This window comes from Stenotrophomonas sp. YJH_SMC_138, assembly GCF_059369855.1.
Genome location: NZ_JCAFTB010000001.1, coordinates 848,767 through 959,895, shown reverse-complemented (window position 1 = coordinate 959,895; position 111,129 = coordinate 848,767). Strand labels below are relative to the sequence as shown.

At 67.6% G+C, this 111,129-nt stretch carries 106 protein-coding genes and 2 riboswitches (2 of these 108 cut by a window edge); of the genes, 61 read left to right on the top strand and 45 right to left on the bottom strand.

From position 1 onward, the window contains the following. Positions 1-1,606, bottom strand: the 5' portion of a protein-coding gene (locus AC5P7I_RS04245) for an EAL domain-containing protein (RefSeq protein WP_041863914.1). It extends 284 nt beyond the left edge of the window; the window shows 1,606 of its 1,890 coding nt (coding positions 1-1,606); the start codon lies at positions 1,604-1,606; its stop codon lies beyond the left edge, outside the window. Between the two features lie 44 nt (positions 1,607-1,650). Further along, on the bottom strand, positions 1,651-2,268 hold the full coding sequence (locus AC5P7I_RS04240; protein ID WP_014648657.1) for a DUF4126 domain-containing protein: 618 nt from the start codon (positions 2,266-2,268) through the stop codon (positions 1,651-1,653). Between the two features lie 179 nt (positions 2,269-2,447). Between AC5P7I_RS04240 and AC5P7I_RS04235 the strand changes: the two genes are divergently transcribed. The 5 genes from AC5P7I_RS04235 to ampE all read left to right on the top strand — a co-directional run bounded on the left by AC5P7I_RS04235 (position 2,448) and on the right by ampE (position 6,165). Continuing rightward, positions 2,448-3,191: a DUF6776 family protein gene (locus AC5P7I_RS04235; RefSeq protein WP_005411304.1), complete on the top strand. Its 744-nt coding sequence runs from the start codon at positions 2,448-2,450 to the stop codon at positions 3,189-3,191. 4 nt (positions 3,192-3,195) lie between these two features. Next, positions 3,196-3,660: a bactofilin family protein gene (locus tag AC5P7I_RS04230; protein ID WP_014648656.1), complete on the top strand. Its 465-nt coding sequence runs from the start codon at positions 3,196-3,198 to the stop codon at positions 3,658-3,660. Between the two features lie 31 nt (positions 3,661-3,691). Further along, the gene (erpA, locus tag AC5P7I_RS04225; protein ID WP_005419789.1) at positions 3,692-4,084 is read left to right on the top strand and encodes an iron-sulfur cluster insertion protein ErpA; all 393 of its coding nucleotides are present in this window, start codon (positions 3,692-3,694) and stop codon (positions 4,082-4,084) included. A 153-nt stretch (positions 4,085-4,237) separates the two neighbouring features. Continuing rightward, the gene (gene nudC, locus AC5P7I_RS04220) at positions 4,238-5,143 is read left to right on the top strand and encodes an NAD(+) diphosphatase (protein WP_014648655.1); all 906 of its coding nucleotides are present in this window, start codon (positions 4,238-4,240) and stop codon (positions 5,141-5,143) included. 134 nt (positions 5,144-5,277) lie between these two features. Then, positions 5,278-6,165, top strand: a complete 888-nt coding sequence (gene ampE / locus AC5P7I_RS04215; RefSeq protein WP_014648654.1) for a regulatory signaling modulator protein AmpE — start codon at positions 5,278-5,280, stop codon at positions 6,163-6,165. 478 nt (positions 6,166-6,643) lie between these two features. Here ampE and AC5P7I_RS04210 read toward each other — a convergent pair whose 3' ends face one another. From AC5P7I_RS04210 to AC5P7I_RS04170, 9 genes are all read right to left on the bottom strand, one after another. Beyond that, entirely contained in the window at positions 6,644-7,069 is a 426-nt protein-coding gene (locus AC5P7I_RS04210) for a DUF2752 domain-containing protein (protein WP_014038725.1), read from the bottom strand. Between the two features lie 44 nt (positions 7,070-7,113). After that, positions 7,114-7,392 (bottom strand): CD225/dispanin family protein, encoded by a 279-nt coding sequence (locus AC5P7I_RS04205; protein ID WP_014648653.1) that lies wholly within the window; start codon positions 7,390-7,392, stop codon positions 7,114-7,116. Between the two features lie 34 nt (positions 7,393-7,426). Further along, complete coding sequence (locus AC5P7I_RS04200) at positions 7,427-7,714, bottom strand: CD225/dispanin family protein (protein WP_005419784.1); 288 nt, start codon at positions 7,712-7,714, stop codon at positions 7,427-7,429. Positions 7,715-7,936: 222 nt separating this feature from the next. Next, on the bottom strand, positions 7,937-9,826 hold the full coding sequence (locus AC5P7I_RS04195) for an MFS transporter (protein ID WP_014648652.1): 1,890 nt from the start codon (positions 9,824-9,826) through the stop codon (positions 7,937-7,939). 98 nt (positions 9,827-9,924) lie between these two features. Next, entirely contained in the window at positions 9,925-10,719 is a 795-nt protein-coding gene (locus AC5P7I_RS04190; RefSeq protein ID WP_262087815.1) for an SDR family NAD(P)-dependent oxidoreductase, read from the bottom strand. Between the two features lie 142 nt (positions 10,720-10,861). Then, complete coding sequence (yccS, locus tag AC5P7I_RS04185) at positions 10,862-13,039, bottom strand: YccS family putative transporter (protein ID WP_014648650.1); 2,178 nt, start codon at positions 13,037-13,039, stop codon at positions 10,862-10,864. 170 nt (positions 13,040-13,209) lie between these two features. Beyond that, positions 13,210-16,332, bottom strand: coding sequence for an efflux RND transporter permease subunit (locus AC5P7I_RS04180; RefSeq protein WP_049403847.1), 3,123 nt, complete (start codon positions 16,330-16,332; stop codon positions 13,210-13,212). Between the two features lie 31 nt (positions 16,333-16,363). Next, positions 16,364-19,597 (bottom strand): efflux RND transporter permease subunit, encoded by a 3,234-nt coding sequence (locus AC5P7I_RS04175; protein ID WP_046432840.1) that lies wholly within the window; start codon positions 19,595-19,597, stop codon positions 16,364-16,366. 74 nt (positions 19,598-19,671) lie between these two features. Further along, complete coding sequence (locus AC5P7I_RS04170; RefSeq protein WP_014648647.1) at positions 19,672-20,916, bottom strand: efflux RND transporter periplasmic adaptor subunit; 1,245 nt, start codon at positions 20,914-20,916, stop codon at positions 19,672-19,674. A 186-nt stretch (positions 20,917-21,102) separates the two neighbouring features. On the opposite strand from AC5P7I_RS04170, the gene AC5P7I_RS04165 reads away from it, so the two are divergent. The 9 genes from AC5P7I_RS04165 to AC5P7I_RS04125 all read left to right on the top strand — a co-directional run bounded on the left by AC5P7I_RS04165 (position 21,103) and on the right by AC5P7I_RS04125 (position 30,153). After that, positions 21,103-22,422 (top strand): M20 family metallopeptidase, encoded by a 1,320-nt coding sequence (locus AC5P7I_RS04165; RefSeq protein WP_262087816.1) that lies wholly within the window; start codon positions 21,103-21,105, stop codon positions 22,420-22,422. A gap of 549 nt (positions 22,423-22,971) precedes the next feature. After that, a complete protein-coding gene (gene queF, locus AC5P7I_RS04160) occupies positions 22,972-23,790 on the top strand; it encodes an NADPH-dependent 7-cyano-7-deazaguanine reductase QueF (protein WP_049439336.1) in 819 nt (272 codons plus the stop codon). A gap of 285 nt (positions 23,791-24,075) precedes the next feature. Continuing rightward, positions 24,076-24,369, top strand: coding sequence for a LysM peptidoglycan-binding domain-containing protein (locus AC5P7I_RS04155; protein ID WP_005419771.1), 294 nt, complete (start codon positions 24,076-24,078; stop codon positions 24,367-24,369). 46 nt (positions 24,370-24,415) lie between these two features. Next, complete coding sequence (locus AC5P7I_RS04150) at positions 24,416-24,928, top strand: hypothetical protein (protein WP_262087817.1); 513 nt, start codon at positions 24,416-24,418, stop codon at positions 24,926-24,928. A 357-nt stretch (positions 24,929-25,285) separates the two neighbouring features. Next, the gene (locus AC5P7I_RS04145) at positions 25,286-27,508 is read left to right on the top strand and encodes an NADP-dependent isocitrate dehydrogenase (RefSeq protein WP_046432822.1); all 2,223 of its coding nucleotides are present in this window, start codon (positions 25,286-25,288) and stop codon (positions 27,506-27,508) included. A 316-nt stretch (positions 27,509-27,824) separates the two neighbouring features. Next, complete coding sequence (locus tag AC5P7I_RS04140; protein ID WP_075076478.1) at positions 27,825-28,790, top strand: hypothetical protein; 966 nt, start codon at positions 27,825-27,827, stop codon at positions 28,788-28,790. Beyond that, positions 28,783-29,331: a GTP-binding protein gene (locus AC5P7I_RS04135; protein WP_014648641.1), complete on the top strand. Its 549-nt coding sequence runs from the start codon at positions 28,783-28,785 to the stop codon at positions 29,329-29,331. Before AC5P7I_RS04140 ends, AC5P7I_RS04135 begins: the two co-directional genes overlap by 8 nt. Then, complete coding sequence (locus AC5P7I_RS04130; protein WP_075076477.1) at positions 29,324-29,740, top strand: roadblock/LC7 domain-containing protein; 417 nt, start codon at positions 29,324-29,326, stop codon at positions 29,738-29,740. The genes AC5P7I_RS04135 and AC5P7I_RS04130 overlap by 8 nt, the downstream gene beginning before the upstream one ends. Before the next feature lie 53 nt (positions 29,741-29,793). Beyond that, on the top strand, positions 29,794-30,153 hold the full coding sequence (locus tag AC5P7I_RS04125; protein ID WP_014648639.1) for a hypothetical protein: 360 nt from the start codon (positions 29,794-29,796) through the stop codon (positions 30,151-30,153). Positions 30,154-30,227: 74 nt separating this feature from the next. On the opposite strand, the gene AC5P7I_RS04120 is transcribed toward AC5P7I_RS04125, so the two are convergent. Then, positions 30,228-30,974, bottom strand: coding sequence for a KilA-N domain-containing protein (locus AC5P7I_RS04120; protein WP_014648638.1), 747 nt, complete (start codon positions 30,972-30,974; stop codon positions 30,228-30,230). 155 nt (positions 30,975-31,129) lie between these two features. Here AC5P7I_RS04120 and aceK point away from each other — a divergent pair, with 155 nt between their 5' ends. Then, a complete protein-coding gene (gene aceK, locus AC5P7I_RS04115; RefSeq protein WP_169411597.1) occupies positions 31,130-32,860 on the top strand; it encodes a bifunctional isocitrate dehydrogenase kinase/phosphatase in 1,731 nt (576 codons plus the stop codon). An 80-nt stretch (positions 32,861-32,940) separates the two neighbouring features. Beyond that, on the top strand, positions 32,941-33,831 hold the full coding sequence (locus AC5P7I_RS04110; protein ID WP_262087818.1) for an energy transducer TonB: 891 nt from the start codon (positions 32,941-32,943) through the stop codon (positions 33,829-33,831). Positions 33,832-33,870: 39 nt separating this feature from the next. Here the strand turns inward: AC5P7I_RS04110 and AC5P7I_RS04105 are convergent, their stop codons facing one another. The 3 genes from AC5P7I_RS04105 to trxA all read right to left on the bottom strand — a co-directional run bounded on the left by AC5P7I_RS04105 (position 33,871) and on the right by trxA (position 37,956). Further along, positions 33,871-35,445, bottom strand: a complete 1,575-nt coding sequence (locus AC5P7I_RS04105; RefSeq protein ID WP_032961682.1) for a sensor domain-containing diguanylate cyclase — start codon at positions 35,443-35,445, stop codon at positions 33,871-33,873. Positions 35,446-35,653: 208 nt separating this feature from the next. Further along, the gene (gene rho, locus AC5P7I_RS04100; protein ID WP_046429862.1) at positions 35,654-37,399 is read right to left on the bottom strand and encodes a transcription termination factor Rho; all 1,746 of its coding nucleotides are present in this window, start codon (positions 37,397-37,399) and stop codon (positions 35,654-35,656) included. Positions 37,400-37,626: 227 nt separating this feature from the next. Continuing rightward, positions 37,627-37,956, bottom strand: coding sequence for a thioredoxin (gene trxA, locus AC5P7I_RS04095; RefSeq protein ID WP_005411275.1), 330 nt, complete (start codon positions 37,954-37,956; stop codon positions 37,627-37,629). 508 nt (positions 37,957-38,464) lie between these two features. On the opposite strand from trxA, the gene rhlB reads away from it, so the two are divergent. The 8 genes from rhlB to AC5P7I_RS04055 all read left to right on the top strand — a co-directional run bounded on the left by rhlB (position 38,465) and on the right by AC5P7I_RS04055 (position 45,577). Then, on the top strand, positions 38,465-40,186 hold the full coding sequence (gene rhlB, locus AC5P7I_RS04090) for an ATP-dependent RNA helicase RhlB (protein ID WP_262087819.1): 1,722 nt from the start codon (positions 38,465-38,467) through the stop codon (positions 40,184-40,186). Positions 40,187-40,350: 164 nt separating this feature from the next. Beyond that, positions 40,351-41,037 (top strand): cell division ATP-binding protein FtsE, encoded by a 687-nt coding sequence (gene ftsE / locus AC5P7I_RS04085; protein ID WP_014648630.1) that lies wholly within the window; start codon positions 40,351-40,353, stop codon positions 41,035-41,037. A gap of 3 nt (positions 41,038-41,040) precedes the next feature. Further along, entirely contained in the window at positions 41,041-41,988 is a 948-nt protein-coding gene (ftsX, locus tag AC5P7I_RS04080) for a permease-like cell division protein FtsX (protein WP_032961674.1), read from the top strand. A 7-nt stretch (positions 41,989-41,995) separates the two neighbouring features. Continuing rightward, positions 41,996-42,838 carry a response regulator gene (locus AC5P7I_RS04075; protein WP_019660837.1) on the top strand — a complete coding sequence of 281 codons (843 nt, stop codon included), beginning with the start codon at positions 41,996-41,998 and terminating at the stop codon, positions 42,836-42,838. Then, positions 42,835-43,548, top strand: a complete 714-nt coding sequence (ung, locus tag AC5P7I_RS04070; protein WP_014648627.1) for a uracil-DNA glycosylase — start codon at positions 42,835-42,837, stop codon at positions 43,546-43,548. Before AC5P7I_RS04075 ends, ung begins: the two co-directional genes overlap by 4 nt. Positions 43,549-43,826: 278 nt before the next feature. Beyond that, a complete protein-coding gene (rpoH, locus tag AC5P7I_RS04065; RefSeq protein WP_005411269.1) occupies positions 43,827-44,702 on the top strand; it encodes an RNA polymerase sigma factor RpoH in 876 nt (291 codons plus the stop codon). A gap of 169 nt (positions 44,703-44,871) precedes the next feature. Beyond that, positions 44,872-45,261, top strand: a complete 390-nt coding sequence (locus AC5P7I_RS04060; RefSeq protein ID WP_080053023.1) for a type II toxin-antitoxin system RelE/ParE family toxin — start codon at positions 44,872-44,874, stop codon at positions 45,259-45,261. Further along, positions 45,245-45,577 carry a helix-turn-helix domain-containing protein gene (locus AC5P7I_RS04055; RefSeq protein WP_014648626.1) on the top strand — a complete coding sequence of 111 codons (333 nt, stop codon included), beginning with the start codon at positions 45,245-45,247 and terminating at the stop codon, positions 45,575-45,577. The genes AC5P7I_RS04060 and AC5P7I_RS04055 overlap by 17 nt, the downstream gene beginning before the upstream one ends. 78 nt (positions 45,578-45,655) lie before the next feature. Here the strand turns inward: AC5P7I_RS04055 and purD are convergent, their stop codons facing one another. Beyond that, a complete protein-coding gene (gene purD, locus AC5P7I_RS04050) occupies positions 45,656-46,939 on the bottom strand; it encodes a phosphoribosylamine--glycine ligase (RefSeq protein WP_014648625.1) in 1,284 nt (427 codons plus the stop codon). Between the two features lie 61 nt (positions 46,940-47,000). Next, positions 47,001-48,584, bottom strand: a complete 1,584-nt coding sequence (gene purH, locus AC5P7I_RS04045) for a bifunctional phosphoribosylaminoimidazolecarboxamide formyltransferase/IMP cyclohydrolase (protein ID WP_014648624.1) — start codon at positions 48,582-48,584, stop codon at positions 47,001-47,003. Between the two features lie 208 nt (positions 48,585-48,792). Between purH and AC5P7I_RS04040 the strand changes: the two genes are divergently transcribed. From AC5P7I_RS04040 to AC5P7I_RS04015, 6 genes are read left to right on the top strand one after another with little or no spacing between them, the layout of a single operon-like run. Beyond that, on the top strand, positions 48,793-49,410 hold the full coding sequence (locus tag AC5P7I_RS04040; protein WP_262087820.1) for a CDP-alcohol phosphatidyltransferase family protein: 618 nt from the start codon (positions 48,793-48,795) through the stop codon (positions 49,408-49,410). Between the two features lie 34 nt (positions 49,411-49,444). After that, positions 49,445-51,196 (top strand): bifunctional alpha/beta hydrolase/class I SAM-dependent methyltransferase, encoded by a 1,752-nt coding sequence (locus AC5P7I_RS04035; protein ID WP_262087821.1) that lies wholly within the window; start codon positions 49,445-49,447, stop codon positions 51,194-51,196. A 23-nt stretch (positions 51,197-51,219) separates the two neighbouring features. Beyond that, the gene (locus tag AC5P7I_RS04030) at positions 51,220-52,524 is read left to right on the top strand and encodes a phosphatase PAP2/dual specificity phosphatase family protein (protein WP_262087864.1); all 1,305 of its coding nucleotides are present in this window, start codon (positions 51,220-51,222) and stop codon (positions 52,522-52,524) included. Next, positions 52,521-52,958 (top strand): hypothetical protein, encoded by a 438-nt coding sequence (locus AC5P7I_RS04025; protein WP_075076466.1) that lies wholly within the window; start codon positions 52,521-52,523, stop codon positions 52,956-52,958. The genes AC5P7I_RS04030 and AC5P7I_RS04025 overlap by 4 nt, the downstream gene beginning before the upstream one ends. Before the next feature lie 13 nt (positions 52,959-52,971). Then, a complete protein-coding gene (locus AC5P7I_RS04020; protein ID WP_014648619.1) occupies positions 52,972-53,601 on the top strand; it encodes a lysophospholipid acyltransferase family protein in 630 nt (209 codons plus the stop codon). Beyond that, on the top strand, positions 53,598-54,593 hold the full coding sequence (locus tag AC5P7I_RS04015; protein ID WP_014648618.1) for a phosphatidate cytidylyltransferase: 996 nt from the start codon (positions 53,598-53,600) through the stop codon (positions 54,591-54,593). The genes AC5P7I_RS04020 and AC5P7I_RS04015 overlap by 4 nt, the downstream gene beginning before the upstream one ends. 126 nt (positions 54,594-54,719) lie before the next feature. On the opposite strand, the gene fis is transcribed toward AC5P7I_RS04015, so the two are convergent. The 3 genes from fis to prmA all read right to left on the bottom strand — a co-directional run bounded on the left by fis (position 54,720) and on the right by prmA (position 56,841). Further along, a complete protein-coding gene (fis, locus tag AC5P7I_RS04010; RefSeq protein WP_005419706.1) occupies positions 54,720-54,995 on the bottom strand; it encodes a DNA-binding transcriptional regulator Fis in 276 nt (91 codons plus the stop codon). Between the two features lie 115 nt (positions 54,996-55,110). Next, the gene (locus tag AC5P7I_RS04005) at positions 55,111-55,878 is read right to left on the bottom strand and encodes a DUF3426 domain-containing protein (RefSeq protein ID WP_169411603.1); all 768 of its coding nucleotides are present in this window, start codon (positions 55,876-55,878) and stop codon (positions 55,111-55,113) included. Positions 55,879-55,920: 42 nt separating this feature from the next. Beyond that, positions 55,921-56,841 carry a 50S ribosomal protein L11 methyltransferase gene (gene prmA / locus AC5P7I_RS04000; RefSeq protein WP_014648616.1) on the bottom strand — a complete coding sequence of 307 codons (921 nt, stop codon included), beginning with the start codon at positions 56,839-56,841 and terminating at the stop codon, positions 55,921-55,923. 164 nt (positions 56,842-57,005) lie between these two features. On the opposite strand from prmA, the gene AC5P7I_RS03995 reads away from it, so the two are divergent. Together AC5P7I_RS03995 and AC5P7I_RS03990 are read left to right on the top strand one after the other, a co-directional pair. Beyond that, positions 57,006-57,977: a hypothetical protein gene (locus tag AC5P7I_RS03995; protein WP_032959076.1), complete on the top strand. Its 972-nt coding sequence runs from the start codon at positions 57,006-57,008 to the stop codon at positions 57,975-57,977. After that, the gene (locus AC5P7I_RS03990; RefSeq protein ID WP_032959077.1) at positions 57,974-58,348 is read left to right on the top strand and encodes a hypothetical protein; all 375 of its coding nucleotides are present in this window, start codon (positions 57,974-57,976) and stop codon (positions 58,346-58,348) included. Before AC5P7I_RS03995 ends, AC5P7I_RS03990 begins: the two co-directional genes overlap by 4 nt. A gap of 129 nt (positions 58,349-58,477) precedes the next feature. On the opposite strand, the gene accC is transcribed toward AC5P7I_RS03990, so the two are convergent. The 5 genes from accC to AC5P7I_RS03965 form a co-directional block, all read right to left on the bottom strand. Beyond that, positions 58,478-59,845 carry an acetyl-CoA carboxylase biotin carboxylase subunit gene (gene accC, locus AC5P7I_RS03985; protein WP_014648613.1) on the bottom strand — a complete coding sequence of 456 codons (1,368 nt, stop codon included), beginning with the start codon at positions 59,843-59,845 and terminating at the stop codon, positions 58,478-58,480. A gap of 10 nt (positions 59,846-59,855) precedes the next feature. After that, complete coding sequence (gene accB / locus AC5P7I_RS03980) at positions 59,856-60,335, bottom strand: acetyl-CoA carboxylase biotin carboxyl carrier protein (RefSeq protein WP_005419696.1); 480 nt, start codon at positions 60,333-60,335, stop codon at positions 59,856-59,858. 54 nt (positions 60,336-60,389) lie between these two features. Continuing rightward, complete coding sequence (locus tag AC5P7I_RS03975) at positions 60,390-60,815, bottom strand: lysozyme inhibitor LprI family protein (RefSeq protein WP_032959079.1); 426 nt, start codon at positions 60,813-60,815, stop codon at positions 60,390-60,392. After that, entirely contained in the window at positions 60,812-61,261 is a 450-nt protein-coding gene (gene aroQ, locus AC5P7I_RS03970) for a type II 3-dehydroquinate dehydratase (protein ID WP_032959080.1), read from the bottom strand. The genes AC5P7I_RS03975 and aroQ overlap by 4 nt, the downstream gene beginning before the upstream one ends. A gap of 274 nt (positions 61,262-61,535) precedes the next feature. Beyond that, a complete protein-coding gene (locus AC5P7I_RS03965; RefSeq protein WP_014648610.1) occupies positions 61,536-62,264 on the bottom strand; it encodes a DOPA 4,5-dioxygenase family protein in 729 nt (242 codons plus the stop codon). A gap of 164 nt (positions 62,265-62,428) precedes the next feature. Between AC5P7I_RS03965 and AC5P7I_RS03960 the strand changes: the two genes are divergently transcribed. Next, the gene (locus AC5P7I_RS03960; protein ID WP_134966121.1) at positions 62,429-63,256 is read left to right on the top strand and encodes an isocitrate lyase/PEP mutase family protein; all 828 of its coding nucleotides are present in this window, start codon (positions 62,429-62,431) and stop codon (positions 63,254-63,256) included. A 56-nt stretch (positions 63,257-63,312) separates the two neighbouring features. On the opposite strand, the gene AC5P7I_RS03955 is transcribed toward AC5P7I_RS03960, so the two are convergent. Beyond that, entirely contained in the window at positions 63,313-63,846 is a 534-nt protein-coding gene (locus AC5P7I_RS03955) for a hypothetical protein (protein WP_014648608.1), read from the bottom strand. A 126-nt stretch (positions 63,847-63,972) separates the two neighbouring features. Between AC5P7I_RS03955 and AC5P7I_RS03950 the strand changes: the two genes are divergently transcribed. Next, complete coding sequence (locus AC5P7I_RS03950; protein WP_049407909.1) at positions 63,973-64,569, top strand: NAD(P)H-dependent oxidoreductase; 597 nt, start codon at positions 63,973-63,975, stop codon at positions 64,567-64,569. Between the two features lie 16 nt (positions 64,570-64,585). Further along, positions 64,586-65,179: a TetR/AcrR family transcriptional regulator gene (locus AC5P7I_RS03945; RefSeq protein ID WP_111205593.1), complete on the top strand. Its 594-nt coding sequence runs from the start codon at positions 64,586-64,588 to the stop codon at positions 65,177-65,179. A gap of 5 nt (positions 65,180-65,184) precedes the next feature. Here AC5P7I_RS03945 and AC5P7I_RS03940 read toward each other — a convergent pair whose 3' ends face one another. Beyond that, positions 65,185-65,979 (bottom strand): serine hydrolase, encoded by a 795-nt coding sequence (locus AC5P7I_RS03940; RefSeq protein ID WP_164077594.1) that lies wholly within the window; start codon positions 65,977-65,979, stop codon positions 65,185-65,187. A gap of 132 nt (positions 65,980-66,111) precedes the next feature. Here AC5P7I_RS03940 and AC5P7I_RS03935 point away from each other — a divergent pair, with 132 nt between their 5' ends. Then, positions 66,112-66,678 carry a GIY-YIG nuclease family protein gene (locus AC5P7I_RS03935; protein WP_032959085.1) on the top strand — a complete coding sequence of 189 codons (567 nt, stop codon included), beginning with the start codon at positions 66,112-66,114 and terminating at the stop codon, positions 66,676-66,678. 7 nt (positions 66,679-66,685) lie between these two features. On the opposite strand, the gene AC5P7I_RS03930 is transcribed toward AC5P7I_RS03935, so the two are convergent. Beyond that, positions 66,686-66,829 carry a hypothetical protein gene (locus AC5P7I_RS03930; RefSeq protein WP_169411611.1) on the bottom strand — a complete coding sequence of 48 codons (144 nt, stop codon included), beginning with the start codon at positions 66,827-66,829 and terminating at the stop codon, positions 66,686-66,688. Positions 66,830-66,927: 98 nt separating this feature from the next. On the opposite strand from AC5P7I_RS03930, the gene AC5P7I_RS03925 reads away from it, so the two are divergent. After that, positions 66,928-67,827: a LysR substrate-binding domain-containing protein gene (locus AC5P7I_RS03925; RefSeq protein ID WP_014648603.1), complete on the top strand. Its 900-nt coding sequence runs from the start codon at positions 66,928-66,930 to the stop codon at positions 67,825-67,827. A 34-nt stretch (positions 67,828-67,861) separates the two neighbouring features. Here AC5P7I_RS03925 and AC5P7I_RS03920 read toward each other — a convergent pair whose 3' ends face one another. Beyond that, positions 67,862-68,578: a transporter substrate-binding domain-containing protein gene (locus AC5P7I_RS03920; RefSeq protein WP_262087822.1), complete on the bottom strand. Its 717-nt coding sequence runs from the start codon at positions 68,576-68,578 to the stop codon at positions 67,862-67,864. Between the two features lie 82 nt (positions 68,579-68,660). On the opposite strand from AC5P7I_RS03920, the gene AC5P7I_RS03915 reads away from it, so the two are divergent. Further along, positions 68,661-69,023: a VOC family protein gene (locus AC5P7I_RS03915; protein WP_262087823.1), complete on the top strand. Its 363-nt coding sequence runs from the start codon at positions 68,661-68,663 to the stop codon at positions 69,021-69,023. A 73-nt stretch (positions 69,024-69,096) separates the two neighbouring features. Here AC5P7I_RS03915 and AC5P7I_RS03910 read toward each other — a convergent pair whose 3' ends face one another. Continuing rightward, positions 69,097-69,936 (bottom strand): arylamine N-acetyltransferase family protein, encoded by an 840-nt coding sequence (locus AC5P7I_RS03910; protein ID WP_032959088.1) that lies wholly within the window; start codon positions 69,934-69,936, stop codon positions 69,097-69,099. A 203-nt stretch (positions 69,937-70,139) separates the two neighbouring features. On the opposite strand from AC5P7I_RS03910, the gene AC5P7I_RS03905 reads away from it, so the two are divergent. Continuing rightward, on the top strand, positions 70,140-72,677 hold the full coding sequence (locus AC5P7I_RS03905) for a methyl-accepting chemotaxis protein (protein WP_164077592.1): 2,538 nt from the start codon (positions 70,140-70,142) through the stop codon (positions 72,675-72,677). Positions 72,678-72,769: 92 nt separating this feature from the next. On the opposite strand, the gene AC5P7I_RS03900 is transcribed toward AC5P7I_RS03905, so the two are convergent. From AC5P7I_RS03900 to AC5P7I_RS03880, 5 genes are all read right to left on the bottom strand, one after another. Continuing rightward, positions 72,770-75,292, bottom strand: coding sequence for a PepSY domain-containing protein (locus tag AC5P7I_RS03900; RefSeq protein ID WP_262087824.1), 2,523 nt, complete (start codon positions 75,290-75,292; stop codon positions 72,770-72,772). 638 nt (positions 75,293-75,930) lie between these two features. Continuing rightward, positions 75,931-76,494, bottom strand: coding sequence for a redoxin family protein (locus AC5P7I_RS03895; protein WP_164077595.1), 564 nt, complete (start codon positions 76,492-76,494; stop codon positions 75,931-75,933). Continuing rightward, entirely contained in the window at positions 76,491-78,872 is a 2,382-nt protein-coding gene (locus tag AC5P7I_RS03890) for a protein-disulfide reductase DsbD domain-containing protein (protein WP_262087825.1), read from the bottom strand. The genes AC5P7I_RS03895 and AC5P7I_RS03890 overlap by 4 nt, the downstream gene beginning before the upstream one ends. Further along, positions 78,869-79,207, bottom strand: a complete 339-nt coding sequence (gene cutA / locus AC5P7I_RS03885) for a divalent-cation tolerance protein CutA (protein ID WP_014648595.1) — start codon at positions 79,205-79,207, stop codon at positions 78,869-78,871. The genes AC5P7I_RS03890 and cutA overlap by 4 nt, the downstream gene beginning before the upstream one ends. Positions 79,208-79,275: 68 nt before the next feature. Beyond that, complete coding sequence (locus tag AC5P7I_RS03880) at positions 79,276-81,066, bottom strand: endonuclease (RefSeq protein WP_014648594.1); 1,791 nt, start codon at positions 81,064-81,066, stop codon at positions 79,276-79,278. A gap of 311 nt (positions 81,067-81,377) precedes the next feature. Between AC5P7I_RS03880 and AC5P7I_RS03875 the strand changes: the two genes are divergently transcribed. The 3 genes from AC5P7I_RS03875 (at position 81,378) to AC5P7I_RS03865 (ending at position 84,140) form a co-directional block, all read left to right on the top strand. Next, positions 81,378-81,665 carry a co-chaperone GroES gene (locus AC5P7I_RS03875; RefSeq protein ID WP_005411227.1) on the top strand — a complete coding sequence of 96 codons (288 nt, stop codon included), beginning with the start codon at positions 81,378-81,380 and terminating at the stop codon, positions 81,663-81,665. A gap of 81 nt (positions 81,666-81,746) precedes the next feature. Further along, positions 81,747-83,396 carry a chaperonin GroEL gene (groL, locus tag AC5P7I_RS03870; protein ID WP_005411226.1) on the top strand — a complete coding sequence of 550 codons (1,650 nt, stop codon included), beginning with the start codon at positions 81,747-81,749 and terminating at the stop codon, positions 83,394-83,396. Positions 83,397-83,528: 132 nt separating this feature from the next. Then, positions 83,529-84,140 (top strand): DUF6445 family protein, encoded by a 612-nt coding sequence (locus tag AC5P7I_RS03865; RefSeq protein WP_495222141.1) that lies wholly within the window; start codon positions 83,529-83,531, stop codon positions 84,138-84,140. A gap of 92 nt (positions 84,141-84,232) precedes the next feature. Here AC5P7I_RS03865 and AC5P7I_RS03860 read toward each other — a convergent pair whose 3' ends face one another. Beyond that, positions 84,233-85,396 carry a serine hydrolase domain-containing protein gene (locus AC5P7I_RS03860; protein WP_075076454.1) on the bottom strand — a complete coding sequence of 388 codons (1,164 nt, stop codon included), beginning with the start codon at positions 85,394-85,396 and terminating at the stop codon, positions 84,233-84,235. A 67-nt stretch (positions 85,397-85,463) separates the two neighbouring features. Further along, positions 85,464-86,393, bottom strand: a complete 930-nt coding sequence (locus AC5P7I_RS03855; protein ID WP_075076453.1) for a retropepsin-like aspartic protease — start codon at positions 86,391-86,393, stop codon at positions 85,464-85,466. 106 nt (positions 86,394-86,499) lie between these two features. On the opposite strand from AC5P7I_RS03855, the gene AC5P7I_RS03850 reads away from it, so the two are divergent. The 7 genes from AC5P7I_RS03850 to AC5P7I_RS03820 all read left to right on the top strand — a co-directional run bounded on the left by AC5P7I_RS03850 (position 86,500) and on the right by AC5P7I_RS03820 (position 91,951). Next, positions 86,500-87,207 carry a response regulator transcription factor gene (locus AC5P7I_RS03850; RefSeq protein ID WP_014648590.1) on the top strand — a complete coding sequence of 236 codons (708 nt, stop codon included), beginning with the start codon at positions 86,500-86,502 and terminating at the stop codon, positions 87,205-87,207. 32 nt (positions 87,208-87,239) lie between these two features. Continuing rightward, positions 87,240-88,538 carry a sensor histidine kinase gene (locus AC5P7I_RS03845; RefSeq protein ID WP_164167321.1) on the top strand — a complete coding sequence of 433 codons (1,299 nt, stop codon included), beginning with the start codon at positions 87,240-87,242 and terminating at the stop codon, positions 88,536-88,538. 72 nt (positions 88,539-88,610) lie between these two features. Next, complete coding sequence (locus tag AC5P7I_RS03840) at positions 88,611-89,111, top strand: MarR family winged helix-turn-helix transcriptional regulator (RefSeq protein WP_262087826.1); 501 nt, start codon at positions 88,611-88,613, stop codon at positions 89,109-89,111. Beyond that, positions 89,108-89,848: a DNA alkylation repair protein gene (locus tag AC5P7I_RS03835; protein WP_262087827.1), complete on the top strand. Its 741-nt coding sequence runs from the start codon at positions 89,108-89,110 to the stop codon at positions 89,846-89,848. Before AC5P7I_RS03840 ends, AC5P7I_RS03835 begins: the two co-directional genes overlap by 4 nt. A 48-nt stretch (positions 89,849-89,896) precedes the next feature. Further along, positions 89,897-90,235, top strand: a complete 339-nt coding sequence (locus tag AC5P7I_RS03830) for a DUF6616 family protein (protein ID WP_046432768.1) — start codon at positions 89,897-89,899, stop codon at positions 90,233-90,235. 90 nt (positions 90,236-90,325) lie between these two features. Beyond that, complete coding sequence (locus AC5P7I_RS03825; protein ID WP_262087828.1) at positions 90,326-90,583, top strand: hypothetical protein; 258 nt, start codon at positions 90,326-90,328, stop codon at positions 90,581-90,583. A gap of 294 nt (positions 90,584-90,877) precedes the next feature. After that, entirely contained in the window at positions 90,878-91,951 is a 1,074-nt protein-coding gene (locus AC5P7I_RS03820; RefSeq protein ID WP_014038657.1) for a 3-deoxy-7-phosphoheptulonate synthase, read from the top strand. A 262-nt stretch (positions 91,952-92,213) separates the two neighbouring features. On the opposite strand, the gene AC5P7I_RS03815 is transcribed toward AC5P7I_RS03820, so the two are convergent. Continuing rightward, a complete protein-coding gene (locus tag AC5P7I_RS03815; protein WP_005411215.1) occupies positions 92,214-92,831 on the bottom strand; it encodes a trimeric intracellular cation channel family protein in 618 nt (205 codons plus the stop codon). A gap of 82 nt (positions 92,832-92,913) precedes the next feature. Further along, positions 92,914-93,019: riboswitch (glycine riboswitch) on the bottom strand. A gap of 13 nt (positions 93,020-93,032) precedes the next feature. Further along, a riboswitch (glycine riboswitch) is annotated at positions 93,033-93,122 on the bottom strand. Between the two features lie 40 nt (positions 93,123-93,162). Between AC5P7I_RS03815 and AC5P7I_RS03810 the strand changes: the two genes are divergently transcribed. From AC5P7I_RS03810 to AC5P7I_RS03790, 5 genes are all read left to right on the top strand, one after another. Beyond that, positions 93,163-93,426 carry a GIY-YIG nuclease family protein gene (locus AC5P7I_RS03810; protein WP_049470946.1) on the top strand — a complete coding sequence of 88 codons (264 nt, stop codon included), beginning with the start codon at positions 93,163-93,165 and terminating at the stop codon, positions 93,424-93,426. A gap of 144 nt (positions 93,427-93,570) precedes the next feature. Then, positions 93,571-94,002: a nuclear transport factor 2 family protein gene (locus tag AC5P7I_RS03805; RefSeq protein ID WP_049408669.1), complete on the top strand. Its 432-nt coding sequence runs from the start codon at positions 93,571-93,573 to the stop codon at positions 94,000-94,002. Positions 94,003-94,005: 3 nt separating this feature from the next. Beyond that, on the top strand, positions 94,006-94,461 hold the full coding sequence (locus AC5P7I_RS03800) for a hypothetical protein (RefSeq protein ID WP_262087829.1): 456 nt from the start codon (positions 94,006-94,008) through the stop codon (positions 94,459-94,461). 250 nt (positions 94,462-94,711) lie between these two features. After that, positions 94,712-95,188 (top strand): Imm9 family immunity protein, encoded by a 477-nt coding sequence (imm9, locus tag AC5P7I_RS03795; protein WP_262087830.1) that lies wholly within the window; start codon positions 94,712-94,714, stop codon positions 95,186-95,188. Positions 95,189-95,515: 327 nt separating this feature from the next. Beyond that, on the top strand, positions 95,516-96,430 hold the full coding sequence (locus AC5P7I_RS03790; RefSeq protein ID WP_032957125.1) for an IS110-like element ISStma6 family transposase: 915 nt from the start codon (positions 95,516-95,518) through the stop codon (positions 96,428-96,430). 73 nt (positions 96,431-96,503) lie between these two features. On the opposite strand, the gene AC5P7I_RS03785 is transcribed toward AC5P7I_RS03790, so the two are convergent. Then, complete coding sequence (locus AC5P7I_RS03785) at positions 96,504-97,784, bottom strand: NAD(P)/FAD-dependent oxidoreductase (protein WP_262087831.1); 1,281 nt, start codon at positions 97,782-97,784, stop codon at positions 96,504-96,506. A 123-nt stretch (positions 97,785-97,907) separates the two neighbouring features. On the opposite strand from AC5P7I_RS03785, the gene AC5P7I_RS03780 reads away from it, so the two are divergent. Together AC5P7I_RS03780 and AC5P7I_RS03775 are read left to right on the top strand one after the other, a co-directional pair. After that, positions 97,908-98,687 carry an NYN domain-containing protein gene (locus AC5P7I_RS03780; RefSeq protein WP_014648580.1) on the top strand — a complete coding sequence of 260 codons (780 nt, stop codon included), beginning with the start codon at positions 97,908-97,910 and terminating at the stop codon, positions 98,685-98,687. Between the two features lie 133 nt (positions 98,688-98,820). Further along, positions 98,821-99,441, top strand: a complete 621-nt coding sequence (locus AC5P7I_RS03775; RefSeq protein ID WP_014648579.1) for a glutathione S-transferase family protein — start codon at positions 98,821-98,823, stop codon at positions 99,439-99,441. Positions 99,442-99,537: 96 nt separating this feature from the next. Here the strand turns inward: AC5P7I_RS03775 and AC5P7I_RS03770 are convergent, their stop codons facing one another. Beyond that, positions 99,538-101,715, bottom strand: a complete 2,178-nt coding sequence (locus AC5P7I_RS03770) for a primosomal protein N' (protein ID WP_046432758.1) — start codon at positions 101,713-101,715, stop codon at positions 99,538-99,540. 412 nt (positions 101,716-102,127) lie between these two features. Here AC5P7I_RS03770 and AC5P7I_RS03765 point away from each other — a divergent pair, with 412 nt between their 5' ends. The 4 genes from AC5P7I_RS03765 to sppA all read left to right on the top strand — a co-directional run bounded on the left by AC5P7I_RS03765 (position 102,128) and on the right by sppA (position 107,315). Then, positions 102,128-103,132 (top strand): hypothetical protein, encoded by a 1,005-nt coding sequence (locus tag AC5P7I_RS03765; protein ID WP_014648577.1) that lies wholly within the window; start codon positions 102,128-102,130, stop codon positions 103,130-103,132. Next, positions 103,125-103,706 carry a DUF3106 domain-containing protein gene (locus AC5P7I_RS03760; protein WP_262087832.1) on the top strand — a complete coding sequence of 194 codons (582 nt, stop codon included), beginning with the start codon at positions 103,125-103,127 and terminating at the stop codon, positions 103,704-103,706. The genes AC5P7I_RS03765 and AC5P7I_RS03760 overlap by 8 nt, the downstream gene beginning before the upstream one ends. 206 nt (positions 103,707-103,912) lie before the next feature. Next, positions 103,913-105,277 (top strand): MATE family efflux transporter, encoded by a 1,365-nt coding sequence (locus AC5P7I_RS03755; RefSeq protein ID WP_262087833.1) that lies wholly within the window; start codon positions 103,913-103,915, stop codon positions 105,275-105,277. Between the two features lie 115 nt (positions 105,278-105,392). Continuing rightward, a complete protein-coding gene (gene sppA / locus AC5P7I_RS03750; RefSeq protein ID WP_032958263.1) occupies positions 105,393-107,315 on the top strand; it encodes a signal peptide peptidase SppA in 1,923 nt (640 codons plus the stop codon). Positions 107,316-107,413: 98 nt separating this feature from the next. Here the strand turns inward: sppA and AC5P7I_RS03745 are convergent, their stop codons facing one another. Beyond that, complete coding sequence (locus AC5P7I_RS03745; RefSeq protein ID WP_134809345.1) at positions 107,414-107,626, bottom strand: hypothetical protein; 213 nt, start codon at positions 107,624-107,626, stop codon at positions 107,414-107,416. A gap of 112 nt (positions 107,627-107,738) precedes the next feature. On the opposite strand from AC5P7I_RS03745, the gene AC5P7I_RS03740 reads away from it, so the two are divergent. After that, positions 107,739-108,515 (top strand): SDR family oxidoreductase, encoded by a 777-nt coding sequence (locus AC5P7I_RS03740; RefSeq protein WP_014038643.1) that lies wholly within the window; start codon positions 107,739-107,741, stop codon positions 108,513-108,515. 94 nt (positions 108,516-108,609) lie between these two features. On the opposite strand, the gene AC5P7I_RS03735 is transcribed toward AC5P7I_RS03740, so the two are convergent. The 4 genes from AC5P7I_RS03735 to AC5P7I_RS03720 all read right to left on the bottom strand — a co-directional run. Then, positions 108,610-109,323, bottom strand: a complete 714-nt coding sequence (locus AC5P7I_RS03735; protein ID WP_262087834.1) for a hypothetical protein — start codon at positions 109,321-109,323, stop codon at positions 108,610-108,612. 34 nt (positions 109,324-109,357) lie between these two features. Continuing rightward, positions 109,358-110,047, bottom strand: coding sequence for a hypothetical protein (locus AC5P7I_RS03730; RefSeq protein WP_049408651.1), 690 nt, complete (start codon positions 110,045-110,047; stop codon positions 109,358-109,360). Positions 110,048-110,090: 43 nt separating this feature from the next. Further along, on the bottom strand, positions 110,091-110,681 hold the full coding sequence (gene tsaC, locus AC5P7I_RS03725; RefSeq protein WP_080053022.1) for an L-threonylcarbamoyladenylate synthase type 1 TsaC: 591 nt from the start codon (positions 110,679-110,681) through the stop codon (positions 110,091-110,093). 128 nt (positions 110,682-110,809) lie between these two features. Beyond that, positions 110,810-111,129: the 3' portion of a DNA topoisomerase I gene (locus AC5P7I_RS03720; RefSeq protein ID WP_069117783.1), read on the bottom strand. It continues 2,173 nt past the right edge of the window; the window shows 320 of its 2,493 coding nt (coding positions 2,174-2,493); its start codon lies beyond the right edge, outside the window; it ends in the stop codon at positions 110,810-110,812.

Genomic DNA, 111,129 nt, shown 5'->3' with positions numbered 1-111,129 from the left:
CGAACTGGCTCAGGCAGAAGCGCACCCCTGCGCTGGCCATGCGCTGGCAGAACTGCTGCAGCGGCACGGTGTGGATCAGTGCGTCGGGCAGGCGCACGTCGATCACCAGCGCACTGCCAGGCAGGTCACGCTGCTGCAGTGATTCCAGCAGCCAGTCGGCGAAGGCATCGCGCTGCAGGGTGCGCAGCGACTGCGAGACGAACAGGCTCAGCGGCTGCGTTGCGTGCCGGTACAGATCCAGCAGGCCCAGTGCGTGGTCCATCACCTGCTGGTCGAGGTCGGCGATGCGCCCGGCGGCTTCCGCGGCGGGGATCACCTGGCCGGCCGCCAGCACCGTGCCATCGGCCTGGCGCAGGCGCAGCAGCAACTGGTATTGCGCGGTGTTGCCGCCTGCCACGGCGACGATCGGCTGGTAGGCCAGTTCCAGCTGGCCCTCCAGCAGCGCCAGGTGTTCCTGTTCGGTGACCGCCTGGCGATGCACATGGCCCGCCACGCCGGCGCTGAGCAGGCGCGCCTGCAGGGTGGTGCGCTCAACCGCTTCCAGCGCACTGCTGGCATCCTCGAAGCCCGGCGACAGCGGCGCATAACCGACCACGCCGCGCAGATGCACGGATTCGTCGTCGCGGATCACGAAGGCGCGGGCCGACAGCTGCTCGCGCAGGCTCGCGGCGATGCCTTCGAGGGCGTCCTCGTCGGCGTTGCGGGCCAGCAGCAGGAAGCTGTTGTCGTTCAGCCGCGCCAGCAGGTGCGGATGGCCGGCTTCGGCCAGGCGCTGCCCGGCCTGCACCATCAGTCGTTCAAACGCGGCATAGCCATAGCGTTCGCGCAGGCCCAGCGCACTGGCCACTTCGATGAAGAACACGCCGCCCCGGTCGCGGTGGGCGAGTGCGGTGTTGAGCTGCTGCAGCACATGGTGGCGCGTCGGCAGGCCGGTTTCCGGATTGCTGGTGGCCGGTGCGCCGGTGGCGCCCGGCAGGGTCGCGGCCTGGGCACGCGCGCGGCGGATGCGGTTGGCCACCGCTGCGATCAGGTGGCGCGGCCGGATCGGCTTGCTCAGGTAGTCGTCGGCGCCGCTGTCGAGCACTTCGAACTGGCGCTCTGGATCCGGATCGCCGCTGAGGAACACGATCGGCAGCAGCTGCAGGCCGGGCTGCTGGCGGATCAGCGCGGTCAGGCGCATGCCGTCCAGCCCGGGCAGGTGCAGATCCATCAGGATCAGGTCGGGGCGGTGCTCCTTGATCGCCTGCAGCGCGGCATCGGCATCGCTGTGCACGATCGCCTGCATGCCGGCGCCGTGCAGCACGCTCTGCGCGAACAGCGCCTGGGCGCGATCGTCTTCAACGATCAGCACGCGGTAGGGCGAGTCCGAGGGCGGCGGGGCCAGATCGTTGTTGCCGGCTTCGGCCAGTGCGATCGGGCCGGGCAGCGGCGGCGGTGCGCTGTTGACCGGCGCCAGGGCATCGGTCGCGATGGGCGGCGGGGTCGCAACCGTCGGTGCGGCCACAGCGGGGCCTGCCGCCTCGGGCGCCCAGCGCTGCCAATGATCGGCCGGAGGGGTTTCAGCGCGTCCCGGGCGGGCGCCCGCGGGGGATTCGTTTGCGGCCATCGGTGCTCCTGGTGTTCGCGTCCATTATGCGACAAGCCCGGTGCTCAACCGGTACTGCTGTGCCCCGGCGGTGCTGCCGATGCACCGCGCGCCAGCCAGCGCACGCCCTTCCACAGCGCGCGCCAGACCAGCCACACCAGCAGCGCGCCGGCCAGGCTGCAGGCCAGCACCACCACCAGCGCGATCCACGGGTGTGCCAGGGCCAGCGCCAGGCCACCGACTACCACGGTGTCCTCGGCGGCGGAGGCGACCCAGTTGCTGGCCGGTTCCGGCGAGGTATTGAGCAGCGCGCGGGTACCGGCCTTCAGGCCGTGGCTGGCGAGGGCGACGCCGGCACCGGCGGCGAGTGCGCCGGCGCCGAGCTGACCGTCCGGCGACAGGGTAGCCGCTGCGAGGAACGCGCCGGCCGGCACGCGTGCGAGCGTCTGCACCAGGTCCCAGACCGAGTCCACGCCGGGAATCTTGTCGGCGAAGAACTCGGCGATGGCCAGCGCCGCCGACGTGCCCAGCACCCACCAGGATTCGGTGGCCTGCAGAGCGGGCGGCAGGTCGACCCAGCCGAGCAGGCCGGCAAGGCCGACGCCGAACACGGTGAGGTAGACGCGGATGCCGGCCAGCCAGGCCAGCAGGATGCCGATCACGAACAGGTGGGCTTCGGTCATGGCGATGCTCCGGCGACGGAACTGTGCAGGGGACCACACTATCGACGATGGCATGCCTGAACGCCACAGACCGTGGCCGGCCACGGCGCAGGAAACCCCTCCGTCCTGTCATACACTAGCCCGTCGTTTGCCACAGGGGCCGTACCGGTGTCGCCCTCGCGATACCCCGGAAACCACCCATGACCAACCGTCCTCCCATGCGCGTGCAGGTACGCCTGCCCGGCGCGCCGCAACCGCCGGCCGACCGTCGCCGCCTGCTGGTGATCGGCGGCATCTGGCTGCTCAGCCTGGTGCTGGCGGTGCTGGGTGGCTGCTGGATGGCCACGCCACGCGATGCCCAGGGCCAGCGCCTGCAGGCTGCCGAGAAGCGCGCCGAGACGCTGCAGGCGCAGCTGACCGAGCTGCGCCAGAAGCAGGCCACGCTGGAAGCCTCCGACCGCATCAGCCGCGCCGCCAATACCGAGGTGCAGTCCTCGCTGGCCGAGCGCGATGAGGAAATCGCCGGCCTGCGCGCCGACGTTGCCTTCTATGAGCGCCTGGTGGGTTCGACCAGCCAGCGCAAGGGCCTGAACACCCATTCGATCGAGTTCAGCCCGGAAGCGGCCGGCACCTGGCAGTACACCGCCGTGCTGACCCAGAACCTCAACCGCGGCGCCATCAGCCAGGGGCAGATGCGCTTCACCGTGGAAGGCGTGAAGAACGGCAAGCTGGCCACGATCAGCTGGGATGATCTGCACCAGCGCAGCAAGGTGCCGGGACAGGATTACTCGTTCCGGTACTTCCAGCAGCTCACCGGCAGCGTGATGCTGCCGGCTGACTTCACCCCGCAACGCGTGCGGGTGACATTGGGGAGTGGTACGGGGGGTACCACCCAGGTATTCGACTGGAAACAGGCCGGCGCGCCGGCCAGCAAAGGGGAGTAGGCAGATGTTCGGAAGCAGCAAATCCAACCGTGAAGGCCAGCTGGTGGTGGATGCCCTGATCGGCAACCAGGTGGTGATCCGCGGTGATGTGGAATTCAGTGGTGGCCTGTATGTGGAAGGTCGCATCCACGGCAAGGTGATCGCCACCGAAGGCGCCAGCGGCGCGACCCTGACGGTCGCCGAGCATGGCGTGATCGAGGGTGAGATCCGGGCCCAGGTGGTGGTCATCAGCGGCCGCCTGGACGGCGATGTACACGCCACCGAGAAGGTCGAGCTGACCCCCAGCGCACGGGTCAATGGCAACGTCCATTACCAGGTGGTGGAGATGAATGCGGGCGCCCAGCTGAACGGCCGCCTGATCCATGCCAGCGCCCCGATGGCGGCCCTGCCGGCGCCGGAAGGCGATGAAGCCAATAGCGGCAAGGGCGACACCGCCGCACGCCGCAAGCTGGCCGAGGCGATGGCTTGAAAGCCATCCCCGGCACCCCCATGCTGCCACCATGAGCACGCTAGTCTCCCTGCCCGGCGCCACCCCGGTTGCCGCGCCCGATTACCAATCGCTGGAGCGCCCGCTGAACTTCACCGAGTCGGCGGCCGCCAAGGTCAAATCCCTGATCCAGGAAGAGGGCAACCCCGACCTGGCCCTGCGTGTGTACATCGAGGGCGGCGGCTGTTCGGGCTTCCAGTACGGGTTCGAGTTCGACGAGAACCGTGCCGAGGATGACCTGGCGGTACAGACCAGCGGGGTGACCCTGCTGGTCGACCCGCTGAGCCTGCAGTACCTGATGGGCGCCGAGGTGGACTACACCGAGAGCCTGACCGGTGCCCAGTTCGTGATCCGCAACCCGAACGCAAAGACCACCTGCGGCTGCGGCAGCAGCTTCAGCATGTAAAAGGCCTGTGGCCGGAATGTGCCAACCAGGGTTGGCACCTGCCAGAGCGGGTAGATCCACGCCATGCGTGGATGATCCTTCCTGCATCCACAACGGCAGATTGCGCACAGCGCCGACCTTGCCACCCGCGTCGATTGGCGGCACGCTTGCAGGATGCCCAATACTCCTTCGCCGCTTTCCGGTTTCGCCTTCGTGGGTGAACCGCTGGAGCGCGCCGATGCCCTGCGCGAAGACGCCGATGCACTGGCGCGCCTGTGGCCGGGCGCGCGCATTCTCGTGCTCGATCAGGACGGCAGCGCCTTCACCGGCGATGACGATCAGCCACTGGCGCTGACCGGCGCCGACATCGGCGGCGGCCCGGGTGCCGCGATCTTCCTCGGCCTGCGCGGAGAGCAGGCGTGGTTCTCGGTTGAAGCCACCAACGTCACCATCAGCGCACCACGCCGGCTTGATCTGCGCCAGGCCGCGCTGCTGTGGTCGATGGCCGATGCGACCGCCTTCAGCTATGCCCGCGGCATGTCGTACTGGCACTCGCGCACCCGCTTCTGCGGCGTGTGCGGCGGCGCCGTGGCGTTTGCCCGTGGTGGCTTCGTCGGCCGCTGCGGGCAGTGTTCCACCGAACACTACCCGCGTGTCGACCCGGCGGTGATCGTCGCCGTGGAAAACCAGGGGCGGCTGCTGCTGGGCCGGCAGTCGAACTGGGCCCCGCGTCGCTACTCGGTGCTGGCCGGCTTCGTCGAACCCGGCGAGACCTTCGAGCAGACCGTGGTGCGCGAAGTCCATGAAGAGAGCAAGGTGCGGGTGACGGCCTGCCAGTACCTCGGTTCGCAGCCCTGGCCATTCCCAGGTGCGCTGATGGTTGGCTTCCGCGCACAGGCGCAGGATGACCTGCCGACCGTGGACGGTGAGCTGGAAGACGCGCGCTGGTTCAGTGCCGACGAGGTCGGCGCGGCACTGGCGCGCGACGTGGAGGACGATGGCCAGGGTATCCGCCTGTCGCCGCCGATCTCGATTTCGCGCGGCCTGATCGAGCATTGGTACCGGCAGCAGAAGGGCTGAGCCGGGCCGGCTGGGGCGATTGCATTGCCGCCACCTGAACACGGCCCGGGTTACAGTGCGGGTCATCGCGGAGGGCGACGCTGCGACAGGTAAGGTAGCGGCGCCGAGCGTTTTGTTTTGTAGGGAGACCTGCCATGTTCACCACTCTGGCCGCCGTGCTGGTGGCACTGGCCCTGGGCCATGTTGCTCCGGCCGCTGCTGCCTCGCTGCGCCGTTTCGACGGTTTCCGGCGTTGGCTGGGCTGGCTGGATGCGCGTGGTGGCAAGGCCTGGCAGGGACCGGCCGGCGTTGCCTTGGCACTGCTGCCGCCGCTGTTGCTGATGGTGCTGCTGGCGTGGCTGTTGCGCGGGGTGCTGTTCGGCCTGCCGTCGCTGCTGCTGGGCGTAGCGGTGCTGGCCTGGTGCTGGGGCCCGCGTGACCTGGACCGCGATATCGAGGCCATTATCGATGCCGATGATGCGGCGACGCGGCAGGCTGCAGTGCGCAACCTGCAGTCGGCCGGCGGCAGCCTGCGCGAGGACATTCCGTCACTGGTCGAGGCGACGGTGCTCAACGCACTGCGGCGCTGGTTCGCGGTGCTGTTCTGGTTCCTGTTGCTGGGCCCGGCTGGCGCGCTCGGTTACCGGCTGCTGGCGCTGATGGCGGAGAGCCCGATGCGCGCACGCGTGCCGGTGGAGCCGCTGGCGCTGGCGCAGCGCCTGCTGGGCTGGATCGAGTGGCCGGTGGCGCAGCTGATGGCCTTCTCGATGGCGCTGGTGGGCAATTTCGATACGGCGTGGAAGGCCTGGCGCCAGGCCCATGGCGAACGCCTGGCCGGCAACATCGGGTTCCTTGGCGCGGTGGCGCGGGCCAGCGTCAACGCCGAGCTGCGTGAGGATGCGCACGATTACACCGAGGCAGGGTTGCTGCCGGTGTGGCAGCGGTTGCCGGACCTGCGTGATGCGATGAGCCTGGTGTGGCGGATGCTGCTGCTGTGGCTGGCGGTCCTCGCCCTGCTGGTGATTGCAGGCTGGGTGACGTAGTTGTTTTGCAGGGCTTGCAGCCCTGCACCTGCAGAGTCGACAGCAACTGCAACGGCAGGATTGCAGCGGGTCGGCGGGGTGGGTCGGATGGCGGGGGACGCCGTGAATCCGTCCATGGAGGCTTGGTCGCCGCATCCATGCGGCTCACACCCCCGCCATCCGACCCACCCCGCCTTCGACAGTTTTCCGCGCACTGACGTTCTGTAGAGCCGAGCCATGCTCGGCTCCGAGCGAGCGCAGCGAAGCGATCCGCTTCTGCTTTTGATCTTCTCTTTCTTTTCCGTGGTGGACGCACACGGAAACTGTCCGTGGCCGGGCGGGATGGGTTTGCGGGGGTGTCCGCGGCATGGATGCCGCGGCCAAGACTCCATGGACGGATTCACGGCGTCCCCCGCAAACCCATCCCGTCCGGCCAACCCCAGGGCTTCTGCCTTCAAACGTCGCCCACCGCGAGGGGCTGCGCCGTTGGCTGGAAAACCTAGATCGGTGCCAGTGCGGTGAACGGTGCCCACGGCAGGTTGCGCAGCAGCGCATACCCGGGCAGCACCCAGAGCCAGAACGTGGGATTGGCCAGTACCCGCATCAGCGGGTCGAGCACGCGCGGACGGATGCCGGCGACGTTCAGCAGCATCAGCAGCAGGAACGGCAGGCTGATGACCAGCAGCGGGTTCATCGCCATCGCGCCGGGCAGGTCGAAATGGACCAGTGAATACAGGCAGCGGGTGCTGCCACAGCCCGGGCAGTACAGGCCTGTCAGCGCGTACAGCGGGCAGCTCGGCAAAGGATTGCCGGCGACATACGGATTGACGTTGCGCAGCACCACCGCGGCACCGGCGGCCAGGCCGGTGGCGGCCAGCAGCGGTGCCCAGCGGGCGAATCGGGAGCGGGCGGGAAGTGCGGACATTGCAGCAACGGATCCGGCGCGGGCGCCGGATCCGTCCACGCGGATCAGTAGCCGCTGTTGTTCATTGCACCCATGCCGCCGACAGCGACGATCAGGATGCCGTACAGCACGCCGACCACGACGGCGGCGATGGCCGACCAGATCGCCCACTTCTTGGCCTTGGCGGCGGAGTCCTGGGCACCGGCGATGTCGCCAGCGGCCAGCTTGCCGTTGACCTGCGCGGCGTAGACGATCGACACGATGCCGGCCGGCAGGCAGCAGAACAGGGTGCTCAGGATGGCCCAGACCAGATTGTTCGGGACCTGCGGAGTGGCGGTGTTCATGGGTTCAAGCTCCTTGATGGGTGGTGGTGGTGAATCATTGGTCGGAAAGAGCGCCCAGTACGGCCAAGCCGCCGAACAGCCCGAACCACAACAGCAACAGGACCGGCAGGGCCACGGCCGAAGCCACCGCCCACCAGCCCGCCTTGCGCGACGCACTGTAGGCCCCCGGCAGGTCGCCGGCGGCGCGGCGGCCATCGACCTGGGAGGCATAGACGATCGACACCACGCCCAACGGCAGGCAGCAGAACAGCGTCGTCAGAATCGCCCAGACCAGATGGTTGGGGATGTAGACCGGACGGCTGAGCGGTGGCGGTTGATTCAAAGCAAGACTCCATTCCTTGGTGGCCGGCCATGATGAAACGGCCGAACCTCCCCCCTGTGGGTGCGTAATCTACCTCAACCCGCGCTGCATGTATGCGGTTACAGTCAGATACTGGCCGGTATGGCCCTTGATCTGACGCATCTGACGGACCTCTGCGATGCATCGGAGGGCGAGGATGGGGGGCTTGTCGCTGGGACGGTCTACCCGTGTCCGTGCGGTCGATCAGGCGTGATCACCACGCAGGGCCCGCACCTGGGCCTCCAGCACCGGGGCGCTGGTGGTGCGGCCATCCACGGCCGGTGCCGCCACCACCTCGACCGTGGCGCGGAAACGACGCGGCACCCGCATGCGGCCAAGGCGGCTGTCGCGGCGGCTCCACATGCTCGACCACATGCCGCGCAGCGCCATCGGCACCACCGGCACCGGCCGCCGCTCGAGGATCTTCTCGACGCCGGACTTGAACGGCGCCATCTGCCCGTCGCGGGTCAGCGCGCCCTCGGGGAAGATGCAGACCAGTTCGCCTTCGGCCAGCGCCGCGTCGATCTCATCGAACGCACGCTGCATCAGCGCTGGGTCTTCGCGCGCCCCGGCAATCGGGATCGCCTTGGCGGTCCGGAAGATCCAGCGCATCACCGGGATGTTGAAGATCCTGTAGTACATGACGAAGCGCACCGGGCGCGGGATGGTCGCCGACAGGATCAGCGCGTCCATGTAGCTGACGTGGTTGCAGACCAGCAGTGCGGCGCCTTCGTCCGGCACGTTGGCCTCGATGCCGTGCGGGCGCAGCCGGTACAGGGTGCGCACCATCAGCCAGCTGAGGAAGCGCATCAGGAATTCGGGGACGATGGTGAAGATGTAGATCGCCACCAGGGCGTTGGCGATGGCCAGCGCCAGGAACTGCTGCGGAATGGTCCAGTGCAGCAGCTTGTGGGCGGCCAGCGACAGCAGCGCCGCAGCGACGATGAAGCCCGAGTTCTGGATGTTCAGTGCGGCGAACACGCGCGACATCTGCGCCTTCGGCGTGCGGCTCTGGATCAGTGCGAACAGCGGCACCACGAAGATGCCGGTGAACAGGCCGATGCCGATCAGGTCGATGACGATGCGGATGCTGCCGGGCTGCTGCAGGAACGGCCCGATGGTCAGCCCGTGCACTGTCGCTTCGCCGCTGCGGGCGAAGTACAGGTCGAGCAGGAACGCGGTCATGCCGAACGCGCCCAGCGGTACTAGGCCGATTTCCACCGTACGTGCTGACAGCTTCTCGCACAGCAGCGAGCCGACGCCGGTGCCCACCGAGAACAGGGCCAGCGCGAAGATGTACAGGGTCGGCTGGCCGCCCAGGTTGGTCACCGCATAGGCCGGCAACTGCGAGGTCAGCACGGTGCCGACGAACCAGAACCAGGACACGCCCAGGATCGAGTTGCGTACGGCTTTCTGCTGGCGCGCCATGCGCAGCACCGCCAGCGATTCCGGCAACGGGTTCCAGTTGATCTTCAGGTTCGGGTCGCCGGCATCGACCTTGGGAATCAGGCGGGCGGCGATGTTGCCGCAGATCGCCAGGGCGATGATCGCGCACGCGGCCACCACCGTGCCGTGGCTGCCAGCCACGGTGAACACCAGGCCGCCGACGATCATGCCGGAGAGGATCGACATCGAGGTGCCCATCTCGACCAGGCCGTTGCCGCCGGTCAGCTCTTCTGGCCTGAGCACCGACGGCAGCACTGAGTACTTCACCGGGCCGAACAGGGTGGACTGCATGCCGGTGCAGAACAGCGCGACCAGCAGTACCGGCAGGCTCTGGGTGAGGAAGCCGGTGGCCGCCAGCGACATGATCACGATCTCCATGGTGGTGGTGATCACGATCAGTCGCGATTTTTCCAGTTTGTCGGCGATCTGCCCGGCCAGCGCCGAGAACAGGAAATATGGCAGGATGAAGATGGCCGGTGCCAGGGTGGCGTACAACCCCAGTTCTTCCTCCGGCACAGCCATGAACAGCAACATGCTGATGATCGCCTGCCGGTACACGTTGTCGTTGAACGCACCGAGCGCCTGGACCACGAAGAACGGCAGGAAACGGCGCTGGCGCAGCAGGGCGAACTGGTTGTGACCGGACATGGAACCTCCTTGACCGGCGCAGCCTAGCATTCCTTCCCCTCCGCTGTGGATGCGGACCTGTGGGTGCGGACCGTTGGTCCGCACACCTGCCAGCACTCTCAGACGATATCGTCGACCACGCCGCCATCCACGCGCAGCGCCGCACCCGAGGTCGCCGAGGCCTGCGGCGAGGCCAGGTACACCACCATGTTGGCCACTTCCTCGACCGTGGCGGTGCGCTGGATCACCGAGGACGGCCGGTGCGCCATCACGAACTCACGGCCGATCTGCTCCAGCGGCTTGCCGCTGCGCTGGCGTTCATCCTCGAACATCGCCGCAAAACCATCGGAGAGGGTCGGGCCGGGCAGCACCGCGTTGACGGTGACGCCACTGCCGGCCACGCGCTTGGCCAGGCCGCGCGACAACGACAGCTGCGCGGTCTTGCTGACCCCGTAATGGATCATGTCGGCGGGAATGTTGCGCGCTGATTCGGAGGAAATGAACAGCACGCGGCCCCAGCCGGCATCGACCATTGCCGGTAGCAGCGCACGTGACAGGCGCACGCCGGACATCACGTTGGTCTGCCAGTAGCGCTCCCAGGTCGCATCATCGGTCTCGAAGAAGTCCTGTGGGCCGAAGATGCCGGCGCTGTTGACCAGGATGTCGACCTTGGGCAGGCCGGCCAACAGTGTTTCGACACCGGCTGCATCAGAGAGATCGGCGGCGACGCCGACCACGTCGGCTCCCGGCACGGTGGCGAGCAGGTGCCGGCGGGCGCGCTCGACGCTGTCGGTGCTGCGGCCATTGAGAATGACTCGCGCACCAGCGCTGGCCAGTCCTTGGGCGATGGCCCGGCCGATGCCGGCGGTGGAGGCGGTGACCAGCGCGGTGCGGCCACTGAGCTCGATTTTCATGGCGATAGTCCGGAGCGGGGGGATTGCCCAGTATCCGCGCGGCCGCGTGATCGAACCGCAGCGCCAGGCGCAACGCGCCGTTGCACACGGCGCAATTGACCCATGCCACGCGTGGGTGGGATCTCCGATCAGCGATGAGGAGTCAGGTCAGGCTGGTCACCGCTTCATTGGCCGCTGCCCGCACCTTCGGCAGCATTCGCAGCACCAGCGCCATCTGCGTGCGGATCAGCTGCAGTTTCGGCGGCATCGCCTCGTCGATCTGCTCCAGCTCGGCGGCCACCGCGCGGTCGGCGTCGTTGTCATCGTCGGCGACCGGTTGCCGTGCGGTCAGCGCCGAGGCCAGTTGCTGCAGTGCCTTGCGCACGCGCTCGCCGGCCGCCAATGCCAGCGGGTCGCCCGCATAGCTGTCCACCTGGTCGCGATGCGCGCCCAGCGCCGACAGGTGTCCCAGCAGCGTGTTGGACAGCGCCAGGAAGCGGAAGCCGGCATCCAGATTGCGGCGCACATGGCCGGGCTCACGCAGCATGTTCGACAGTGCGGTGGACAGCGCGGCATCGGCATTGTGCATGTCGCGCCGCGCGATGCGGTAGGCCAGGTCGTCGCGCATGCCGCTGCGGTACTGGCCCAGCACCGAATCCAGGTAGCGAGCCGCAGTGTCCAGCACGCGTGCCAGGACGAGATGCAGCTGCCGGCCCTGCCAGTCGGGCAGGACCAGGAACGCGGCCGCCGCTGCGATCGCGCAACCCAGCACCGTATCGACCATGCGCGGCACGATCAGCACGAAGCCGTCGCCGATCAGGTTGAAGCAGGTCAGTGCCATCACCGTGATCGCCGCCGACGCCACCAGGTAGCGGTCGGTGCGGGTGAAGAAGAACAGAAGTGCAGAGAGCAAGGCGATCAGCAGCTGCACGTGCAGCTGCGGGAACAGCTGCAGCAGCGCCCAGGTCAGCACCAGTCCGGCCAGGGTACCGACGATGCGCTGGGCCAGGCGTTGGCGGGTGGCGCCGAAGTTGGGCCGGCACACGAACACGATGGTCAGCAGTACCCACGAACCGTTCTGCGCATTGAACAGGCGGATCGCTGCAAAGCCGGCAATCAGCGCCAGCGCCATGCGCAGCCCATGCCGGAACAGCACCGAGCCGGGCGTAAGCTGCTGGCGGATGCGCACGCCCATCTCGCGCAGGGTGTGTGGGTTGCTGTCGCGCAGGCGGGTATCGACGTTGTCCAGGCTGGCTTCGGAGCGCTCGGCATCCAGCAGGCGCCGTTCGATGCTGCGCAGGTTGTGCACCAGCAGGTCCAGCGAGCCCAGCAGGCGCTGCCATTGCGGCCGCTGCTGGTCGCGCAGGTAGGCCAGCGCATCGGCCAGGTCGCGCCCGGCCTGCTGGTTGCCTTCTCCGTACACGAACGGACGGCGCAGCCGGATTGCCTCGCCCAGGCGGGCACAGGCCTGTCCCTGCAGGTCAAGCAGGCGCTGGCAGCGGTACAGCACGTCGCTGTGGAAGAACGCGTCCACCAGCGCGCCGTACGGGTAATGCGAGGAACTGGCGCGCTCGTGGAAATCCTGCGCCATGTAGTACAGGCGCAGGTAAAGGCCGGAGTTCACGCCGGGTCGGCCGGAGCGACCGAAGCGGGCCAGGATCGCGGTCTTGGCCTCGTTCAGCGCGCCGACCACGCGGCGGTTCTGTTCGGCCAGGTCGAGCTGGCGACGTTGCAGGTCGGCTTCGCGCACCGGCTCGAACAGCGCGGCCTTCAGCTGCAGGTAGCGGCCCAGCTCAACGTACAGTCGCGCCACCCGCTCGCGGACCGGCCGGTTGGCGAACAGCGCGGTCCACAGGATCGACAGCAGGCCGTACCAGACCGCACCGGCCAGCAGGTGGCTGACCGCTTCCAGCGCACTGTGCAGGTCGCTGGCACCGTGCTGTTCCAGGCCGATCATGGTGTAGATCGCCAGCGTCACCGTGGCCTGGGCAATGGACGCATAGCGCTCGCCGAGCGCGCCGAGCAGGGTCAGGCCGAAGGTGGACAGCGCCAGCGCGCCGATGAAGATCCACGGCCACGGGAACAGCCAGATGACCGATGCTGCGGCAATGCAGAAGCACAACAGCGACAGCGCCACCGCCTTGGTCCGGCCCCACCAGTTGTCATCGGTTTCGGCGATGGCACTGGCGATGATGCCGAGGAACACGCCGGGCAAGGCGGTCAGCGCATCCAGCTGCCAGCACACCGCCAGCGCCGCGGTCAGGGCGATGAACACCCGCAGGCCGTAACTGGCCTTCTCGTGGGCCCACAGGCGGCTGAGGCGGGATTGTCGGGCGGACATGCAGGCTCGGCGGAAGGGTCTCCGACCATTATTGCGGGTGTGGGGTGAAGGGGACAGCCCGCGCAGGAATCCGGTAGTGCCGGCCGCTGGCCGGCAGATTTGCGGTACGGAGAAAGCCGGCCAGCGGCCGGCTCTACCCATAGATCCACGCCGCGCGTGGATGGGCCCTTCTACGCCCGCTGCGCGCGCTTGAGCAGCTTGGCTTCGCGCCTGCGTGCGCGGCGTGCGCGCCAACGCTCGGCCAGGCACGAGAAGATCACGTACAGCGCCGGCGTGCTGAGAAGGGTCAGGCTCTGCGAGAACAGCAGGCCGCCGATCATCGCGATGCCCAGCGGGCGGCGCAGCTCGGACCCTTCACCCAGGCCGATCGCCAGCGGCACGGCGGCCAGGATCGCGACCATCGTGGTCATCATGATCGGGCGGAAGCGCACGATGCTGGCCTCGCGTGCGGCGTCGCGCGGCGCCAGCCCATGCTCGCGCTGCGCCACCAGTGCGAAGTCGATCATCATGATCGCGTTCTTCTTGACGATGCCGATCAGCAGAACCAGCGCGATCATCGAGATCACCGACAGTTCGGTGTTGGTGCCGAACAACGCCAGCAGCGCACCGACGCCCGCCGCCGGCAGCGTGGACAGGATGGTGACCGGGTGGATCAGGCTCTCGTAGAGCATGCCCAGCACCAGGTAGACGGTCAGGATCGCGGCAAACACCAGGATCAGCATGTCGCTGGGATCTGAATTGAAGCCGAAGCCCGCATCGTCGGCCAGGCGGATGTCGCCAGGCATGCGCATGCCGGCGACGGTGGCATCGATGATCGCCTTGGCCTCACCCATGCTCACGTTCGGAGCCAGGTTGTAGCTGAGGTCCATCGTCGTGTACTGGTTCTCGTGGGTGATCTGCGAGGGGGCCAGGCCGGGCATCTGCGTGGCCACCGCGGTGATCGGCACCATGTCGCCGTTGCGCGCACGCACGTACACCTCATCCAGCGCCGCCGGGGTGGCGGTCTGCGAGGGCAGGGCGTTGACCACCACGCTGTACTGGTTGATGTCCGAATAGATGGTGGAGATCTGGCGCTGGCCGAACGCACCGTACAGCGCGCCGTCGATGGCGCCGACAGTGATGCCCAGGCGCGCGGCCTTGGCGCGGTCGATCTGGATGTTCTGGCGCAGTCCGGCATTGTCCACGTCGGTGCCGACGTCACGCAGCTTCGGGTTCTTCTTCAGTTCCGCCTGCAGCTTGGGCAGCCATTCCTGCAAAGCAGCCAGGTCGTTGCCCTGCAGGGAAATGCGGTACTGCGCGCCCTGGCTGGAACCGCCGCCATCGTTGCTGGGCAGGTCCTGGATCGCGCGCAGGCGCAACTGCAGGTCGGGGTAGCGATCGGCCTTGGCACTGAGTCGCGCCAACGCATGTGCGGTGGTTTCGCGGCGACCGTCGCTGCGTGACTTCAGCTCGATGTTGAACTGTGCACTGGAGCCCTGACGGCCGCTGCCGAGGCGCACACCCACGGTTTTCACTGCCGGGTCGGCCATCAGCATGTCGGTGATGCGACGCTGGCGGGCGACCATGTCCTCGAAGGAGACGGTGGCGCTGGAATTGGCGCGGCCCCAGATCAGGCCGGTGTCCTGCGGCGGGAACGCGCCCTTCTTCACCGCCCCGAACAGGAAGATGGTGACGCCGATCAGGATCAGCGGCGTCAGCGACAGCAGCAGCGCGTGGCGCAGCGAGAAGTCCAGGAACACGGTGTAGATGCGCAGCATGCGCTCGTGGCCGGCATCCAGCCAGCGTCCGAAGCGCGACGGCGGCGCGCTGTGGTCATGGGCGCTGAGGAAGCGGCTGCACAGCGCCGGGGTCAACGTCAGCGAAACGATCATCGAGACCACGATGGCCGCCACCAGGGTGACGGTGAACTCGCGGAAGAACGCGCCCATCATGCCGCTGGCGAACAGCAGCGGGATGAACACCGCGACCAGCGAGGCGGTGATCGAGACAATGGTGAAGCCGATCTCGCGCGCACCGGTCAGCGCCGCCTGCATGCGCGGCATGCCCTCATCGAGGTGGCGCATGATGTTCTCGATCACCACGATCGCATCGTCCACGACGAAGCCGATCGCGATCACCAGCGCCAGCAGGCTCAGGTTGTTCAGGGTGAAGCCCATCACGTACATCACCAACGCGGCACCGGCCAGCGACAGCGGTACGGTCACTGCGGCGATCAGCGTCGGTGCCAGCCGGCGCAGGAACAGCGCCATGGTCAGCACCACCATCGCCAGGCTGATCAGCAACGTGATCTGCACTTCATGCAGCGACGAGCGGATGGTCGGCGTACGGTCGAAGTACGGCGTCATCGTGGTGCCTGGCTGCAGGTAGTCGCGCAGGGTCGGGATCTGCGCCTTGACCCGGTCCACGGTCTCCACGATGTTGGCGCCGGCACGGGTGAACACGTACATCACCACCGCCGGTTTGTGGTCGAACCACGCGGCCTGGTAGGCATCCTGCTGGCCGTCGTAGACATTGGCGATGTCCTTCAGGCGGATCACCCGGCCATCGCCCTGGGTCTTGACCACCAGGTCGGCGAAGTCGGCCGCACGCGCCACCGAATCGTTGGCGATGATCGCGGTTGTGGTGTTGCCGTCGCTGAGGAAGCCGGTGGGCGAGGTCACGTTGGCCGCGCGCACCGCATTGCGCAGGTCATCGGCGGTCAGGCCCAGCGCGTTCATCAGGCGCAGGTTGACGTCCACGCGCACCGCTGGCGTCGACGCGCCGGCGATGTCGACCGAGGCGACGCCACTGATCTGGCGGATGCGCTGCGCCAGCAGCGAATCGGCGACGTTGTACAGCTCATCGGCCGACTGCGTCTGCGAGGTCAACGCGATGGCGATCACCGGGTCATCGTTCGGGTTCGCCTTCTGGTACATCGGCGACCCCATGCCCGAGGGCAGGTCGGCTTGCGCCGAGTTGATCGCGGTCTGTACGTCCAGCGCGGCCGAATCGATGTTGTGGCCGCTCTGGAAGATCATGAACACCAGCGAGCTGCCTTCCGAGCTCGACGAGCGCATGCGGTCGATGCCCGGCAGCTGGCCGAGATGGCGTTCCAGCGGCGCGGTAACCGTGGAGGCCATGGTCGCCGCATCGGCGCCGGACTGGCTGGCATGCACGAAGATCACCGGGATCTCGATGTTCGGCAGTGCCGATACGCCCAGGCGCAGGTAGCAGATCAGGCCGACCATGAACAGGCCGATGGCCAGCAGCGCGGTGCCGATCGGGCGGCGGATGAAGGGGCCGGACAGGTTCATCGTGCCGCCCCTTGCAGCAGCGGGGCGTGGATCATGCCTGCGGCTCCTGCAGCGAACCGTCGCGCAACGCACGCTGCTCGCGGCGGCGGGCAAGCCACTCGGAGAAGCGCTCCATGTACAGGTAGATCACCGGCGTGGTGTACAGCGTGACCAGCTGCGACAGCAGCAGGCCGCCGACGATGGCGATGCCCAGCGGGCGGCGCAGCTCCGAGCCGATCCCGGTGCCCAGGGCCAGCGGCAGCGCGCCCAGCATGGCCGCGGCGGTGGTCATCATGATCGGGCGGAAGCGCAGCAGGCAGGCACGGCGGATCGCTTCGTGCGCGTTGGCACCGGCGCGGCGGGCCTCGATCGCGAAGTCCACCATCATGATGCCGTTCTTCTTGACGATGCCGATCAGCAGCACGATGCCGACGATGCCATCCACCGACAGGCTCAGGCCGCACAGCATCAGCGCCAGCAGCGCGCCGACACCGGCTGGCGGCAGCGTGGAGATGATCGTGATCGGGTGGATGTAGCTCTCGTACAGCACGCCCAGCACGATGTAGATCACCACCAGCGAGGCCAGCAGCAGCCACACCACGTCCGTCTGGCTGCCAGTGAACTCGGCGGCCTTGCCGATGAACTCGGCATGCAGGTGGGTGGGCATGTCCAGGCTGTCCTTGGTCTCCTGGATTGCACGCACCGCTTCGGACAGCGAATAGCCCGGCGCCACGTTGAACGACACCGTCACCGCCGGCAGCTGCTGCTGGTGGCTGACCACCAGTGGCGCGCTGCTCACCTTGCCTTCGGCCAGCGCCGACAGCGGGATGATGTTGCCGGCGCCGACGGTGATGCCGGTGTTCTGCGCGCCGATGCCGGTGGCGGTCGACGAGTTGGACGAGGTGACCTGGCCGAAGCTGGTGGCGTTGGTGCCGGTCAGCGCGCCGGCGCCATTGGAGGCCACCGCCAGCTGCTCCATCAACGCGGTGCTGGTGCGGAACTCCGGCGCCACTTCCAGCACCACGCGATACTGGTTGAGCTCGGTGAAGATGGTGGAGATCTGGCGCTGGCCGAACGCATCGTAGAGCGTGTCGTCGATGGTCTGCATCGGCACGCCCAGGACGCTGGCCTTGTCGCGGTCGATGTTCAGCTCCAGGGCGCGGCCCTGGTTGGACAGGTTGTTGTCCACGTCAGCCAGTTCCGGGCGCTTGCGCAGCGCTTCAGTCAGGCGCGTGGCCTGGGTCGCCACCGTTGCCGAATCGACGTCCGACAGCGAGTACTGGTACTCGGTAGCGGCCACGCGGGTATCCAGGGTCACGTCCTGCACCGGCTTCAGGTACAGCGCCACGCCGGGAATGCCGGCCACCGCCTTCTGCAGGCGCGGCAGGATCTGCTCCAGGCCATCGCGCTGGCTGCGCTCCTTCAGCACGATCGACAGCTGGCCCTGGTTGAGCGTGGGGTTCATGCTGCCGGCACCGATGAACGCCGACACGCCGGTCACATCCGGGTCGTGGCGCAGTGCTTCGGCGACCTGCTTGGTGCGCTGTTCCATCTGCGGGAAGGCGATGTTCTGGTCGGCCTGCACCACGCCGGTGATCAGGCCGGTGTCCTGTTCGGGCAGCAGGCCCTTGGGAATCAGCACATACAGCAGCACGGTCAGCACCAGTGCACCACCGGCCACGGCCAGGGTCAGGCGCTGGTGGCCCAGCACCCAGTCCAGGCTGTGCTCGTACAGGCCGACGGTGCGCGTCCACAGGTTCTGCTTGCCGGCCGCTGCCGCGCGCTCATGCGCGTCTTCGCCCTCGGGCAGGGCGTCGGGCTTGAGCAGGTAGGCACACATCATCGGGGTGAGCGTCAGCGAGATCAGCATCGACAGCACGACCGCGATGCTCAGCACCCACGCGAACTCGTGGAACAGGCGTCCGGTGACGCCGGGCATCAGCAGCAGCGGCAGGAACACCGCCACCAGCGAGACGGTCAGCGACAGCACGGTGAAGCCGATCTGGCGCGCGCCGATCTCGGCCGCTTCCTTGCCACTCTTGCCCTGCTCGATGTAGCGCACGATGTTCTCGATCATCACGATCGCATCGTCGACCACGAAGCCGGTGGCCACCACCAGTGCCATCAGCGAGAGGTTGTCCAGCGACATCCCGGCGAACGCCATCACCGCGAAGGTGCCGGCCAGCGACAACGGCACTGCCACCGACGGGATGATCGTGGCCCACAACCGGCGCAGGAACACGAAGATCACCGCCACCACCAGGCCGATGGTGAGGATCAGGGTGAACTGCACTTCATGCACCGAGGCGCGGATGGTCTCGGTACGGTCGTTGAAGATCTCCAGGTGCACGTCGGCCGGCAGCACGCCCTGCAGCTGCGGCAGGATCGCGCGGATGCGCTCGACGGTCTGCACGATGTTGGCACCAGGCTGGCGCCGGACTTCCAGCAGCACCGCCGGCTTTCCATCGGCCCAGGCGGCCAGCTGGTCGTTCTCCACGCCATCGATCACCTCGGCCACGTCCGACAGCCGCACCGGGCGGCCGTTCTTGTAGCTGATGATGGTGTCGCGGTACTCGGCGGCGCTGGCCAGCTGGTCGTTGGTGCCGATGCTGTAGGACTGCGTCTTGCCGTTCAACGAGCCCTTGGGCGCATTGACGTTGGCCTGGGTCAGTGCGCTGCGCAGCTGCTCCAGGGTCAGGCCCATGTTCGACAACTGCGCCGGATTGACCTGGATGCGCACGGCAGGGCGCACGTTGCCGGCGATCGACACCAGTCCCACGCCCTGCACCTGCGACAGGCGCTGGGCCAGGATCGAGTCGGCGTAATTGTTGACGTCGCGCAGCGGGCGCGTGTCGGAGGTCAGCTTCAGGGTGACGATGGCCGCGTCGGCCGGATTCACCCGGTTGTAGACCGGCTGGTAGGGAAGCGACGAGGGCAGGGTGGCCTGGCGGATCGCCGCCTGCACGTCCTGCGCGGCGATGTCGATGTCGCGGTCCATCGAGAACTGCAGGATGATCGTCGACAACCCGGCCGACGAGTCGGAGGTCATCAGCTCCAACCCGGAAATCTGCCCGAACTGGCGCTCCAGCGGGGTAGTGACCAGCGAAGCCATGGTGGTGGCGTTGGCACCGGGGTACTGGGTGGTGACCACCAGGCTGGGCGCATCGATTTCCGGCAGCGCCGACACCGGCAGCTTGCGGTAACCGAGGATGCCCAGCAGCAACAGGCCCGCCATCAACAGCGAGGTGGCGATCGGGCGGCGGATGAAGATCGTCGAAAAGCCCACGGACTGATCCTTGCTGGCACTTCAATGTCGGCGCCGGCGGGTATGCCGGCGCGAGGGAGATCAGTGGCCTGCGCTCAGCGCGGGCCACCACCGCGACGGCCACCGCCGCCAGCGTTCTTCTGCTCGGCCGCCTTCAGTTCGGCCTCGGTCGGTGCGGCCGGGGTCTCCCCCGGCTTCAGCGCGGTAACCTTGCTGCCCGGCTTCAGGCGGAACTGGCCTTCACTGACCACCCGCTCGCCGCCCTTCAGGCCTTCGGCGATCTGCACCTGGCTGTCGCCCACTTCCACGCCGCTGCGCACGGTCTGCATCTTTACCGTGTTGTCGCCCTGCACGATGTAGACGTACTCGCCATCCGGGCCACGCAGCACCGCCTGGGTGGGGATGACCACACCACCGGCGATCGTGCGCAGCTGCATGCGCACGTTGACGAACTGGCCCGGCCACAGGCCGTTGTCGGTGTTGTCGAAAATCGCGCGCGCCTTGAACGTGCCGCTGTCGGCACTGATCAGGTTGTCGACCACGTCGAGCTTGCCGTCGCCGGACAACACATGCGAATCGGCACGGTCCAGCGCGGCCACCGGCACCGTGCCGGCGGCCTGCGCCTGGCGCACGTCGCCGAGCTGGCGCTCTGGCAGGTTGAACAGCACGTGGATCGGATGGATCTGGGTCAGCGTGACCAGCGCGGTGCCGGCGTTGACCACGTTGCCCGCGTCGACCGCGCGGATGCCGGCGATGCCGGAGATCGGTGCGGTGACCTTGGTGTACTGCAGCTGCACCTGCGCCGAACGCATGCTGGCCTCGTTGGCGGCCACGGCGCTTTCGTACTGTGCCACTTGGTTTCGCTGTGTATCCAGATCGGTCTTGGCGACGTACTGGCGATACTCAGGCGCGTTCGAGCGCTGGAAGTTGGAGCGCGCAGTGGCCAACAGGGCTTCGTTCTGGCGCTTGGCTGCGGCGGCCTGGTCATAGCTGGCCTGGGCCGTGCGCGGATCGATCACCGCCAGCACGTCACCCTGCTTCACTTCCTGGCCTTCGCGGAAATTCAGGCTCATCAGCTGGCCGCCGACCTGCGGGCTGACGGTAACGGTGTTCATCGCAGTCACCGTGCCCAGCGCGCTGGCATACACCGGCACGTCCTGGCGCGTGGCCTCCACCACGGTCACCGGTACTGGACCGGCATTCGGATCCTCGCCGCCCTGGCGCGCCCCCGCAGCTGCACCACCGGCCTTGTCCTTGCCCCCGCCCATGACGCGCAGGCCGACCACGGCCAGCACCAGCACTGCCACGACCAGCAGCACGATCTTCCAAACACGTGACATTACGAGGACTCCGAGAGGGCTGGACCAGGCGGGACGCCGGGGCAATGCGCAAAGCATACCTGTGCCACATCACGTTTCCTGCATGACGGATGGGACGGGCGCTAAGACCGGATCGAGCGCCGGAGGTTCCCGTGGCGGCGGTGTTGCCCTACATTCAGCTGGAACCCTTCTGCTGTGGAGATTGCGATGCGCCGTTCGCTGCTGCTGTCCGCCCTGCTGCTGGCCCTGCCGGCCCTTGCCCACGCCCAGGACGGGCAGCGCCCGGAAGTGACCGCCGCCGCGCAGCGGCTGCAGGCCAAGGTGGTCGAATGGCGCCGCGATTTCCACCAGCATCCGGAGTTGTCCAACCGCGAGGCGCGCACCTCGGCCGAGGTCGCCAAGCGCCTGCGTGCGATGGGCCTGACGCCGAAGACCGGCATCGCCCACCACGGCGTGGTTGCGATCATCGAGGGCGGCAAGCCGGGGCCGAAGATCGCCCTGCGCGCCGACATGGACGCGCTGCCGGTGACCGAGCAGACCGGCCTGCCGTTCGCCTCCAAGGCCACTGACCAGTACCGCGGGCAGACCGTGGGCGTGATGCATGCCTGTGGCCATGACGCGCACACCGCGACCCTGCTCGGCGTGGCCGAAGCACTGGTGTCGATGAAGAAGGACCTGCCGGGCCAGGTGATGCTGATCTTCCAGCCGGCCGAGGAGGGCGCACCGCCGCCGGAAGAGGGTGGTGCGGCACTCATGCTGAAGGAAGGCCTGTTCGCCGATTTCAAGCCGGAAGCGGTGTTCGGCCTGCATGTGTTCTCCAGCGTGCAGGTGGGTCAGATCGCGGTGCGCGGTGGCCCGTTGATGGCGGCCTCGGACCGGTTCGGGATCAAGGTGATCGGCCGCCAGACGCATGGTTCGGCGCCGTGGAACGGGGTTGATCCGATCGTCGCCACCGCCGACCTGGTGGGCACCGCGCAGACCATCGTCAGCCGCCGCGCCAACCTGTCCAAGCAGCCGGCAGTGCTGACCTTCGGCGCGATCAACGGCGGCATCCGCTACAACATCATTCCCGATGAAGTGGAGATGGTCGGCACCATCCGCACCTTCGACGAAGGCATGCGCCAGCAGATCTTCGCCGACCTGCGCAACGTGGCCGAGCACACCGCCGCCGCGCATGGTGCCAAGGCGGTAACCGAGATCTACGAAGCCGACGGCAACCCGGCCACGGTGAACAACCCGGCATTGACCGCGAAGATGCTGCCGAGCCTGCAGGCGGTGGTGGGCAAGGACAACGTATACGAGCCACCGCTGCAGATGGGTGCGGAAGATTTCTCGCTGTACGCCAAGGAAGTGCCGGGCATGTTCTTCTTCGTCGGCTCCACCAGCGCGGGCATCGATCCGGCAACGGCGCCGGCCAACCATTCGCCGAAGTTCCTGCTGGATGAGAAGGCGCTGGATGTCGGGTTCCGCGCGCTGCTGCAGGTGAGCCTGGATTATCTGCACGGTGCCGGCACCCCGGCGGGGTGAGGGTTTCCGCAGGGCTTGCAGCCCTGCACCCGCTTGGATCAACGGCAACGTCAACGTCAAAAGCGGGCATTCCGTGGGATGGCGGGGTGGGTCCGGTTGAGGGGGACGCCGTAAACCCGTCCCTGGGGGCTTGGCCGCGGCATCCATGCCGCGGACACCCCCTCAACCGGACCCACCCCGCCTTCGACAGTGTCCCGCGGCTGTTGGTGCCCGCTGCTGTTGGTGGGTGCCGACCGTTGGTCGGCACGGCGGACGTCATGAACGTCTGAAGGATCGGATTCTGATTTTGATTTTCCTGATCTTTCCCGTGGTGGATCGGCGACAGAAATGTGTCGGAGGGCCGGGCGGGTGGGATGGGCGGGGTATCCGCGCCATGGATGGCGCGGCTAAGCCCCCAGGGATGGGTTCACGGCGTCCCCGCCCATCCCGCCCGCCTGGCCCACACCCCGGAACCCAGGCTTTCGACGACCCACCAACCCCACCACGGAGGGGCTCCGCCGTTGGCCAGCCCGGCCGAAGGCCCGCCGTCCGCGCGATACAATGGCGCCCATGAACACCCCACAGGATTCCAGCCTCGGTCGCGAGGTCAGTTACCCGTCGCAGTACGATCCCGGCCTGCTGTTTCCCATCCCCCGCAGCGGCGCCCGCGCCGAGATCGGCCTCGATGACGCCGCGCTGCCGTTCGTTGGCCACGACCGCTGGCATGCCTTCGAGCTGAGCTGGCTCGACGCGCGTGGCAAGCCGCAGGTCGCCGTCGCCACCGTGCAGGTGCCGTGCACCTCGCCGCGGTTGATCGAATCGAAGTCGTTCAAGCTGTACCTGAACTCCCTCAACAGCACCCGTATCGACAGCGCCGAGGCACTGCGCGCGCGCATCGTGGCGGATCTGTCGGCCTGCGCCGGTGCGCCGGTGGAGGTCGAATTCGGCCTGCCGGGCCTGCGTGAGACGCCGCTCGGCGAATCCATCGATGGGCTGGACCTGGAGATCGACTGCTACGGCCCGCCGCAGGCAGACTTCCTCGCCGCTGATGCCGGCGAGGTGGTGGAGGAAACCCTGGTCTCGGCGCTGCTGAAGTCCAACTGCCCGGTTACCGGCCAGCCGGACTGGGCCACGGTCAGCCTGCGCTACCGCGGGCCGAAGATCGACCGCGCCGGCCTGCTGCGTTACCTGGTCAGCTACCGCGAGCACGCCGAGTTCCACGAGCAGTGTGTTGAACGGATCTTCAGCGAGGTGTCTGCGCGCTGCCAGCCGCAGTGGCTGGAAGTGGAGGCCCGCTACACCCGTCGTGGCGGCCTGGACATCAACCCCTGGCGTGCCAGCCCGGGCATCGCCGCCCCGGCCGCGACCTACCGCGAACTGCGGCAGTAACCGCCACAGGCGGTTGCCCGTTGCACCGGGCCATGCCCGGCGAGCGCCGGCCAGCGGCCGGCATTACCATGATTCGCAGGCGGTTACGGGTGGAGCCGGCCGCTGGCCGGCAATCGGCCAAGGCCGGATCCCCCTGGCACAGCCGGCCAGCGGCCGGCACTACCGGGCGTCCATTCCCCCGATTGTTCAGCCGCCCCGGGGGGCGGCTTCACATCTGCACCATCCCCATTTAACAACCTCCATGGCACCGTGCGAATCACGTAGTCATGCAGACGGGAGTTGTGGATGAGTACCGAGAAGAAAGCCGATTTCTCCGGCGTCAGTGGCAGTGTCGACAGTACCGCCGAGCAGGTGCCGAAGGCGGACTTCTCCGGCGTCAGCGCTTCGGTGGACAGCACCGCAGACGTTGTCAGCGGCGGCACCTATACCGTGCAGAAGGGTGACTCGCTGTCGAAGATCGCCAAGCAGCATCTGGGCGACGCCAATGCCTGGAAAAAGATCTTCGAAGCCAACCGCGATGTGCTTGATGACCCGGACAAGATCTTCCCGGGCCAGACCCTGAAACTGCCGCCGAAGTAAGCCGGCCATCGAACGCCGTCCGACAATCCCTGGGAGGAACGCCCGAATGATCAAGACCACCCCGCTACAGACCGCCCTGATCGCCGCCCTGCTGGGCAGCGTTGCCCTGGTCGGTTGCAAGAAGGAGGAAGAGTCGACCGACAGCAACGCCGCTCCGGCAGCGACCGCCCCGGCCGAACCCGCAGCTCCCGCGCCGATGACCGGCGCACCGCCGCCGATGGCCGAAGCCTCTGCGGTCAACGTCTCGTCGGTCACCGTCGGCAAGACCGCCGCCGCCGACAAGTCGGTTGCGACGACGGCTTTGTTCGCACCGAAGGATGACATCATCGTCTCGGTCAAGACCGACGGCGCTGCCAACAACGTCACCGTTGGCGCCAAGCTGACCTATCAGGACGGCCAGGTAGCCGGCGAACAGAACGCTACCCTGAACACCAGTGGTGCGGAAACCACCAACGTCACGTTCAAGAATGCAAAGGGCTGGCCGGCCGGCAAGTACCGCGCCGAGGTCACCGTCGATGGCAAGGCGGCCGGAACGCCGCAGGAGTTCGAGGTCAAGTAGGTCCTGCCGACTCTCTCCCGGCAGGGCTCACGATGGACGCAGCCGCGAGGCTGCGTCCTTTTTTGTTGGGCGATGGCTGGCTTCATCCACGCATGGCGTGGATCTGCTGATGCTGTGGGGGGCTTCATCCTGGCGCGGATGGATCACAGCGTTGCCGCCGTGCAGTACCGCCGCGTATGGCGCGGCTTTGCCCCGCGCGGCTGAAAACGCGACAATGCAGGGGTTTCCCCGCCGCGCGCCCACCCTGACGGCGACGGGGGAAAGCGTGGGGCCCGGCCCCGCGCGCGACACGGTTGCACGTGGCCCGGCGCTGGCGCCGGCCTTCCCCTGAGCACTGCTACAGAGTCCAAGTCCCCCATGTCCAAGATTCTCTACACGCTGACCGACGAAGCACCGTTCCTGGCCACCCAGTCGCTGCTGCCGATCGTCGGCGCCTACACCGCCACCGCAGGCATCGTGGTGGAAACCCGTGACATCTCGCTGTCCGGCCGCATCCTGTCGCTGTTCCCTGAACTGCTCAGCGACGCGCAGAAGGTCAGCGACGACCTGGCCGAGCTGGGCCAGCTGGCGACCACCCCGGACGCCAACATCATCAAGCTGCCGAACATCTCCGCCTCGGTGCCGCAGCTGAAGGCGGCCATCAAGGAACTGCAGGACCAGGGCTATCCGCTGCCGGATTACCCGGAAACCCCGGCCGACGACCAGCAGCGCGACTACAAGGCGCGCTACGACAAGGTCAAGGGCAGTGCGGTGAACCCGGTGCTGCGCGAAGGCAACTCCGACCGCCGTGCACCGCTGTCGGTGAAGAACTACGCGCGCAAGCATCCGCACCGCATGGGCGCCTGGGCGTCGGATTCGAAGTCGCACGTCGCGCACATGGCCGCCGGTGACTTCTACGGCAGCGAGAAGTCGGCCACCCTGGCCAACGCCGGTTCGCTGAAGATCACCTTCCACGGCAAGGACGGCAGCGCCGTGGTGCTGAAGGAAAAGACCGCAGTGAAGGCGGGCGAGATCGTCGATGCCGCCGTCATGAGCCGCAAGGCACTGGCCGCGTTCATCGGCGAGCAGATTGCCGATGCCAAGGCCCAGGGCGTGCTGTTCTCGCTGCACCTGAAGGCGACCATGATGAAGGTCTCCGACCCGATCATGTTCGGCGTGGCGGTGAACGAGTTCTACAAGGACGTACTGACCAAGCACGCCGACGTGCTCAAGCAGGCCGGTTTCGATGCCAACAACGGCATTGGTGACCTGGCTGCGCGCCTGCCGTCGCTGCCTGAAGCCACCCGCGCCGCGATCGAGGCCGACCTGGCCGCCGAGTACGCGCAGCGCCCGGGCGTGGCCATGGTCAACTCGGACAAGGGCATCACCAACCTGCATGTGCCGAGCGACGTGATCGTCGACGCCTCGATGCCGGCGATGATCCGCGACTCCGGCAAGATGTGGAACGCCGAAGGCAAGCTGCAGGACACCAAGGCGGTCATTCCGGACCGTTGCTACGCCGGCGTGTACCAGGCCGTCATCGACGACTGCAAGGCGCACGGTGCCTTCGACCCGGCCACCATGGGCTCGGTGCCGAACGTCGGCCTGATGGCGCAGAAGGCCGAGGAGTACGGCTCGCACGACAAGACCTTCCAGATCGCCGCCGACGGCGTCGTCAAGGTCACCGATGATGCCGGCGCCGTGGTGTTCGAGCACGCCGTGGAAGCTGGTGACATCTGGCGCATGTGCCAGACCAAGGACGCGCCGATCCAGGACTGGGTCAAGCTGGCCGTCGAGCGCGCCCGCCTGAGCAGCACCCCGGCCGTGTTCTGGCTGGACGCCGCCCGCGCCCACGACGCGCAGGTCATCGCCAAGGTCGAGCAGTACCTGAAGGACCACGACACCACCGGGCTGGACATCCGCATCCTGCCGCCGGTGGAAGCCACCGCGTTCTCGCTGGACCGCATCCGCAAGGGCGAGGACACCATCTCGGTGACCGGCAACGTGCTGCGTGACTACCTGACCGACCTGTTCCCGATCATGGAACTGGGCACCAGCGCCAAGATGCTGTCGATCGTGCCGCTGATGGCCGGTGGCGGCCTGTTCGAGACCGGTGCCGGTGGTTCGGCCCCGAAGCACGTGCAGCAGTTCGTTGAAGAGGACTACCTGCGTTGGGATTCGCTGGGTGAGTTCCTGGCCCTGGCCGCGTCGCTGGAACACCTGGGCAACCGCTACGACAACGCCGCTGCCCGTGTGCTGGCCAAGGCGCTGGACGAAGCCAACGGCCAGTTCCTGGACAACGACAAGTCGCCATCGCGCAAGCTGGGTGGCATCGACAACCGTGGCAGCCACTTCTACATCGCGCTGTACTGGGCCCAGGCCCTGGCCGCGCAGGACGAGGACGCCGCCCTGAAGGCGCGCTTCGCCCCGCTGGCCAAGACGCTGACCGACAACGAGCAGAAGATCGTCGAAGAGCTGATCGCAGTGCAGGGCAAGGCCGTGGACATCGGTGGCTACTACCGCCCGGACGTGGCCAAGGCCAGCAAGGCGATGCGCCCGAGCGCGACCTTCAACGCCGCGCTGGAGCAGCTGCGCGGCTGATCCACTGCCGTTCGGCCGTGACACCGGAACCCGCGCTTCGGCGCGGGTTTCTTTTTATGGCGCTGGGGTCAGATCCCTTTTGCAAGCAAAAGGGATCTGACCCCATTCGACCCATGTCCAGAACCGTGACATCCGTCGGTCGTCGGAATGCCGTCAACGGGGCATGAAACTTGCCCGCGATGGCGGTCGCAGAATGGATCGGCGCCGTTTCGCAGTCGCCTTGAATCTGAGCAATCGATCACGACGGCCGCCGCTGGCGATGCCCTAGCCTTGGCGACGCGAGGCCACCGGGGAGGTGGCCGCACGGGGAACACGGATGGCACGCGTGCTGGTAGTGGGAACCGATATCCAGGGCGAGCAGGCCCTGCTGCAACGGCTGCGCCTGGCCTCGGCGCTGCCGGATGGCCAGGTCCGCCGCAGCCAGGATCTGGACGATTGCGATCTGCTGGTCATCCGCGATACCCCGGCGCTGCGCAACGCCGCCCAGCGCATGCGACAGCAACGTCCGCGCCTGCAGTGCTGGATCGAGGACATCGGCGGCCAGCTGCGTGATGGCGACGGGCATCAGGACGTGCTTGATGACGGTGCCATCGGTCGCGCGTTGCGTCGCATGCAGTTGGCACCGGAGCCCCTGGCCATGCAGACACCTGCGCCGATCCGCCTGGCAGATGGCGCGCACGCCATCACCCGCCTGCTGCGCGAGCGGCTGCCGCTGCGACAGGGCCAGGCACTGCTGGGTGATGCGGGCGAGCCTCTGCTGCTGATGGATCTGGAGCACGATCAGGCCGTGCTGTTGCAGGAGCCGGCTGCGGCGCTGGTGGAGCGGCTGGCCGATGCCTTTGAGCGCCTGCAGCTGGACGCGCTGACACCGGCGCGCCTGCAGGCCCTGGCCGGCGAGCGGCCACGCCAGCCGCTGCGGCCACTGCTGTGGCAATGGGCGCAACGCAGCCGCCATTGGCAGGCGCTGGACGAGCGGCTGCGCGGCGCGTCGGTGAAGCTGCTGCGCTGGCCGGACTTCCGCGTACTGGGCCATGACCACGATGGCTTCCGCCTGTGCTCGCTGCTGCTCAAGCGTGCGTGCACGGTTGAGGAATGCACGATGCTGCTCGAACTGCCGGCGGCGGCGGTTCGCGATTTCATCCATGCCGCCTATCTGTGTGGCTACGCGCAGCTGCAGGCCGCCCCGGCGACGCTGATGATGGCGGCAGGTGGCACCCGCACCGACAACGGACTGCTCGCCCGCCTGTGGCGGCACCTGCGCGGGAGCGAGCGCAATGCGTGAGCACAAGGTGGTCGTGCTGGGCGGCATGGGCAGCGGCAAGTCGACGCTGGTACGCAGCATCGCGGCTGGCGCGGTGGTCGACACGGATGTGGCCAACAGTGATCGCCTCGGCGCCGACAAGGCCTCCACCACCGTGGCGCTGGACTACGCAGACATCGACCTGCCCAACGGCGAACGCCTGCGTCTCTACGGCACACCCGGCCAGCAGCGTTTCGATTTCCTGTGGCCGATCCTGCTGCAGGGCGCCCGTGGCGCGGTGCTGCTGCTGGATGCGCGCCGCGCCGGCCTGGCCAGCGAGCTGGAAGGCTATCTGCAGGTGCTGCAGCCGTTCGCATCATCCTTGGCACTGGTCGTGGCGGTCACCCACCTGGACCAGGCACCGCAGGCCGCACTGGATGACTGGGCCATCCGTGCCTGCCTTGACGACCAGCCGCTGCCGCTGCTGGCCGTGGATGCCCGTGACCGAGGACAGGGACTGCTGCTGATGGATGTACTGATGAGCGAAATGGAAGCGCACGCACTGGTGGCTGCACATGGCTGACGGGCAGGTGGCGGGACTGCCCGACGCCGGTCAGCGTGAGCGCCTGCAGCCCCTGCTGCAGGACCTGCAGCAGCGGGTCGAAGGCGTGCGCACGGTCGTGCTGGCCAGCGTCGATGGCTTTGCCCTGGTCAGCGCCGGCGCCGAAGGGCGCGGCGAACGGCTGGCGGCGATGACCAGCGCGATGCTGGCGCTGGCTGCGGCGGTCGGGCGCGAACTGGTGCTGGGCGATCTGCAGACACTGATGCTGGAAGCGGCGGGCGGAAAGGTGCTGATGCTGGCGATCCAGGCCGAAGGGCGCGCACCGTTGCTGCTGATGGCGGCCTGCGACCAGCGCAGCGTGATCGGCCAGGTGCTGTGGCAGAGCAGGGAATGTGGCCAGGCGATCCTGGCCGAACTCGGCGGATCGTGAGCCCGGCCGCAGGGGAACAAGGGGCTCGGACCAACATCGACAAGGGGTGCGACGTGGCTGGATTGAATGATTCGTTGAACGCACTGATGGGCATCGACGGCGCGCAGGCAGTGGCGCTGGTCGATTACGAAAGCGGCATGCTGCTGGGCGAAGCCGGTGCCGGCATGGACATGGAAGTGGCCGCCGCCGGCAATACCGAAGTGATCCGCGCCAAGATGAAGACCGCCGCATCGCTGAACCTCAACGACAGCATCGAGGACATCCTGATCTCGCTGGGCAAGGCGTACCACATCATGCGCCCGGTGGCGAAGAAGAAGGGCCTGTTCTTCTACATCGTGCTGGACCGTACCAAGTCCAACCTGGCATTGGCCCGGCGCAAGGTGCAGGACGTGGAGGCCGAACTGGCGATCTGAGCGGCCGCCTCCGTAGCGCCGGACCATGCTCGGCTGCTTCCAGCCGAAGCAGCCGAGCACGTTCGGCGCTGCCTTCAGGCTGCTGGAAGCAGCAGTGCAGAGACGAACGAGAGAGCCTTGCTGTCGCGTGCGGCGAAGTACCTGGGCGCATGATCTGGCAGCCACACTTCGTTGAAGTGGCGGCGGAAGTCCTCGTAGAACTCGTTGGGATACAGCTTGGCCTGCACCGTGCGGCCGTCCGGGTAGGCGTGGTCATACGTGGGCAGCGCATCGGTGTCGACGCCGCGATGATCCCTCAGCCATTTGCAGAACAGTCGGCCTTCGGAGATGTCCGGCACCAGCGCCTGCGGGAGCGTATAGCCCGCCTGCTCCAGCGGTGCGATCAGGTTCAACGTCAGCTCGTTGAGCATCGAGAAATGGGTGTACGGCACCTTGGCACGGTTCTGCATGTAGCGGTCGATGTGCACGGGCAGCAACGCATTGGCGCGACCCTGCTGCCATTCCACCACCCACTGCGAGACCTTCACTGCGAACCTGCGCGACAGCCACTGGCCGAGGTGGATGGCGAGGTACGGGTGGATCCAGGTGCCCTGCATGGCCGGGTTCCCACCGGATACCACGTGGATCAGCTCATTCTCGGACAGCTTCGTCTGCGCCATGAGCTCCTGCAGGAACTCCTCCGTCGATTTCAGTGCCCGGTAGTCGGACCAGCGCTTGCCGACGGACTGGCACAGGGCGGTCGCGCTGATGTAGCCGTCGCGGGCGCGCTGCGGGATGACGTTGCCTTCCTCCACGCGCGGAATAAAGGTCATTTGCTGCATGCGTCACCTCGTGCCGTTGTTGGGCCTGATAGGGTAGGCAGCAGGGAGGCATCAGGTCTGTAGGAATCGTTGCGTTTGTCGCGGCATGCAGTGGCCCTACACAAGCCACCCCACGCCAGCGTATGGTGAGGCAGGTCCTCCCGGGTGAGCCCTGCATGTCCGAGCCTGACACCGTTGCCGACTTGGCGTCGCGCATCGCCGGCGCCATTCACGCCGGCTTCGAGCAGTATCACGCCCGCTTTGCGGCGATCACCGCCCGTGCGCGGCAGCGTTTCGAGCAGCGCGACTGGGTGGGCGCGCGCCGGGATGCAGTCGAGCGCATCGCGTTGTACGACCTGTGCATCGCCGAACAGATGGATGCGCTGCGGCGTCTCGCCGGCGAAGCGATCGGGGAACGCGCGCTGTGGCTGCAGGTGCATGCGCGCTATAGCGCACTGCTGCGGGGGCTGATCGACGCCGAGCTGTACAAGACCTTCTACAACACGCTGTCGCGGCGCTTGTTCTCCACCCGTGGCGTGGACCCGGCGCTGGAGTTCATCGCCTTCGATGTCGAGCCGTCCGATGCGATCACCCACCCGGTCGCACGGCATACCTATGCGGTCTCGCCGACGCGGCCGGTGGAGGCTCTCCAGCGCGTGCTGGCCGATTACCGCTTCGACATTCCGTATTCGCACCAGCTGCGCTGCGCGGCGACCATCGCTGTGCGCCTGCAGGATGATCTGGCCCACTGGGGTGATACGCCGGTGCGCAGCATCGAGCTGCTCGACACCGTGTTCTACCGGGAGCGCCGCGCCTACCTGGTGGGTCGCGTGTTCGGCGAACACCGCTTCTCACCGTGCGTGATCGCCCTGGTCAACGATGGGCAGGGCCTGCGTGCAGATGCGGTGCTGACCCGGCGTCGCGATGTCGCCCATCTGTTCGGCGTGTCGCGCAGCTATTTCCAGGCCGACCTGGCCACGGTGGGCGATGCGGTGGTGTTCCTGCGCAGCCTGTTGCCGGGCAAGCCCATTGATGAGATCTATACGGTGTTGGGCCGCGCCAAGCAGGGCAAGACCGAGCGCTACCGTACCTTCTTCCGCCACTTCAACGAACATCCGCAGGAGCGGCTGGTGCATGCCGAAGGCACGCCGGGCATGGTCATGGCGGTGTTCACCCTGCCCAGCTATCCGCTGGTGTTCAAGCTGATCCGCGACCGCTTCGCGTGGCCGAAGTCGATGTCGCGGCAGCAGGTGGAAGAGAAGTATGCGCTGGTGTTCAACCTCGACCGTGTCGGTCGCCTGCTTGATGCGCAGCCGTACCGCCATCTGCGTTTCCCGCGCGACCGCTTCGCACCGGCCTTGCTGCAGGAGCTGCTTGCGCAGTGCGCGCAGAGCGTGCGCGTCGATGGCGATCAGGTGGAAGTCGCACTGTGCTACGTGCAGCGTCGCTTCCGTCCATTGAACCTGTACCTGCGCGAGCAGGGCGGCGACGCGGTGCGTGCGGCGGTACTCGACTACGCGCAGGCGATCACCGACATGGCGCGCAACAACATCTTCCCCGGCGACATGCTGCCGAAGAACTTCGGCGTATCGCGGCATGGCCGGGCAGTCTTCTACGACTATGACGAGCTGTGCCTGGTCAGCGACTGCGTCTTCCGCGCCTGGCCGCAGCCGCGCACGCCGGAGGAAGCCATGGCCGACGAACCCTGGTTCCACGTCGGGCCACGCGACGTGTTTCCAGAGCGCTTCGGCCCGTTCATGGGCCTGCCGGCGGGCGAGCTGGCGGCGGTGCGCGAACATTACCGGCACCTGTTTGATCCCGCGTGGTGGCAGGGCCTGCAGGCGCGCTTCGCCAGCGGTGATTATCCGGATACCCCGCCCTATGCGGCGGTCCATCGCCTGGCCTGAACGGCGTGGCGTGGACTGCCTGCCGGTCCCGCTCGGACTGCGGTACGCTCGGGGTTCACCTCATCACCATGGATCCGGCAATGATGCGTTCCCCCCTGTTCCTTGCGCTGGCCCTGGCGTTCGCCGCCGGTGCTCCCCTGCTGCCGGCCGATGCCATGGCCCAGAACGCGCGCGCCGTGCGCGCCACTGCCGAGATGAGCATGGTGCTGTCGGGCAGTATCGACGTGGCGGCCGATGGTTCGGTCAGCACGCTGGTCCTGGACCAGCGTGCCATGCTCGCACCCGGCATCGTGTCGTTCGTGGAAGGCGCCATCCGCGGTTGGCAGTTCGAACCGACGCTGCGTGATGGTACGCCGGTGCCCGTCCACGCGCCGCTGCGCGTACGCCTGCGTGGCAAGGAGCAGGAAGACGGCAACTACCAGATCAGCATGACCAGCGTCGACTTCAGTGAATATGATCCGAAGGCTACCGATTCGATCACCCAGAAGCGCATGCCGCCGCCGCGCTACCCCGAAGAGGCCTACCGCAATGGCGGGCAGGGTGACGTACTGCTGCTGGTCAAGGTCGCACGCGACGGCACCGTGGCCGATGTCATTGCCGAGCAGGTGAACATGACCGTGGTCGCACCGGAACGGACCATGGACAGGATGCGCGACATCTTCGCCAAGGCCAGTATCAGTGCGGCCCGCAAGTGGACCTTCTCGCCGCCGACCACCGGCGAGGACAGCACGCGGGATTCATGGACCGTGCGCGTGCCGGTCACTTTCGCCCTGAACAACAGCGACAACGGCCAGCCGGAACGCTACGGCCGCTGGCGTGCCTTCATCCCCGGCCCGCGCCAGGCCGCACCCTGGCGCACGCCGGATGGCGCCGGACAGGCGGGAAGTGATCTGCTGCCGGCCGGCGGCGTGTACATGGTCGATGGCACCCAGCGCGGCCTGCGCCTGCTGACGCCGCTGGCGCAGCGCTGAGCCCGGTGCGATGGAGCGGTCGGCCAGGCCGGCCGCTTTTCAGTCCGCGTACGGGTAGACCACCACGCGGTTGCGGCCCTGTTCCTTGGCCATGTACAGGGCCTTGTCGGCCAGCCGCAGCGCCTGCTCGGCATCGACATGGAAGCTGGGGAAGTGGGCCACGCCCAGCGACACGGTGATGGTGCCGACCGGCTCGAACGGATGATCGGCGATGTGCTGGCGCAGCCGCTCGCCGGCCTGGCGCGCCGAGTCGGTACTGATGCCCGGCAGCAGCAGCAGGAATTCCTCGCCACCGGCACGGCAGAGGATGTCGCTGTCGCGCGAGTAGCGGCGCATCTGGTCGGCGATATGGACGATGGCGGCGTCACCGACGTCATGGCCGTGGCTGTCGTTGATCGATTTGAAGCGATCGATGTCCAGCGCCAGGATCGCGAACGGAATGCCCTGCACCTGCAGCGCATCCAGCGCCTGCTGCAGGCCGCGGCGATTGAGCAGGCCGGTCAGCGGATCGGTACGGTTGGCGCGGTTGAGTGTGCCAATGCGGTCCTGCAGGGCGTTGAAGCTGTGCAGGACCGCCTGCTTGAGCTGGGCAACCTCGAAGTACCATGCGCGGATGCCGCTGACGTGGTTGATCGCGCTGCCGGTGTCCTCGCCACCCTGCACGTTGCGCGCCAGCTGCCACAGCGGCATCGAGATGCGCCGGGCGAACCACCAGGTGATCAGCAGTGACAGCAGGCCGAGCGGGATCGCGTTCCAGATCACCGCGGTCATCAACCGTGACAACGGCTGCAATGTGGCCTCGGTCGGCCGCTGGGCGATGATGCCCCAACCAGTGGCCGGTACCGGCGCGTAACCGGCCAGCATCGACACGCCCAGGTTGTTACGGACCTGCTGCGCGCCGCGCTCACCGCGCACCACCGCCTTCACCGCCGGGTTGCCGACCACGTAGTCGCCGACCCGCTTGCCGTCGGCGTGGTACAGCAGGCGGCCATGGCGGTCGACCACGTACAGGTAGGAGCCGTCGCGGTAGTAGTGCTTGCCCAGCAGCGTATGCAGCGCGCTGCGCTGGCGCAGGTACAGGGTACCGCTGACGTAGCCGCGATAGTGGCCCTGGCGGTCGAAGATCGGGTGCGACAGCGAGACCAGCAGCTTGCCTGTGGTCGACTGGTACGGGTCGCTGATCATCGGCTGGCGTGCGGCCAATGCGGCATTGTTGCCGACGCTGTGCAGGATCTCGCCCTGCAGCTGCAGGGTCTGCGGCGAGGTGGCGATCACCAGGCCGTCGGCGTCCACCACCAGCGAGGAATTGAAGCTGTTGGTCTGCAGCTGCAGGCGGCTGGCCTCGTCCTGCGCCTGTGCCGGATCGAGGTCACTCTGGCCGAGCCGGGTGGCGGCGTAGGCCAGCTCCTGCTGTGCGGCCAGCAGGAAGTTCTGGGTGGTCTCGGCCAGCTTGGTGGCATAGACGCGGTTGGCTTCCAGGGTATTGCCGACCAGCTGGTCGCGCTGCACGCGGTAGCTGGCCAGCAGGGTATTGGCCAGGGCGATGATGGCGCTGAGCAGGGCCAGGGCGAGGATCAGCTTGCCCAGGTTGAGGCGGGGAGACAGCGTTCGCATGCGTCGACGGATCCGGCAGGAGGCTGGACCCGACCGGTTCTCCGGAAGGGGCGACAGCGGAATCGGTGGCCACGCCCGCAGGGCCGGGCAGGGTATCGGGCGGATTATCGCCAAAAGTCGGCGGCGGCAAAGTGAAGTGGGTCGCCCTGCAGGCAAAAAAAAACCTGCCGCAGCGAGCGGCAGGTTCCTTTCGATGCAATGCCGTGGATCAGCGCTTCATCGAGCCGAAGAACTCGTCGTTGGACTTGGTGTTCTTCATCTTGTCCAGCAGGAACTCCATCGCGGCCATTTCATCCATCGGATGCAGCAGCTTGCGCAGGATCCAGATCTTCTGCAGCAGTTCCGGCTCGATCAGCAGGTCTTCGCGGCGGGTGCCGGAACGGTTGATGTCGATGGCCGGGAACACGCGCTTTTCAGCGATACGGCGGCTCAGGTGCACTTCGCTGTTGCCGGTGCCCTTGAACTCTTCGTAGATCACCTCGTCCATCTTCGAGCCGGTGTCGACCAGCGCGGTGGCGATGATGGTCAGGCTGCCGCCTTCCTCCACGTTGCGCGCGGCACCGAAGAAGCGCTTCGGGCGGTGCAGGGCGTTGGCGTCCACGCCACCGGTCAGCACCTTGCCCGAGCTCGGCACCACGTTGTTGTAGGCGCGGGCCAGGCGGGTGATCGAGTCGAGCAGGATCACCACGTCCTTCTTGTGCTCGACCAGGCGCTTGGCGCGCTCGATGACCATTTCGGCCACCTGCACGTGGCGCGCGGCCGGCTCGTCGAAGGTCGAGCTGATGACCTCGCCGCGCACGGTGCGCTGCATTTCGGTCACTTCTTCCGGGCGTTCGTCGATCAGCAGCACGATCAGGTGCACGTCCGGATGGTTGGTGGTGATGGCAGTGGCGACCTGCTGCATCATCATCGTCTTGCCGGCCTTCGGCTGGGACACGATGAGCGAGCGCTGGCCCTTGCCCTGCGGCGCCATCAGATCGAGGATGCGGCCGGTAATGTCTTCCGACGAACCGTTGCCACGCTCCAGGGTGAAGCGGCGGCGCGGGAACAGCGCGGTCAGGTTCTCGAACAGCACCTTGTTCTTCGACGCTTCGATCGGCTCACCGTTGATGGTGTCGACGATGTTCAGCGCGAAGTAGCGCTCGCCGTCCTTCGGGAAGCGGATGCGGCCGGAGATGTGGTCGCCGGTGCGCAGGTTGAAGCGGCGGATCTGGCTGGGCGAGATGTAGGTGTCGTCCGGGCCGGCCAGGTAGCTGGCTTCGGCCGCGCGCAGGAAGCCGAAGCCGTCCGGCAGGATTTCCAGCACGCCATCGGCGGCAACGCCGTCGCCGTGGCGGGTCAGCACCTTCAGCAGGGCGAAGATCACGTCCTGCTTGCGGGCACGGGCCACGCCTTCGGAGATCTGCAGCTGCTCGGCGATCTCCAGCAGCTTCTGTGCCGGCATGCGCTTGAGGTCGCTCAGCGAGTAGACCGGGAAGCCCTCGGGCACGTTGGCGTGCGGGCGCGGCACGAAGGGCTGCTGCTCGCCGCCGTCCTGCGGCATGCCGTCATCGCGGCCACCGCGGTTGCGGTCGCGGTCGCGACGGTTGCGGAAACGGTCGCGGCGATTGCCCTGGCCCTGCTGGCCGTTCTGGTTGTAGGGGTTGTTGTTCTGACCCTGGCCCTGGTGCTGCCCACCGCCCTGGTGGTTCTGCTGGCGCTGTCCGGATTCGCGGCCTTCGCCACCCTCACCGCCGCCGGAGGCGGGGGCTTCAGTGGCAGGCGCGCTCGGCGCGGGGGCGGCTGCAGCCGGTGCCGGCGCTTCGGGCGCGGCTGCCAGCGGCAGGGTCGGTTGCGCCGGAGCGGCGCTGGTTTCGGCGGCTGCCGGGGCGGCGGCCTTGCTCACGCGGGGCTTGCGCACGCGCTTTTCGGCGGGCGCATCGGCGCTGCCGGTTTCGGAAGTGTTATCGGACAAGAGCGTTATTCCTCGCTTGAAGGTGCGAGCACCCGGCTGGGGCGGCGAACGTTGGGAATGGGTCTGGAAGAAACTGCGTCCAGAGGGTGCGGCACGCGAGCGCGGCCGGATATGCCGACACTATCATCGGCCTGCGGCGGCATGCAAGGGTCGCCGGGAACAGCATTCATGATGGACGCGGGGCGCCCGCCGGCAGCCGCGGGCAGCGGCTGCCGGGAACAGCAGGATCAGGCCAGGGCCTTGTCCAGCAGGCCGGCCAGCTGGGCCTTGCCCACCGCACCGATCTGCTCGCCGACCTTCTCGCCGTCCTTGAACACGACCAGGTACGGAATCGAACGCACGTGGTACTTGGCGGCCAGTGCGCGGTTGTGGTCGACGTTGACCTTGGCGATCTTGGCGCGGCCCTGGTAGGCATCGGCCAGTTCGTCCAGCGCCGGGGCGATCATCTTGCAGGGGCCACACCACTCGGCCCAGAAATCGACCAGCACCGGTTCCTTGGAATTCAGCACTGCGCTATCGAAGTCGGCGTCGCCGACATGTACAACCTTGTCGCTCATCTTGGTTTCTCGTCTTGGATTGCACCCGGCCATGCCGGAGGTGGGTGAACTGGGCCATGCCCGGTGGCGCGACCCTCGTCGTTGCCTCGCGGCGCACCGCCGCGGTGCGTTCGGCGGGATGCCTGGACGCTCACGGCCGGCAGTGTACCCCTATCGCAGGGCAGGGACAGGCGCCGGTTGGAACCCAGCGTATCGTGATCGCTTCGATGGCCGGTATGTGTCGGATTTCACTGTCTTCCTGTACATGGGGCTGGCAGTGGGCGACACCAGCGAACCCGGGCAGGCCGTTCAAGTCCGGTGTGGCTGGGTGAAGGTAGCGTCTCTGGATGCCATGAGACGCCGCATTCCGGTTTGCCTGCCCGAGTGCGGTAAACTGGGGCATTGTGCGGCGCGCGGACCGGTGGTCCCAGCCTGCCAACCCGCCGCAGGGGCCGCAGTTTGCGACGGTGCCCCTAGACGATGAAGTGCCAGCCGCCCCACGGGCCGGCGGCCATACCAAGACGGACTCATGAGCGACAAACCGCTGACCGATTTGACCTTCTCCTCCTTCGAGCTGCATCCGGCCCTGCAGGCCGGCCTTGAAGGAGCCGGATTCACCCGCTGCACCCCGATCCAGGCGCTGACCCTGCCGGTCGCGCTGCCCGGCGGTGATGTTGCCGGCCAGGCCCAGACCGGCACCGGCAAGACCCTGGCCTTCCTGGTCGCTGTCGTGAACCGCCTGCTGACCCGCCCGGCGCTGGCCGACCGCAAGCCGGAGGATCCGCGTGCGCTGATCCTTGCCCCGACCCGCGAACTGGCCATCCAGATCCACAAGGATGCGGTGAAGTTCGGTTCCGACCTGGGCCTGCGTTTCGCGCTGGTCTACGGTGGCGTGGATTACGACAAGCAGCGTGAGCTGCTGCAGCAGGGCGTGGACGTGATCATCGCCACCCCGGGTCGCCTGATCGACTACGTCAAGCAGCACAAGGTGGTTTCGCTGCACGCCTGCGAGATCTGCGTGCTGGACGAAGCCGATCGCATGTTCGATCTGGGCTTCATCAAGGACATCCGCTTCCTGCTGCGCCGCATGCCGGAACGCACCATCCGCCAGACCCTGCTGTTCAGTGCCACCCTCAGCCATCGCGTGCTGGAGCTGGCCTACGAGCACATGAACGAGCCGCAGAAGCTGGTGGTCGAAGCCGAGACCATCACCGCTGCGCGCGTGCGCCAGCGCATCTATTTCCCGGCCGACGACGAGAAGATCCCGCTGCTGCTGGGCCTGCTGTCGCGCAGTGAAGGCGCGCGCACCATGGTGTTCGTCAATACCAAGGTGTTCGTCGAGCGCGTCGCCCGCTCGCTGGAAAAGGCCGGCTACCGCGTCGGCGTGCTGTCCGGCGACGTGCCGCAGAAGAAGCGTGAGAGCCTGCTCAACCGCTTCCAGAAGGGCCAGCTGGAAATCCTGGTGGCCACCGACGTGGCCGCGCGTGGCCTGCACATCGACGGCATCAAGTACGTCTACAACTACGACCTGCCGTTCGACGCCGAAGACTACGTGCACCGCATCGGTCGTACCGCGCGCCTGGGCGAAGAGGGTGATGCGATCAGCTTCGCCTGCGAACGCTACGCGATGGGCCTGCCGGACATCGAGGCCTACATCGAGCAGAAGATCCCGTCCGAGCCGGTCACCAAGGAACTGTTGACGCCGCTGCCGCGCCCGGAACGCCCGGCCCCGGCTGCTGGCGAGGAAGGTGAGGAGAACGAGAGCGTCGGCCAGATCTTCCGTGAAGCGCGCGAAGCCCGCGCCGCTGAAGAAGAGCGCCGTGGTGGTGGTCGCAGTGGGGGCCGCTCCGGCGGTGGCCGTGGCGAGCGTCGCGAAGGTGAGCGCAGCGGCGAGCGCCGTTCGCGTGGCCCGCGCAAGCCGCGCGTGGAAGGCGAGCAGGTTGCAGCTGCCCCGGCCGAAGGTGCTGAAGCCGCTGTCGCCCAGGCTCCGCGTCCGCCGCGCCCGCCCCGCGCCGAGGGCGCGCCGGAAGGTGCCGTGGATGGCGAGCGCAAGCCGCGCAAGCGCCGTCGTCGTCGCCACGGCCGTCCGGTCGAGGGTGGCGAGGGCGTGCAGGCCAACGCCGGCAACGGCGCCAGCCCGGTGACCCCGGTGCAGGTGGTGGCCAAGCCGGTGCGCACGGCGGCCGACAGCGGCGATTCGTTCCTGACCCGCATCGGCCGCAAGATCCGCCGGATGCTGTCGGGCAGCTGATCGGCGCTGCCGATCAGCGGGAAGCCCCCGACCGCTGGTCGGGTGGCTTTGAACGGTAGTGCCGGGCGCTGGCCGGCAACCCACATGGCTGCCGGCCAGCGGCCGGCACTACCGATCGGCGCCACCGTCTCCACGAGGTCGCGCCGCTCCTGCATAATCGGGGCATGAGTGTCCTGCGCTTCGACAATGTCAGCAAACAGTACGCCGGTGGCCACGAGGCGCTGATCGATGTCAGCTTCGAGGTCGCGCCGGGCGAGATGCTGTTCGTCACCGGCCATTCCGGTGCGGGCAAGAGCACCCTGCTCAAGTTGATCCACCTCGACGAGCGGCCCAGCCGCGGCGCGGTGGTGTTCGACGAGCGCAACCTGCTGAAGGTGCGCGGCGGCGACGTGCCCCGCCACCGACGCGCGGTGGGCGCGGTCTACCAGGACCACCGGCTGCTGATGGACCGCTCGATCGCCGAGAACGTGGCGCTGCCGCTGATCCTGCGCGGCACCCGCCGTGGCGACATCAGCAAGCGCGTGCGCTCGGTGCTGGAGCGGATGGGCCTGGGCCATCGCGAGAAGGCGCTGCCCTCGCAGCTGTCGGCCGGCGAGCAGCAGCGCGTGGGCATCGCCCGCGCCATCGTCGGCGAGCCCAAGCTGCTGGTGGCCGATGAGCCGACCGGCAACCTCGACCCGACCCTGGCGGCGGAGATCATGGCCCTGTTCGCCGAGCTGCCCTCGCGCGGCACCAGCGTGCTGGTGGTCAGCCACGATCTGCCGCTGCTGCGCCGCATGCGCAAGCGCGTGCTGATCCTCGACCATGGCCGGCTGGTGGATGACATCTCGCCGCAGGACCTGGCGGAGTAACCGATGGCGAAGAACGAAAACAGCGAAGCCGCCGCCCCCTCGCGCGTGGGCGTCTGGTTCCAGCACCACGTGCACAGCGTGGTGTTCAGCCTGGGCCGCGCCTGCCGCAAGCCATGGGCGACCCTGCTGACGGTGATGGTCATGGCGCTGGCGCTGGCGCTGCCGCTGGGCCTGTCGATCGCGCTGGACAACCTCAAGCAGTTCGCCGGCAGCGTGCAGCAGTCGCGCGACATCAACGTGTTCCTGAAGGGCAACGTCGATGCACCCGGCGCGCTGCGCCTGGCCGGCCAGCTGCGCGACCGCGACGACGTGGCCGAAGTGAACGTGCGCACGCCCGAGCAGGGCCTGCAGGAACTGCGCGATGCCGGCCTGGGTGAGGCGATCGACGCACTCAACGACAATCCGCTGCCTTCGCTGCTGGTGATCACTCCCGGCCAGGGCAAGGACGACGCACGCCTGGCGCGCGCGCTGGAAAGCCTGCCCGAGGCCGATCTGGTGCAGCACGATGCGCTGTGGCGCCAGCGACTGGATGCCTGGCTTGCCTTCGGTGCGCGGCTGGTGCAGGTGCTGTCGGTCCTGCTCGGCGCAGGTGCCGCGCTGGTGGTCGGCAACACGGTGCGCCTGGACATCCAGGCCCGCCGCGAAGAGATCGGCGTGCTGCAGCTGCTCGGCGCCAGCGATGGCTTCATCCGCCGCCCGTTCCTGTACCTGGGCGCGTGGTACGGCCTGGGCGCCGGCGCGGTGGCGCTGGCCCTGATCGGCGCTGCGGGTGCCGCCCTGCGCATGCCGCTGGCCGAACTCTCGCGCAGCTACGGCAGCCCGTTCGTACTGCACGGCCTGGACCTGCTGCACGGCGGCCTGGTCCTGCTCGGCACGCTGCTGCTGGGTTGGCTGGGCGCCTGGCTGGTCACCGGCCACTTCCTCCGCCAGACCCGCCCGACCGACACCTGAGACCGGCATGCAACCGCAAGCGCTGAAACACCTTGAAGGGCCCGCGACGCGGGTGATGGTGGTCGATGGCTCGAAGCTGGTGCGCAAGCTGATCGCCGACGTCCTGCAGCGTGACCTGCCGGGCGTGGAGGTGATCGGCTGCGACAGCATCGAGGACGCACAGCAGGCGCTGGCACAGGGGCCGGTGGACCTGGTGACGACCTCGCTGACCCTGCGCGATGGCGACGGCCTGGCGCTGGCGCGGATGGTGCGCGAAGCGGCCGGCCAGGCCTATGTGCCGGTGATCGTGGTCTCCGGCGATGCCCAGCAGCACCTTGAGCAGCGCCGCTTCACCGAGTACGTCACCGACTATTTCGACAAATCGCTCGGCCATGAAGCACTGGCGACCTTCATCCGCGGCTACGTGCAGCCGCAGACCATCCCCGGTGCCACCATCCTCTATATCGAGGACAGCCGCGTGGTGGCCGAGGCCACCAAGCGCATGCTGGAACGCCAGCAGTTGAACGTGCTCCACGTGGTCAGCGCCGAAGAAGCGTTCACCCTGCTCACCGCCGAGTCGCTGGGCCGCAGTCGCCACCGCATCGACCTGGTGCTGACCGACGTCACCCTGAAGGGCGAACTGAGCGGTCGCGACGTGGTGCAGCGCGTGCGCGTGGATTTCGGCTACGGCAAGCGCCGCCTGCCGGTGCTGGTGATGACCGGCGATGGCAACCCGCACAACCAGACCGGGCTGCTGCAGTCCGGTGCCAACGACCTGGTGCTCAAGCCGATCGAAGAACGGCTGCTGGTCACCAAGGTGCTGTTCCAGCTGAGGCTGGCCCGATTGAACGATGGACCTCTGTTGCGATGATGGATGAAGTAGCCGACACCCCGACGATCCAGCTGGAACCGAGCTGGAAGCAGCATGTCGGCGATTACCTGTTGCAGCCGCAGATGCGCGAGCTGTCCAGCTTCCTGCGCCAGCGCAAGGCCAGTGGCGCGGCGGTGTTCCCGCCCGGCCCGCAGATCTTCGCCGCGTTCGACGCCACGCCGTTCGAGCAGGTGAAGGTGGTGATCCTCGGGCAGGACCCGTACCACGGTCGCGGCCAGGCACATGGCCTGAGTTTCTCGGTGCCGCCGGGCGTGCCGGTGCCGCCGTCGCTGCTGAACATCTACAAGGAGATCGAGAGCGATCTCGGTATCCCGCGTCCGGACCACGGTTGCCTGATTCCGTGGGCGCAGCGTGGCGTGCTGCTGCTCAATGCGGTACTGACGGTGGAAGAGGGCAAGGCCGGTGCGCACCAGGGTCGTGGCTGGGAAGGCTTCACCGACCACGTGGTGGATGTGCTCAACCGCGAGCGCGAAGGGCTGGTGTTCATGCTCTGGGGCGCCTATGCGCAGCAGAAGGGCAAGGTGATCGACACCCGCCGCCATCGCGTGCTGAAGTCGCCGCATCCGTCGCCGCTTTCGGCCCATCGGGGCTTCCTCGGCTGTCGTCATTTCTCGATGGCCAACGAGTACCTGCAGCGCCGCGGCCAGGCCCCGATCGACTGGTCGCTGCCGCCGCGCTCGGTGCTCTGAGCGCCGGCTGGCGGCCGGGCCTGAACGCCGGACAACGTTCCCTGGCCTGAATGGGCCTCCAGAACGGCCCGTTCAGCTCCGCTTGACCGGAATCGGCCGCTTTACGGCAGGTAATTGCTTGAATTCCAAGGGATTGTGAATCCCGAAAAGCATGCTCGCCACTGTCATCAAATCGCGCTACGGTAGGGCTCTGTTTGGGACCAGTGTTGCATCAATGGGATGCTGGAACTTTTTCCTCCTTTAGCAGTCCAAATCCCGGACTGCTAAGATGGGTGCCTATGAGCCAGAACACCTCTACTGCCCTTGTGGCAAACAATCTCCCGATTCCCAGTGCGCTCGGTTCGCTGGACGCCTACATCGGTGCCGTGCACCAGATCCCGGTGCTGTCGGTCGATGACGAACAGGACCTGGCCCGTCGCTTCCGCGACGGCAACGATCTGGACGCTGCCCGCGAGCTGGTGCATTCGCACCTGCGCTTCGTGGTGCACGTGGCCCGCGGCTACAACGGCTACGGCCTCGCCCTGGGCGACCTGATCCAGGAAGGCAACATCGGCCTGATGAAGGCGGTCAAGCGCTTCGACCCCGACATGGGCGTGCGCCTGGTCTCCTTCGCGGTGCACTGGATCCGTGCCGAGATGCACGAGTTCATCCTGAAGAACTGGCGCATCGTGAAGGTCGCCACCACCAAGGCGCAGCGCAAGCTGTTCTTCAACCTGCGCAAGTCGAAGACGCGCCTGGGCTGGATGAACGCGGCGGAAGTGAGCGCGGTGGCCAAGGACCTGAACGTGTCCGAGCGCGAGGTCATGGAAATGGAGTCGCGCCTGTCGGGTCGCGATATCGGGTTCGATGCGCCGACCGACGAGGACAACGAGCACGCGCCGCCGTCGCCGGCTGCGTTCCTGGTTGCCGATGACGAAGACCCGTCGATGGCCTACGAGCGCGAGGACAGCGAAGATAACCAGATGCAGCTGCTGCGCGAAGGCCTGGCGGAACTGGATGCCCGCTCGCGCGACATCATCCGCCGCCGCTGGCTGGACGCGGACAGCAAGGTGACGCTGCAGGAACTGGCCGACGAGTACGGCGTGTCGGCCGAGCGCATCCGCCAGGTTGAAGCGAACGCGCTGAAGAAGATGAAGGCGCTGTTCACCGCGTAAGCGGGGTGGCGTTGGATTGAAGAAAGGCCCGGCGGAGATGCCGGGCCTTTTTGTTTCTGGAGCGCATCCACGCATGGCATGGATCAATCCTGACGCCAGGGTGGCAGCTGCGCCGACCGGAGCATGCGCTGGACGCTGATTTTCACGCCGTACCACTCGGTGGCACGGTATGATCATGTCACGTGTCTTCCGCACTCGAAGCTTCAACCGCAGTACACGACGTTCTTCACTGACCGATAGAGCCTTGTGCCGCGCGGTGGTGGAAATGCGTCAAGGACTGATTGATGCAGATATAGGGGGCGGCCTTCTCAAAAAGCGGGTGGCGCTGCCGGGCCGCGGAAAGCGCGGTAGCGCCCGCGTTATTGTCGCAACTAGGGTGGGGCACTACTGGTTCTTTCTCTTCTGCTACGAGAAGAACGCGCGCGCGACCATCAGTAGTGCGGAACGGGACGCCCTTCAGCTGTATGCGTCTGAGTTCTTGAGAATGAGCCCTGAACAGTTGGACAGGGCAGTTATCTGCGGAGAACTGCAGGAGATTTGCCATGACAAAGACGGTTGAACATGGACGTGCAAAGAGTGCGATCCTCGATGCGGTGCATGAAGGCGCGGCGGGCCTTTACGCCAGCGGCTTCATCGACAAGCGGCGCATGAGCATGTACGAGGCGCTTTGTCTGAGGCCTGTGCCCGAATACAGCAGCGCCCAGATCCGTGCACTTCGCACGTCGTTGGAACTTAGCCAGCCGGTGTTCGCAGGTGTGCTCAACACCAGCGTTTCGACAGTCCGTAGCTGGGAACAGGGCGGGAAGAAGCCGAGCGGGCCGTCGCTGAAGCTTTTGAACCTGATTGATCGGAAGGGTCTCGAAGCAGTCCTGTAAAGCAAAGGCCCGGCAATGCCGGGCCTTTGCTTTACTGTGGTATTCAATCCGCGCCATGCATGGAAGCGGGGGTGTGCCTCACCCCTCGCGTGCGATCGCGCGCCAACCGATGTCGTTGCGGTGGAACGCGTTGGCCCAGCTCACCTTGGCCACGCCGGCATAGGCATTGGCCTGCGCGTCGCGCACGCTGTCGCCCAGTGCGGCCACGCACAGCACGCGACCGCCCGCACTGACCACGTGGCCCTGCGCATCCAATGCCGTACCGGCATGGAACACCTTGGCACTGGCCGGCACGTCGTCCAGGCCGGAAATCACGTCACCGGTGATCGGCGCTTCCGGGTACGGCCTGGCCGCCAGCACCACGCCCAGCGACGGGCGCGCGTCCCACTGCGCTTCGACCTCATCCAGGCGACCATCGATAGCCGCTTCCACCAGCTCGACCAGGTCCGACTGCAGGCGCAGCATCACTGGCTGGGTTTCCGGGTCGCCAAAGCGCACGTTGAATTCGATCACCTTCGGTGCGCCGCTGGCATCGATCATCAGGCCGGCGTAGAGGAAACCGGTGAACGGGATGCCGTCGGCGATCATGCCCTGCACGGTGGGGTTCACCACCTCGCGCATCACCCGTGCATGCACCTCCGGCGTCACCACCGGGGCCGGCGAATAGGCGCCCATGCCGCCGGTATTCGGGCCGGTGTCGCCGTCGCCGACGCGCTTGTGGTCCTGCGAGGTGGCCATCGGCAGCGCATGCACGCCGTCCACCATCGAAATGAAGCTGGCTTCCTCACCGTCGAGGAATTCCTCGATGACCACGCGCGCACCGGCATCGCCAAACGCGTTGCCGGACAGCATGTCACGCACCGCGTCCTCGGCCTCGGTCAGGCTCATCGCCACGATCACGCCCTTGCCGGCGGCCAGGCCATCGGCCTTGACCACGATCGGTGCGCCCTTCTCGCGCACATACGCCAGCGCGGCGTCCACGTCGCTGTGCACGGCGTAGTACGCGGTGGGGATGTTGTGGCGCGCCAGGAAGTCCTTGGCGTAGGCCTTGCTGCCTTCCAGCTGCGCGGCGGCGGCGGTTGGCCCGAAGATGCGCAGGCCGGCGGCGCGGAAGCGGTCGACCACGCCGGCCACCAGCGGTACTTCCGGGCCGACCACGGTCAGCGCTACGCCTTCGGCCTGGGCCAACGCCAGCAGGCCGTCGATATCGGTCACCTTGACTGCCACGTTGCGGCACGTGTCTTCGCTGGCGGTACCGGCGTTGCCGGGCGCCACGATCACTTCGGTGACACGGGAGGACTGGGCCAGCTTCCATGCCAGGGCGTGTTCGCGGCCGCCAGAGCCGATGACGAGGATCTTCATGGGACAGGGTTCTCGGGTACGGAAGAGAAAAGCCGGGCAGGGCCCGGCTTGGTGATGCGGATCAGTGGCGGAAGTGGCGCACGCCGGTGAACACCATGGCCAGCCCATGTTCGTCGGCGGCGGCGATCACTTCGGCATCGCGCATCGAACCGCCCGGCTGGATGACCGCCTTGATGCCGGCGGCTGCAGCGGCATCGATGCCATCGCGGAACGGGAAGAAGGCGTCGGAGGCCATCACCGAGCCCTCGACCACCAGGTTCGCATCGGCGGCCTTGATGCCGGCGATGCGGGCCGAGTACACGCGGCTCATCTGGCCGGCACCGACACCGATGGTGCGGTTGTCCTTGGCGTAGACGATCGCGTTGGACTTCACGAACTTGGCGACCTTCCAGGCAAACAGCAGGTCGGTGAACTGCTTGTCGGTCGGCGCCAGCCTGCTGACCACCTTCAGTTCGTCGCGGGTCATGCCGCGGTTGTCCGAGGACTGCAGCAGCAGGCCCGAGCCGACGCGCTTGCTGTCGAAGTTGTTCAGGCCGTCGCCGTGCGGGATGCGCAGTACGCGCACGTTGGCCTTCTTCTGCGCGTACTCCAGCGCGGCCGGCTCGTAGTCCGGGGCGATCAGCACTTCGACGAACTGGCGATCGAGGATCACCTTGGCGGTGGCGGCATCCAGCGGCTTGTTGAAGGCGATGATGCCGCCGAAGGCGCTGGTCGGGTCGGTGGCGTAGGCCAGCTCGTAGGCATCGCCGTTGCCGGCACCGACGGCCACGCCGCACGGGTTGGCGTGCTTGACGATGACGCAGGCCGGCGCATCGAACTGGCGCACGCATTCCCACGCCGCATCGGCGTCGGCCAGGTTGTTGTAGCTCAGCTCCTTGCCCTGCAGCTGCTGGAAGGTGGCCAGCGTGCCCGGCACCGGGTACAGGTCGCGGTAGAACGCGCCGCTCTGGTGCGGGTTCTCGCCATAGCGCAGGTCCATCACCTTCACGAAGGTGGAGTTCATCTGCGCCGGGTACTCGGCACGGGCCGGCACGGCGGCGTCAGTGGCGGTGACCGCCGACAGGTAGTTGCTGATCGCCGCATCGTACTGGGCGACGCGGTTGAACGCGGCCACCGAGAATGCGAAGCGGGTGGCCGCCGTCAGCTGGCCGTTGTTGGCCTCCAGCGAGGCCAGCAGCTCGGCGTACTGCGACGGATCGGTGGCCACCGCCACGCGGGCGAAGTTCTTGGCAGCCGAGCGCAGCATGGCCGGGCCGCCGATGTCGATGTTCTCGACCGCGTCGGCCAGGGTGCAGTCGGCCTGGGCGGTGACCGATTCGAACGGGTACAGGTTCAGCACCAGCAGGTCGATGGCACCGATGCCGTGCTCGGCCATCACCGCATCATCCAGGCCGGAACGGCCCAGCAGGCCGCCGTGCACCATCGGGTGCAGGGTCTTGACCCGGCCGTCCATCATTTCCGGGAAGCCGGTAACCTCGGCCACGTCCTTCACGGCCAGGCCCGCATCGCGGATCGCCTTGGCGGTGCCGCCGGTGGACAACAGCTCCACGCCGCGTGCCGCCAGCGCAGTGGCCAGCTCGACCAGGCCGGTCTTGTCGGAAACGGAGAGGAGGGCCCGGCGGACGGGCAACAGATCAGCAGTCATGGGACAGAATCGGCAGCGGAGCGGGGCCGATATTGTAGGCGGTGGGGGCCGGTGGCGGGCGCCGGCGGGGAAAATCGACCCGCACCCACGGCCTGTGGCCGCCTTCAGCACAGCCTGGCCGGGGGCGGTCCGCAAGCAATTCGATGGGGCGCGCTGCTCCAATCGGGTAGGCTGTGCCGGAACTGCCAAGGATCAGCGGGTTCGGATCGTGTCGATCTATGCATTGAAAGGACGTTTTCAGGACCTGTTGCGTCCGGCCGTACGCGGTCTGTACCGCATGGGGATCACCGCCAATGCGGTGACCGTGACCGCGGCCGTGGTCTCGCTGCTGGTCGCTGCCGCCGTCTGGTGCTGCGCGCCGGCCCAGCCCCTGCTGTACCTGCTGCTGCCGCTGTGGATGCTGCTGCGCATGGCGCTTAACGCCGTGGACGGCATGTTGGCCCGCGAGTTCGGCCAGCAGTCGCGGCTGGGCGCCTATCTGAACGAGCTGTGCGATGTGATCGCCGACGCGGCGCTGTACCTGAGCCTGCTCAGCGTGCCGGGCGTGCGCCCGGAAGTGCTGTGGCTGCTGGCCTGGACGGCGGCGCTGAGCGAGTACGCCGGGGTGCTGGGGCTGATGGTCGGTGCCAGCCGCCGCTATGACGGCCCGATGGGCAAGAGTGACCGCGCCTTCGTCGTCGGCGTGCTGGGTCTGCTGCTGGCGTTCGAGTGGGTTGGCGCGATGACGGTCACTGGCGTGGCTGCGGCCATGGCGGTGCTGTGCATGCTGACCATGATCAACCGCGTCCGTCGCGGACTGCGGGAAACGGCGGTTTCGTCGAATTAATCAAGCAGATACAAAAAGACAATCAGGAGATTGCATGCGTCAGGCGCAGGAACGGGAATTCCACAGCTTCGACCAGGTACCGCTGTTCTACCGGTACTGGGCGGGCACCACCGCCACCCCGGCCACCCGGGCCATCGTGCTGCTGCACCGCGGCCACGAGCACTCCGGGCGCGTCACCCACCTTGTCGATGAGCTGGACCTGCCCGACACCGCCTTCTTCGCCTGGGATGCGCGCGGCAATGGCCGTTCGCCGGGTGCGCGTGGCGATGCACCGGGCTTCCCGGCGCTGGTGCGCGACCTGGACAGCTTCATCGCCCACATCGGCGCCGAGCACGGCATTGCGGTGGAAGACATCGTGGTGATCGCGCAGAGCGTAGGGGCGGTGGTCGCCGCGACCTGGGTGCACGATTACGCGCCACGCCTGCGTGCGCTGGTGATGGCTTCACCGGCGTTCAAGGTGAAGCTGTACGTGCCGTTCGCGCGGCCGGGCCTGGCCTTGATGCAGAAGCTGCGCGGCAACTTCTTCGTCAACAGCTACGTCAAGCCGCAGTGGCTGACCCATGACCCGGCGCGGGTGGAAAGCTACCGTACCGATCCGCTGATCACCCGGCCGATCTCGGTGCGCGTGCTGCTGGGCCTGTACGAAGCGGCCGACCGCATCGTGGCCGATGCGCAGGCGATCAGCGTGCCGGTGCAGCTGCTGGTATCCGGCTCGGATTTCGTGGTGCACCGTGGCCCGCAGGATCGCTTCTATGAGCGCCTGTCCAGCCCGATCAAGGAGCGGGTGCACCTGCCGGGCTTCTTCCACGACACGCTGGGCGAGCGCGATCGGGCACCGGCACTGGCGCGCATCCGCAGCTTCATCCAGGCGCGTTTCGCCGAACCGCTGCGCGAGCTGTCACGGCGCGACGCGCACCGCCATGGGCCGACCTTCGAAGAGTCGGAGATCCTGGCCTGGCCACCGGAACGCAACAGCCTGGCCGACCTGCGCTGGCGCGTGGTACGTGGCGGCCTGCGCTTCGGCGGCACGCTGTCCGAAGGCATCGCGCTGGGCCTGCAGACCGGTTTCGATTCCGGTAGCACGCTGGACTACATCTACCGGAATGAGGCGCGCGGCAAGGGCCCATTGGGGCGGATGGTCGACCGCAACTACCTGGATGCGATCGGCTGGCGTGGCATCCGCGTGCGTGGCCAGCACCTGCAGGAACTGCTGCGCGACGCCGCACAGCGCCTGCGCGGGCAGGGCACGCCGGTGCTGGTGCTGGACGTGGCCGCCGGCCATGGCCGCTATGTGCTGGAAGCACTGGGCCAGGGCGAGCAGCGCGCCGACCGCATCGTGCTGCGCGACTTCAGCGATCTGAACGTGCCCCAGGGCCAGGCGTTGATCCAGCGCCTGGGCGCGGCCGACATCGCGCGCTTCGAGCAGGGTGATGCGTTCGACCCGGCACAGCTGGCCAAGGTCGATCCAGCGCCGACGCTGGCGGTAGTCTCGGGCCTGTACGAACTGTTCCCCGACAACGACGCCGTGCTGCGCTCGCTGCAGGGCATTGCCGCAGCGGTGCCAGTGGGTGGCTACCTGGCCTATACCGGCCAGCCCTGGCACCCGCAGCTGGAATTCATTGCCCGTGCCTTGACCAGCCACCGCGGTGGCGCGGCGTGGGTGATGCGCCGCCGTACCCAGCAGGAGATGGACGAGCTGGTGCGCCTGGCCGGGTTCGAGAAGGTGGCGCAGCGTATCGACGACTTCGGCATCTTCACCGTATCGCTGGCGCGCCGGACCGCGTGATGGCGACGCTCGCCGCATCCCCACTGGCCGCAGAGGGGCGCCCCTGGCGGCGCGCCCTGTTGTGGCTGGCCCTGCTGGGTCCGTTCTTCTTCGCCAGTTATGGCTTCGCCAACTGGATGGCCGGCCGCCACGCCACCCTGCCGGTGATGGCGTTCGGCTGGGAGACCCGCATCCCGTTCGTGCCATGGACCATCGTGCCGTACTGGTCGATCGACCTGTTCTACGCGGTCTCGTTCTTGCTGTGCCGGCAACGGCTGGAGCTGGACCGGCACGCATTGCGGCTGTTCAGCGCACAGCTGATCGCCGTGAGCTGCTTCCTGCTGTGGCCGCTGCGCTTCAGCTTCGAGCGTCCGCAGATCGGCGGTGTGTTCGGCTGGCTGTTCGATGTGCTGCTGGGCTTCGACAAGCCGTTCAACCAGGCACCGTCGCTGCACATCGTGTTGCTGATCGTGCTGTGGGTGAAGTTCGCACAGTACCTGCACGGGGTGTGGCGCTGGGTGCTGCACGCGTGGGCGCTGTTGATCGGCGTCTCGGTGCTGACCACGTTCCAGCATCACTTCATCGATATCCCGACCGGCCTGCTGGCCGGCTGGTTGTGCGTGTGGCTGTGGCCGGAGCAGGGCACGCCACCGCTGCGTGCATGGCGCACGGCACGTGATGCCAAGCGCTGGCGCCTGGCAGGGGTGTACCTGCTGGGGGCCGCTGTACTGCTGGTGCCGGTGGTGCTTCTGCGTGGCGCCGCGTTGTGGCTGCTGTGGCCGGTGGTGTCGCTGCTGCTGCTGGCGCTGGCCTATGCCGGGCTGGGTACCGCGGTGTTCCAGAAGCGCGCCGATGGTCGCCTGACCATGGCGGCACGCTGGCTGCTGGCGCCGTACCTGGGCGCAGCCTGGGTCAATTCGCGGCTGTGGACGCGGCGTGCGCCGCAGCCGGTGCCGGTGATGGATGACGTGTGGCTGGGACGCATTCCCTGTGCTGCGTTGCCAACACCGCTGGTCGGCGTGGTCGATACCTGTGCTGAACTGTCCTGCCGCGCGCCGGGCGCGGCGTATGCCAGCGTGCCGATGCTGGACCTGGTGGTGCCCACGCCGGAACAGCTGCGCGAGGCGGCCGATGCCATCGAGCGTCTGCGCGTGCAGGGGCCGCTGCTGGTGTGCTGCGCGCTGGGCTATTCGCGTAGTGCCGCCAGCGTCGCCACTTGGCTGCTGCGCGGTGGTCGTGCCGCCGATGCGAACGCGGCAGTGGCGATCGTGCGGGCTGCACGTCCCGGCATCGTGCTGCACGCGGCGCATCTGCATGCCATCACTGCTGCGGCAGGAGCGCGCGCATGAGCACGGTTCCCGATCTGGTGACCATGCAGCTGCTGCTGCGCCAGGGGCGTTGGCCGGCGCTGCTGTCGCTGGGGATGTTGCTGGTGGCACTGCTGCTGCTCGGCACCGAGCCGGGGCTGGCGATGATCGCTGCCGGCCTGTTGCTGCTCAGTGTTGCCGCGGGCATCGCACAGGCCTACCACGCGTGGCGGGTGGGGCTGGATGCCAGCCTGCTGCAGCTGCTGCGCGATGAAGGCCTGGAGGGCGAAGCCGCCGCGCGCCGCATCGATCAGCTGCTGCACGACAGTGGCCTGCGCCGCGCGTCGCCCGATGCGCCACTGCGTGGCTGGGATGCGCGCTGGTCCGGCATGCGCCGCCTGCTGCTGCGCCAGTACCTGCTGACCGCAGTGCAGTTCGCACTGCTGGTGCTGGCCGTGGTGTGGCCGCAGACGTGAATGGGAGTGACCGATGTTTGCCGAACTGATTGCCCGCGCCTGCAGTGGCGCGATCCATGTGGTGACCGGCGCACGCGCGCTGTGGATCGGTTGCGCGCCGTCCAGCGAGCGCCGCGTGTACTACGGCAACCACGCCAGCCATGGTGACTTCGTGCTGATCTGGTCATCGATGCCACCGGCACTGCGGCGCCAGGTGCGCCCGGTGGCCGCGGCCGAGTACTGGCAGCGTGATGGCCTGCGTCGCTACCTGATCGATGCGGTGTTCAACGGTGTTCTGGTCGAGCGCGAGGCCGGCCATCGCCAGCAGGACCCGTTGCAGGTACTGCGCGATGCGGTGGACGAAGACTGCTCGCTGATCCTGTTCCCGGAAGGCACGCGCAATATCGGCGATGAACCGCTGTTGCCGTTCAAGAGCGGCATCTACCACCTGGCGCGGCAACGGCCGGAGCTGGAGTTCGTGCCGGTATGGATCGACAACCTGAAGCGGGTGATGCCGAAGGGGCGGTTCCTGCCGTTGCCGCTGCTGTGCACGGCCACCTTCGGCACGCCGCTGCGGCTGCAGGCCGACGAGGACAAGGCCGCATTCCTGGCCCGCAGCCGGCAGGCGCTGCTGGACCTGGCGCCGAATGGAGGTCGTGCATGAGTTTCGTGCTGGATGTATCTGGCGATCTGGCAACGCAGAGTGTCGGCCAGCAGACCGGCCTGCTGTTTGCCGGCGTCGGCGCGGTGCTGGTGCTGGCCACGCTGGTGGCCGAGACCCTGCGCTGGCGCCAGCGCGGTCAGCCCAGCGCGGTGATCGCCAACCTGGTGTCGCGTATCCGTGCATGGTGGGTGATGGCGATCGTGGTCGGGCTGGCGCTGTTCTTCGGTCGCGCCGGGGTGATCGTGCTGTTCGCGATCATTTCGTTGTTCGCGCTGCGCGAGTTCATCACCCTGGCACCGACCCGTTCAGGCGACTACTACGCGCTGCTGGCTGCGTTCTACATCGTGCTGCCGTGGCAGTACTACCTGGTGTGGATCGACTGGTACGGCATGTACACGCTGCTGATCCCGGTCTATGCGTTCCTGTTCCTGCCGATCCTGTCGACCATCGGTGGCGATACCACGCACTACCTGGAGCGCACCGCGAAGGTGCAGTGGGGGTTGATGATCTGCGTGTTCTGCATCTCGCACGTGCCGCTGCTGCTGAACCTGCACGTGCCCGGTCACGACCCCTCGCGCAACGTGCTGCTGTTCGCCTTCCTGGTGATCGTGGTGCAGTCCTCGGACGTGTTGCAGTACATCTGGGGCAAGCTGCTGGGCCGGCACCTGATCGCGCCGAAGCTGTCGCCGTCGAAGACGGTGGAGGGCTTCGTGGGTGGCGTGCTGAGCGCCAGCGCGCTTGGGGCGGCGCTGTGGTGGATCACCCCGTTCACGCCGCTGCAGGCGTTCGGCCTGTCGCTGCTGATCAACCTGATGGGATTCTGGGGCGGCCTGGTGATGTCGGCGATCAAGCGCGACCGTGGGATCAAGGACTGGGGCCACATGATCGAGGGCCATGGCGGCATGCTCGACCGGCTAGATTCGGTGTGCTTCGCCGCGCCGGTGTTCTTCCATGTGGTGCGGTACTACTGGAAGGCGGGCGGCGGCGGGTGATCCCGCCGGGGCTGCATCCACGCATGGCGTGGATCTACCGGTAGTGCCGGCCGCTGGCCGGCAACTGCGACATCCTGCCATCGTTCATGGGGTTGCCGGCGAGCGGCCGGCACTACCCGCGCGCGCTCAGGCGCTGATGCCGTATTCCTTCAGCTTCTTGCGCAGGGTGGCGCGGTGGATGCCCAGCATCGCGGCGGCGCGGCTCTGGTTGCCTTCGCAGTGGTTGAGCACTTCCACGAACAGCGGGATTTCCATCTCGCGCAGCACGATCTCGTAGACATCGTCCGCGTCGCAGCCATCAAGATCACGCAGGTAGCGGCGCACGGACTGGGCGACGTGTTCACGCAGCGGTGGCCGGGGAGCGCCACGACTGTTGTCAGGACGAGAGAGGACAGCGTTCAAGGGGGTTCCCGATTCGGTTGGCCCGTGCGCGCGGAGCGCGCGGCCGGACGAGGTGGTGGCGGCCAGTCTAGCGCGAGCGTGCCCGACCTGCCACGGCTGGTCGCCTCTACCCTGGTCAGAGGAAGTCGAAGGTGAATGCGACGGTGGACGCGGCGGGTTCCTGCACGCGGAACGCGATGCGCGCACTCTGGCCCGGTTCCAGCACGGTCGTGGCCGGGCTTTCGCCAAGGTATTGCGCGGGCGTGAACACGCCGCTGCCGATCACCCGGCCATCGGCATCGGACAGTGACAGGCGCAGGTCCGGCCAGGCCTGTGCCCAGCGCGCATCGTTGCGGATGCTGGCCTGCACCTGCAGCACACCGGCCTGGCCGGGCAGGGGGCGGATCTCGCGGCTGGTCATGGTGAACGCGGTCGGCTCGTGCCAGGCCGGCAGGCTGCAGCGCAGCACGCCGCACAGTGCGCCCAGCCAGGTGCGGTTGCCGGCCTCGGCGGCCAGTCGCGCACGATCGGCCAGCACGCTCTGCAGTACCAGCAGCAGTGCCAGCCCGGCGACCAGCACCCAGTGCCAGCGCGGCGTCGGCAGCGCGCGCGGCCGCGAAGTGCCCAGGAAGCTCGGCGCATCGCCGGCCACCGCCTGCGCGGCCGGGACGGCAAGGACGGGTTCGATCACGGTCGCTTCGTCGAGGATGACGGTGTCATCGAGCTGTCGCGTCTCCGCCATCGGCGGCAGCGCCACGTCGCCTGGGTCCCCGGACTTCGCGGCAGGGATGTCATGCGCCGACGGGTCGGGCGTGCGCGCGTCGGTCGCAGGTGCGGCCTCGCCTTCCGACGCGGGGCGCAGGAAGGTGGCCAAAGGGCGGCGCGGCGGGTTCGGCTCGGACATGCTCAGGGCGCGGGCTCGGATCCAGCGGTCATTCAATCACGATCAGGCGCGGCGCGTGCCGGTGATGCGCATCCAGTCGCCATCCTGGGTGGCCTGCAGATCGTCGAACCACGCGGCATAACGCTGCAGCAGTTCGCCTTCCTGGCCCTGCAGGATGCCCGACAGGGCGATGCGACCGCCGGCGGCGACGCGTGCGGCCAGCAGCTCGGCCAGCGCATCCAGCGCCGAGGCAAGGATGTTGGCGACCACGATCGGGTAGGTGGCGACCGGTTCGTCCTGCGGCAGGTACACCTGCATGCGGGCCTGCTCGCCATTGCGCTCGGCATTGTCGGCGGTGGCGACCAGCGCCTGCGGGTCGTTGTCCACGCCGATCGCTTCGGCGGCGCCCAGCTTCAGCGCGGCCAGCGCGAGGATGCCCGAGCCGCAGCCGAAGTCGAGCACGCGCTGGCCCTGCAGCTGGCCGTCCACGGCCAGCTGGTCCAGCCAGCGCAGGCACAGGGCGGTGGTCGGGTGGGTGCCCGAGCCGAAGGCCAGGCCCGGGTCCAGCCGCACCACGGCGGCATCGGCGGCCTGTGCAGCGTCCGGCAGTTCATGGTTCCACGGCACGATCCAGGTGCGGCTGCCGAAATCCATCGGCTGGAACTGGTCCAGCCATGCGCGCTCCCAGTCTTCGTCTTCGACCGCGCGGAAGCTGCCATTGCTCCAGTCCAGTTCCGGGTCGAAGGATTCCAGGGCGGCCAGCAGCAGCAGCGCATTGCTGTCGGCGGGGAACAGCGCGCTCAGCACCAGGGTGTCCCACAGCGGCGTTTCCCCCACGCCGGGTTCGAGGATGGCCTGTTCGTTGCTGGTGTCGGCTTCGGCATCAAGCAGGGTCACGGCCAGTGCGCCGACGTCCTCCAGCGCATTTTCATAGCGGGGCTGGGTGGCTTCGGTGCAGCGCAGGGTCAGTTCCAGGAACGGCATGGCGGTGGGGACAGTCGCGGGAAAGGGGGCAATGCTAGACCATCGGGGCGTCTCCGTATTGCCTGAGATGCCGCTTTGAGATGAATGGGGGCAGTTCAGACAGGCCTGCCGGGCCTTGCTAAACTCGGCGCTTTCCTGTGTGCCGTGAACGCTCACCACCGCCGATGGCCTTCGCTCCGACCCTGAAAACCTGGTTGCTCGTGCTGCCGGCGGTGGCCGTGCTGGGCGTGGCCGGGTATCGGGCCAGCGGCCATGCTGCGGGCGTGGCGTCGACGTCGGCGTCGCCGGACCTGCCGCTGGCCATGGCCAGCCGTGACGGCGGAGCGCCGCTGCCGGTGGTGCCGGAAGCCCTGGCGCGGCGGCTGGCGGCTTTCGAGCGCGGCAACACGCTGCCGTCGGGCCTGCCGCTGGACCTGCGCGCCGACATCGAAGACGCCAGCGACCTGTATGCCTACGCCCAGCGCCTGCGCGCACAGGCCGACACCGGCAATCACGAGGCGCGCTGGATGCTCAGCCGCGTCTATGACTATTGCGCGCAGTACGCACTCGATCCGGGTGGCTACCGCCTGGACAACAACGTACTGAGCGGGTTGGGCCTGACTGCGGCGCCGGCGATGATCGAGGCACGCGAGCGGGTGGCACAGCGGTGTGGCGGTTTCGTGCCGGGCGACAAGCTGGGCGCGGCGCTGGTGCTGGCCGAACGCCGCAAGGCGGCCGCGCAGGGCAACCTGGCCGCGGAAGCGTCGCTGTTCGCCGAGGGCGAGCCCTTGCATGACAGTGCCGAGTACCGCCGCGACCTGGTCGAGCGCGTGCGCACCTCGCGCGACCCCGAGGCCTACATGGCCATCGCGCCAGGCATGGGCGTGCGTGCGGCCGGTGACCGCGCGCTTGACGGGCTGGTGGCGGGCGAGCAGCTCAGTGAACTTGCATGGCGGCTTGCGGCCTGTGAACTCGGCCTGGCCTGTGGAGCGGACAGCGTGCTGGTCAACAATTTTTGTGCGAACGGAGGGATCTGTTCGCAGGATGGAGCGCAGGATTTCCGGGATTTCGTGTATGACGCTGCGGTATCGCGGCAAGGTGCTGGGAAAATGAAGGAATGGATCAAGCGATTGGTTGGAAAGAGGGACGGGCGATGAATTACCGTCGATTCCTGCATGGGGCCAAGTTCTGGTTCTGGGTGGCGCTGTTCGTGGCCTACTCGGCTGGGGCGGTTGGCCTGCTGATGATCGATACCTACGAGGACCGCTACCGGCATCTGTCGAAGGTGGAGCTGACCACGGTGAAGGCGCAGGAAGACGTGCGCCGCGCCGGTGCCAGCCAGGTCGCTGCGGTCTACCGCGCGCAGAGTGGCATGCCATTCGCTTCACTGCCGGCCGGCAGCACCTTCCAGGTGGTGTGGCCCGATGGTTCGACCGAAACCATGGTGATCGTCGATCCGACCTCGCCCAATGGCGTGCGGCCGCTGGCCCATTCGCAGATTCCGGCCGACGTGGCCGACAAGCGCTGACGTGCTCGCTGTGGAGCCGAGCCCATGCTCGGCTGTGCTTGGCGGCAAGCCGAGCATGGGCCCGGCTCTACAGGAACAGAAAAGGGCGGGGATATCCCCGCCCTTTTCATGTCCAGCACCTGGCGCCGATCAGGTCAATGCGATCGGCTTGTTCTTGCGCTCGGCCAGGCGCTTTTCCAGGTAGTGGATGTTCTGGCCACCGGCCTGGAAGCCCTTGTCACGCATGATCCTCTGCTGCAGGGCGATGTTGGTCTTGATGCCATCGACCACCATTTCGCTCAGTGCCACCCGCATGCGGGCAATGGCGGTTTCGCGGTCCGGGCCGTGCACGATCAGCTTGCCGATCATCGAGTCGTAGTTCGACGGCACGCGGTAGCCACTGTAGATGTGGGTGTCCACGCGCACGCCGGGGCCACCCGGCGGATGGAAGCCGGTGATGGTGCCCGGGCTCGGCACGAAGGTTTCGGCGTCTTCGGCGTTGATGCGGCACTCGATGGCATGGCCGGTCAGCACCACGTCGCTCTGCTTGATCGACAGCTTCTGGCCGGCGGCGATCTTCAGCTGCTCGGCCACCAGGTCGATGCCGGTGACCATTTCGGTGACCGGATGCTCCACCTGGATGCGGGTGTTCATTTCGATGAAGTAGAAGCGGCCGTCCTCGTACAGGAACTCGAACGTGCCCGCGCCGCGGTAGCCGATGCGGATGCAGGCTTCCACGCAGACCTTGCCGATCTGCTCGCGCTGCTCGGCGGTGATGCCCGGCGCCGGTGCCTCTTCCACCACCTTCTGGTGGCGGCGCTGCATCGAGCAGTCGCGCTCACCGAGGTGGATGGCGTTGCCCTGTCCGTCGGCCAGCACCTGGATTTCCACGTGGCGCGGATTCTCCAGGAACTTCTCCATGTAGACCTCGCCATTGCCGAACGCGGCCTTGGCCTCGCTCTTGGTGGTTTCGATCGAGGTCTTCAGCGACGCTTCGGCGTGCACCACGCGCATGCCGCGACCACCGCCACCGCCGGCCGCCTTGATGATGACCGGATAACCGATCTCGCGGGCGATCTTGGTGTTGGCGACGATGTCCTCGCCGAGCGGGCCGCCCGAGCCGGGCACGCACGGTACGCCCGCGGCCTTCATCGCGCGGATGGCTTCGACCTTGTCACCCATCATGCGGATGGTGTCGGCCTTGGGGCCGATGAAGATGAAGCCGGATTCTTCCACGCGTTCGGCGAAGTCGGCGTTCTCCGACAGGAAGCCGTAGCCCGGGTGGATGGCCTGGGCGTCGGTGACTTCCGCCGCCGCGATCAGGGCCGGGATGTTGAGGTAGCTCTGCGGCGACGGCGCCGGACCGATGCAGACCGACTCGTCGGCCATGGCCACGTGCTTGAGGTTGCGGTCGACCGTGGAGTGCACGGCCACCGTGCGGATGCCGAGGGTATGGCACGCGCGCAGGATGCGCAGCGCGATCTCCCCTCGGTTGGCGATGACGACTTTGTCGAGCATGGCGCGCCCCTCAGCCGATCACGAACAGCGGCTGGTCGAATTCCACCGGCTGGCCGTTCTCGCCGAGGATGGCAACGATGGTGCCGGAGGTGTCGGCTTCGATCGGGTTGAACATCTTCATCGCTTCGATGATGGCCAGGGTTTCGCCTTCCTTGACCTGCTGGCCCACGGTGACGAAGGCCGGCTTGTCCGGGGCGGACGAGGCGTAGAAGGTGCCGACCATCGGCGAGCGCAGCACGTGGCCTTCCGGCAGTGCCGGGCCCGGCTTGGCGCTGCCGCCGGTGGAGGCTTCGGTCGGCGACTGCATCGGCATCGCCTGCGGCGCCGGGGCGGCCGGAGCGGCATACACCGGCGCGGCGACCGGGGCGGCATAGCCGGCCACCGGGGCGCGCGACAGGCGCACCGACTCTTCGCCTTCCTTGATTTCGATTTCAGCCAGGTTCGACTCTTCCAGCAGGTCGATCAGCTTCTTGATTTTGCGGAGATCCATGGTGGCCTCTTTGCTCGTGATGTCAGTGTGGTGGAGAGTGCGGTTGCACTCGGTTCAAAGCAGTTCGTAGAACTCGCGCAGCTGCCGCGTACGGTCGCGCGTCTGGGTGATCAGGCATTGCATCTTCGCGGGGTTGCGCGAGGTGCCGTCTGCATTGAAGGCATACACCGCCTCGCAATCTGCATCGCGCAAGGTGATCCAGATGCGCTGGGCCTTCACCAGCTGCTGTTCGGCCGCCGCGCAGCGGCTGCAGCTGCCATCGGTTGCCTGCGCCTTCAGTTCGCCACGCGCCTGCGCGTAGACGGCGTTCAATGCGCTGTCGGCATCATCCAGGCGATCGGAATCGCACATGTCGCGCTCGTAGCCGCCGCTTGCCTGTGCGCAGTCGATGCCCGCGGCCGCGCGCTCGGCAGCGACACTGGCGCCGCACAGACCGGCCCACAGCAGGATGCCGGCAAGCACGCGCGGCGGCATCTTCACGCGCTGGCCGCCTGCACGCGCAGCAGCGCCGCGTCCATCGCGTAGCGGTAGCTGTCGGCACCGAAACCGCATACCACGCCCACTGCCTTGTCACTGAAGTAGCTGTGCTGGCGGAACGGCTCACGGGTATGCGGGTTGGACAGGTGGATCTCGATGAACGGCACCGCCACCGCCGCCAGCGCATCGCGCAGGGCGACCGAGGTGTGGGTGAAGGCGGCGGGGTTGATCAGGATGAAAGCGGTTCCGTCGCTGCGCGCAGCCTGCACGCGGTCCACCAGCACATGCTCGGCGTTGGACTGCAGCCGTTCCACGGTGTGTCCGGCGGCCGATGCCTGGGCAGCCAGGGCCTGGTCGATGTCGGCCAGCGTGGTGTGGCCGTAGACCTCCGGCTCGCGGGTGCCGAGCAGGTTGAGGTTGGGGCCGTGCAGGACCAGCAGCTTCGCCATGGGATCCGGAAGACGGGAAAGGGCGGCAGTCTGGCGGAACCGGCGGATGCTGTCCAGTTCGGCGAAGTTTGCAGCGTTTCAATCGTATGTTTGAAATCTGCCGGAGCGCTTGCGGCCGTATGGCGGGCGCTGGATCAAGGCGCGCTGAACGTGGTGCTGGACGGGGATGCGTGCACGTAGGCCGACGATGCCGGCATCCACGCCATGCGGGGAGGACGGGGTTCGGTGAGCAGCACACTGCGCCCCAACATGGAGCTCTCCGACACCCGGCCGCTCAGATCTCCAGCGGCACCGTCGGCACCACGTTCGGGAACACCTCTTCCAGCGGTTCCGGCTGCCCGGGCTTCGGCGCCGGCCAGTTGTAGGCATTGACCGGCTGCGCGCGGTTCACCCACAACGCGTAATGCAGATGGTCAGCGCGGCCATCGCCGGTATTGGGGTGGATCAGGATGGTCAGGCCCAGGCTGTTGAGCTGCAGCCAGGGCACCAGCACCGGCAGCAGGTCGTTGGTGAAGCCGAAATAGAACGACGGGGTGACGTGCGGCCCGCGTGGCTCAAGGTTCCAGTTGCCCAGCTCCACAGGGAAGCGCTCGGCGGCCCAGCGCCGCAGCAGCGCGGCCTTCTCGAAGCTGTCCTCGTCGAAGTAGATGTGGGCGTGGTAGCTCTTGATGGCGGTGTAGGCACGTGGCCGGGTGGGCAGCGTGGCCTCGCCGGGGCGCACGCTGGCCGGCCGCGGGGTAGGCTCGCTGGCCGTGGCCTGGCCCCAAGGGCTGCGGCCCTCGGGCGCTGGCGGAACGATGGCGCGGAAGCCGGGTCGCCCGGGTTCGGTGGTGTTCACGGCGTTGTCGCTGCGCGCGGCTGCGGTGGCAGCCGACGCGCTGGCCAGGCCGCCAGCGGCCAGCCCGGCCGACGCGATCAGGCGACGGCGCGCGGGTGAAAGCAGGTCGGCCCAATGGGCGTCATCGTCGCCGGCGTCGATCAGGGTCTGCGGGTCCGGGTGCATCTGGGGCTCCGTGGGGCACTGTGTGGCAGGCAAGCACGCTCGGGCAGCGTGCACGGTGGTGTCCAATAAGCAGCCGGCATCACCTCATGCACGCTGGCCCACGCCGTGATTGAGTGCCGCCGCAGCGTGGGCTAGGGTGCAGGTCTGCCGCCCGGGAACCCGCCATGACCCCGCTTGATGCCGACACCCAGCGCAAGCGCGCGCGTTTCCGCCAGCTGCATGCGCGCGGTTGTTTCGTGCTGCCCAATCCGTGGGACGTGGGCAGCGCCCGCTACCTGCAGCGGCAGGGCTTCCAGGCACTGGCCACGACCAGTGCCGGCTGCGCCTGGAGTGAAGGGCGGCCGGATGGGGCGGTTTCGCTGCAGGCCACACTGGAACATCTGCGGCTGATGGCGGCCGCGACACCGCTGCCGTTGAACGCCGATTTCGGTGATGGCTTCGGCGCCACGCCACAGGCAGTGGGCGAGGCGGTGGCGGCGGCCATCGACACCGGTATTGCGGCGCTGTCGATCGAGGACGCCAGCGGCGTGGCCGATGCGCCGCTGCGGCCGATCGGGCAGGCGGTCGAGCGACTGTGTGCGGCACGTGCGGCCATCGACCGCGCGGGGGGCGATGTGCTGCTGGTCGCGCGGGCCGAGAATTTCTTCGTTGGCGTGCCGGATCTGCAGGACACCCTGCAGCGCCTGCGCGCCTATGCCGAGGCCGGCGCCGATGTGCTGTATGCACCGGGCATCAGCACGCCCGAACAGATCAGCGCGGTGGTTGCCGCTGCGGGGGCGAAGCCGGTGAACCTGCTGGTCGGTGGACCGACACCGCTGAGCCTGCAGGACATCGCCGCACTCGGCGTGCGACGGGTCAGCCTGGGCGGTGCGCTGGCGCGAGCCGCGTGGGGTGGGCTGATGCAGGCCATCGAGCCGATCATGCAGGACGGTCGCTTCGATGGCCTGCAGCAGGCGGCTTCGGGCGCGGCGTTGAACGCGCTGTTCCGCTGACACATGCCCAGGCCTGCAATGGACCACCCCGGGCGTGGATGGACGCGCGCCTGCGACTACAGCGCTTCCATCCCGCCCCTGGGCAGCGTCACGCCCGGCTCCAGCGCCGGCAGCAGTTGCCGCAGCAGTGCCGGGTTGTCCAGCATCGCCGCGCCGTCCAGATAGCGCCATTGCGTTGTACCGACGCGTCTCACAGCAACCATGAATGACGTGCTGCGCATCGGCGCTTCGCGCACGCGCAGCAGTGACTGGCGCGGTACGAAGCAGACTTCCTCGTCACCGGCCGCATAGGTGCGGCCCGGCACGCCTGCCTCGTCGCTGATGATGCTGACGCCGGCCCTGCGCAGCGCCTTCACGGTGTCGCGGGTCGCCCGCGCATAGGCCTCGTCGCCACCGGCCAGCTGCTTCAGGCTGGGATGGGTACGCGCGATGATCAGCTCGGTATCGCCACGGGCGAAGGCGCCCATCATCGCCTGCACCTCCTTGCGCAATGCGGCCGAGTCTTCCGGACTGAGTTCACCGGCCAGCGCGGGCGTAACGTCCATTGCCATCGGCAGGGCCAGCAGAAGGGCAAGCAGATACCGGTGCATCGTCGGGCAGCTCAGTGGGAACCGCCGCACTATACGGTGGATGCGGAAACAGCGTCCCACGCATGGCGCTGGTATCCCGGGCGACACTACTTACTATTGGTAGTTAGTGAACTCCGGACATGCCCCATGCACACCCTCATCGTTACCGCCCACCCTGAACCCGGCGCGTTGACCCATGCCATCGCCAGGCGCATCGGCGAAGCCATCACCGCGTCGGATGCCGCCAACAGCGTGACCCACGCCGATCTGATGGCTGAAGGCTTCGATCCGCGCTTCAACATGCAGGACCAGGCGCTGTTCCGTGGCACCGGCGCGACTCCGGCTGACGTCGCCGCCGAGCAGGCGCGGCTGCAGGCTGCCGACACGCTGGTACTGGTCTATCCCCTGTACTGGTGGTCCTTCCCCGCGCTGCTGAAGGGCTGGATCGATCGTGTGTTCACCCAGGGCTGGGCCTACCAGGACGGCGCCGATGGCAAGGTGCAGAAAAAGCTGCAGCGGTTGGGCGTGCATCTGGTCGGCATCGGCGGGGCTGGCGCGGACATGATCGAACGGCGCGGCTACGGTGCGGCGATGAAGACCCAGATCGACATGGGCATCTTCGACTACTGCGGCGCGCGCGTGCTGTCGTCCGACCTGCTGCTGGACGCCGATTCCGGTGCAGCCGAAGCGCATCTGCAGACCGCGCTGGCGATCGGCCGTAAAATCGGTGCTCCGATGCGCTGACCGCCGTGCTCCACCGATGCCTGCCAACGCCGCTCCCACGCGCCGCCGATTGACCCGCGAGCAACGCGCCCGCCAGTTGCTGGACGTGGCCTGGGCGCTGGTCGGCGACGAAGGCACCGACGCATTGACGCTGGGGCGGCTGGCCGAGGCGGCCGGTGTGACCAAACCGGTGGCCTATGATCACTTCGTGACCCGCAACGGGCTGCTGGCCGCGCTCTACGATGACTATGACGGGCGGCAGACGGTGGTCTTCCACGAGCGTATCGGCCGTGCCAGGGCGCAGCTGGCCGATCGTGCAGCGGCCATCGCCTCCGGCTACATCGACTGCGTCCTCAGCCAGGGCAGTGAAGTGCAGGGCATCCTCGCTGCGCTGGTGGGCGCGCCGGAACTCCATGAAGTGCGTCGGCGCTACCAGCAGGACTTCATCGACAACTGCGACACCTGGCTGGGCCCGTTTGCGGCCGATGGCACGGTCCCCCTGGCCGGACGCTGGGCGATTCTCGGTGCGGCCGAAGCCCTGTCCGAAGCCGTGGCGGCAGGCGCGCTGGACAAGGCCGGCGCCGAGGCCGAGCTGCAGCGCTTGATCGTGGCGACGGTCAAGCGACGCTGATCCGCTCAGGCGTCGGCGGTGGTGTCGTCCAGCGCCGCAAACCCGGCGGCCAGCCGCTCGCGCACAAGGGCATCGCGTGCGTCGCGGCTTTCAGCGCCCAGCACCACGGTGATCAGGCGTACCGGCAGGTTCCGCCCGGGCACAGCCCGGCAGGCAGTGGCGGCCAGGCAGAAGCCTGCGGCCTGGGTGTAGCCGGTCTTCAATCCATCCACGCCGTCTTCGCCAAGCAGGGCGTTCTGGTTGCTGCGGCTGAAGCGGCCATGCGCGAACGTGCGCTGCGCGGTGATTGCCAGGATCTGCGGATGGTCATTCAGCAGGCAGGCGGCGAGTACCGCCATGTCGCGCGCGCTGGAGGCATGGTGCGGGGTGGTGATGCCGGACACGCTGGCGAACCGCGTGCTGCGCAGGCCAAGCTGGCGCGCGTGCCAGTTCATGCGACCCAGGAACGCAGGCTGTGATCCGTCCAGATGGCGTGCGATGGCCAGCGCCGCATCATTGCCGGAGACGATCATCAACCCTTCCAGCAGGCGCGCCAGCGTGACCGTTTCGCCGGGCACCAGGCCCATGCGTGTTTCATCATCGGCTACGGCATGCACATCCTCGGCGGCGATGGTGACCGCCTGGTCCCACGTGCCACCGTTCTCTTCGACGCATCCGTAAGCGGCGTAGGCGGTCATCAGCTTGGTCAGCGAGGCCGGTTGCCGCGCGATGTCCGCGTTGTGCTGGTGGACCACCGCGAAGGTTGCCGCGTCCAGGGTGATGGACGAGACCGGCAGGTGGGCAGGCGCAGGAGCAGGCATGGTGGCGGTGATGACAGCGACAGCCAGCAAGGATAGTCCGCAGCGGCTGCATGAAGCCGTACTGCCAAAGCCCTGCGGCGCCCACCGCAACGCCCGGTTGCGCCCGGGCTGCAGTGGAGGCAGCCTGCGCACATGCAGCCGCATATCCGCATCGACGGTCGTGTCTTCGCCTACGTCTTCCCCTGTGCGTGGGAGGACTACGCGAAGATCGGCTTTTCACGCGATCCGCTCGGGCGCATCAGCGCATTGCACCGGCGCTGGTTCGAGTTCTTCGACCTTGATGCCGGTACGCTGGTGGAAGCGGAGAGCGAGCGCGATGCGCGTGATCTGGAGCTGCAGCTGCGTTCGCCGTTCAAGGCGCACCGCGCGCCGGCGCCGATGACGGTCCAGGACAAGGCCGGAGGTCGCACCGAATGGGTGCGTGGTGCCAACCAGGCGTTGTCGCTCGCGGTTGATGCGTTGGGCGCACAGGGCTATCGCTGTTTCCAGCTCAAGGCTTGGCTGCAGGCCGCCCAGCGCCTGCGCATGGACCGGCTGCACGACTGGGCGGCGGTGCAGCTTCCGGAAGAGGATGGCCTGCGCATGCCCGGTGGCCCCGGCGAGCGCGTGCTGCGTGACACCCTCGACGGTTGCCGGGCGCTGGATATCGACCCAATGCCATGGCTGCCTGAACACGTCCAGCGTTGGTATGCAGGTTGAGCCGTGTTCAACGGCCACGCGGTTGCTGAACCGGCGCGGCCGGTTGCGGCGCACCCGTGGGGGAGCCGGTGGACGGGCAGGCCAGCTGCCGGGCCAGTTCGGCGTTGGCCACGTGGCCCTGCAGGAACAACAGGCTGCCGTAGATGTTCATGAGCGTCCCTCCACTTGAGTGGATTGCACGATACGGGCAGCATTGACCGGGAAAAAGCGACATTTCCGCAAGCATGCCTTGAGAGGAATTCAAGCCTGATGTCCCGTCCGCCCCTTCACGCCCTGCAGGGTTTCGTGGCCGCCGCGCGGCTGGGCAACCTGTCACGCGCAGCGGCGTCGATGAACCTGACCGTCAGTGCGCTCAGCCATCAGATGCGCCAGCTGGAAGAGCGGCTGGGGCAGCCACTGCTGGTCCGCCAGCCACGCGGCGTCACCCTCACCCTGGAAGGGCAGCGCCTGCTCGACCAGGTCGGCCCGCATCTGGATGCGATCAACGAGGCCTTCCAGCCCTATGCCGCACGCGCCGAGCACGTGCTGACGATCAGCGCGGTACCGTCGATGGCGTCGGCGTGGCTGGTGCCGCGCTTGGGGCACTTCGTTGCCGAGCATCCACAGATCGAGATCAACCTGCAGTCGAGTGAACGCCTGATTGACTTCGAGCGACAGCGCCAGTTCGACGCCGCGCTGCGGCTGGGCAGCGGGCAGTGGCCGGGCCTGGTGGTGGAGCCGCTGTTCGACGAGTGGCTGCTGCCGATGGCCAGCCCGGCGCTGATCGAACGCATGGGAGGGATCGACCGCGTGCCGCTGAACCAGTGGCCGCTGCTGGGGGATCCCGATGGCGCGTGGGGCGCCTGGTTCGCGCTGAGTGGGCAGAACCCGCCGCCGCGCTTCGTGGCGGTGCTGGATGATTCGGAGGCGCATCACCGTGCGGCGCTGGACGGGGTGGGCGTAGCGCTGGGACGGGTGACGCGGGCGCGCCTGCTGCTGGATTCGGGCCAACTGGTGGCGCTGTCCAGCCTGCGACTGAAAACCGCCTGGCCGCATTGGCTGGTCTACCCGCAGCGCTCGGCCCGCCATCGCGGCTTCCTGGCCTTCCGCGACTGGCTGCACGCTCAGGCGGCCGAGCACGTCCGGCACATGGCAGACGCGCATTTATAGCGTCGAGCCATGCTCGACTGCGTGTGTCCCGCGGTCACCGTACCAACGTAACCGCCTGCCCGGCACGGGCGAAGGCTTCGCCCAGCAACGAGCCTGCCTTGATCGCCTCCACTTCCTCGAACAGCGCCTGCAATGCATCGGCCGGGCGCGAGGCCGGCGCCGCGACCGCCTGCTGGATCACGGTGAAACGGTCGGCCAGCACGCGGTGGCCGGGATGCGCCTGCGCCCAGGCGGCCAGCGGCTGGCGCACGCCGGCGGCGGCATCCAGGCGCTGCAGATCGAACAGGGTGATGGCAGCGGCCGACGTCTCGGCCCGCTCGATCATGGCGTGGCGCAGTTCGCGGCTGAGGAACAGGTCGTAGGCGGCGCCACGACCGACCGCGATGCGCAGGCCATCGCGGTCCAGGTCGGCCACCTGCTGCGCAGGGCTGTCCTCGCGCACCAGGTAGGTGCCTTCGATCTCCACATAGGGGGCGCTGAAGGCGATGCGGTCGGCGCGCGCCGGATCGATGGCCAGGAAGGCCAGGTCCCAGGCATCCTTGCTGGCTGCAGCGACCACCGCGGCCGCGGCGTCGTAGCAGGTGAAGCGTGCCTGCACGCCTATGCGCTGCGCCAATGCCGTGGCCAGTTCCAGTGACGGCCCGCGCGGTGAGCGCGCGTCCCCCTGCGCCAGTACTGGATTGCCCAGGTTGATGGCCACGCGCAGGAAGCCCAGCGGTGCCAGCGCACCACGATGATCGGCCAGGGACATGCAGGACTCCGCGGGGAAAGGGCGGTCCAGCATGCCAGTACGGACCTGCAAGGCAGTGTCAGCATCCGGTTATCCTGCGGACATGAACCCCATCCTGCACGTCGAGATACCGGTCACTGACCTGGGCCGGGCCATCACGTTCTACCAGCACTGGCTGCAGGTGGCGGTGGACGAACCGATCCTGCTGCACGACTGCAGGATGGCCTACCTGCCGTTTGCCGATGAGGCCACCGGTGCCAGCATGGCGCTGGTGCGGGGGCCGACTATCTGCCCTCCGTCCACGGTGCGCGCATCTACATCGGGGTTGATGACCTGGATGCCAGCCTCGAGCGTGCGCTGCAGGCCGGGGCCGAGCTGCGCTTCGGCCCGGCCGATGCCGGTGACTGGCGCGTGGCCGAGATCGCCGACAGCGAAGGCAATCGCATTGCGCTGCAGGCGCGCGTGATTCTGTAGGGCCGAGCCCATGCTCGGCTGAGCTGGAGCGGCTGGGCCAACAGCAGCCGAGCATGGGCTCGGCTCTACAAGGGCGCGGCGCGTGAGCGCTGCAGCCAGTCGTTGATCGCCGGGTCCAGCCGTGGGTCGTCCGGCAGCTGCATGCCGAAGCGCTGCTGCAACACCTCGCGCACGTCGCCCACATCGCGCAGCGGCCGCTTGTCCGGTGCCTGGCCGGGACGGTACTCGGTGTAGTTGCCACTGCCGATGGTGCGTCGCCAGTCCGGCCCGGTCAGGGATGCGCGCAGCTGGCCGGGGAAACTGGAATCGGGATGGGTGCACACGTACCAGTTGCCCACGACGTTGTCGATCGGTGCCGGCGCGTGCAGGTCGAAGCGATACATTGCCCGCCAGCCATCGCCGGACTCGGCGGACAGCACGAAATCCCCCTCGCCGGGCAGGCGCTGCAACAGGAAGCGCTCGTGGGGCGTGGCCTGCGGCTGCGGATCATGCAGCCGCAGCGGCACGGTCGGGGTCAGGCTGCCGAAACCGGCATCCACCAGCCAGTCATCGCCGTCCACCTGCACGCGCAGCAGCAGGTGGGTGCGTGCGGTCAGTTCGCCGTCCTGGGCGGCCAGCAGCACGCGCGCGCTCAACGGCTGTGCATCGAAGCCCAGCGCCTGCAGCAGTGCCAGCAGGCCGCCGTTGAGTTCGAAGCAGTAGCCGCCACGACGGTCGTCGAGCAGCTTGCGCTGCACGCTGTCCAGGTCGATCGGTACTGCATCGCGCAGCAGGCAGCTGAGGGTTTCGAACGGAAGCAGTGCGTTGTGGCGCTGCTGCAGCAGGGTCAGGCCCGCCAGCGTCAGCGGTGGCGGTGCATCCAGCTTCAGGCGTTGCAGGTAGCGGGGGACATCGAGCGTCGTCATGCGCGCGCCGGGCGGGGGAGGGAGATCTACTGTGCTCTCCCAACCGGGGTTGAGGTCAAGCATTGCGCGGGTGTCATCCCCCCGTCGCCTGTGCCGGGTACAAAGGCCGCGTCCGCCAGCAATCGGTGGGAGTGAACCAGGAGCGCCCTAAAGTTGCGCCATTTCCCGCCGATACAGGTGCGTCCTTCCGCCTGGAGCCTGTCATGTCGGCCGTCGTCCCCCACCTCCGGTCCCTGCGCATGCGGCTTGCCGCACTGCGCTCGGCGTCCCCCGGCCTGCTGCTGTGGCTGCAGCCGCATCGGCTCAGTGTGGCCAGCAAGCTCAAGGCGACCCTGTGGGTCTGTGGGCTGGGCCTGATCGCGATCGCCGCCGTCTACGCCTGGACCGGCCATGCCAGCACGCAGGCGGCGCGCAGCCAGGCCAGCTACCAGCACGGCAGCGATCTGGCCGCGAGCGTGGCCACGCAGGTGGCCGAGGCGCGTCGTCTGCAGACCCAGTATGCACGTAGTTTCGACGATGCCGACCGCGCGCAGCTGCTGGCGACGCAGAAGGCGCTCCAGGCCGATCTTCAGGCGCTGCGCGCGATGCCGATGGATCCCGGCCGGCGCGAGGCGCTGCAGGCACTGACCGAAGCCGCCGGCGCGTTCTCGCAGGGTGTGGCCGCCCTGTTCGAACGCGTCGATGAGATGGGTCGTGGCGATGCCGGCCTCGCCGCGCAATTGCAGCAGGCCGCCGACGCCCTGCAGGCGCAGGTGGATGCGTTGCAGCGGCCTTCGTTGGCGTTGTCCCTGCAGAAGATGCGCCGCCAGGAGGCACTGCTGCTGCTCGATGGCGACTCCACCCATGCCGACCGTGCGAGCGAAGAAAAGCTGCCGTTCGATCTCGCACTGGTGGGCCTGCCGACCGATGCGCAGGATGCCCTTCGTAACGGCATGGAGGCCTATCAGGCCGCATTGCTGGGCTATACCGCCGCCCGCGTGGGCCTGGATGTAGAGGCGCAATCGCTGCTGGATACCGCCGCCGGCGTGGCGCCGGCGCTGGCCGCCTTCCAGCAGGCCCAGGTGGCGGCGCTGGCCAAGGCACAGGCGCGCCAGCAGGCCGGCGCACGCACCATGAGCGTGCTGTTCGCGGTGACCCTGCTGCTGGTCGCCGGTGTGTTGATCACCAGCCTGGTGCTGGTGCGGCGTGCGGTGCGCCAGCCGATCCAGGACACCCTGCGCTTCGCCAGCGACATCGCCGACGACCGACTCGACACCACCCTGCGCGTCTACAACGCCAACGATGAAATCGGCCAGCTGGCGCAGCGCCTGGTCGACATGCAGCAGCGCCTGCGCGCGCGCATCGAGACCGAGCGTGCCGTGGCGCGCGGCAACACCCGTGTGCGGCAGGCATTGGACAGTGCGCAGACCGGGCTGATGGTGATCGATGCCGAGGGCCAGGTGGCCTACGTCAATCCGGCACTGCTGCAGCAACTCGAGCGCGAGGCCGAAGATCTGGTGGGCAGCGATGCCGTGCGCCTGCATCCGGCGCTGGCCAGCCTGGCCGGCGCGCGCCAGCGCGAGGAGCGCGAGATCGGCCATGCCGGCGTGCGCTACCAGCTGATTGCCAACCCCATCATCGACGAAGGGCAGTTCCTCGGCGTAGCGGTGGAATGGCGCAGTCGTGCGCTGGAGACGCTGCTGGAAACCGAGGTCGCTGCCCTGGTCGATGCTGCAGCACGCGGCGACCTGCATGGCCGTATCGTGCTGGAGGGCAAGCAGGGCTTCGTGCGCACCTTGTCGACCAGCATCAACCGCCTGCTGGCCACCTTTGAAACCAACCTTGGTGACCTGCAGGCACTGCTGGCTGCGCTGGCCCGCGGCGACCTCAGCGTGCGCATGGAGGGGGACCTGCAGGGCGTGTTCGCGCGCATGCGCGACGATGCCAATGCCACCGTCGCGCAGCTGGGCCGCATCGTCACCCGCATCCAGCAGGCCACCTCCAGCCTGGATACCGGCGTTGGCGAGATCGTCGCCGGCCATCACGATCTGTCGCGGCGCACCGAGCAGCAGGCCGCCAACCTGGAAGAGACCGCGGCGTCGATGCAGGAGCTGACCGATACCGTCGGCCGCAACGCCGATGCCGCAGGCCGCGCCGATGCACTGGTGCAGGGCGCGGCGGCGGTGGCCCAGCGGGGTGGCGAGGCGGTCGGCCAGGTGGTCGCGACCATGCATGGCATCAGCGAAGCCTCGCGACGGATCGGCGACATCACCCAGTTGATCGACGGCATCGCCTTCCAGACCAACATCCTTGCCCTCAATGCGGCGGTGGAAGCGGCGCGTGCCGGCGAGCAGGGCCGCAGCTTCGCCGTGGTGGCCGCCGAAGTGCGCCTGCTGGCGCAGCGCAGTGCCGAGGCGGCCAAGCAGATCAAGGGGCTGATCGAGGATTCGGTGGCGCGTGTCGGCCAGGGCAACCAGCAGGCCGCGCAGGCCGGCACCACGATGGGCGAGATCGTCGGCAGCGTGCAGCAGCTGGCCGAGCTGCTGGCAGGTATCCGCAGTGCGTCGCAGGACCAGCATGCGGGCATCGCTCAGGTGAACCAGACCATCGTGCAGATGGAAGCCAGCACCCAGCGCAACGCCAGCCTGGTGGAAGAGGCGGGGGCCTCGACTGCGCAGATGCAGGCGCAGGTGCGTGCCTTGGCAGAAGCCGTGGGCGCGTTCCGCTTGCAGTCGATGCCGCAGGCGCGCGCGGCGGCCTAGTCAGCCGAGCGTGGGCTCGGCGCTACATCGGCTGCACGAACACTGTAGAGCCGAGCCCATGCTCGGCTCACACCAGCGTTCGGCGGCAGGAATCAATACACGTCGCGGCGGTAGCGCCCGTTTTCCAGCAGCGTTTCCACCGCTTCATCACCCAGCGCGGTTCGCAGCACCTGGTCCACACCTTCGGCCATGCCCTGCAACGACCCACAGACATGGATCACCGCACCACGCTGCATCCAGTCGCGCAGCGCATCGACGGCCGCACGCAGGCGATCCTGCACGTAACCACCCTCGCCATCGCGCGAGAACGCCAGGTCCACCCGCGTGAGATGGCCATTGGCCTGCCAGGCTTCGATCTGGTCGGCGAACAGGAAGTCGTGTGCGCGCTGGCGTTCACCGAACAGCAGCCAGTGCCCGTGCTCGCCTGCGTGGGCAGCTTCGCGCAACAGGCTGCGCAGCCCGGCGATGCCGGTGCCGTTGCCGATCAGCACCATCGGCGCGCCGCTGACGCGATGGAATCCGGGGTTGCGATGCACGCGGGCGACGATGCCGGCACCGATCGGTGCATGCAACGACAGCCAGCCCGAGCCCAACCCGGCGCGACCGGAGGCGTCATGCACCAGCCGCACCACCAGCTCCACCACGCCATCATCCGTGCAGGAGGCGATCGAATACTCGCGGCTGGGCAGCAGCGGCAGCCCGGCAAGCCACAGGCAGGCATCCTGCACCGCCAGCGCGGCATCGGCCTCGGGCAGCTCGCGTTCACTGGCCAGCGCCAGCAGCGTGCGCGGATGGCCATCGACCAGCAGGGGCTGCAGCGGATCCAGACCGTGGCCCTTCAGCACGGCACCGGCATGCCGCGCGTTGTGGCGGGGTGCGATGTGCAGGATGTCACCCGCCTGCCACTGCACGTCGGCCGGTGCGGCAAGACGGATACGCCAGATGGCTCCGCCGACGCTGCCCGGGTTGAGGTGGTCGCGGCCGAGCAGGCGCCACTCATGCATCTGCGTAGCCGCAGGCAGCACGCTGTCATCGGTGACGATGCCGGTGAGCGTACCCAGCTGCTGCTGCCATTGGCGCAATGCCGGCACCGAAGCGGCATCGACATCGATGCGCTCGAACAGCGGGCGCGCGCCGTTGCCGATCAGCCAGCCATCGAACTGGCGGCCGAAGCCGCAGTAATGCGGGTACTGGCGGTCGCCCAGCGCGAGCAGGCCGAACTGCAGGCGCGACAGGTCCAGGCGTTGTGCGAGCAGCAGCCGCGCCGCGCGGCGCGTGGCATCCGGTGGCTCGCCGTCGCCGAACGTGCTCAGCACGAGCAGCGCCTGGGAGGTGGTCTGCAGCGTCGCGGCATCGACGCGGGCCAGCGACTGCACCTGCACCGCATGACCGGACGCCTGCAGCTGCGCGGCCGCACGCCACGCCAGTTGTTCGCCCAGTCCGCTCTGGCTGGCATGCACCACCAGCCACGGCGGACCACGGCCATCGGTGGTCGTGGCCGGCAGCGCGCGGCGCAGCCCTCGCGGTGCACGCTGGCTGCGGCGGCGGTCCAGGTACAGCATCCAGCCGGTGATGAAGAACAGGCTCATGCCCAGGCTGCTGAGCATCACCACCACGCGCCCGGGCACACCGAAGTAGCTGCCCGAATGCAGCGCGAACACGCTGGTGGCCAGCTGTCCGCCCGCGCCCTGGCGTGCGTACGGGCGGGCATCGAGAACCGCGCCGCTGGCCGGATCGAGCTGCAGCAGGTCATGCGCACGGTCGTGGTGGCCGCCGCGCTGCGACGGATCACCGGCCATCACCCGCACGTTCAGCGCCTGCCCCGGCTTCTCCGGCAGGCGCAGGTCGATGAAGCCGGTGCGCACGCCGGGTAGCGCGTACAGCGTGGCCTCGATGCGATGGACGTCCAGTGCCGCGTCGGCGGCAACCGTGTGCTTTGCCGCCGGCGCCACACCGAGCAGCGTGTTGGCCGCGTTGCGGTACCAGTCGAACGACCACCACAGGCCGGTCAGCGCACTCATCAGGTAGATCAGCAGCACCCAGGTGCCGACCACCGAGTGCAGGCTCCACAGGAAGCCTCGGCCGCTGCGCGTCCACTCCACCGCCAGCCAGCTGCGCCAGTGCCACCAGCGTCGTGGCCAGCGCAGGTAGAGACCGGACAGGGTGAAGAACAGCAGCGCGATTGCACAGCTGCCGGTGATCCACTTGCCGCGCTCACCGGCAGCGAGGTGGCGATGCAGGTCCTCGACGACGTCGAAGAATGCCTGCCCGCGCAGGGCGCTGAAGCGCTCGCCGCTGTACGGATCGAAGTACACCCAGTGTTCCTTGCCGCCGGCAAAGCGCGCGACCGACGGCCGCTGTCCGGTGGCATCCACGCGCAGGCGTTGCAGGGGACGCTCGCTGCCAGCCTGCAGCAACGGCACCAGTTCGCTGAGTGCAAGGGGATGCTGGCCGTCCGCATGGTGCTCGGCGATCTCAGCGAAGCCAGGATTGGCCGCGCGCAGCAGCTCGTCCTCGAAGGACAGCATGGCGCCGCTGAGGCCCATCAGGGCCAGGACGGCACCGGCGGTAATGCCCAGCAGCCAATGCAGTTGGAACAGGACGTTCTTGAACATCGAAGGAGAGGGGCCCGGGAGGCTGCCGCCCGCATCCTGCGCAACAGCAAATGAGAATTAGTCGCGGAATTCTCCGTGGCGCCCTGCCTGCGGTCAAGCAGGGGTTGCCGGCCGGGCTGCGCCCGGCACCCGCGGTAGTGCCGGCCGCTGGCCGGCAACCTCAGAAGCAACAGCCGAAGCAACAGCGGGTTTCCTGTGAGGAAGCGGGGCGGGTCCGGTTGCGGGGGACGGCGCAAGTACGTCCCTGTAGCCTTGGCCGCGGCATCCATGCCGCGGACACCCCCTCAACCGGACCCACCCCGCCTTCGACAGTTCCTGCGATCTGTCGGAACGACGTTCTGCTTTGGTGGGTGCCGACCGTTGGTCGGCACGGGGTCTGATTCCGTTCTGAATATCGATATCTGACAGATGTCGACCAAGGTCGACACCTACCAACAGCCGCCGGAATCTGTCGAAGGTGGGGCGGTGTGGCTGTGCAGGACCGTTGGCGCCATGGATGGCGCCATCGAGCCCCCACGGACGGGTTTACGGCGTGTCCTGCACAGCCACAGCGCCCCGCCATCCCACGGAAAGCCCGCTTTGGCTGTTGCCGTTGCATTGAGCAGGGTGCAGGGCTCCAAGCCCTGCAAAAAACACCCTCACTTCACCCAGCCGTCGATCTCGCCGTGGGCGAACGGCCCCAGCTTTGCCTTCACCCGCCGCCCCTGTGCATCGAACAGCACGCTGTAGGGCAGCAGGCCCTGCGTATTGCCCAGTTGCACGCTGGCATCGCCTGGCCCCGGCGTCTCGACCACGATCGGGTAGTCCACCGGTACCCGCAGCAGGAAAGCGCGCACGTCGTCCGGGGCATCCAGCGCAATGCCCAGCACCTGCACACCGTTGTCGCCCTGGGCTTCGGCGAAGCGGGCCAGTTCGGGCATCTCTTCCACGCAGGGCGCACACCAGCTGGCCCAGACATTGATCAGCAGCGGCCGGCCGGCGAAGCGGGCGCGCAGGTCCAGCGGTTGTTCCGCCACGTCCGGCAGGATCAGCGCCGGCAAGGGATCACCCACCTGCAGGGCAGGCTTCACGGCCGTCGCTGTGGAAGCCGTCGTTGGCGCGGCCGGTGCAGACGGGCCGGGTGAGAATCGATGCCCGGCCCACAGGCCGAGGCCGGCGGCCAGCACCGCTGTCCACAGCAGCGCTGGCCGTTGCCACTTCATCGTGCGGTGCGCAGCAGCGCTTCCTCGACCACCGCCTGGGTCAACAGGGTCGGCAGCACGGTCGGCGGCGCCCCCGGGCCGTACACCACGTACAGCGGCACGCCCACGGCCTTGTGCTCTTCAAGGAACGTGGTGATCTGCGGGTCGACGTTGGTGTAGTCACCGCGCATGTACACCGCGTTGGTGCGCATGAGCAGTTCCTTGAACTCCGGCCGCGACAGCACGGCACGTTCATTGGCCTTGCAGCTCACGCACCAGTCGGCAGTCATGTTGACGAACACCACGCGGTTGTCCGCACGCAGGCGGTCCAGCAACTGCGGCGAATACTCGACCACGTTCTCGCTGGCGGCCTGTGCGGCCCGCGCCGGTGGTGCCAGCTGGGTCACGCCCCAGGCAGGAACCAGCGCGCCGATCGCCAGCAGCACGCCGAGCAGGGTCACCGCACGCGAGCCGGTCCAGCGATTGCGCTCGAACAGCCACAGGCCGAAGGCGAACAGCAGCAGGCCACCCAGCACCAGTGCCATGCCGTCCACGCCGCGCTGTTTGCCCAGCACCCACAGCAGCCACAGCGCGGTGGCATACATCGGGAAGGCCAGCACGTGCTTGAGCGTTTCCATCCACGGGCCGGGCTTGGGCAGGCGGCGTGCCAGCGCTGGCACGAAGCCGATCAGCAGGAACGGCAGCGCAAGGCCCAGGCCGAGGAACAGGAATACGGTCATCGCCTTCAGCGGCGGGGCAATGAACGCGTAGGCGATCGCCCCGCCCATGAACGGGCCGACGCAGGCGCTGCCGACCAGGCAGGCCAACGCACCGGTGAAGAAATCGCCGGCCGGCCCGCTGCGGCTGGCCAGCGACTGGCCGAGGTTGCCGATGCCACCGCCGAGGGTAAACACGCCGGACAGGCTCAGGCCCACCGCGAACATGATGTAGGCCAGCGCCGCCACCACGCCCGGGTGCTGCAGCTGGAAGCCGATGCCGACGGCGTTGCCGATCGCGCGCAGGCCCACCATCAGCGCGCCGATCACCGCGAACGCGACCAGCACGCCCAGCGTGTACCAGAGGGCATGGCTGCGTGCCCGCTCAGGGCTTTCGCCACTCTGCGCCAGGCTCAGCACCTTCAGCGACAGGATCGGCAGCACGCAGGGCATCAGGTTCAGCACCAGGCCACCGGCCAGCGCCAGCAGCAGCACCCACACGAACGAACGGTCCGGGTTCGGGGTTGTCGCCGGTGGGCGCGTGCGCAGTGCGTTGCCATCGCGCGCGTCGGCGGCGAACTCATTGCGCGCACCCTCACTGCCGCTGGCGGCGGGAGTGGCAATGCCGTCGTTGGGGACGGTCGGCAGCAGGCGCAACGGTGCGCCGTTGGCGGATTCACGTGGCACGCCGGCGGCGGGCAGCGGGCTGATCACCTCGTTGCGCGCTGGCGCCTGGTCAATGCTGGCGGACAGCTTGCCAGCGGGAATCGACAGCTTCACCCGGCGGGTCATCGGCGGGTAGCAGATGCCATCGGTCTGGCAGCCCTGGAAGGTCACCACCAGGGTGCTGTCGACGGCATCAGTGACAGTGCGGCGCAGCGGCAGCGGCACTTCCACCTGGTTGAAGTAGACCGAGACATCGCCGAAGTGCTCGTCGCGATGCGATTGCGCGGCTGGCCAGCGCGGCTTGCCGGCCAGCACGCCGGCGCTGCCTTCCAGCTTCAGCGAGGTGCGGTCGCGATACAGGTAATAGCCGGGCGCTGGGCTGAAGCGCAGCAGCAGGGTGTTGCCGTCACTGGCGATGGCATCGAAGCCGAACGCCTGTTCCGACGGCAGCGGCAGGGCCTGGCTGTTGTTGGCCGCGCCCGGCAGGCGCAGGCCACCGCTGTTGCCGGCACCGGCCAGCGGGTTGTTGAACGGGCTGGCCGCACCGGCACGCGCGGCAGGCACCGCCGCCGCCGCACCGGCGCCCGGCAGGGTGACCTGCACCACGCGCTTCTGCGGCGGGTAGCAGACACCGGCATCGGCGCAGCCCTGGTAACGCACTTCCAGGCTGATGGTGCCGGCAGCCTCGGACGGAGTGCCGGGCAGGGTGGCCTGCAGGCGCTCGCGATAGGTCTCGACTTCGCCGAAGAAATCGTCGTGGTGCTTGTCGCCCTTGGGCATCTGCAGCGCGCCGGCATTGAAGGCCGGGTCGGCCTTGACGCTGGTGCGGTGGCGATATAGGTAATAGCCCGGTGCGATCTTGAACTGCAGTTGCACCTGGCCCCGTTCGGGGGCACTGGCGGTCAGCGCGAACGCCTGGTCCACCGGCAGCAGGTCCTTCTCATCCAGCGCGAAGGCCGGCAGCGAGAGCCACAACAGGGCGCACAAGGCGGCGCCGCGCGCAAACAGAGTCTTCAATCAGTGTCCTCCCGGGTCTGTGCCCGGATCCAGTCCAGATACGCCGGCAGGCCGGCCCGGGTTTCGACCGCGATGCACTCCGGGAGTTCATACGGATGCAGTGCGACGATCCGGGCAATTGCGTCATCGACGCGGCTCGCGGTGGTTTTCACCAGCAGCTGCAGTTCGGCGTCGGTGGTCACCTCCCCCTGCCAGCGGTAGGTCGACTGCGCGCCATCGAGGCGGGTCACGCATGCCGCCAGGCGCTCGCCGACCAGCGCGTGCGCGATGCGCTCGGCACTGGCCCGGTCCGGGCAGGTGGTCAACAGCAGCAGGACGGGATCGACGGTCGACATGACCGCCGAGTATAGGGCCGCCGCCGGGTCAGGGCCCGGCGGCGGCAGTGGACCGCTGCGTTGCGCGGTCAGTTGGCCAGCTGGCAGGTGGCCGGCTTGGCCGAGGTGAACAGGGCCGGGGTTGCCCACTCGGGGTGGTCGATGAACGGGTTGCGGTTGCCCTGGAAGCTGTAGATCACGTCATTGCGCGCACGCTCGGCATCATCCGGCGGATCGGACAGGTGCCAGTCGATCAGCGTGGACAGCAGGCCCATGTAGGCCGGCGAACTGCTGGTCTTGACGATTTTGCTGCGGTCGTCGGTCAGCTCCAGGTCCGGCTCGGACTGGCCGGTGGCCGCATCCTTGCCGCCCTCGTAACGGATCGCCATGTACATCACCGCACGCGCCATGTCGCCCTTGCGCTTGCCCCACACCTCGAAGGTGCCGGTGTTGCCGTCCGGCGTGCGCACCCAGTTGGAGTTGCCCGGATAGCCGCCGCTGCCGCCGCCCTGGCCGTTGTTGGCCTCGGTGGCGCGCTCGCCGCAGTTGGCGTCGCACTTGCCGAACGGCTTGTTGCCGCGGTCGGCGTTCCACTGCGCGTCGGTCAGGTACAGCATGTGGGTGTCGGTATACGGCGCGTACGGCAAGCCCTTGTCACCGGTGGTGGTGGCAAAGCCCAGCGAGTTCGGCCAGGTGTGCTCGCGGTTGTACTTCAGGCCACTGCCACTGCCGGCGCGATCGGTCACCTTGGCGTAGCTGTGGTTGCGATATGCATCGAGGATCCTGCCGGAATTGTTCGGATCCTCGTCGGCGATTTCCAGAATGGTCCAGGTACTGGTGCCCGAGCCGCTGTAAGGGTAGGCGGTGTGGCCCTTGATGGTGGCATGCAGCGAGCAGCGCAGCTGGCTGGGGCTGCTGGTGTTGACCTTGGAGTAGTAGCCGGCCGGCACGCCCGGGTTGCCCGGGTCCGGATTGCCGCCGGTGCTGGCCACGGTGAAGGCGATGCGGCTGTCGGCGGCCGGGTGCGCGCCCTGCAGGTCGGTGATGCGCGCGGCGCGGATGTCGAAGCGGCAGGCCTCACCGGCCACCAGCGCAGTGTTGGTGGACAGCTTCACGCTGCGGCCGCTGGCCGGGAAGGTCAACGGCACGCTGCCGGAGGTGCCGCAGCTCAGGGCGAAGGCGCCACTGGCTAGGTTCACCGTCTCGCTGAACACCACTTCCAGGTCGGCGGCGGCCGGGAAGGTGCTGCTGCCCTGCGCCGGGGTGGTGGTGGAGACCGACGGCGGTGTGTTCGGGCCCGGGGTTCCGCCGCCACTGAAGGTCTGGCCGTTGTTGCAGCTGCCGAAGGTCTGCCTGGCCGACTCGGCCCAGGTGAAGTGGGTGTACTGGCTGCCGCTGCCGGTCAGCTGCAGCGAGGTGCCCGCGGCCGTGCTGTTGGTCTCGGCCACCGGGATGTTCTGGCTGGTCATGCCGGCGGCAGGGCCACCGGAGGCGGTGATGGCGCCCTCGTAGCTGAGGAACTGGACCACCTTGCCGCTGGCATCGACCAGGGCGATGCCGTCGTTGGGGCCGTTCTGGATGCCGTTGGTCGGGTAGTTGACCACGGCGATGGTCGCGCTGCCGCAGCCGGCGGCGGTGCCGGCCGGGACCGGGTTGTTGGCGTAGACCGCGGCCGCCGAAGGATTGCTGCCGTTGTAGAGGTAGAGGCGGTAGCCGGACAGGTCCTCGCCGGCGGTGGCGACCACTTCGATGGCTTCGCCGACGTCACCGGCGGCGGTGCTGTCGTCGTAGTGCAGTTCGTTGATGAAAACCTCGGCCTGGGCCGGCGCGGCGGCCAGTGCCAGCAGGCAGGCGGCGGCAAGCGGGGACAGCAATCGCATCGACTACTCCTTGTGATTGGGAATGCCTGACCGAGCCTAAGGCCGATCCGGTGACACTTTGTCGTAAATGAACGTCAGATATCTGACAGTGCGACGCTTGTCACCGAAATTGTCCAAGACCGACGCCTTGGCCGAGGCGCGCGGGCGGAAAAATTTTTTCATTCCGCCCTTGAAAGGGGGCGCCGGGGCTCCATCTCTGCCCTGCTCCCGACGTTGTCGGGTTTCTTCACGTGCGGTTCTGGCACTCGCTTGGGGTGAGTGCTAACATCGCCGGACTTTTTTAGACCAATCAATCACTTAAGAGGTCTCCTATGAGCATCAAGCCGCTGCACGACCGCGTTGTGGTCAAGCCGATCGAAGCCGACGAAATCTCCGCCGGTGGCATCGTCATCCCCGACTCGGCCAAGGAAAAGTCCACCAAGGGTGAGGTCGTGGCCGTCGGCCCCGGCAAGCCGCTGGACAACGGCAACGTGCGCGCGCCGTCGCTGAAGGTCGGCGACAAGGTCATCTACGGCCAGTACGCCGGCAGCTCGTACAAGAGCGAAGGCGTCGAATACAAGGTCCTGCGCGAAGACGACGTGCTCGCCGTCATCGGCTGAGCCCCGGCGCGACCTGTTTCAACCTGATCCCAAACTCCCAGCCGCCGGGCATCGTCCGGCGCTACCAATGAGGTAAATGCAATGGCTGCCAAGGATATTCGTTTCGGTGAAGACGCCCGTTCGCGCATGGTGCGCGGCGTCAACGTTCTCGCCAATGCCGTCAAGGCCACCCTGGGCCCGAAGGGCCGCAACGTCGTGCTGGAAAAGAGCTTCGGCGCGCCGACCATCACCAAGGACGGCGTCTCCGTCGCCAAGGAGATCGAACTGGCTGACAAGTTCGAGAACATGGGCGCGCAGATGGTGAAGGAAGTTGCTTCGCGCACCAACGACGATGCCGGCGACGGCACCACCACCGCCACCGTGCTGGCCCAGGCCCTGATCCGCGAAGGCGCCAAGGCCGTTGCCGCCGGCATGAACCCGATGGACCTCAAGCGCGGTATCGACAAGGCCGTCTCGGCCGCCGTCGCCGAGCTGAAGAACATCTCCAAGCCGACCGCCGACGACAAGGCGATCGCCCAGGTCGGTACCATCTCGGCCAACTCGGACGAGTCGATCGGCCAGATCATCGCTGACGCGATGAAGGAAGTCGGCAAGGAAGGCGTCATCACCGTTGAAGAAGGCTCGGGCCTGGACAACGAGCTGGACGTGGTCAAGGGCATGCAGTTCGACCGCGGCTACCTGTCGCCGTACTTCATCAACAACCAGCAGTCGCAGACCGCTGACCTGGATGACCCGTTCATCCTGCTGCACGACAAGAAGATCTCCAACGTCCGTGACCTGCTGCCGGTGCTGGAAGGCGTCGCCAAGGCCGGCAAGCCGCTGCTGATCGTGGCCGAGGAAGTTGAAGGCGAAGCGCTGGCCACCCTGGTGGTCAACACCATCCGTGGCATCGTCAAGGTCGTGGCCGTCAAGGCCCCGGGCTTCGGCGACCGTCGCAAGGCGATGCTGGAAGACATGGCCGTGCTGACCGGCGGCACCGTGATCTCCGAAGAAGTCGGCCTGTCGCTGGAGAAGGCCACCATCAAGGACCTGGGCCGCGCCAAGAAGGTGCAGGTCTCCAAGGAGAACACCACCATCATCGACGGCGTCGGCGACAAGGCCAACGTTGATGCACGCGTGGCGCAGATCAAGACCCAGATCCAGGACACCTCCTCGGATTACGACCGCGAGAAGCTGCAGGAACGCGTGGCCAAGCTGGCCGGCGGTGTTGCCGTGATCAAGGTCGGCGCCTCGACCGAAATCGAAATGAAGGAAAAGAAGGATCGCGTCGACGACGCCCTGCACGCGACCCGTGCGGCCGTTGAAGAAGGCGTGGTTCCGGGCGGCGGCGTTGCCCTGGTCCGCGCGATCACCGCGCTGGCCGGCCTGAAGGGCGCCAACGAAGACCAGAACCACGGCATTCAGATCGCCCTGCGTGCGATGGAAGCCCCGCTGCGCGAGATCGTGGCCAACGCCGGCGACGAGCCGTCGGTCATCATCAACAAGGTCAAGGAAGGCACCGGCAGCTTCGGTTACAACGCCGCCACCGGCGAGTTCGGCGACATGCTGCAGTTCGGCATCCTGGACCCGACCAAGGTGACCCGTTCGGCGCTGCAGAACGCCGCTTCGATCGCTGGCCTGATGATCACCACCGAAGCCATGGTTGCCGAAGCTCCGAAGAAGGACGAGCCGGCCATGGGTGGCGCCGGTGGCATGGGCGGCATGGGTGGCATGGGCGGCATGGACTTCTAAGTCCACGTCCCCGGCGGTCGTTGCCGACCCTGGTCGGCACGCCCTCCCGATGCAAGGAAGAACCCCGCCGCAAGGCGGGGTTTTTCGTTGCCCGGTTGCCGCCGCAGCAGCGCATCGCTACGCTCGGTGGCCATGCCTACCTCCTTCATCGTCGTCGACGACTTCCTTTCTCCTGCCGATGCGCAGGGGCTGCGCCAGGCGGCGCTGGGCCTGACCTATCCGGTGCAGGAGGGCGCATTCCCCGGCCGCAATTCGCAGCAGCGGCTGGAACTGGACGGGCTGTCCGGCGCGGTCTCGCGGCTGGTCAACGAACCGCTGCGGCCGGTCAACCCACTGCAGTCGCATGGCAAGTTCCGCCTTACCCTGGCCGGTGACACCGGCCGCGCCAAGGTGCACGCCGATCACTCGCACTGGTCGGGCATCCTCTACCTGAGTGCACCGGAGCACTGCGAGGGCGGCACCGAGTTCTTCCGCCACCGCCGTACCGGCACCGAGCGCATGGCCCTGGATGCAGCGGAGCTGGCCGCATTGGGCTATGCCAACGGCGGCGACATGCATCGTGACATCATCGAGCGCGACAGCAACGACGACAGCCAGTGGGGAATGACCATGCGCATCCCGATGCGTTTCAACCGGCTGGTGCTGCTGCGGCCCTGGTTCTGGCATACCGCCGGGCCAGCGTTCGGCGACCGCCCGGAGAATGGCCGGCTGGTGTACCTGATGTTCTTCGAGCAGGCGCGCTGAGCGGAGCAGGCATCCACGCGTGAGGTGGATCCACACGCCATGCATGGTTGCTCCCATCCCTCCGCACTCCCCGCCCAGGGATCATCGCGCCTTCATTCGACGAAGGCCTTCGCCGCGCCGTACTCCCACTGCCATGGCACGCCGATATCACCCAGCACGAACGCCACCAGTGCCGGGAAGGTGGCCTCGGCCCGTACATCGTTGCCCAGGATCACCACGCAGCGTTTGTGCCGCTCGATGCACACCAGGGTGTTGCCGACCGCATCGTCGTGGCCGCCCTTGTAGAAGCCTGCACCCTGGGGGCCACGGAAGGTCACCACGCCCAGGCCCGCGGCCAGATCCCGGTGCTGCTGCGCAACGGGCAGCTCCGGCTGCAGCGTTGGGAACTGGCTGGCGGTGGTGATCGGCAGCTGCGGCCGCACCAGTTCCCTGCGCATTGCCGCAGACAGCCCATCGCCGCGCACATAACCGGCGGCGAAGTGGGCCATGTCGGTGATGGTGGTATCCATCGATCCTGCCGCCCGCACACGGCTGCGTTGATCGTGCGGCTCTGTATCGCCTTCGACGGTCCAGCCATCGGCCAGGTTGCCGGCGAAATCCGCGCGCCACGACATGCTGGTGCGCGCCATGCCGAAGCGATCGAACACGCGCTGCTGCATCAACGCACCCACATCCTCGCCCAGTCGCCCACGTTCGATCACGAACTGCAGCAGGATCAGGCCCTCGCCGGAATAGCCGTAGCGGCTGCCGGGCTCGAAGTGGAACTTCAACCGGCCATCCGGTTCGAGAAAGCCGAAGTTGGCAAAGCCGCTGGCGTGATTCAGCAGCTTTCGCGGCGTGAGCCGGCGCCAGCGTGCATCACTCGCCAGCACGCTGTAGTCGGCGTACTTTTTCGGTTCGGGCGGGTAGTCTGGCAGCGGCACGTCCAGAGCTGTGGCGATGCTGGCATCCAGATCGATCACCCCGTCCTGCGCCAGCTGTGCGACCAGGTGGCCGAAGGCCATCTTGGTGAGCGATGCGGCATACATCACGGTGTCGGTGCGCAGCGGCTCGCCTGCGGCGTTGCGTTCACCGTAGGCGGCCACATGCACCACCTTGCCGTCATCGATCACCGCCAGCGCCATCCCGCGCGCATGGGCCGCCTGCATCAGCCGCTGTGCTTCGGCATCGATGCGAGTGGGCGAGGGCACGGGTGGCGGCGCGGCCAGTACCGCCAGCGGGAGCAGCGTCAGCAACATCAGGGTGGCACGGCACATGCGTGGAACTCCTGGTGGGGCGCACGGTGATGCTACGCCGGGCTGCCGCTGGCGTCATCGCCAGTTGTCAGCCGGCCTGCGGCCGGCGCAGGCAGATCCGTGCTGCGCCGGCACCGATGTCCACCTGGCCGCCGCGCACTGCATCGGCACCGAGGATCAGCGCCGACCGGCCCTCCAGGCCGATCGCCTTGAACACCGGCAGTTCGCTGATGCGGACCTCCATCGACGGGTGCTGCCAGCCGCCGCCGGTCATGCCGGGCAGGGTGTACAGCCAGGTTGCCTGCTTGCCGCCGCCCAGGCCTTCGGTGCCCTTTTCACGCACCCGCACCCGCGCGTCGCTGCCGTCGGTGCGCAGCCCCAGTGCGCGGGCGGCTTCGGCGTTGAGGACGGTCTGTGCGGCACCGGTGTCGACCACGGCGATGGCGTCCACCGCAGGCGCGCCCAGTGCAAGCGTGATGAAGCCGAACTGGCGCAGGCCGCCAGTGCGGCCGGGCAGCGCATTGGGCTGGCAACCCGGTCCTTCCAGGTTCAATCCGCCGGGTGTCCACAGCGCCAGTTGATTGCGGCCGAAGTCCCAACGGGTGTCCCAGCGCCCGGTCAGATCGTTGCCGATCAAGCCGTCGATGGCTGGATCATCATCCTTCGGCAACGATGACAGATCCACGTTCATGGCTTGGGCCTGCAGCTGCCAGCTGCCCAGCTGCCAGGACGTGCTGCGCATGCGCTGCAACCGCGCCGAAGCTGCACTCGCCCCTTGCGCCTGTGATACCTCTGCATCCGCATCCTCCAGGCCATAGCGCCGCACGACGCGGGCATCGACCAGCGTTGCCCCCGCGGCACTGTCGACCACGAAGCGCAGCGGTTCGGCGCGCCCGTCCAGCGAGACGGCCACCGCCGGATGACCGCCCTGCATCCACATCGGCAGGATGTGCGCGGCGGCGTTGGAGGCGAGCGCAGGCAAGGGAGCGGCGAACAGGGGCAACAGGAAGAGGCGCAAGGGAAGACTCCGCAGTGATCGTGGGTGACCATTGGCGCACGGCGGCGTATCGCCGGAATATCGGCGTTGATACCGTCCTGATACACAGGTGCTGGATACTGTCCGAATGAGTACTCCCATCCGTGTCATCGTCGTCGACGACGATGCCAGCATCCGCGACGCCATCGCCGACCACCTGCTGCTGCACGGCTACCAGGTACGCCTGGCGGCGGATGCGGCGGCACTGGACGTGCTGCTGCAGGCCGAACGACCGGACCTGATCATCCTCGACTGGATGATGCCCGGTGAGGATGGGCTGTCGGTCTGCCGCAGGCTGCAGGCGAGGGCGATCCCGATCCTGATGCTGTCGGCGATGGGGGCTGCACCGGACCGCGTGATCGGCCTGGAGATGGGCGCGGACGACTACCTGGCCAAACCCTTTGATCCGCGTGAACTGCTGGCGCGGGTACGCGCACTGCTGCGCCGTCAGGACAAGCTGCGCACGCAGGTGGCCAGCGAGCTGCGGTTTGATGGCTGGCGATTGCTGCCCGACCAGCGTCGCCTGTTCGCACCGGACGGTGCCGAGCTGGTGCTGAGTCGTGGCGAGTTTTCCCTGTTGCTGGCGCTGGCCGAACGTCCCGGGCGGGTGCTGGGGCGTGAGCAGCTGCTGCAGTTGAGTCGCGGAGAAGCCAGTGACAGCGTGGACCGTGCCATCGACCTCGCGATCAGCCGCCTGCGCCGCAAGCTCGGGCAGGCCGCGTCCGGGGCAGAAGCCCTCGTGCAGACACTGCGCGGGGAAGGGTATCGCTTCGACGCTGAGGTACAGGTGCTGTGAGCAGCCGGTGGTCGACCACTCGCTGGATCGCGATGCTGGCGCTGGCCAGCCTGCTGCTGGCAACCCTGGCCAGCGTTGCAGTGGTGGGTTGGATGCCCCGGCCCGCGCCGCCACCGATGCGGCTGGACCATGCGATGCAGGTACTGCGTGGGGAACAGGCGCCGGCGTCACTGGGATTGCGCAGGGCGACGCAGGACGCGCCCCCCCAAGGTAGCGCCAGCGACTGGCTCGCGCAGCTGGCGGCCGCGCAGATGGGCATGCCGGCCGAGGATGTACGCCTGGCATGGACGGGGCAGGGCAGGGCGCCCGATGTGCAGGTCATCGAGGGTGGCGCGGTACTGGACGCCTCCGGTCGTGCTGGCGTGCTGAAATCACAGGCCGCGCTGCTGACCGCGATGCAGTGGCCGCCGTTTGAACTGGGGATGCGCCAGGCCGACGGCCGCTGGCGGGTGGTCGGCAGCGACCATAGTGACCTGGCGGCCTGGCGCCGCCAGGTGATGCTCGCCCTGTTGGGCGGTGCGATCCTGCTGGCGCCGTTGGCGGCGTGGGCGTCGATCCGGTTGGGGCGCCCGCTGCGGCGCCTGGCCGAAGCGAGCGCACGGGTCGACCTGCAGGCCGAATCGCCATTGCCCGACGATGGCCCACGCGAAGTGCAGATGCTGGCCGCCGCGATCAGCACCGGTCGCGAACGCCTGCGGGTCCAGGCACAGGACATGACCCGTATGCTGGCGGCAGTGGCGCATGACCTGCGCACGCCCCTGACCGGCCTGCGCCTGCGCGCCGAGTTCGCTCCCGCACCACAGGCCGCCCGGATGGTGGCGGACATCGAACGCATGGACGCGATGATCGAGCAGGTGCTGGACTATGCACGCGGCGAGCTGCAGCCCTTGCAGATGCGCTCGCTGGATCTGGCTGCCCTGCTGCAGGAATGCCTGCAAGGGGCGCTGCTGCGCGGGGTCGACATTTCGCTTCAGTGCCCGGATACGCTGCCGTGGCATGGCGATGCGCTGCTGCTCCGGCGCGCGGTCGACAATCTCATCGACAACGCCGAGCGTTACGCGGGCGCCGTGGAGCTGCATGTCGCCGTGTGGGGACATGGGGTGCAGCTGGATGTGATGGATCGCGGGCCGGGTATCGCCGAAGCTGATCGTGTCCGCCTGCTGCAACCGTTCCAGCGCAGCGAAAGCTCGCGCAGTCGCGCTACCGGTGGGACCGGGCTGGGACTGGCCATGGCCGCCAACGTGGCCAGGCGTCACGCAGGCGAACTGCAGCTGCTGCACCGCGAGGGCGGCGGGCTGATCGCGCGCCTGCTGCTGGGAAAGCTCCCCTGATATCGGCTGTGGTTTACAGATGGCGGCTATCCGGTTATATGATTAGGCGCCTAACCATATCGTGTTCGTGAGATGATCGAAGCCAAGCATCAGGCCCTGGTGGAGGAATCGCAGCGACGCGGCCACGCCAACATCGCGCAACTGCGCCTGTGCTTCCAGCTGCTCTCGTTGTCCTCGTCGATCGATCGCGACTGCGCCGCGCGGCTGGCACCGCATGGGCTCAGCGAGGGCCGCTTCATCGTGCTGTTCCTGCTGCACGGGGCCGGTGGCACGCTGCCGCCGCACCTGCTGGCCGAGCGTGCCGGCGTGACCCGTGCCACCATCAGCGGCCTGCTCGATGGCCTGCAGCGTGAAGGCCTGCTGCAGCGTCGCAGCGATGACGGGGATGGCCGCCGTCTGCAGATCGTATTGACCGCACCGGGAAAGCGCTTGGCCGAGTCGTTGTTCGAGCAGCACACGCAATGGATCAGCGGTCTGTTCGACGGCCTGGATGCGGGTGAACAGCAGCAGCTGTCGCAGCTGCTGCACAAGGTCTGGCAGCATACGGACGGCGGGCGGGAATCGGCAGCATGAGCACGCCCGTTCCTGCGCAAAGGCTGCATGCACTCAACAGTGGCAGCGCTGCTGCCACCCATCTGGCCGAATGCCTGGCCGTGGATTTCACCGCGCTGCTGCAGGTGGTGGCGCCTGCCCTTGAGCCGGAATCGCTGCAATGCATGCGCGACGCCTCAGGCAAGGGCATCACCCAGCGCATGGCGCTGGCGGCGCGGTTGCTGCACGAAGCCGGACAGGGGGAGCCTGCGCGCTGGCAGGCGCATACGTCAGACACGGTGCGTGGCTGGGCCTGCTACCTGATCGGCGGCGACGCCGACGCGACGCTGCCGGCCAAGCTGCAGGCGATGCGGCCACTGGCTGACGACCCGCACTTCGGCGTGCGCGAATGGGCGTGGCTGGCGCTGCGTGCCGACATTGTTGCCGCACCACTGCAGGCGCTGGAGTACCTGCAACCATGGACGCAGGAAGGATCGCCGTACCTGCGCCGCTTCGCCTGCGAAGCGCTGCGCCCGCGCGGCGTGTGGGCCACACATGTCGCGCTGTTCAAGCGGCAGCCGGAACTTGCAGAGGCGATGCTGGAGGCACTCGCCGACGACCCGGAGCGCTATGTGCAGGACTCGGTCGGCAACTGGCTCAATGATGCCGGCAAGACACAGCCGCAGTGGCTGCGTGCGCTGTGCGCGCGCTGGCAACAGCAGCACCCTGGTGATGCCAATGCCTACATCCGCAAACGCGCCATGCGCTCGCTCCGGTAGTGCCGGCCGCTGGCCGGCAACCCCCCAAACCTTCAAGGAAGAAGCAGCATGTCGCACACCTTCATCGAGCTCTACACCGCCACCCCCGCCTGGACCACGCTCCAGCCCGAGCAGCGGAATGCCTTCTTCGCCCGTATCGGTGCAGGCATGCAGCAGTTCGATCCAGTCCGCATCACACTGCTGGCGATGGGCCGCATTGCCAGGGGCGTACAGCACGGCAGCGATGAGCAGTTCTATGCGGTCTGGCGCTGTGCAAGCCGCGCGGACGCCGATGCGCTGGTGGCCGGCATTGCCGCCACCGGTTGGCATCAGTACTTCGCCACCATCAACGCCGTCGGCGCAGACGATGGGATGGGGCAGCACCTTGCCGACCTGGCCGCCTTGTAGCAGCGTCTCCGGACGCGCATGGCACATGCGCCTGTCACCCGGACGCGGTAAACAGGACATTGCCCATGTCCATCCGCAGGGAAGTTGATCATGCAGAGCACGCTCCAGGTCACGCTGTTCGGCCCGCTTGGCGACAGCCCGACATTGCAGTTGCCGGGGCGGGAAGGGCCGTCGGTGGCCATCCCGGAGGCGGCCCTGCGGCGGTTGGTTTCCGACCTCTACACCACCCGTTCCCTGCTCAATCCCGAGCAGCTGGACGAGGCCAGGCAGGAGCTGGACCGCGTGCTGGAGCGCTGGGCCGACATCCACGAAGGCCTGTTGCTGGACGTGGAAGTGCATGGCAAATGAGCAGCTTTGCGTGGCTGCTGCCGCGTGGGCAGCGCCGGCGCGCGCCTCGCTGAACCGCACCCGCGGTTGCGGATGAAACATTTTGCACTGCGCAAAAGCTGTGCTATCAATACACCCCATGAACGCAGCCGCCACCCGCTTTTACTGGTATTACTTTCCGAAGCCACTGGCGGAGGAAGGACTGCGCTCACCCTGAAGAAAGCTTCAGACGCATTCCCGAAAGCCGCCAGCGAACCTGGCGGCTTTTTTCATGCCGCCACGCTGGGGACCCCAACGTTCCGGAGATCTCCTGCAATGCCCCCGCACACCGACGACCTGCGCATCCGCACCATCGAACCGCTGACACCGCCTGCCCAGCTGCTGGCGATGCTGCCCTGTGACGATGAAGCCTCCGACACCGTCAGCGCCTCGCGCGCGGCCCTGCACCAGATCCTGCACGGCCGTGACGACCGCCTGGCAGTGGTGGTGGGCCCGTGCTCGATCCACGACCCGAAGGCCGCCATCGAATACGCCCAGCGCCTGAAGCCGCTGCGCGACGCGCTGGCCGGCGAACTGGAAATCGTCATGCGTGTGTACTTCGAGAAGCCGCGCACCACGGTGGGCTGGAAGGGCCTGATCAACGACCCGGACCTGGACGGCAGCTTCAGGATCGACAAGGGCCTGCGCATTGCCCGCGGCCTGCTGCGCGACATCAACAAGCTCGGCCTGCCGGCCGGTGTCGAATTCCTCGATGTGATCTCGCCGCAGTACATCGCCGACCTGGTGGCGTGGGGCGCGATCGGCGCGCGTACCACCGAAAGCCAGGTGCATCGTGAGCTGGCTTCGGGGCTGTCGTGCCCGGTCGGCTTCAAGAACGGCACCGATGGCAACGTCAAGATCGCCGCTGACGCGGTGGGTGCGGCGTCCAACCCGCATCACTTCCTGTCGGTCACCAAGCAGGGCGGCACCGCCATCGTGTCGACCACCGGCAATCCGGATTGCCATGTGATCCTGCGTGGCGGCAAGCAGCCGAACTACGACGCCGGCAGCGTCGCCGACGCCTGCCAGGTGCTGGCCAAGGCCAAGCTGCCGACGCGCCTGATGATCGACGCCAGCCACGCCAACAGCCTGAAGAACCCCGAGAACCAGCCGAAGGTGATCGAGGACATTGCTGTTCAGCTGGAAGACGGCGAACAGCGCATCGTTGGCGTGATGATCGAGAGCCATCTGGTCGGTGGCCGCCAGGAACTGGTGGAAGGCCAGCCGCTGGTTTACGGGCAGAGCATCACCGATGGCTGCATCGACTGGGACACCACCGTGACGGTGCTGGAGCGTCTGGCTGCGGCCGTGCGCGCCCGTCGCGACGTGAAGGTGTCCGAAGCAGCCTGATCGAAGCCGCCTGAGTGCGGCACGTGTGTGGATGGCGGCCAGCGCCTGCGGGGGTGCGGCCGCGATCAGGGCCGGTCGGAGTTGGAGGCCGGCCCATCTGCACCGGCGATGCGCCTGGCGCTGCGCATGAGCGACAGCGCCAGGTACATCGCCGGGGTGGTGATACCGCTTCCTGTAGCGTCGAGCCGTGCCCGACCTGCGCGCGAAGCGCGTTGGTTTCCTGCAAAGAGCAGTCGAGCATGGCTCGACTTTACGAAGAGGCTCAATGCACTTCGTCGTGGTAGACGAACTTCGGCATTTCCCAGCGGTAGTGGATCGCCAGCAGGCGCAACGCGAAGCCGCCGCCAAGGCAGCACAGGATTGCGGTGGCATCGGCCACGCCCCAGTGCAGCAGCAACAGATAGGCCGCGCCGGTCAGCAGCGCGATGATCGCGTACAGCTCCTTCTGGAAGATGAGTGGCACCTCGTTGCAGAGGATGTCGCGCAGCACCCCGCCGAACGCGCCGGTCAGCATGCCGGCGATCAGCACGATCGGCATCGCATGGCCGGCCTCGCGCGCGATCGAGCAGCCGATCAGGGTGAAGGCGATCAGGCCCAGCCCGTCGAGCACCAGGAAGGTGCGGCGGAAGTGGTGCATCCAGCGCGCCACCCAGGTGGCGATCAGCGCCGCGCACACGGTGAAGCCCAGGTACTCGGGGTGCTTCACCCAGCCCAGCGGGTAGTGGCCGAGCAGGATGTCGCGCAGTGAACCACCCCCGAGGGCGGTGACGCAGGCGATCATGACCACGCCGAACAGGTCCATGCGGCGGCGGCCGGCGGACAGTGCGCCGGTCATGGCTTCGGCGGAAATGGCGATCAGGTAGATGATGGACAGCAGCATGGGACAGGCTCCGGGCGCGGTGGGGCCGGCCATGCGCGACCACCGCCACTGCCTGCGCAATGACGGGATGACGATGACCGGTGCCGCTCCCGCTGTCCTTTTGCCTGAGAGTTCAGCGGCATGGGCCGCGTGCCCCTTCGGCGGATCGCCCCGAGCATGCCCGGTGACCTCTCTCCAGCTCGGCGAGTCGAATGCATGGTTGGTGGGATTCCAGCCCACCGGCCTGAGCGATCATGGGAGCCTGCGCCTTCGGCGGGCGCCAGCGCGGCGCCTCTCTCCTGCATTCGGTCGCCAGTATATCCGCTGCAGTGCAGCACGGCATAATCCAGGCATGGCCCCATCCCTCCGCCCGTGGTTCCTGTACCTGCTCGAATGCCGCGATGGCAGCTATTACGCCGGCATCAGCACCGATGTGGAGGCGCGTTTCGCCGCCCACCAGGCCGGCAAGGGCGCGCGCTACACCCGGGCCCGGCCGCCGCTGCGCGTGCTGGCCGTGCGCGAATACCCGGACCGGGCCGCCGCCTCGCGGGCCGAGTGGCAACTCAAGCAGCAGCCCCGCGAACGCAAGCTGGCCTGGCTGCAGGCGCTTTTGTAGAGCCGAGCCCAGGCTCGGCTGTTGTTCCATCTGCCCGATGCGGGAGCCGAGCATGGGCTCGGCTCTACAGTAGATCCACGTCATGCGTGGATGGGCCATTCGGCCCATGCGATGATCCGCCCGCGCCCAGAGCTGGAGACCCGGATGTCCACGATTGCCCTGCTGTTCGCGCTTTCCGCAGCAACGAGCCCTGCCGCCGACCCCGCCACGATCGCGGCCATCGAAGCCACCTGCCACGACTACGTCGATGGCCAGCTGGAGGCCGACCCGCAGCGCGTCGCCCGTTCGCTGCACCCGGACCTGGCCAAGCGCGCGGTCCTCGGTGATACGCCAGACGAGCGCCTGGGCCTGCGCCGGATGTCGAAGGAAGAGCTAGTCTCGCTGACGAAACAGGGCGCGCTGAAGACCCCGAAGGATCAATGGGATCGCCGCTGCACGGTGCTGGACGTGACCGGCAACGCGGCCTCGGTGCGGCTGGAAACCCCGTGGTTCGTCGACTACTTCCACATGGGGCGTTTCGACCAGCGCTGGGTCATCGTCAACGCACTGTGGTACCCGAAACCGAAGGCGCACTGAGCGATGCGTGCCGCCGGCAACGCATGGATCTCCGTCGTCGTGCTGGTCGCCGGCATCGCGCTGCTGCCTGGCCTGCTGTATCTGCTCGGGCTGGCATTGGTGGACGGTCGGCCGAAGCCGGCCGACCGCGCGCCCAGTGGCGTGGCTGCGTGCAGCGGTGAGCCACGGGCGGGATACCAGCCGATGAACCCCTGGCGCTTCACCGCCCAGTTCTTCGACAAGGACGGGATGAAGAACAAGGTGCCTGAAGTGGAGCGGGAGGCCTTCTGGATTGCCCGGCGCCACCTGTGGCGGCAACCGCAGCGCGGCATGCTGCGCTGGCATCTCAGCAGCACCGCGTTGGCGATCTGGATCACCCGGCATTGGAGTGCCGCGCAGATTGCCGACACCGCGAGGAAGGAGGACTTCTGCCGGACCTGGTCGAAACGGCGGGTGCCCGGTGGCCCGATGAACCGGTAGACCCACGCGGTATGTGAATGGTCCTACTCTCCGCTACGCGTGTCGTATACGGCACTAAAGTAAATTCGTAGCACGAAACCTCTCGTTTCCCGCTGAGCAACTTTTCTGGAAGTCGCGACTGCGAAAAACCATCTTATCCCAGACGCCCGGCTTGATTTCATCCCGGTCTGTGGTCAGGCACAGTGGGTGGAATAGTTGCCACGAAAGTTGCATTGCGGAAGGCTGATGCCATCAGACAGACAGCACACTCATGGAAAAGCAGATCAGATGCATTGTGTCGAGCGAATCTCCTGGTGTCAGCAGAACGCTCGATATCTTTGAAATCAACCGTATGTTGGACGGCTACCTGCAGACGAAGATCGATCAAGTGAATGTTGCGGATCTGGGAGGTTGGCGATTGCTGATGTACGTCGTCATCCGGAACACCGATTCCATTGGAGTCTTCAAACGCACGAGGCGATACCCCTCCGACATGGAGTTCTTGGTCAGTATTTCGATTCCGGTTCCCAGTATCGAGGTCGTGGGGTACGGCCTGCCCGACCATGCCATGTATGGACTAGGCTTCTTCCATCCCGTGAATGAGCCGAAGTCCCACGTCATCAATCCGCAGTTTGCAGACTACGAAGGGCTGCAGGAGTACTTCGTGGGTAGCGCTGAGCGTGCTATCGACATGGCATTTGAGTTGGGCTTCAAGTGCAGCGGAAAAGTGATTCGATACGTTGCTTGACGAGAGCGGCGGGAAGCACAACAACCATTCCTGACTGCGGCTTCTCAAAAATGCAGGAGGCCTGACGCATGGATGAAGATGGGGGATGTGCGGGTGCTCATCCACGCATGGCGTGGATCTTATCTCTTGCCGATCTGGCACCTTGGGGGCCGAGAGCCCGGCGTGGGCGACCGTGTGGATCCAGGTCTTGCGACCGAGAAGTAGCTTGGGTCCCCACGCCGGATTCTCCCTGAACCGCCCGAACAGTTGGTTGAGTTGGCGCTCGAACTGATAAGACTGGGCAAGCGGGGAGAGCTCTCGACCCTGTCAGCCTAGCGGAGTTCTGCCATGTTTGGGATCGGGATTGATGTGAGCAAAGCCACGCTGGATGTGGCCGTCCATGGAGAGCAGTTTCGCCAATTCAGCAACGACAAGCGCGGCTTTGTACGCTTAATTCGGTGGCTGAAGACGTGGCCGATCAAGCAGGTCGTTCTTGAGGCAAGCGGGGGTTACGAGCGTGCTGCTCTGGATGTATTGCACGCCGCCGGCCTGCCGATGGTGCGAATCAATCCGGCGCGTGCACGGCGATTTGCCCAAGGCACAGGCCGTGCCGCAAAGACCGATCGGCTCGATGCGACAGTGCTGGCGCAGATGGCCCATTTGTTACCGCTGACCCGCTACGTACCGCCTGCCCCTTGGCAGCAGCGTCTGGCTGAATTTGCGCAATGCCGCAGGCATCTGGTGCAGATGCGGGTCAGTGAGATGCAGCGCTTGCGGCGATTGGTCGATCCGGATCTGATTGCGATGAAGCAACGCTATATAGCTCAGCTATCTGACGACCTGAAGCAACTGGACAAAGCTATTGCCGAGCAGCTTGAGGGACAGCCTGGCTGGAAGAACATCGGCGCGCTCAAAGGCGTCGGCCCCATCCTGATCAGCACACTGGCCAGCGAGTTGCCCGAACTGGGCAGCTTGGGAAGCAAAGCCATAGCGTCGCTGGTGGGGCTGGCCCCGATGAACCGCGAAAGTGGCACTTGGCAGGGCCAACGGCGGATCAGTGGTGGGCGCGCGGTGGTACGCGAAGCCCTTTACATGGCGGCCCTGACGGCCATCCGGTACGAGCCAAGACTGCGCACGTTTTACGCTGGCCTGAAGGCCAAAGGCAAAGCGAGCAAGGTGGCGCTCGTGGCGGTCATGCGCAAAATGCTGGTGATCCTAAACGCCCGTAAGCGGGACGCCGAGGTGGCCCTCGGCTGCCCCTGACAAGACAGTTGCTACTGCATGGAGTCAGAGCCCTTTCCCGCGGAAAGGGATCCGACCCCTGTTGCGTGCGGCCTTACCGCCTCGGCCGCCGGTCGTCCTGGTCATCACCGAAGATGATGCGCGCGCTGCGTTGGTAGCTCCAGTACGCGACCGCCCAGTTCAGCAGCACCACGATGCGGTTGCGGAAGCCGATCAGGAAGAACACGTGCGCGGCCAGCCAGAACCACCAGGCCAGCACGCCGGAGAGCTGCAGCCGGCCCAGGTGCACGATCGCGGCCATGCGGCCAATGGTGGCCAGGTTGCCGTAGTCGGCGTACTTGAACGGACCGGGCTCGGGCTTGCCGTGCAGGCGTGCACGGACCACCTCGGCCACGTACTTGCCCATCTGCTTGGCCGCGGGCGCCACGCCGGGAACCGGCTTGCCGTCGGCCTGGCTCAGTGCGGCCAGGTCGCCGGCCACGAACAGCTCCGGGTGATCAGGCAGGGTCAGGTCCGGCTGCACCTGCACGCGGCCGGCGCGGTCCAGCGGCACGTCCAGCGTGCGCGCCAGTGGTGAAGCGGCCACGCCGGCGGCCCAGACCACGGTGCGGGCCGGCACGAACTGCTCACCGAGCGTGAAGCCCTGGCTGTCGATGTCGCTCACCGGGGTACCGGTCAGCACTTCCACGCCCAGCTTTTCCAGCTGGCGGCGCGCCTTCAGCGAAAGCACTTCCGGGAACGAGGACAGCACGCGCGGCCCAGCCTCGACCAGCCGCACCTTGGCGCTGGCCGGATCGATGTGGCGGAATTCGTTGCGCAGCGTGTGGCGCGCGATCTCGGCCAGCGTGCCGGCCAGTTCGACGCCGGTGGGGCCACCACCGACGATGGCGAAACTCAGCCACGCCGCCTTCCTGGCCGGGTCCGGTTCGGCCTCGGCACGCTCGAACGCCAGCAGCAGCTTGCGGCGCAGTGCAATGGCATCGTCCAGCGTTTTCAGGCCGGGGGCATCATCGGCCCACTGGTCGTTGCCGAAGTAGGCGTGGGTGGCGCCGGTGGCCAGCAGCAGGCTGTCGTAGTCCAGCGTGCTGCCATCGGCCATGCCGATCTGCCGTGCCTGCTTGTCGATGGCGACCACTTCGCCGAGGCGGACTTCCACGTTGCGCTGGTGGCCGAGGATGTGGCGCAGCGGTGCGGCGATATCCGGCGCGGACAGGCCGGCGGTGGCCACCTGGTACAGCAGCGGCTGGAACAGGTGATGGTTGCGGCGGTCGACCAGGGTGATGCGTATGCGCTCGCGGGCCAGGGCACGGGTGGCCCAGAGACCGGCAAAACCGCCGCCGACAACGACCAGGTGGGGAACGCGCTCGCGACTCATCGACTCACTCCAGTGGGGGCATTGGGGGAAGCGCCTGGCATCTTCGCACGGCGGCCACCTGTCACGTCAGCGCCCGCGTGGATCGGCGATACTCGGGTTCAGGCAACCGCCCGCGAGGAATCCATGAGCGAACCGGAAAAGCGCATCGCCCTGTTGATCGACGCCGACAATGCGCCGGCCTCGAAGATCGACGAGGTCCTGGCCGAAGTCGCCCGCTATGGCGTGGCCAACGTGCGCCGTGCCTACGGCAACTGGAAGAGCCCGCGGTTGAAGGGCTGGGAAGCGGTGCTGCACGAATACGCGATCCGCCCGATCCAGCAGTTCGCCTACAGCAAGGGCAAGAATGCGTCGGACATGGCGATGGTGATCGATGCCATGGACCTGCTGTACGCGCGCAACCTTGATGGCTTCGCCATCGTGTCGAGCGATGCCGATTTCACCCCGATGGTGATGCGCCTGCTGACCGACGGCGTGAAGGTGTATGGCTTCGGCGAAAAGAAGACGCCGGAACCGTTCGTCAACGCGTGCTCGAAGTTCACCTACCTGGAAGCGCTGGGCCAGACCCACGCCAGCGTGCCGGATGCCGAGCAGGCATCGAGCGAACAGGCATCGAACGAGCCCGTCGCCAATGATGATGCACGCCCGCGCAAGAGCGGGGCGGAAATGCGCAGCGACACCCGGCTGGTGAAGATGCTGCGCCGCGCGGTGTCCTCGGCCGAGGGCGAGGATGGCTGGTCGCACCTGGGGCCGGTCGGCAGCCAGATCGGCAACCAGGCCTCGTTCGATCCGCGCAACTATGGCTACGGCAAACTCAGCGATCTGCTGGCGGCGATCGGCCTGTTCGAGCTGAAGAAGGATGGCAAGTCGTCCTACGTACGCGCGCTGCCAAAAAAGAACCGGTAGTGCCGGCAAAAGAACCGGTAGTGCCGGCCGCTGGCCGGCATGCTGTAGATGCCCGATCCCGCATCCGGCACGCACATCTCCACTCCAATCAGGCGTATCGTTGCCGCTCGCATTGCCAGCAAGGAAAACCCGCATGTTGAAGATCTGGGGCCGCCGCAATTCCAGCAACGTCCGCAAGGTGCTGTGGTGTGCCGAGGAGATCGGCCTGCCGTACGAATCCATCGAAGTCGGCGGCAGCCATGGCGGCACGCAGACGCCGGAGTACCAGGCGATGAATCCCAACGGCCTGGTGCCGGTGATCGAGGACCACGGCCTGCCGCTGTGGGAATCGAATACCATCGTGCGTTACCTGAGCGCGCGCTATGCGCTGGGCACGCTGTACGCCGAGGACCCGATGGAGCGCGCGCAGGCCGAAAAGTGGATGGACTGGAGCACCTCGCGGATGGCGCCGCTGTACAGCGACCTGGTCTGGGGCATCATGCGCACCGCGCCAGCCGACCGTGACGAAGCGCGCATCAGCGCGGCCATCGTCCGTGCCGGTGACTACCTGGCGATGGCCGATGCCACCCTGGCCACGCAGCCATGGCTGTCGGGCGGGACGTTCGCGATGGGCGACATTCCGCTCGGCTCGCTGGTGTACGCCTGGTATGAACTGCCGATCCAGCGCCCGGACCTGCCGCACCTGGCCGAGTGGTATGCGCGCCTGCGTGAGCGACCGGCCTACCAGCGCGGCGTGATGTCGCCGCTGACGTAAGCGAAGGCGTCCGGGGTCAGAGCCCTTTTCTGCGAAAAGGGATCCGACCCCAGGGCATCGGGGGCGGATCCCACCCGACGGGTGGGCTCTGACCCCTCAATAAAGATCCGTTGGATCCACATCCAGCGACCAGCGCACCTTGCGTGCTTCCGGCAGCGCGTACAGCTGCGGAACCAGTTGCGAAAGCACGCCATGCAGCGGCGGCCGCTGCAGGGCAGACAGCAGCAGCTGCGTGCGCTGGTAACCGGCCCGCCGCGGCATCGGCGCCGGCATCGGCCCGTAGGCCTCGACCACGTTCTGTTCGCCCAGCAGGTGCCGGGCCGCCAGCAGGAATGCATTGGCATGCTCCACCTGCTGCGCTTCGGCGCGCATCAGCGCCAGATGCGCGAAGGGCGGGAATCCGGCCGCCTGGCGCTGGTTCAACTCGGCTTGCGCGAATGGATGGTAGCCACCGCTCACCAGGGTTTCCAGCAGCGGGTGCCCGGGGTGATGGGTCTGCAGCCAGACCTCGCCCGGGTCGCGCGCACGTCCCGCGCGGCCGGCCACCTGGATCAGCTGCTGCGCCAGTTTTTCGCTGGCGCGGAAGTCGGCCGAGAACAGGCCCTCATCGATACCCACCACCACCACCAGGGTCAGCTTGGGCAGGTCGTGGCCCTTGGCCAGGATCTGCGTGCCGACCAGGATGCCGGGCTGGTCGCCCAGTTTCGCCAGCTGCTGTTCCAGCGCGTCGCGCCGTGAGGTGGTGCCGCGGTCGATGCGCACTACCGGGAAGTCGGCGAAGGCCGCAGTGAGATGTTCTTCCAGGCGTTCGGTACCGATGCCCTGCGGTTGCAGTGCCAGGCTGCCGCAGGCCGGACATGCCAGCGGCGCCGGTTGCCGCGCGCCGCAGTGGTGGCACTGCAGGCGACGACCGCCACCATGCACGGTCATCGGCGCATCGCAGCGCTGGCATGGCGCGGTCCAGCCGCAGTCGTGGCACAGCAGCACCGGTGCGTAGCCGCGGCGGTTCTTGAACACCAGCACCTGCTGGCCACGCTGCAGATGCTCCCCGATGCCGGCCAGCACATCGGCCGAAAGGCCGTCATGCAGCGGGCGCTTGCGTACATCGAGGATGCGCACGCGCGGTGGCCGCGCATCGCCGGCGCGCTGTTTCAGGCGCAGGTGGGTGTAACGCCCGGCGTAGGCGTTGTGCAGGGTTTCCAGCGAGGGCGTGGCACTGCCCAGCAACACCGGAACGCCCAGCGACTTGGCCCGGACCAGGGCGAAATCGCGCGCGTGGTAACGGATGCCGTCCTGCTGCTTGTAGCTGCCGTCGTGTTCCTCGTCGACGATCAGCAGGCCGGCCTGGGGCAGCGGCGTGAACACCGCTGAGCGGGTGCCGACGATGACGCGCGCTTCGCCGCGTGAGGCCGCTGCCCAGACGCGCGCGCGCTCGTTGTCGTTCAACCCCGAGTGCAGCGCATGCACGGCGATGCCGAGGCGGCCACGGAAGCGTGCCAGGGTCTGCGGGGTCAGGCCAATTTCCGGCACCAGCACCAGCGCCTGCCTGCCCTGCGCCAGGCAATGGATGATCGCCTGCAGGTAGACCTCGGTCTTGCCGCTGCCGGTCACGCCATCCAGCAGGAACGGCTGGAAGCCGTCGGCGGCATTGATCGCGGCCACCGCCTCGGCCTGGTCCGGGTTGAGCGTGGGACCGGGCAGTGGCTGCGCGTGTTGGGGGGCCACGCTCAGCGCAACCCGCTCGGCCAGCCCGCGCTTGGCCAGGCTGCGCGCGGCGGTGCGCCAGTCCTGCATGCGTTCGCCCAGCACGTCCTCATCCACGATGGCTTCGGCCAGCAGCTCGGCCAGTTGCCGTGGACGGCTGCCAGCGCGCAGCTTTTCACGCTGGGCGTGGCCTTCGGTGGTCAGCTGCCAACCCCAGTGGTGTGTGTCGGGCAGGACCTCGCCATGGCGCAGCGGGCCGGGCAGGGCGGTGCTCAGCACCTCGCCCAGTGGCGCATGGGTGTAGCGCGCCAGCCATTGCAGGCTCTGCCACAGCTCCCCCTGCAGCAGCGGCTGCGGGTCGCACCAGGCCAAGGCCTGGCGCAGTCCCTGGCCGTCGTCGGTCTGGCCGTGCCCCACCACCACACCGACCAGCTCCCGGTTGCCGAACGGCACCTTCAGGCGGCAGCCGACCGCGACCGCCGGTGCATCGCCCTCCGGCGACAGGTAGTCGAACAGGCGGGGCAGGGGGACAGGCAGGGCGACCTGCAGGGTCGGAATCGGTGAAAGCATCGGGCCAGTGTAACGGGCCATGCGCGCGCGAACGGCAGCAGCGGGAGCGGCGGGGCGGCGCCCGTTGAATCATAAATGTCACCTAAATATCGGTGTCCATTGGAGATTCAGTCTTATCCACATGTTCTGTGGATAACGTTGTGCGTTAACGGCCATCGGAAACGTAGAAGGCCGATGGCGACGGCCTCACGCTTGGGTTGGTCAAAAAATCGCCACACGACAAAAGACAATAAAATCAATATCTTAAGTGTGAAACAATGCTGAAACAGAGTGAATTCAGCCCGAAGCCACAGTTTTCGCCGGAGGGGGCGTGGTGCTGTGCACAACCTGCAGCACGAAGTGCCTGTGGGCGCAAGTCCTACGGGCGTCGATGGCCTGCCGCTATCATGCCGGCAGACCTTTGGAGTGACCGATGACGGCTGTGCCCGCCCCTGTTTCCTCGACCGCGGCCGGCGCGCTGTCGGCGTTCCTGCGTGGCGTCGAGCGCCGTGCCCTGGTGGTCGCTGAACTGCAGTGCGGCGATGCCGCGCGCGCCGAGCAGACCCTGGTGGCGGTGATGCGCGCCTTTGCCGCAGTGGCCAGCGACCTGCCGATGGCGCAGTGGCCGACCCGCTTCTGGACCCTTCTGGGCCAGCGCCAGGCGCTGCGCGAGCCGGTGGGCGGGCAGTGGCTGCCGCCGTTGGCCGTGCTGGGCGCGATGCCGCCGCTGCCGCGCCTTGCGCTGCTGCTGCGGGTGGGGGGCAGCCTGGACGAGGGCATCGCCATGCGCGTGCTCGACCAGGACGAGGCCGGCTACCAGCACCTGCTGGCCGACGCCTGCCCGCGTGATGCCCACGGCCAGCCGGATGCCTCGGCCTGGCGCCAGTTGGCCGAACAGGTGCAGGCGCGTATCCGTGAGTTGCCGGCCGCGCGCCTGCAGCAGCTGCAGCAACCCGCCGCCGCGACCGCCCACAATGAAGCCCCGACCCCGAGCTGGCGCGCACCGCAGCGCGATGAGCGGGCGGCCGCCAATGGCAAGCGCCGTCGCACGAACGCCAAGCCACGTTGGCGCGGTCCGCTGATCCTGCTGGCGACCGTGGCGATACTGTTGGCCGCAGCGCTGGGCTGGCGCCACTGGCAGGGGCATTCCTTCGGCAGTGATGCACCGCTGCCGGAGGGGGTGGTGGGCGAAGCCGGTCCGGTGACGGTGGAAGCCCTGCCACCCAGCAAGGTCAACGCCACGCCGGATGCGACCACGGCCCAGGCCACGGACGACGCAGCGATGCTGGCCGATCGTGACTACCCGCTGGTTGCCGATGCCGACCTGTACGCGTGGACTGCCGCGGGCGGCCCGCTGCCGGTGGATGAATCGCAATCCAGGCCGAGCCGGCCGGAGCCGGCCAGTGCCACGCTGGAAACCGCTGCTGCCGATGAATAAGTCCGTGTTCGCCAGCCTGCTGCTGGCCCTGCCGTTGTCGCTGTCTGCCGCGCCGCAATCGTTGAACGTGCCGTTGCCGCCACCGACGTCGCCGGCCACGCCGTTGGCTTCGCCAGCACCGTCGGCGGCAGCACCCTCTGGCTTCGCCCAGCTCGATGCGCAGCAGCAGCGCCAGCGCCGCGCCGACTACGCCGCCTGGCGCGCGCTGCCGGAAGGAGAGCGCGAGCGCATCCGCCAGGCGGCTGCGCGATTCAATGCGCTGCCTGCGGACCAGCAGCAGCGCCTGCGCCAACAGTTCCGCGACCAGGACCAGGCGTTCCGCGACGGGTGGCGGCTGGGCCCGCAACTGGGCCTGGAATTCCCCAAGCTGCATGGCTTGTTCGGCTTCGTGCCGCCGGAACAGCGCGAGACCGCGCTGGCCGTACTGCGCCAGCTCAGCCCGGCGCAGCTGGCCCAGCTCACTCTGGTCGCGCAGCGAACGCCACCGCAGGAACGCGACGCAGTGCGCAGCGCTTTCCTCGCCGTGCCCGCCGCCGAGCGCGACAGCTGGCTCAAGCGCCAGGCCGGCCAGTAAAAAAGGGGACGGAGGGGATTAAGTCGCATCCGGCACTAGCGGGCCTGAAACGACTTAATCCCCTCCGTCCCCTTTTTGTGTGGGGCGGCTGAAACCCAGCATTCACGCCATGTCATGGGAATGCTGGCGTCGCCCGCGTAAGATGGGCGCCCGCAACCCGGTGCCTGTGCCCTTCGCGCGCAACCGCAGTTCGCGTCAAGCACCTTATGTCTACTGCAACCTCCACGCCGCGCTTCAGCAAGGAAGTCGGCGCCACCGGTCTGCTCGCCCTGCCGCTTGTGCTGGGCCATGTGTCCACCGGTTTGATCTCCTTCGTCGACAACGTGATTGCCGGCCACCACGCCACGGCCACACTGGCCGCCGTCACCATCGGTACGGCGCTGCTGTGGCTGCCGATGCTGATTCCGATCGGCACCCTGATCTCGCTCACCGCCTCGGTGTCGCAGCTGCATGGCGCCGGCCGCGAGCGCGAGATCGGCCCGCTGTTCCGCCAGGCACTGTGGCTGGCCTTGGGGCTGGGCCTGATCATGTTCACCTTCCTCACCGTGGTGCCGCCGCTGCTGCCGTCGTTCGGCATCGCGCCGGACATCGTGCCGGGGGCGACCGCGTTCCTGCATGCGGTGCGCTGGGGCGGACCTGCGCTGACCCTGTACTTCTGCATGCGCTATCTCAGTGAAGGCATGCACTGGACGCTGCCGACCATGCTGCTCGGCTTCGGTGGCCTGCTGGTGCTGGCACCGATGGGCTATGTGCTGGCCAACGGCAAGCTCGGCTTCCCGGAAATGGGCGCCGAAGGCCTGGGCGTCGCCTCGGCGGTGATGATGTGGCTGCAGGCGATCGCCTTCGCCACCTACCTGTGGTTCACCAGGCGCTTCGCCCATCTGCAGCTGTTCTCGCATTTCGAAGGGCCGCGCTGGAAGGCGATCTGGGACTTGCTGCGCACCGGCCTGCCGATCGGCATCACCGTGCTGATGGAGGGCGGCCTGTTCATCGTCACCGCGCTGCTGATCGGCCGCCTTGGTGCCAACGAAGCCGCTGCGCACCAGATCGCGATCAATGTCGCGCAGCTGTGCTTCATGATCCCGATGGGCGTGGCCGAGGCCACCACCGTGCGCGTGGGCCATGCGGTCGGCCGTGGTGACGGCTTCGGCGTGCGGCGTGCGGCCTGGGCCGGTTACGCGATCATCATGGGCACGCAGACGTTGTCGGCGGCGGTGCTGCTGTTCGGCCACGATGCCATCGTCGGTGTGTACACCAACGACCTGGCAGTGGCCGGCCTGGCCTCGACCCTGCTGCTGTACGCGGCCACCTTCCAGTTCCCGGACGGCATCCAGGTGCTGTCGGCCGGCGCGCTGCGCGGCCTGAAGGACACCCGCGTGCCGATGTTCATCGCCATGTTCGCGTACTGGGGCCTGGGCATGCCGCTCGGCGCCGGGCTCGGCCTGGGGCTGGGCATGGGCCCGCAGGGCATGTGGATCGGCCTGATCGTCGGCTTGACCGCCGCTGCCATCCTGATGGGCTGGCGCCTGCGCCGCAGCAGCCAGCGCATCGGGCAATCCGCGCTGTCCTGATCTTCCCGCCCGCCACGTTCACCCGTGACGGGCGATCCCCTGACTTGTGTCCGATGCTGCATCACGCGGCACCGGCTATGCTGGTACCACGGCAAGAAGCCATCCGGAGCGTTCCATGAATCAACCCGTGCCCCCGCTGCCCCCGGCGCGTCGCAATCCCGTCGCCAGCTTCTTCATCGGGCTGTGGGACGTCATGAACTTCACCCGCCGGTTGATCCTCAACCTGGTGTTCTTCGGCCTGCTGTTCCTGCTGCTGGTGATGTTCGTCATCGCCGCCGGCATGGGTGCCGGTGCCAGCAAGTCGCTGCAGGACCGCACGACGCTCGTGATCGCGCCGGAAGGCCGCCTGGTCGAGCAGTTCAGCGCCGACCCGGTCAGCCGCGCGCTGGCCAAGGCGGTGGGTGACAACGGCGCCGAGGAGATCCAGCTGCGCGATCTGCTGCGGGTGATCGAGTCGGCCAAGGAAGACAAGAAGATCGAGCGCGTGGTGCTGGAGCTGGACAAGCTGCAGCCATCCGGTTTCGCCTCGCTGCGTGAGGTGGCCGCCGCGCTGCAGGACCTGCGCGCCTCCGGCAAGCAGCTGGTGGCCTACAGCGAGAGCATGGGCCAGTCGCAGTACCTGCTGGCCGCGCAGGCCGACGAGGTCTACCTGGACCCGATGGGTTCGGTCGTGCTCGAAGGTCTCGGCCGCTACCGCCAGTACTTCCGCACCGGCCTGCAGGACAAGCTGGGCGTGGACGTGCACCTGTTCAAGGTGGGCGAGTACAAGTCCGCGGCCGAGCCGTACGTGCTCGACGCGGCGTCGCCGGCCTCCAAGGAAGCCGACCTGTTCTGGATGAACGACGTGTGGCAGCGCTACCTGGGCGACATCGCCAAGGCCCGCCGCCTGGATCCGGCACAGCTGGCCGCCGGCATCGACACCCTGCCGGAAGGCATCGCTGCCGCCGGTGGTGACCTGGCCAAGTTCGCCCTGCAGCAGAAGCTGGTGACCGCGCTGAAGACCCGCGAGGAATTCGAGGATCTGATGATCGAGCGCGGCGTGGCCGACGAGGATGCCGACGGTGGTTTCCGCAACGTTGACTTCGGCCGCTACCTGGCCCTGCTCGACGCGCGCCGCAACCCGGTGGACTCGCGTCCGCAGGTGGCCGTGGTGGTGGCCGCCGGCGAAATCAGTGGCGGTGACCTGCCGGCCGGCCGCATCGGTGGCGAGTCGACCTCGGCGCTGCTGCGTGCCGCGCGCGACGACGACAACGTGAAGTCGGTGGTGCTGCGGGTGGATTCGCCGGGCGGTGAAGTGTTCGCCTCCGAACAGATCCGTCGTGAAGTGGTAGCCCTGCAGGCCGCTGGCAAGCCGGTCGTGGTGTCGATGGGTGATCTGGCCGCTTCCGGTGGCTACTGGATCAGCATGAACGCCGATCGCATCTATGCCGATCCGTCGACCATCACCGGTTCGATCGGCATCTTCGGCATGGTGCCGAACTTCAGCCGCGCGCTGGACAAGATCGGCGTGCACACCGACGGTGTCGGCACCACCCGCTTCGCCGGCGCCTTCGATGTCACCCGCCCGATGGACCCCGCCGTGGGCCAGGTCATCCAGACGGTGATCAACAAGGGCTACGCGGACTTCACCGGCCGTGTCGCCGACGCCCGCAAGAAGCCGGTCGAGGCCGTGGACGAGGTCGCCCGTGGCCGCGTGTGGAGCGGTGCACAGGCCAAGGAACGCGGCCTGGTCGATGCCTTCGGTGGCCTGAAGGACGCGGTGGCCGATGCGGCCAGCCGCGCCAAGCTGGGCAAGGCCGATGCCTATCGCGTGCGCTACATCGAGAAGGCGGCCACGCCGTTCGCGCAGTTCGTCAGCGGTTTCGCCGGCAGCCGCGCCGGTGCCTGGATGCTGTCCGATTCGGGGATGGCGCGGATGATGCTGGCACGCACGATGCCGGAAGTGGACACTCAGTTGCGCTTCGTCGAGAACGCGGCCCGCGAGAAGGGCAATGGCGCTCCGGTGAAGGCGCTGGCGTACTGCTTCTGCGGATTCTGATCGGCAACGGTACCGAATGAAAACGCCCGGCTCTGGCCGGGCGTTTTCGTTCATGGGGTCGGATTCCTTGGCAGCACAAAGGTCTCTGACCCCACAGGTCATTGCGTCGCGTCGGCTTCGGCCTTGCGCTCACGCGCAGCGGCATCATCGACGGTTTTCTGCACGTCCTTGGCGCGGTCCAGCGGGTCGTTGATCGCACGTGACATCGCTCGTGGCACCGGTGGCTTCTCCGGGTTCGGCGTGGGCGGCCGCTGGCAGGCCGCCAGCAGCAGGCTGGCCAGCAGCGACGTGGACAGGATCAGGATGCGCATGGCGGCTCTCCGCGGTGGGCGTATGGGCAAGTGTCGCATCCCCGGCCGAGCGCTGCCGTGAGCGCGTATCCTTGCGGCATCGAAACACAGCGGGCGCGGCCCCGGAGGACTCATGACCCAGCAACGGTGGCGCCTGGACGGCCAGACGGCCCTGATCACGGGTGCCAGCGCCGGTATTGGCCTGGCCATTGCGCACGAACTGGCTGGCCTCGGCGCCGACCTGATGATCGTCGGCCGCGACATCGACATGCTGGAAACGGCGCGCGACGAACTGCTGGATGTCTATCCGCAGCACCAGGTGCACGCGCTGGCGGCCGATGTCTCCGATGACGAGGACCGTCGGCAGATCCTGGACTGGGTGGAAGATCACAGCGATGGCCTGCACATCCTGGTCAACAATGCCGGTGGCAACGTCACCAAGGCGGCCACGGAATATTCCGAGGACGAATGGCGCAAGATCTTCGAGACCAACCTGTTCTCGGCCTTCGAGCTGTCGCGCTACGCGCATCCGCTGCTGGCCCGGCACGCGTCGTCGTCGATCGTCAATGTCGGCAGCGTGTCCGGGCTGACCCATGTGCGCAGTGGCGTGGTCTATGGCATGACCAAGGCGGCGATGCACCAGATGACCCGCAACCTGGCCGTCGAGTGGGCGGAGGATGGCATCCGGGTCAACGCGGTGGCGCCCTGGTACATCCGCACGCGGCGCACGTCCGGTCCGTTGTCGGACCCGGACTACTACGAGGAAGTGATCAACCGCACGCCGATGCGCCGCATCGGCGAGCCGGAGGAAGTGGCCGCAGCCGTTGGCTTCCTGTGCCTGCCGGCGGCCAGCTATGTCACCGGCGAATGCATCGCGGTGGATGGCGGCTTCCTGCGCTACGGGTTCTGATCTTCCAAAGGGTAGTGCCGGCCGCTGGCCGGCAACTGGAATCATTTGAAGATCCTGCGATTGCCGGCCAGCGGCCGGCACTACCGGGTGGCTGTCACCCCGGTACCGGGCAGTTGCTGGCCTCCAGCACGCCCTGCAGCCGTTCGCGTTCCCCACGGGCGTTGTCGCGGTTTTCCGGCGAGGCGAACCGCTCACGGCCACGTGCGTCGCGGAAGCGTTGCTGCCAGCTGCTGCAGCGCTGCGCGTCCGGCAGTTCCTCGCAGCGGTCGCGCACCACTTCGCAGCCGGCGGCATTGACCGGCGTGGCGCCGCCCAGTCCCTGCACGGTCATCAGTTCGCAGCGCCCGGGGGCGGCTTCGTATTCGTGCAGGTAGCCACCGCCCTGGCTGTCGGTGCACTGGAAGATCGGTGGCAGCGGCGGCTTCGGCGGCGCATTGCTGTCCGGCGCGGCATCGGCCTGGCGTGGCAGCGATGCACTGTCGAGTATCAGATGGCCGCCTTCGCGTTCGACCATGCCAGCTTCCATGATCGTGCGTCCTTCGCCGGGGCGACGAGGCGCGGGTGCGGGAACGGACGGCGCAGTGGCCGCGGCCGGTCCGGGCGCGGCCGGCACGGGTGCCGCTGAGGCCGGCGCCGGCGGAGCACTGGCCGGCACCCTCACCACCTGCTGCTTGCTGCCGGCAGGGCAGGGCGTGCGTTGCAGGGTGGGCACATCGCTGCTACTGGAGGTACAACGGTAGATCACCCCGTCGTCGGCCAACGCGTTGCCGGCGAACAGGCCCAGGGCCATCCAGATCAGGTTCTTCATGCGCACAGCGTACATGCCCCGGCAGGCATCGCGCTCAGCGTTCGCAGTCCCGCGACAGGCGCGCGTCGATGCCGCGCTGTTCATTGCTGATGGCGGTGCGCTCACTCTGCAGCGCGCTGTTGTAACGGCGGTCCAGTTCCCAGCGGCGGTCACGCAGGCGCGCACAGACGTCCTGCGGCGGCAGCGCATGGCAGCTGTCACGGACCAGCACGCTGCCGGCCGGCACCTGCACGCCGACGCCCACCGCAGGCGGCCGGTAGCCTGCGCCTTCACCGATCGGCGCACCGACCGGCGTGCCGAAGCCCGGGCGTGGACCGGGATGGACCGCGCCGTGGTGCCCGTGCGGGAGCCACACGCTGGTCCACAACGGGACCCAGCGTGGATTGCCCTCGTTGCTGTCGCTGGTGTAGCGGCGACCGTCGTCGCTCACGCACTCGTACAACGGTTGTGGCGGCTGGATGTAGACGTGGCGGACTTCGCGATCGCGCATCACCGGAACCTCGCTGGGCACCGCGGGAGGGGCGTCACTGCGCACCACCCGGGGTGCCGGATCGCGCGGGCGCTGCAGGTCACGCACCTCCTGCCGGCCGCTGCTGCAGGGCCTGTCCTGCAGGGCCACGGCGCCATTGCTGGCGACGCAGCGGTAGACGCGCACGTCCTCGGCGGCCGGTGCGGTCCATGGCAGCAGCAGGCACAGGCCCAGGGCGGTGCGCAGCAGGTTCATGGCGGCAGGGTGCGTGATTGTGCGTGGCAGTGCAATCGTCCGCTCAGGAGCGCAGCACGTTGCCGCTGAGCGCGTCGCGGATCGGGGTGGGCTGGGCCAGGCCGCCGGTTTCGCCATCGAGGATGCCATCGAGCAGGCGCAGCAGGCGTGGATCCAGCTCGGCACGGCTGCGTGCCGGTGGTTCACCGGCCAGGTTGGCGCTGGTGGAGACGAGGGGCCCCCCCCAGGCGCGGCACAGGGCGGCGACCAGCGGGTGCGCGCTGATGCGCACGGCGATGCCGCTGTGCTCGCCGGTAATCCAGGGCTGGGCGCGCGGACCGGCCGGCAGGATCCAGGTGTTGGCACCCGGCCAGCTGGCCAGCACCGCGCGCTGGCGGGCATCGGGCAACGCCTGCAGGCGCACCCAGCCCTCCAGCTGCGACAATTCGGCGGCGACCAGGATCATGCCCTTCTCGATCGGGCGCTGCTTCAGCCGCAGCACCATGTGCACCGCCGCCTCATGCGAGGGATCACAGCCCAGGCCCCAGACCGCTTCGGTCGGATAGGCGATCACGCCGCCGGCGCGGAGCGTGGCGACAGCAGAGTCCAGGGTGAGTTCTTTCATGGCGGCGACCGGCCCGACGTGGGCCCCCATTATCCCCCTGCGGCGTGCAGAAGGGGTGGACCCTGGCCCGGTAGTGCCGGCCGCTGGCCGGCATCGGGTGCTTCTGGATGTTGCCGGCCAGCGGCCGGCACTACCCCTTATCCACGCATGGCGTGAATCTACTTCGCGGCTTTCTTGACGGCCTTCTTCGCAGGTGCCTTCTTTGCAGCGGCCTTCTTTACCACGGCCTTCTTCGCCGCCTTCTTGGCAGGCGCTTTCTTGGCTGCGGCCTTCTTCGGCGCCGCTTCCTTCTTCACCGCCGCCTTCTTGGCCGGTGCCTTCTTCGCGGCAGCCTTCTTGGCGCCGAAGCCCTTGCGCACGGGCTTGCCGGTTTCTTCCATCAGCTGCTGCACTTCGGCCAGGGTCAGCGATGCCGGCTCGCGATCCTTGGGGATCTTGCCGTTCATCCTGCCGTCGCTGATGTACGGGCCGAAGCGGC

What these genes read in the sequence shown, in the direction of transcription:
- AC5P7I_RS04240 (WP_014648657.1), bottom strand. Translation starts at nt 2,268, where the DNA reads ATGACCGAAGCCCACCTGTTCGTGATCGGCATCCTGCTGGCCTGGCTG.
- AC5P7I_RS04235 (WP_005411304.1), top strand. Translation starts at nt 2,448, where the DNA reads ATGACCAACCGTCCTCCCATGCGCGTGCAGGTACGCCTGCCCGGCGCG.
- AC5P7I_RS04230 (WP_014648656.1), top strand. Translation starts at nt 3,196, where the DNA reads ATGTTCGGAAGCAGCAAATCCAACCGTGAAGGCCAGCTGGTGGTGGAT.
- erpA (WP_005419789.1), top strand. Translation starts at nt 3,692, where the DNA reads ATGAGCACGCTAGTCTCCCTGCCCGGCGCCACCCCGGTTGCCGCGCCC.
- nudC (WP_014648655.1), top strand. Translation starts at nt 4,238, where the DNA reads ATGCCCAATACTCCTTCGCCGCTTTCCGGTTTCGCCTTCGTGGGTGAA.
- ampE (WP_014648654.1), top strand. Translation starts at nt 5,278, where the DNA reads ATGTTCACCACTCTGGCCGCCGTGCTGGTGGCACTGGCCCTGGGCCAT.
- AC5P7I_RS04210 (WP_014038725.1), bottom strand. Translation starts at nt 7,069, where the DNA reads ATGTCCGCACTTCCCGCCCGCTCCCGATTCGCCCGCTGGGCACCGCTG.
- AC5P7I_RS04205 (WP_014648653.1), bottom strand. Translation starts at nt 7,392, where the DNA reads ATGAACACCGCCACTCCGCAGGTCCCGAACAATCTGGTCTGGGCCATC.
- AC5P7I_RS04195 (WP_014648652.1), bottom strand. Translation starts at nt 9,826, where the DNA reads ATGTCCGGTCACAACCAGTTCGCCCTGCTGCGCCAGCGCCGTTTCCTG.
- AC5P7I_RS04190 (WP_262087815.1), bottom strand. Translation starts at nt 10,719, where the DNA reads ATGAAAATCGAGCTCAGTGGCCGCACCGCGCTGGTCACCGCCTCCACC.
- yccS (WP_014648650.1), bottom strand. Translation starts at nt 13,039, where the DNA reads ATGTCCGCCCGACAATCCCGCCTCAGCCGCCTGTGGGCCCACGAGAAG.
- AC5P7I_RS04180 (WP_049403847.1), bottom strand. Translation starts at nt 16,332, where the DNA reads ATGAACCTGTCCGGCCCCTTCATCCGCCGCCCGATCGGCACCGCGCTG.
- AC5P7I_RS04170 (WP_014648647.1), bottom strand. Translation starts at nt 20,916, where the DNA reads ATGTCACGTGTTTGGAAGATCGTGCTGCTGGTCGTGGCAGTGCTGGTG.
- AC5P7I_RS04165 (WP_262087816.1), top strand. Translation starts at nt 21,103, where the DNA reads ATGCGCCGTTCGCTGCTGCTGTCCGCCCTGCTGCTGGCCCTGCCGGCC.
- queF (WP_049439336.1), top strand. Translation starts at nt 22,972, where the DNA reads ATGAACACCCCACAGGATTCCAGCCTCGGTCGCGAGGTCAGTTACCCG.
- AC5P7I_RS04155 (WP_005419771.1), top strand. Translation starts at nt 24,076, where the DNA reads ATGAGTACCGAGAAGAAAGCCGATTTCTCCGGCGTCAGTGGCAGTGTC.
- AC5P7I_RS04150 (WP_262087817.1), top strand. Translation starts at nt 24,416, where the DNA reads ATGATCAAGACCACCCCGCTACAGACCGCCCTGATCGCCGCCCTGCTG.
- AC5P7I_RS04145 (WP_046432822.1), top strand. Translation starts at nt 25,286, where the DNA reads ATGTCCAAGATTCTCTACACGCTGACCGACGAAGCACCGTTCCTGGCC.
- AC5P7I_RS04140 (WP_075076478.1), top strand. Translation starts at nt 27,825, where the DNA reads ATGGCACGCGTGCTGGTAGTGGGAACCGATATCCAGGGCGAGCAGGCC.
- AC5P7I_RS04135 (WP_014648641.1), top strand. Translation starts at nt 28,783, where the DNA reads ATGCGTGAGCACAAGGTGGTCGTGCTGGGCGGCATGGGCAGCGGCAAG.
- AC5P7I_RS04130 (WP_075076477.1), top strand. Translation starts at nt 29,324, where the DNA reads ATGGCTGACGGGCAGGTGGCGGGACTGCCCGACGCCGGTCAGCGTGAG.
- AC5P7I_RS04120 (WP_014648638.1), bottom strand. Translation starts at nt 30,974, where the DNA reads ATGCAGCAAATGACCTTTATTCCGCGCGTGGAGGAAGGCAACGTCATC.
- aceK (WP_169411597.1), top strand. Translation starts at nt 31,130, where the DNA reads ATGTCCGAGCCTGACACCGTTGCCGACTTGGCGTCGCGCATCGCCGGC.
- AC5P7I_RS04110 (WP_262087818.1), top strand. Translation starts at nt 32,941, where the DNA reads ATGATGCGTTCCCCCCTGTTCCTTGCGCTGGCCCTGGCGTTCGCCGCC.
- AC5P7I_RS04105 (WP_032961682.1), bottom strand. Translation starts at nt 35,445, where the DNA reads ATGCGAACGCTGTCTCCCCGCCTCAACCTGGGCAAGCTGATCCTCGCC.
- trxA (WP_005411275.1), bottom strand. Translation starts at nt 37,956, where the DNA reads ATGAGCGACAAGGTTGTACATGTCGGCGACGCCGACTTCGATAGCGCA.
- rhlB (WP_262087819.1), top strand. Translation starts at nt 38,465, where the DNA reads ATGAGCGACAAACCGCTGACCGATTTGACCTTCTCCTCCTTCGAGCTG.
- ftsE (WP_014648630.1), top strand. Translation starts at nt 40,351, where the DNA reads ATGAGTGTCCTGCGCTTCGACAATGTCAGCAAACAGTACGCCGGTGGC.
- ftsX (WP_032961674.1), top strand. Translation starts at nt 41,041, where the DNA reads ATGGCGAAGAACGAAAACAGCGAAGCCGCCGCCCCCTCGCGCGTGGGC.
- AC5P7I_RS04075 (WP_019660837.1), top strand. Translation starts at nt 41,996, where the DNA reads ATGCAACCGCAAGCGCTGAAACACCTTGAAGGGCCCGCGACGCGGGTG.
- ung (WP_014648627.1), top strand. Translation starts at nt 42,835, where the DNA reads ATGATGGATGAAGTAGCCGACACCCCGACGATCCAGCTGGAACCGAGC.
- rpoH (WP_005411269.1), top strand. Translation starts at nt 43,827, where the DNA reads ATGAGCCAGAACACCTCTACTGCCCTTGTGGCAAACAATCTCCCGATT.
- AC5P7I_RS04060 (WP_080053023.1), top strand. Translation starts at nt 44,872, where the DNA reads ATGATCATGTCACGTGTCTTCCGCACTCGAAGCTTCAACCGCAGTACA.
- AC5P7I_RS04055 (WP_014648626.1), top strand. Translation starts at nt 45,245, where the DNA reads ATGACAAAGACGGTTGAACATGGACGTGCAAAGAGTGCGATCCTCGAT.
- purD (WP_014648625.1), bottom strand. Translation starts at nt 46,939, where the DNA reads ATGAAGATCCTCGTCATCGGCTCTGGCGGCCGCGAACACGCCCTGGCA.
- purH (WP_014648624.1), bottom strand. Translation starts at nt 48,584, where the DNA reads ATGACTGCTGATCTGTTGCCCGTCCGCCGGGCCCTCCTCTCCGTTTCC.
- AC5P7I_RS04035 (WP_262087821.1), top strand. Translation starts at nt 49,445, where the DNA reads ATGCGTCAGGCGCAGGAACGGGAATTCCACAGCTTCGACCAGGTACCG.
- AC5P7I_RS04025 (WP_075076466.1), top strand. Translation starts at nt 52,521, where the DNA reads ATGAGCACGGTTCCCGATCTGGTGACCATGCAGCTGCTGCTGCGCCAG.
- AC5P7I_RS04020 (WP_014648619.1), top strand. Translation starts at nt 52,972, where the DNA reads ATGTTTGCCGAACTGATTGCCCGCGCCTGCAGTGGCGCGATCCATGTG.
- AC5P7I_RS04015 (WP_014648618.1), top strand. Translation starts at nt 53,598, where the DNA reads ATGAGTTTCGTGCTGGATGTATCTGGCGATCTGGCAACGCAGAGTGTC.
- AC5P7I_RS04005 (WP_169411603.1), bottom strand. Translation starts at nt 55,878, where the DNA reads ATGTCCGAGCCGAACCCGCCGCGCCGCCCTTTGGCCACCTTCCTGCGC.
- prmA (WP_014648616.1), bottom strand. Translation starts at nt 56,841, where the DNA reads ATGCCGTTCCTGGAACTGACCCTGCGCTGCACCGAAGCCACCCAGCCC.
- AC5P7I_RS03995 (WP_032959076.1), top strand. Translation starts at nt 57,006, where the DNA reads ATGGCCTTCGCTCCGACCCTGAAAACCTGGTTGCTCGTGCTGCCGGCG.
- AC5P7I_RS03990 (WP_032959077.1), top strand. Translation starts at nt 57,974, where the DNA reads ATGAATTACCGTCGATTCCTGCATGGGGCCAAGTTCTGGTTCTGGGTG.
- accC (WP_014648613.1), bottom strand. Translation starts at nt 59,845, where the DNA reads ATGCTCGACAAAGTCGTCATCGCCAACCGAGGGGAGATCGCGCTGCGC.
- accB (WP_005419696.1), bottom strand. Translation starts at nt 60,335, where the DNA reads ATGGATCTCCGCAAAATCAAGAAGCTGATCGACCTGCTGGAAGAGTCG.
- aroQ (WP_032959080.1), bottom strand. Translation starts at nt 61,261, where the DNA reads ATGGCGAAGCTGCTGGTCCTGCACGGCCCCAACCTCAACCTGCTCGGC.
- AC5P7I_RS03965 (WP_014648610.1), bottom strand. Translation starts at nt 62,264, where the DNA reads ATGCACCCGGACCCGCAGACCCTGATCGACGCCGGCGACGATGACGCC.
- AC5P7I_RS03960 (WP_134966121.1), top strand. Translation starts at nt 62,429, where the DNA reads ATGACCCCGCTTGATGCCGACACCCAGCGCAAGCGCGCGCGTTTCCGC.
- AC5P7I_RS03955 (WP_014648608.1), bottom strand. Translation starts at nt 63,846, where the DNA reads ATGCACCGGTATCTGCTTGCCCTTCTGCTGGCCCTGCCGATGGCAATG.
- AC5P7I_RS03950 (WP_049407909.1), top strand. Translation starts at nt 63,973, where the DNA reads ATGCACACCCTCATCGTTACCGCCCACCCTGAACCCGGCGCGTTGACC.
- AC5P7I_RS03945 (WP_111205593.1), top strand. Translation starts at nt 64,586, where the DNA reads ATGCCTGCCAACGCCGCTCCCACGCGCCGCCGATTGACCCGCGAGCAA.
- AC5P7I_RS03940 (WP_164077594.1), bottom strand. Translation starts at nt 65,979, where the DNA reads ATGCCTGCTCCTGCGCCTGCCCACCTGCCGGTCTCGTCCATCACCCTG.
- AC5P7I_RS03935 (WP_032959085.1), top strand. Translation starts at nt 66,112, where the DNA reads ATGCAGCCGCATATCCGCATCGACGGTCGTGTCTTCGCCTACGTCTTC.
- AC5P7I_RS03930 (WP_169411611.1), bottom strand. Translation starts at nt 66,829, where the DNA reads ATGAACATCTACGGCAGCCTGTTGTTCCTGCAGGGCCACGTGGCCAAC.
- AC5P7I_RS03925 (WP_014648603.1), top strand. Translation starts at nt 66,928, where the DNA reads ATGTCCCGTCCGCCCCTTCACGCCCTGCAGGGTTTCGTGGCCGCCGCG.
- AC5P7I_RS03920 (WP_262087822.1), bottom strand. Translation starts at nt 68,578, where the DNA reads ATGTCCCTGGCCGATCATCGTGGTGCGCTGGCACCGCTGGGCTTCCTG.
- AC5P7I_RS03915 (WP_262087823.1), top strand. Translation starts at nt 68,661, where the DNA reads ATGAACCCCATCCTGCACGTCGAGATACCGGTCACTGACCTGGGCCGG.
- AC5P7I_RS03910 (WP_032959088.1), bottom strand. Translation starts at nt 69,936, where the DNA reads ATGACGACGCTCGATGTCCCCCGCTACCTGCAACGCCTGAAGCTGGAT.
- AC5P7I_RS03905 (WP_164077592.1), top strand. Translation starts at nt 70,140, where the DNA reads ATGTCGGCCGTCGTCCCCCACCTCCGGTCCCTGCGCATGCGGCTTGCC.
- AC5P7I_RS03900 (WP_262087824.1), bottom strand. Translation starts at nt 75,292, where the DNA reads ATGTTCAAGAACGTCCTGTTCCAACTGCATTGGCTGCTGGGCATTACC.
- AC5P7I_RS03895 (WP_164077595.1), bottom strand. Translation starts at nt 76,494, where the DNA reads ATGAAGTGGCAACGGCCAGCGCTGCTGTGGACAGCGGTGCTGGCCGCC.
- cutA (WP_014648595.1), bottom strand. Translation starts at nt 79,207, where the DNA reads ATGTCGACCGTCGATCCCGTCCTGCTGCTGTTGACCACCTGCCCGGAC.
- AC5P7I_RS03880 (WP_014648594.1), bottom strand. Translation starts at nt 81,066, where the DNA reads ATGCGATTGCTGTCCCCGCTTGCCGCCGCCTGCCTGCTGGCACTGGCC.
- AC5P7I_RS03875 (WP_005411227.1), top strand. Translation starts at nt 81,378, where the DNA reads ATGAGCATCAAGCCGCTGCACGACCGCGTTGTGGTCAAGCCGATCGAA.
- groL (WP_005411226.1), top strand. Translation starts at nt 81,747, where the DNA reads ATGGCTGCCAAGGATATTCGTTTCGGTGAAGACGCCCGTTCGCGCATG.
- AC5P7I_RS03865 (WP_495222141.1), top strand. Translation starts at nt 83,529, where the DNA reads ATGCCTACCTCCTTCATCGTCGTCGACGACTTCCTTTCTCCTGCCGAT.
- AC5P7I_RS03860 (WP_075076454.1), bottom strand. Translation starts at nt 85,396, where the DNA reads ATGTGCCGTGCCACCCTGATGTTGCTGACGCTGCTCCCGCTGGCGGTA.
- AC5P7I_RS03850 (WP_014648590.1), top strand. Translation starts at nt 86,500, where the DNA reads ATGAGTACTCCCATCCGTGTCATCGTCGTCGACGACGATGCCAGCATC.
- AC5P7I_RS03845 (WP_164167321.1), top strand. Translation starts at nt 87,240, where the DNA reads ATGCTGGCGCTGGCCAGCCTGCTGCTGGCAACCCTGGCCAGCGTTGCA.
- AC5P7I_RS03840 (WP_262087826.1), top strand. Translation starts at nt 88,611, where the DNA reads ATGATCGAAGCCAAGCATCAGGCCCTGGTGGAGGAATCGCAGCGACGC.
- AC5P7I_RS03835 (WP_262087827.1), top strand. Translation starts at nt 89,108, where the DNA reads ATGAGCACGCCCGTTCCTGCGCAAAGGCTGCATGCACTCAACAGTGGC.
- AC5P7I_RS03830 (WP_046432768.1), top strand. Translation starts at nt 89,897, where the DNA reads ATGTCGCACACCTTCATCGAGCTCTACACCGCCACCCCCGCCTGGACC.
- AC5P7I_RS03825 (WP_262087828.1), top strand. Translation starts at nt 90,326, where the DNA reads ATGCAGAGCACGCTCCAGGTCACGCTGTTCGGCCCGCTTGGCGACAGC.
- AC5P7I_RS03820 (WP_014038657.1), top strand. Translation starts at nt 90,878, where the DNA reads ATGCCCCCGCACACCGACGACCTGCGCATCCGCACCATCGAACCGCTG.
- AC5P7I_RS03815 (WP_005411215.1), bottom strand. Translation starts at nt 92,831, where the DNA reads ATGCTGCTGTCCATCATCTACCTGATCGCCATTTCCGCCGAAGCCATG.
- AC5P7I_RS03810 (WP_049470946.1), top strand. Translation starts at nt 93,163, where the DNA reads ATGGCCCCATCCCTCCGCCCGTGGTTCCTGTACCTGCTCGAATGCCGC.
- AC5P7I_RS03805 (WP_049408669.1), top strand. Translation starts at nt 93,571, where the DNA reads ATGTCCACGATTGCCCTGCTGTTCGCGCTTTCCGCAGCAACGAGCCCT.
- AC5P7I_RS03800 (WP_262087829.1), top strand. Translation starts at nt 94,006, where the DNA reads ATGCGTGCCGCCGGCAACGCATGGATCTCCGTCGTCGTGCTGGTCGCC.
- imm9 (WP_262087830.1), top strand. Translation starts at nt 94,712, where the DNA reads ATGGAAAAGCAGATCAGATGCATTGTGTCGAGCGAATCTCCTGGTGTC.
- AC5P7I_RS03790 (WP_032957125.1), top strand. Translation starts at nt 95,516, where the DNA reads ATGTTTGGGATCGGGATTGATGTGAGCAAAGCCACGCTGGATGTGGCC.
- AC5P7I_RS03785 (WP_262087831.1), bottom strand. Translation starts at nt 97,784, where the DNA reads ATGAGTCGCGAGCGCGTTCCCCACCTGGTCGTTGTCGGCGGCGGTTTT.
- AC5P7I_RS03780 (WP_014648580.1), top strand. Translation starts at nt 97,908, where the DNA reads ATGAGCGAACCGGAAAAGCGCATCGCCCTGTTGATCGACGCCGACAAT.
- AC5P7I_RS03775 (WP_014648579.1), top strand. Translation starts at nt 98,821, where the DNA reads ATGTTGAAGATCTGGGGCCGCCGCAATTCCAGCAACGTCCGCAAGGTG.
- AC5P7I_RS03770 (WP_046432758.1), bottom strand. Translation starts at nt 101,715, where the DNA reads ATGCTTTCACCGATTCCGACCCTGCAGGTCGCCCTGCCTGTCCCCCTG.
- AC5P7I_RS03765 (WP_014648577.1), top strand. Translation starts at nt 102,128, where the DNA reads ATGACGGCTGTGCCCGCCCCTGTTTCCTCGACCGCGGCCGGCGCGCTG.
- AC5P7I_RS03760 (WP_262087832.1), top strand. Translation starts at nt 103,125, where the DNA reads ATGAATAAGTCCGTGTTCGCCAGCCTGCTGCTGGCCCTGCCGTTGTCG.
- AC5P7I_RS03755 (WP_262087833.1), top strand. Translation starts at nt 103,913, where the DNA reads ATGTCTACTGCAACCTCCACGCCGCGCTTCAGCAAGGAAGTCGGCGCC.
- sppA (WP_032958263.1), top strand. Translation starts at nt 105,393, where the DNA reads ATGAATCAACCCGTGCCCCCGCTGCCCCCGGCGCGTCGCAATCCCGTC.
- AC5P7I_RS03745 (WP_134809345.1), bottom strand. Translation starts at nt 107,626, where the DNA reads ATGCGCATCCTGATCCTGTCCACGTCGCTGCTGGCCAGCCTGCTGCTG.
- AC5P7I_RS03740 (WP_014038643.1), top strand. Translation starts at nt 107,739, where the DNA reads ATGACCCAGCAACGGTGGCGCCTGGACGGCCAGACGGCCCTGATCACG.
- AC5P7I_RS03735 (WP_262087834.1), bottom strand. Translation starts at nt 109,323, where the DNA reads ATGAAGAACCTGATCTGGATGGCCCTGGGCCTGTTCGCCGGCAACGCG.
- AC5P7I_RS03730 (WP_049408651.1), bottom strand. Translation starts at nt 110,047, where the DNA reads ATGAACCTGCTGCGCACCGCCCTGGGCCTGTGCCTGCTGCTGCCATGG.
- tsaC (WP_080053022.1), bottom strand. Translation starts at nt 110,681, where the DNA reads ATGGGGGCCCACGTCGGGCCGGTCGCCGCCATGAAAGAACTCACCCTG.